General features: G+C 30.4%; 92 protein-coding genes, 39 tRNA genes, 6 rRNA genes and 1 other annotated feature (2 of these 138 only partly in view). Of the genes, 27 read left to right on the forward strand and 110 right to left on the reverse strand.

Translation table 11 applies throughout. From position 1 onward, the window contains the following. From murC to polA, 13 genes are all read right to left on the reverse strand, one after another. Positions 1-876, reverse strand: partial view of a UDP-N-acetylmuramate--L-alanine ligase gene (gene murC / locus JYG23_RS06395; protein ID WP_207237657.1) — the 5' portion only. 474 nt of this gene lie to the left of the window's left edge; the window shows 876 of its 1,350 coding nt (coding positions 1-876); the start codon lies at positions 874-876; its stop codon lies beyond the left edge, outside the window. Positions 877-1,140: 264 nt separating this feature from the next. Continuing rightward, a complete protein-coding gene (locus JYG23_RS06400) occupies positions 1,141-2,184 on the reverse strand; it encodes an FAD:protein FMN transferase (protein WP_242631645.1) in 1,044 nt (347 codons plus the stop codon). 76 nt (positions 2,185-2,260) lie between these two features. Then, on the reverse strand, positions 2,261-3,301 hold the full coding sequence (locus JYG23_RS06405) for a hypothetical protein (RefSeq protein WP_207237658.1): 1,041 nt from the start codon (positions 3,299-3,301) through the stop codon (positions 2,261-2,263). Positions 3,302-3,325: 24 nt separating this feature from the next. After that, positions 3,326-3,868 carry a Gx transporter family protein gene (locus JYG23_RS06410; protein ID WP_207237659.1) on the reverse strand — a complete coding sequence of 181 codons (543 nt, stop codon included), beginning with the start codon at positions 3,866-3,868 and terminating at the stop codon, positions 3,326-3,328. 15 nt (positions 3,869-3,883) lie between these two features. Then, the gene (locus JYG23_RS06415; protein WP_207237660.1) at positions 3,884-4,273 is read right to left on the reverse strand and encodes a NusG domain II-containing protein; all 390 of its coding nucleotides are present in this window, start codon (positions 4,271-4,273) and stop codon (positions 3,884-3,886) included. Between the two features lie 89 nt (positions 4,274-4,362). Further along, positions 4,363-5,025, reverse strand: a complete 663-nt coding sequence (locus JYG23_RS06420; RefSeq protein WP_207237661.1) for a Crp/Fnr family transcriptional regulator — start codon at positions 5,023-5,025, stop codon at positions 4,363-4,365. Between the two features lie 190 nt (positions 5,026-5,215). Then, on the reverse strand, positions 5,216-6,598 hold the full coding sequence (gene gltA, locus JYG23_RS06425; RefSeq protein ID WP_207237662.1) for an NADPH-dependent glutamate synthase: 1,383 nt from the start codon (positions 6,596-6,598) through the stop codon (positions 5,216-5,218). Further along, on the reverse strand, positions 6,598-7,485 hold the full coding sequence (locus JYG23_RS06430) for a sulfide/dihydroorotate dehydrogenase-like FAD/NAD-binding protein (RefSeq protein ID WP_207237663.1): 888 nt from the start codon (positions 7,483-7,485) through the stop codon (positions 6,598-6,600). The genes gltA and JYG23_RS06430 overlap by 1 nt, the downstream gene beginning before the upstream one ends. Before the next feature lie 305 nt (positions 7,486-7,790). Further along, positions 7,791-8,573, reverse strand: coding sequence for an enoyl-CoA hydratase-related protein (locus JYG23_RS06435; protein WP_207237664.1), 783 nt, complete (start codon positions 8,571-8,573; stop codon positions 7,791-7,793). Positions 8,574-8,643: 70 nt separating this feature from the next. Beyond that, a complete protein-coding gene (locus tag JYG23_RS06440) occupies positions 8,644-9,621 on the reverse strand; it encodes a biotin--[acetyl-CoA-carboxylase] ligase (protein ID WP_207237665.1) in 978 nt (325 codons plus the stop codon). 130 nt (positions 9,622-9,751) lie between these two features. Beyond that, positions 9,752-10,336, reverse strand: coding sequence for a rubrerythrin family protein (locus JYG23_RS06445; RefSeq protein WP_207237666.1), 585 nt, complete (start codon positions 10,334-10,336; stop codon positions 9,752-9,754). A gap of 61 nt (positions 10,337-10,397) precedes the next feature. Continuing rightward, positions 10,398-11,030, reverse strand: coding sequence for a dephospho-CoA kinase (coaE, locus tag JYG23_RS06450; RefSeq protein ID WP_207237667.1), 633 nt, complete (start codon positions 11,028-11,030; stop codon positions 10,398-10,400). Continuing rightward, on the reverse strand, positions 11,017-13,755 hold the full coding sequence (polA, locus tag JYG23_RS06455; protein WP_207237668.1) for a DNA polymerase I: 2,739 nt from the start codon (positions 13,753-13,755) through the stop codon (positions 11,017-11,019). Before polA ends, coaE begins: the two co-directional genes overlap by 14 nt. Positions 13,756-13,981: 226 nt before the next feature. Here polA and JYG23_RS06460 point away from each other — a divergent pair, with 226 nt between their 5' ends. Beyond that, positions 13,982-14,572, forward strand: coding sequence for a superoxide dismutase (locus tag JYG23_RS06460; RefSeq protein WP_207237669.1), 591 nt, complete (start codon positions 13,982-13,984; stop codon positions 14,570-14,572). A gap of 315 nt (positions 14,573-14,887) precedes the next feature. Here JYG23_RS06460 and JYG23_RS06465 read toward each other — a convergent pair whose 3' ends face one another. The 8 genes from JYG23_RS06465 to JYG23_RS06500 form a co-directional block, all read right to left on the reverse strand. After that, positions 14,888-15,784, reverse strand: coding sequence for a selenium metabolism-associated LysR family transcriptional regulator (locus tag JYG23_RS06465; protein ID WP_207237670.1), 897 nt, complete (start codon positions 15,782-15,784; stop codon positions 14,888-14,890). 12 nt (positions 15,785-15,796) lie between these two features. Beyond that, positions 15,797-16,234 (reverse strand): HutP family protein, encoded by a 438-nt coding sequence (locus JYG23_RS06470; RefSeq protein WP_207237671.1) that lies wholly within the window; start codon positions 16,232-16,234, stop codon positions 15,797-15,799. A 103-nt stretch (positions 16,235-16,337) separates the two neighbouring features. Beyond that, entirely contained in the window at positions 16,338-16,952 is a 615-nt protein-coding gene (locus tag JYG23_RS06475; RefSeq protein ID WP_207237672.1) for a cyclodeaminase/cyclohydrolase family protein, read from the reverse strand. 37 nt (positions 16,953-16,989) lie between these two features. Then, entirely contained in the window at positions 16,990-18,234 is a 1,245-nt protein-coding gene (gene hutI, locus JYG23_RS06480; RefSeq protein ID WP_207237673.1) for an imidazolonepropionase, read from the reverse strand. 13 nt (positions 18,235-18,247) lie between these two features. Further along, positions 18,248-19,138, reverse strand: a complete 891-nt coding sequence (ftcD, locus tag JYG23_RS06485; protein WP_207237674.1) for a glutamate formimidoyltransferase — start codon at positions 19,136-19,138, stop codon at positions 18,248-18,250. Between the two features lie 11 nt (positions 19,139-19,149). Then, entirely contained in the window at positions 19,150-21,174 is a 2,025-nt protein-coding gene (locus JYG23_RS06490) for a urocanate hydratase (RefSeq protein WP_207237675.1), read from the reverse strand. A 239-nt stretch (positions 21,175-21,413) separates the two neighbouring features. After that, complete coding sequence (locus tag JYG23_RS06495) at positions 21,414-23,471, reverse strand: LTA synthase family protein (RefSeq protein ID WP_242631646.1); 2,058 nt, start codon at positions 23,469-23,471, stop codon at positions 21,414-21,416. A gap of 107 nt (positions 23,472-23,578) precedes the next feature. After that, entirely contained in the window at positions 23,579-25,264 is a 1,686-nt protein-coding gene (locus JYG23_RS06500) for a formate--tetrahydrofolate ligase (protein WP_207237676.1), read from the reverse strand. 258 nt (positions 25,265-25,522) lie between these two features. Here JYG23_RS06500 and JYG23_RS06505 point away from each other — a divergent pair, with 258 nt between their 5' ends. Both JYG23_RS06505 and JYG23_RS06510 read left to right on the forward strand, forming a co-directional pair. After that, on the forward strand, positions 25,523-26,266 hold the full coding sequence (locus JYG23_RS06505) for a formate/nitrite transporter family protein (RefSeq protein ID WP_207237677.1): 744 nt from the start codon (positions 25,523-25,525) through the stop codon (positions 26,264-26,266). A 48-nt stretch (positions 26,267-26,314) separates the two neighbouring features. After that, positions 26,315-29,185: an AAA family ATPase gene (locus tag JYG23_RS06510; protein WP_207237678.1), complete on the forward strand. Its 2,871-nt coding sequence runs from the start codon at positions 26,315-26,317 to the stop codon at positions 29,183-29,185. A 26-nt stretch (positions 29,186-29,211) separates the two neighbouring features. Here the strand turns inward: JYG23_RS06510 and JYG23_RS06515 are convergent, their stop codons facing one another. Together JYG23_RS06515 and JYG23_RS06520 are read right to left on the reverse strand one after the other, a co-directional pair. Next, the gene (locus JYG23_RS06515; protein WP_207237679.1) at positions 29,212-29,940 is read right to left on the reverse strand and encodes a TrmH family RNA methyltransferase; all 729 of its coding nucleotides are present in this window, start codon (positions 29,938-29,940) and stop codon (positions 29,212-29,214) included. 108 nt (positions 29,941-30,048) lie between these two features. After that, complete coding sequence (locus JYG23_RS06520; protein ID WP_207237680.1) at positions 30,049-30,642, reverse strand: TVP38/TMEM64 family protein; 594 nt, start codon at positions 30,640-30,642, stop codon at positions 30,049-30,051. 149 nt (positions 30,643-30,791) lie between these two features. Between JYG23_RS06520 and JYG23_RS06525 the strand changes: the two genes are divergently transcribed. Further along, positions 30,792-31,292, forward strand: coding sequence for a 2'-5' RNA ligase family protein (locus tag JYG23_RS06525; RefSeq protein ID WP_207237681.1), 501 nt, complete (start codon positions 30,792-30,794; stop codon positions 31,290-31,292). A 188-nt stretch (positions 31,293-31,480) separates the two neighbouring features. Here JYG23_RS06525 and JYG23_RS06530 read toward each other — a convergent pair whose 3' ends face one another. The 5 genes from JYG23_RS06530 to JYG23_RS06550 form a co-directional block, all read right to left on the reverse strand. Further along, positions 31,481-32,155, reverse strand: a complete 675-nt coding sequence (locus tag JYG23_RS06530; RefSeq protein ID WP_242631647.1) for a CPBP family intramembrane glutamic endopeptidase — start codon at positions 32,153-32,155, stop codon at positions 31,481-31,483. Positions 32,156-32,256: 101 nt separating this feature from the next. Continuing rightward, complete coding sequence (glmM, locus tag JYG23_RS06535) at positions 32,257-33,603, reverse strand: phosphoglucosamine mutase (protein ID WP_207237682.1); 1,347 nt, start codon at positions 33,601-33,603, stop codon at positions 32,257-32,259. 12 nt (positions 33,604-33,615) lie between these two features. Further along, entirely contained in the window at positions 33,616-34,167 is a 552-nt protein-coding gene (locus tag JYG23_RS06540; protein WP_207237683.1) for a DUF6648 family protein, read from the reverse strand. Then, positions 34,168-35,514, reverse strand: coding sequence for an RsmF rRNA methyltransferase first C-terminal domain-containing protein (locus JYG23_RS06545; RefSeq protein WP_207237684.1), 1,347 nt, complete (start codon positions 35,512-35,514; stop codon positions 34,168-34,170). A 455-nt stretch (positions 35,515-35,969) separates the two neighbouring features. Next, positions 35,970-36,224, reverse strand: coding sequence for a transposase (locus tag JYG23_RS06550; RefSeq protein WP_207237685.1), 255 nt, complete (start codon positions 36,222-36,224; stop codon positions 35,970-35,972). Between the two features lie 821 nt (positions 36,225-37,045). Here JYG23_RS06550 and JYG23_RS06555 point away from each other — a divergent pair. Beyond that, complete coding sequence (locus JYG23_RS06555; RefSeq protein WP_207237686.1) at positions 37,046-37,351, forward strand: hypothetical protein; 306 nt, start codon at positions 37,046-37,048, stop codon at positions 37,349-37,351. Between the two features lie 421 nt (positions 37,352-37,772). On the opposite strand, the gene JYG23_RS06560 is transcribed toward JYG23_RS06555, so the two are convergent. Further along, positions 37,773-38,189, reverse strand: coding sequence for an ATP-binding protein (locus JYG23_RS06560; protein ID WP_207237687.1), 417 nt, complete (start codon positions 38,187-38,189; stop codon positions 37,773-37,775). A gap of 117 nt (positions 38,190-38,306) precedes the next feature. Beyond that, positions 38,307-39,221: a TIGR01212 family radical SAM protein gene (locus JYG23_RS06565; RefSeq protein ID WP_207237688.1), complete on the reverse strand. Its 915-nt coding sequence runs from the start codon at positions 39,219-39,221 to the stop codon at positions 38,307-38,309. Between the two features lie 143 nt (positions 39,222-39,364). On the opposite strand from JYG23_RS06565, the gene JYG23_RS06570 reads away from it, so the two are divergent. Next, complete coding sequence (locus JYG23_RS06570) at positions 39,365-39,580, forward strand: asparagine synthase (protein WP_242631648.1); 216 nt, start codon at positions 39,365-39,367, stop codon at positions 39,578-39,580. 47 nt (positions 39,581-39,627) lie between these two features. On the opposite strand, the gene JYG23_RS06575 is transcribed toward JYG23_RS06570, so the two are convergent. The 6 genes from JYG23_RS06575 to JYG23_RS06600 all read right to left on the reverse strand — a co-directional run bounded on the left by JYG23_RS06575 (position 39,628) and on the right by JYG23_RS06600 (position 47,559). Next, complete coding sequence (locus JYG23_RS06575; RefSeq protein WP_207237689.1) at positions 39,628-39,819, reverse strand: DUF378 domain-containing protein; 192 nt, start codon at positions 39,817-39,819, stop codon at positions 39,628-39,630. Between the two features lie 57 nt (positions 39,820-39,876). Continuing rightward, the gene (locus JYG23_RS06580; RefSeq protein WP_207237690.1) at positions 39,877-44,670 is read right to left on the reverse strand and encodes a hypothetical protein; all 4,794 of its coding nucleotides are present in this window, start codon (positions 44,668-44,670) and stop codon (positions 39,877-39,879) included. 80 nt (positions 44,671-44,750) lie between these two features. Beyond that, positions 44,751-45,134 (reverse strand): DUF4363 family protein, encoded by a 384-nt coding sequence (locus JYG23_RS06585; protein WP_207237691.1) that lies wholly within the window; start codon positions 45,132-45,134, stop codon positions 44,751-44,753. After that, entirely contained in the window at positions 45,131-45,787 is a 657-nt protein-coding gene (locus JYG23_RS06590) for a DUF421 domain-containing protein (protein ID WP_207237692.1), read from the reverse strand. Before JYG23_RS06590 ends, JYG23_RS06585 begins: the two co-directional genes overlap by 4 nt. A 95-nt stretch (positions 45,788-45,882) precedes the next feature. Then, on the reverse strand, positions 45,883-46,986 hold the full coding sequence (locus tag JYG23_RS06595; protein WP_207237693.1) for a PIN/TRAM domain-containing protein: 1,104 nt from the start codon (positions 46,984-46,986) through the stop codon (positions 45,883-45,885). 87 nt (positions 46,987-47,073) lie between these two features. Next, entirely contained in the window at positions 47,074-47,559 is a 486-nt protein-coding gene (locus JYG23_RS06600; protein ID WP_207237694.1) for a CarD family transcriptional regulator, read from the reverse strand. A gap of 276 nt (positions 47,560-47,835) precedes the next feature. On the opposite strand from JYG23_RS06600, the gene JYG23_RS06605 reads away from it, so the two are divergent. Next, entirely contained in the window at positions 47,836-48,228 is a 393-nt protein-coding gene (locus JYG23_RS06605; RefSeq protein ID WP_207237695.1) for a MazG nucleotide pyrophosphohydrolase domain-containing protein, read from the forward strand. Positions 48,229-48,248: 20 nt separating this feature from the next. Here JYG23_RS06605 and radA read toward each other — a convergent pair whose 3' ends face one another. Then, positions 48,249-49,610, reverse strand: a complete 1,362-nt coding sequence (gene radA / locus JYG23_RS06610) for a DNA repair protein RadA (protein ID WP_207237696.1) — start codon at positions 49,608-49,610, stop codon at positions 48,249-48,251. 263 nt (positions 49,611-49,873) lie between these two features. On the opposite strand from radA, the gene JYG23_RS06615 reads away from it, so the two are divergent. From JYG23_RS06615 to JYG23_RS06650, 8 genes are all read left to right on the forward strand, one after another. After that, a complete protein-coding gene (locus JYG23_RS06615) occupies positions 49,874-50,308 on the forward strand; it encodes a hypothetical protein (protein ID WP_207237697.1) in 435 nt (144 codons plus the stop codon). A 9-nt stretch (positions 50,309-50,317) separates the two neighbouring features. Beyond that, the gene (locus JYG23_RS06620) at positions 50,318-50,686 is read left to right on the forward strand and encodes a DUF2089 domain-containing protein (protein WP_207237698.1); all 369 of its coding nucleotides are present in this window, start codon (positions 50,318-50,320) and stop codon (positions 50,684-50,686) included. Between the two features lie 29 nt (positions 50,687-50,715). Beyond that, positions 50,716-51,099 carry a hypothetical protein gene (locus JYG23_RS06625; RefSeq protein ID WP_242631649.1) on the forward strand — a complete coding sequence of 128 codons (384 nt, stop codon included), beginning with the start codon at positions 50,716-50,718 and terminating at the stop codon, positions 51,097-51,099. 282 nt (positions 51,100-51,381) lie between these two features. Continuing rightward, on the forward strand, positions 51,382-51,918 hold the full coding sequence (locus JYG23_RS06630; protein ID WP_207237972.1) for a helix-turn-helix domain-containing protein: 537 nt from the start codon (positions 51,382-51,384) through the stop codon (positions 51,916-51,918). Positions 51,919-51,931: 13 nt separating this feature from the next. Then, a complete protein-coding gene (gene potA, locus JYG23_RS06635; protein ID WP_207237699.1) occupies positions 51,932-52,975 on the forward strand; it encodes a spermidine/putrescine ABC transporter ATP-binding protein in 1,044 nt (347 codons plus the stop codon). Next, complete coding sequence (locus tag JYG23_RS06640) at positions 52,975-53,817, forward strand: ABC transporter permease (RefSeq protein ID WP_207237700.1); 843 nt, start codon at positions 52,975-52,977, stop codon at positions 53,815-53,817. Before potA ends, JYG23_RS06640 begins: the two co-directional genes overlap by 1 nt. After that, positions 53,811-54,614, forward strand: coding sequence for an ABC transporter permease (locus tag JYG23_RS06645; protein WP_207237701.1), 804 nt, complete (start codon positions 53,811-53,813; stop codon positions 54,612-54,614). The genes JYG23_RS06640 and JYG23_RS06645 overlap by 7 nt, the downstream gene beginning before the upstream one ends. Next, complete coding sequence (locus JYG23_RS06650) at positions 54,611-55,654, forward strand: PotD/PotF family extracellular solute-binding protein (protein ID WP_207237702.1); 1,044 nt, start codon at positions 54,611-54,613, stop codon at positions 55,652-55,654. Before JYG23_RS06645 ends, JYG23_RS06650 begins: the two co-directional genes overlap by 4 nt. Positions 55,655-55,699: 45 nt before the next feature. On the opposite strand, the gene JYG23_RS06655 is transcribed toward JYG23_RS06650, so the two are convergent. The 7 genes from JYG23_RS06655 to JYG23_RS06685 all read right to left on the reverse strand — a co-directional run bounded on the left by JYG23_RS06655 (position 55,700) and on the right by JYG23_RS06685 (position 62,178). Next, positions 55,700-57,358, reverse strand: a complete 1,659-nt coding sequence (locus tag JYG23_RS06655) for a diguanylate cyclase (protein WP_207237703.1) — start codon at positions 57,356-57,358, stop codon at positions 55,700-55,702. Between the two features lie 73 nt (positions 57,359-57,431). Then, a complete protein-coding gene (locus JYG23_RS06660; protein ID WP_207237704.1) occupies positions 57,432-57,557 on the reverse strand; it encodes a cyclic lactone autoinducer peptide in 126 nt (41 codons plus the stop codon). Between the two features lie 27 nt (positions 57,558-57,584). Further along, complete coding sequence (locus JYG23_RS06665; protein WP_207237705.1) at positions 57,585-58,217, reverse strand: accessory gene regulator ArgB-like protein; 633 nt, start codon at positions 58,215-58,217, stop codon at positions 57,585-57,587. Continuing rightward, positions 58,210-58,719: a hypothetical protein gene (locus JYG23_RS06670; RefSeq protein WP_207237706.1), complete on the reverse strand. Its 510-nt coding sequence runs from the start codon at positions 58,717-58,719 to the stop codon at positions 58,210-58,212. The genes JYG23_RS06665 and JYG23_RS06670 overlap by 8 nt, the downstream gene beginning before the upstream one ends. A gap of 12 nt (positions 58,720-58,731) precedes the next feature. After that, on the reverse strand, positions 58,732-59,289 hold the full coding sequence (locus tag JYG23_RS06675; protein WP_207237707.1) for a DUF5317 family protein: 558 nt from the start codon (positions 59,287-59,289) through the stop codon (positions 58,732-58,734). Positions 59,290-59,461: 172 nt separating this feature from the next. Further along, on the reverse strand, positions 59,462-60,781 hold the full coding sequence (locus tag JYG23_RS06680; RefSeq protein WP_207237708.1) for a CCA tRNA nucleotidyltransferase: 1,320 nt from the start codon (positions 60,779-60,781) through the stop codon (positions 59,462-59,464). Positions 60,782-60,945: 164 nt separating this feature from the next. After that, on the reverse strand, positions 60,946-62,178 hold the full coding sequence (locus JYG23_RS06685) for a S41 family peptidase (protein ID WP_207237709.1): 1,233 nt from the start codon (positions 62,176-62,178) through the stop codon (positions 60,946-60,948). 152 nt (positions 62,179-62,330) lie between these two features. Between JYG23_RS06685 and JYG23_RS06690 the strand changes: the two genes are divergently transcribed. From JYG23_RS06690 to JYG23_RS06700, 3 genes are all read left to right on the forward strand, one after another. Beyond that, a tRNA-Arg gene (locus tag JYG23_RS06690) sits at positions 62,331-62,407 on the forward strand. Positions 62,408-62,482: 75 nt separating this feature from the next. Next, positions 62,483-62,833: an Hpt domain-containing protein gene (locus JYG23_RS06695; RefSeq protein WP_207237710.1), complete on the forward strand. Its 351-nt coding sequence runs from the start codon at positions 62,483-62,485 to the stop codon at positions 62,831-62,833. A 137-nt stretch (positions 62,834-62,970) separates the two neighbouring features. Continuing rightward, complete coding sequence (locus JYG23_RS06700) at positions 62,971-63,531, forward strand: DUF6143 family protein (protein WP_207237711.1); 561 nt, start codon at positions 62,971-62,973, stop codon at positions 63,529-63,531. Positions 63,532-63,572: 41 nt separating this feature from the next. On the opposite strand, the gene glnA is transcribed toward JYG23_RS06700, so the two are convergent. Further along, on the reverse strand, positions 63,573-65,000 hold the full coding sequence (glnA, locus tag JYG23_RS06705) for a type I glutamate--ammonia ligase (RefSeq protein WP_207237712.1): 1,428 nt from the start codon (positions 64,998-65,000) through the stop codon (positions 63,573-63,575). 202 nt (positions 65,001-65,202) lie between these two features. Here glnA and JYG23_RS06710 point away from each other — a divergent pair, with 202 nt between their 5' ends. From JYG23_RS06710 to JYG23_RS06725, 4 genes are all read left to right on the forward strand, one after another. Then, positions 65,203-65,949 carry a DUF1836 domain-containing protein gene (locus JYG23_RS06710; protein ID WP_207237713.1) on the forward strand — a complete coding sequence of 249 codons (747 nt, stop codon included), beginning with the start codon at positions 65,203-65,205 and terminating at the stop codon, positions 65,947-65,949. A 225-nt stretch (positions 65,950-66,174) separates the two neighbouring features. Continuing rightward, a complete protein-coding gene (gene yedE / locus JYG23_RS06715) occupies positions 66,175-67,239 on the forward strand; it encodes a YedE family putative selenium transporter (RefSeq protein ID WP_207237973.1) in 1,065 nt (354 codons plus the stop codon). A gap of 26 nt (positions 67,240-67,265) precedes the next feature. Further along, positions 67,266-67,472, forward strand: coding sequence for a sulfurtransferase TusA family protein (locus JYG23_RS06720; RefSeq protein ID WP_207237714.1), 207 nt, complete (start codon positions 67,266-67,268; stop codon positions 67,470-67,472). 1 nt (position 67,473) lies between these two features. After that, a complete protein-coding gene (locus JYG23_RS06725; protein ID WP_207237715.1) occupies positions 67,474-67,716 on the forward strand; it encodes a DUF3343 domain-containing protein in 243 nt (80 codons plus the stop codon). Positions 67,717-67,727: 11 nt separating this feature from the next. On the opposite strand, the gene JYG23_RS06730 is transcribed toward JYG23_RS06725, so the two are convergent. The 8 genes from JYG23_RS06730 to JYG23_RS06765 form a co-directional block, all read right to left on the reverse strand. After that, positions 67,728-68,213, reverse strand: coding sequence for a MarR family transcriptional regulator (locus tag JYG23_RS06730; protein ID WP_207237716.1), 486 nt, complete (start codon positions 68,211-68,213; stop codon positions 67,728-67,730). Positions 68,214-68,239: 26 nt separating this feature from the next. Next, positions 68,240-69,586, reverse strand: coding sequence for an MATE family efflux transporter (locus JYG23_RS06735; RefSeq protein WP_242631650.1), 1,347 nt, complete (start codon positions 69,584-69,586; stop codon positions 68,240-68,242). Between the two features lie 190 nt (positions 69,587-69,776). Beyond that, positions 69,777-71,123: an NADP-specific glutamate dehydrogenase gene (gdhA, locus tag JYG23_RS06740; RefSeq protein WP_207237718.1), complete on the reverse strand. Its 1,347-nt coding sequence runs from the start codon at positions 71,121-71,123 to the stop codon at positions 69,777-69,779. 425 nt (positions 71,124-71,548) lie between these two features. Then, positions 71,549-72,184, reverse strand: coding sequence for a redox-sensing transcriptional repressor Rex (locus JYG23_RS06745; protein ID WP_207237719.1), 636 nt, complete (start codon positions 72,182-72,184; stop codon positions 71,549-71,551). Between the two features lie 129 nt (positions 72,185-72,313). Beyond that, entirely contained in the window at positions 72,314-74,032 is a 1,719-nt protein-coding gene (locus JYG23_RS06750; RefSeq protein ID WP_207237720.1) for a 5'-nucleotidase C-terminal domain-containing protein, read from the reverse strand. Between the two features lie 96 nt (positions 74,033-74,128). Next, the gene (locus tag JYG23_RS06755) at positions 74,129-75,286 is read right to left on the reverse strand and encodes a DHHW family protein (protein ID WP_207237721.1); all 1,158 of its coding nucleotides are present in this window, start codon (positions 75,284-75,286) and stop codon (positions 74,129-74,131) included. Positions 75,287-75,298: 12 nt separating this feature from the next. Then, positions 75,299-76,678: an MBOAT family protein gene (locus tag JYG23_RS06760; RefSeq protein ID WP_207237722.1), complete on the reverse strand. Its 1,380-nt coding sequence runs from the start codon at positions 76,676-76,678 to the stop codon at positions 75,299-75,301. 102 nt (positions 76,679-76,780) lie between these two features. Next, positions 76,781-78,721, reverse strand: a complete 1,941-nt coding sequence (locus JYG23_RS06765; RefSeq protein WP_207237723.1) for an NAD(+) synthase — start codon at positions 78,719-78,721, stop codon at positions 76,781-76,783. A gap of 185 nt (positions 78,722-78,906) precedes the next feature. Further along, positions 78,907-79,140: a binding site (T-box leader), on the forward strand. 67 nt (positions 79,141-79,207) lie between these two features. On the opposite strand from JYG23_RS06765, the gene hisS reads away from it, so the two are divergent. Then, a complete protein-coding gene (hisS, locus tag JYG23_RS06770; protein ID WP_207237724.1) occupies positions 79,208-80,458 on the forward strand; it encodes a histidine--tRNA ligase in 1,251 nt (416 codons plus the stop codon). A 56-nt stretch (positions 80,459-80,514) separates the two neighbouring features. On the opposite strand, the gene JYG23_RS06775 is transcribed toward hisS, so the two are convergent. After that, the gene (locus tag JYG23_RS06775) at positions 80,515-81,753 is read right to left on the reverse strand and encodes an aminopeptidase P family protein (RefSeq protein WP_207237725.1); all 1,239 of its coding nucleotides are present in this window, start codon (positions 81,751-81,753) and stop codon (positions 80,515-80,517) included. A 94-nt stretch (positions 81,754-81,847) separates the two neighbouring features. After that, positions 81,848-83,341 carry a glycerol kinase GlpK gene (glpK, locus tag JYG23_RS06780; RefSeq protein ID WP_207237726.1) on the reverse strand — a complete coding sequence of 498 codons (1,494 nt, stop codon included), beginning with the start codon at positions 83,339-83,341 and terminating at the stop codon, positions 81,848-81,850. Positions 83,342-83,559: 218 nt separating this feature from the next. On the opposite strand from glpK, the gene greA reads away from it, so the two are divergent. Next, a complete protein-coding gene (gene greA / locus JYG23_RS06785; RefSeq protein ID WP_207237727.1) occupies positions 83,560-84,042 on the forward strand; it encodes a transcription elongation factor GreA in 483 nt (160 codons plus the stop codon). A 34-nt stretch (positions 84,043-84,076) separates the two neighbouring features. Here the strand turns inward: greA and JYG23_RS06790 are convergent, their stop codons facing one another. After that, on the reverse strand, positions 84,077-84,466 hold the full coding sequence (locus JYG23_RS06790) for a desulfoferrodoxin family protein (protein ID WP_207237728.1): 390 nt from the start codon (positions 84,464-84,466) through the stop codon (positions 84,077-84,079). A 140-nt stretch (positions 84,467-84,606) separates the two neighbouring features. Between JYG23_RS06790 and JYG23_RS06795 the strand changes: the two genes are divergently transcribed. Next, positions 84,607-85,710 carry a DEAD/DEAH box helicase gene (locus tag JYG23_RS06795; protein ID WP_207237729.1) on the forward strand — a complete coding sequence of 368 codons (1,104 nt, stop codon included), beginning with the start codon at positions 84,607-84,609 and terminating at the stop codon, positions 85,708-85,710. A gap of 100 nt (positions 85,711-85,810) precedes the next feature. On the opposite strand, the gene JYG23_RS06800 is transcribed toward JYG23_RS06795, so the two are convergent. The 7 genes from JYG23_RS06800 to gpr form a co-directional block, all read right to left on the reverse strand. Next, complete coding sequence (locus JYG23_RS06800) at positions 85,811-87,109, reverse strand: TldD/PmbA family protein (protein WP_207237730.1); 1,299 nt, start codon at positions 87,107-87,109, stop codon at positions 85,811-85,813. Position 87,110: 1 nt separating this feature from the next. Then, positions 87,111-88,496: a TldD/PmbA family protein gene (locus JYG23_RS06805; RefSeq protein WP_207237731.1), complete on the reverse strand. Its 1,386-nt coding sequence runs from the start codon at positions 88,494-88,496 to the stop codon at positions 87,111-87,113. A gap of 102 nt (positions 88,497-88,598) precedes the next feature. Beyond that, a complete protein-coding gene (locus tag JYG23_RS06810; protein WP_207237732.1) occupies positions 88,599-89,441 on the reverse strand; it encodes a PhzF family phenazine biosynthesis protein in 843 nt (280 codons plus the stop codon). Between the two features lie 13 nt (positions 89,442-89,454). Then, positions 89,455-90,591 (reverse strand): radical SAM family heme chaperone HemW, encoded by a 1,137-nt coding sequence (hemW, locus tag JYG23_RS06815; RefSeq protein WP_207237733.1) that lies wholly within the window; start codon positions 90,589-90,591, stop codon positions 89,455-89,457. Positions 90,592-90,672: 81 nt separating this feature from the next. Continuing rightward, positions 90,673-92,484, reverse strand: coding sequence for a translation elongation factor 4 (lepA, locus tag JYG23_RS06820; RefSeq protein ID WP_207237734.1), 1,812 nt, complete (start codon positions 92,482-92,484; stop codon positions 90,673-90,675). 135 nt (positions 92,485-92,619) lie between these two features. Next, the gene (spoIIP, locus tag JYG23_RS06825) at positions 92,620-93,747 is read right to left on the reverse strand and encodes a stage II sporulation protein P (RefSeq protein ID WP_207237735.1); all 1,128 of its coding nucleotides are present in this window, start codon (positions 93,745-93,747) and stop codon (positions 92,620-92,622) included. 76 nt (positions 93,748-93,823) lie between these two features. Next, the gene (gene gpr / locus JYG23_RS06830; RefSeq protein ID WP_207237736.1) at positions 93,824-94,762 is read right to left on the reverse strand and encodes a GPR endopeptidase; all 939 of its coding nucleotides are present in this window, start codon (positions 94,760-94,762) and stop codon (positions 93,824-93,826) included. A 177-nt stretch (positions 94,763-94,939) separates the two neighbouring features. Between gpr and rpsT the strand changes: the two genes are divergently transcribed. Further along, positions 94,940-95,203: a 30S ribosomal protein S20 gene (gene rpsT, locus JYG23_RS06835; RefSeq protein WP_207237737.1), complete on the forward strand. Its 264-nt coding sequence runs from the start codon at positions 94,940-94,942 to the stop codon at positions 95,201-95,203. 98 nt (positions 95,204-95,301) lie between these two features. Here the strand turns inward: rpsT and fni are convergent, their stop codons facing one another. The 3 genes from fni to JYG23_RS06850 are packed head-to-tail and all read right to left on the reverse strand — an operon-like array spanning position 95,302 to position 99,759. Beyond that, on the reverse strand, positions 95,302-96,330 hold the full coding sequence (gene fni / locus JYG23_RS06840) for a type 2 isopentenyl-diphosphate Delta-isomerase (protein ID WP_207237738.1): 1,029 nt from the start codon (positions 96,328-96,330) through the stop codon (positions 95,302-95,304). 41 nt (positions 96,331-96,371) lie between these two features. Then, complete coding sequence (holA, locus tag JYG23_RS06845; protein ID WP_207237739.1) at positions 96,372-97,400, reverse strand: DNA polymerase III subunit delta; 1,029 nt, start codon at positions 97,398-97,400, stop codon at positions 96,372-96,374. Continuing rightward, the gene (locus tag JYG23_RS06850) at positions 97,390-99,759 is read right to left on the reverse strand and encodes a DNA internalization-related competence protein ComEC/Rec2 (protein WP_207237740.1); all 2,370 of its coding nucleotides are present in this window, start codon (positions 99,757-99,759) and stop codon (positions 97,390-97,392) included. Before JYG23_RS06850 ends, holA begins: the two co-directional genes overlap by 11 nt. An 88-nt stretch (positions 99,760-99,847) precedes the next feature. Between JYG23_RS06850 and JYG23_RS06855 the strand changes: the two genes are divergently transcribed. After that, positions 99,848-100,810 carry a ribonuclease H-like domain-containing protein gene (locus tag JYG23_RS06855; protein WP_207237741.1) on the forward strand — a complete coding sequence of 321 codons (963 nt, stop codon included), beginning with the start codon at positions 99,848-99,850 and terminating at the stop codon, positions 100,808-100,810. A gap of 223 nt (positions 100,811-101,033) precedes the next feature. Here the strand turns inward: JYG23_RS06855 and JYG23_RS06860 are convergent. From JYG23_RS06860 to JYG23_RS07075, 44 genes are all read right to left on the reverse strand, one after another. Beyond that, positions 101,034-101,109 (reverse strand) — tRNA-Phe (locus JYG23_RS06860). 5 nt (positions 101,110-101,114) lie between these two features. After that, positions 101,115-101,191: transfer RNA gene (locus JYG23_RS06865), tRNA-Ile, on the reverse strand. 27 nt (positions 101,192-101,218) lie between these two features. Then, positions 101,219-101,295 (reverse strand) — tRNA-Ile (locus JYG23_RS06870). A 12-nt stretch (positions 101,296-101,307) separates the two neighbouring features. Continuing rightward, positions 101,308-101,384: transfer RNA gene (locus tag JYG23_RS06875), tRNA-Pro, on the reverse strand. A 44-nt stretch (positions 101,385-101,428) separates the two neighbouring features. Then, positions 101,429-101,504: transfer RNA gene (locus tag JYG23_RS06880), tRNA-Trp, on the reverse strand. Positions 101,505-101,514: 10 nt separating this feature from the next. Then, positions 101,515-101,591 (reverse strand) — tRNA-Ile (locus JYG23_RS06885). Between the two features lie 30 nt (positions 101,592-101,621). Next, positions 101,622-101,711: transfer RNA gene (locus tag JYG23_RS06890), tRNA-Ser, on the reverse strand. A 25-nt stretch (positions 101,712-101,736) separates the two neighbouring features. Next, positions 101,737-101,825: transfer RNA gene (locus JYG23_RS06895), tRNA-Ser, on the reverse strand. Between the two features lies 1 nt (position 101,826). After that, positions 101,827-101,902: transfer RNA gene (locus JYG23_RS06900), tRNA-Lys, on the reverse strand. Between the two features lie 20 nt (positions 101,903-101,922). Beyond that, a tRNA-Gln gene (locus tag JYG23_RS06905) sits at positions 101,923-101,997 on the reverse strand. 5 nt (positions 101,998-102,002) lie between these two features. Continuing rightward, a tRNA-Arg gene (locus tag JYG23_RS06910) sits at positions 102,003-102,079 on the reverse strand. 14 nt (positions 102,080-102,093) lie between these two features. Further along, positions 102,094-102,167, reverse strand: a tRNA-Gly gene (locus JYG23_RS06915). Between the two features lie 32 nt (positions 102,168-102,199). Beyond that, a tRNA-Gly gene (locus JYG23_RS06920) sits at positions 102,200-102,274 on the reverse strand. A gap of 14 nt (positions 102,275-102,288) precedes the next feature. After that, a tRNA-Tyr gene (locus tag JYG23_RS06925) sits at positions 102,289-102,373 on the reverse strand. 92 nt (positions 102,374-102,465) lie between these two features. Further along, positions 102,466-102,541: transfer RNA gene (locus JYG23_RS06930), tRNA-Thr, on the reverse strand. Between the two features lie 23 nt (positions 102,542-102,564). Next, positions 102,565-102,641, reverse strand: a tRNA-Asp gene (locus tag JYG23_RS06935). Positions 102,642-102,660: 19 nt separating this feature from the next. Next, positions 102,661-102,736 (reverse strand) — tRNA-Val (locus JYG23_RS06940). 18 nt (positions 102,737-102,754) lie between these two features. Continuing rightward, positions 102,755-102,829: transfer RNA gene (locus JYG23_RS06945), tRNA-Glu, on the reverse strand. Positions 102,830-102,837: 8 nt separating this feature from the next. After that, positions 102,838-102,913 (reverse strand) — tRNA-Met (locus JYG23_RS06950). A gap of 16 nt (positions 102,914-102,929) precedes the next feature. After that, positions 102,930-103,018: transfer RNA gene (locus JYG23_RS06955), tRNA-Leu, on the reverse strand. A 7-nt stretch (positions 103,019-103,025) separates the two neighbouring features. Further along, a tRNA-Asn gene (locus JYG23_RS06960) sits at positions 103,026-103,100 on the reverse strand. A gap of 6 nt (positions 103,101-103,106) precedes the next feature. Further along, positions 103,107-103,223: ribosomal RNA gene (rrf, locus tag JYG23_RS06965) — 5S ribosomal RNA — on the reverse strand. A 217-nt stretch (positions 103,224-103,440) separates the two neighbouring features. Beyond that, positions 103,441-106,371, reverse strand: a 23S ribosomal RNA gene (locus JYG23_RS06970). Positions 106,372-106,813: 442 nt separating this feature from the next. Continuing rightward, a tRNA-Ala gene (locus JYG23_RS06975) sits at positions 106,814-106,889 on the reverse strand. A 158-nt stretch (positions 106,890-107,047) separates the two neighbouring features. Further along, positions 107,048-108,559 (reverse strand): 16S ribosomal RNA (locus tag JYG23_RS06980). Between the two features lie 320 nt (positions 108,560-108,879). Further along, positions 108,880-108,955 (reverse strand) — tRNA-Phe (locus JYG23_RS06985). A 12-nt stretch (positions 108,956-108,967) separates the two neighbouring features. Continuing rightward, a tRNA-Ile gene (locus JYG23_RS06990) sits at positions 108,968-109,044 on the reverse strand. A gap of 31 nt (positions 109,045-109,075) precedes the next feature. Beyond that, a tRNA-Ile gene (locus JYG23_RS06995) sits at positions 109,076-109,152 on the reverse strand. A gap of 14 nt (positions 109,153-109,166) precedes the next feature. After that, positions 109,167-109,243, reverse strand: a tRNA-Pro gene (locus JYG23_RS07000). 14 nt (positions 109,244-109,257) lie between these two features. Next, positions 109,258-109,346, reverse strand: a tRNA-Ser gene (locus JYG23_RS07005). 4 nt (positions 109,347-109,350) lie between these two features. Beyond that, positions 109,351-109,426, reverse strand: a tRNA-Lys gene (locus tag JYG23_RS07010). A 33-nt stretch (positions 109,427-109,459) separates the two neighbouring features. Then, a tRNA-Lys gene (locus JYG23_RS07015) sits at positions 109,460-109,535 on the reverse strand. Between the two features lie 36 nt (positions 109,536-109,571). Next, positions 109,572-109,648, reverse strand: a tRNA-Arg gene (locus JYG23_RS07020). A gap of 14 nt (positions 109,649-109,662) precedes the next feature. Next, positions 109,663-109,738, reverse strand: a tRNA-Thr gene (locus JYG23_RS07025). Positions 109,739-109,761: 23 nt separating this feature from the next. Beyond that, positions 109,762-109,838: transfer RNA gene (locus JYG23_RS07030), tRNA-Asp, on the reverse strand. Positions 109,839-109,857: 19 nt separating this feature from the next. Then, a tRNA-Val gene (locus tag JYG23_RS07035) sits at positions 109,858-109,933 on the reverse strand. An 18-nt stretch (positions 109,934-109,951) separates the two neighbouring features. Then, a tRNA-Glu gene (locus JYG23_RS07040) sits at positions 109,952-110,026 on the reverse strand. 21 nt (positions 110,027-110,047) lie between these two features. Beyond that, positions 110,048-110,124 (reverse strand) — tRNA-Met (locus JYG23_RS07045). A gap of 9 nt (positions 110,125-110,133) precedes the next feature. Further along, positions 110,134-110,209, reverse strand: a tRNA-Met gene (locus JYG23_RS07050). 16 nt (positions 110,210-110,225) lie between these two features. Further along, a tRNA-Leu gene (locus JYG23_RS07055) sits at positions 110,226-110,314 on the reverse strand. 7 nt (positions 110,315-110,321) lie between these two features. After that, positions 110,322-110,396 (reverse strand) — tRNA-Asn (locus JYG23_RS07060). A gap of 6 nt (positions 110,397-110,402) precedes the next feature. Further along, positions 110,403-110,519: ribosomal RNA gene (rrf, locus tag JYG23_RS07065) — 5S ribosomal RNA — on the reverse strand. A gap of 217 nt (positions 110,520-110,736) precedes the next feature. Then, a 23S ribosomal RNA gene (locus JYG23_RS07070) occupies positions 110,737-113,666 on the reverse strand. Positions 113,667-114,125: 459 nt separating this feature from the next. Further along, positions 114,126-115,343, reverse strand: a 16S ribosomal RNA gene (locus tag JYG23_RS07075) (it continues 294 nt past the right edge of the window). Together the 16S, 23S and 5S rRNA genes with 38 tRNA genes alongside form the textbook arrangement of a ribosomal RNA operon.

Below are 115,343 nucleotides of genomic sequence, written 5' to 3' on the forward strand. Positions count from 1 at the left end.
TATTCCTAAATCTAAAGCTATTGCAATTGCAGAAAGAGAATTAAGTATGTTATGTTCACCAAATACACTTAGCTCAATTTCACATAGATCTTTGTTATCATATACTACAGTAAATTTAGGATATGGCAAGTAGCTAATATTATCAGCATGAATATCCGATTTCTTACTTAAACCGAATGTTTTTACTCTGCATTTCATATTTTTAAATAAGTCTTTATTTTTTTCATTAACTACAATCAACCCATCTGTTGGCAATTTATGACCAAACTCTACAAAAGCAGATTCAATATCTTTTATATCTTTGTAATAATCAAGATGGTCCTCATCAATGTTTAGAATTATTTCCATCGTTGGATTGAAATTTAAAAAGTTTCTTTTATATTCGCAAGCTTCTGTTAATAATAAATTTTTTTGACCTATTCTAATGTTTCCGTCAATAACACTAAGTTCTCCACCCAAAAATATTGTAGGATCCAAATCAGTATTAACAAAAATTTGTGAAAGCATACCAGTTGTTGTAGTTTTACCATGCGTTCCTGAAACACCAATAGAATTCTTATGCTCTTTCATTATTCTACCCAAGAATTCAGCTCTATTCATCATTTTAATTCTAAGTATTTTTGCTTTAACATATTCAGGGTTATCTTCTGATATTGCAGATGTGTATACAATTAAGTCAATATCATGTGTTATGTTATTTTCATTTTCACCAATATATATTTTTGCACCATTTTCTTTTAGTTTTTCTATTATGTTTGAATTCTTTCTGTCCGAACCGGAGACTTGTATGTCATTTTGCAGCATAAATTCTGCTAAACCACTCATACTTATTCCACCAATTCCAATAAAATATATATGTTTTATACCTTTATTCATAAAATATCTCCTATAAATCAATAATATTAATATAGTCTATGCTTACAAACCACAATGTTTCTATTGATTATCTTAGGTGTTATTATATAATTATTTTATTATTTTGTAAACATCTAAATTCAAACTACCTTTTAGCTTGACAATATCTCAAATTAATATGGCTATCTGAAGACAATTCTAAAATTTTTAGGTTTATAACAAAAGCCTATTCAACTCATTTAGTTAAACAGGCTAAGTAATTTATTGAATTTATATAATACTAAATTATTCAGCTAAGTAATTTTCAAAATTTTCGCTATACTTAATTTCACCATCATTTAGTATCCACAATGCTTCTACATTTTCCAATTCACTTATAAACTTCATACTATCTTCTAAAGGCATGTTATAAGCAGCTGTTGAATATGCATCTGCAAGTCCAGAATCATCACAAAGAATTGATACAGATTTATAATAATTAGATGGCATCAATGTATCTTTGTTAATGATATGATGATACTTAATTCCACCCGCCACATAGTATCTTTGATAATTTCCACTCGAAACTAATGACTTGTTTTCTAATGAAACTAATTTAATATTTTTCTGTTCGCTACTCATATCGGGATTTTGTATACCTATCTTCCATGGCTCATTATCTGCCTTTATTCCAATAGTACAAATATTTCCACCTACACTAAGTGCTCCTGAAACAAATCCTTTTTTATATACATCATCAGCCACCCTTTGAGTTGCAAAACCTTTTGCAATTGCTCCAACATCAATTTGCATTTTGCTATCTTTTAAATAAACAGTTGAATTTAATTCATCAATTATTAAGTTATTTATATCAACATGTTTTGAAGCTTCCTTCAAGACATCTATATCTGGAATTTTAGCACTTTCTGGATTGTTAATACCATCTTCACGAAAATCATGCCATATAGAAAGAACACTACCAAAAACAATATTTACATTTCCATCTGTATCATTGTATAAATTCTTTCCTAAAACAAGTAAATCAATTATTTTTTTATCTACTTTAACAGGTTCAATACCCGCCTTTTTATTTATTGTCTTAATATTATTAATACCTTCATAATCATTGTAAATATCATATAATTTATGATATATTTCCAATTCATCATGAATAAACTGTGAGTATTCTTTAAATTCATTTTCATCGCGTGCGTATCCTATTATTGTTGTTACTGTATCAAATAAATTTAAAAATTCTGCCTGGTATCTACTGATTTTGCTGTTATTACATCCTGTAAATAAGGTAAGTAATATTAATACTATTAAGCTCTTAATTAGTATATTTCTCAATATATAACCCCTTTACCATACTAGATAAAACGAGTACAGTTATTTCTGCACTCGTTATTTTTAAAAATTGTTTAATTTATTTTGCTGTTTCAATAGCTTTTACTATTGTATTAATCATTGTATTTACTTTCATTGTACAAGAAGATGTTAAATCTGCATCTGTAGCAACATTTTCTTCTAAAGCAATGTTTTGAACATCACTTTGAGTTTTTCCTATTACATATTTTGAAAAAGCATCAGCTTGTTCGAACCATTCTTTACCTATAGCAGATACTTTACCCATACCATAATCTGCTCCTAATTCAACTTTTGATTTAACTTGAGAATTTAAATCAGCTGTAATTTTTCCTGTAGCATCAAAAGTTACAGTTCCTTGAGAAGCATCTATTACACAGCTTGAAATTTTTCCATCAGCGTCTGTAGTAATTACAGAGTATGTAGAGTAAGCTTGAGCTTGTCCATCAGTGTCTGTTTCAGCATCTCTTGATTTATTCATAGTAGTTACTACTGATAATCCTAATTTATCTGAAGATTCAGCTCCTAATTCTTGAGCATTAGCAACAGCTTTTTCGATAGCATTTACATAACTATTAATTTTAACTGTAACTGATGAAGTTAAATCAGCATCAGTAGGAACACCTTGTTCGTCAACAGATATAGCTTTGATTTCTTCTACTGTTTTTCCAACAACAAAATCTGCTAAAGCTTGAGCTTGTTCATTCCATTCTTTACCTATAGCAGATACTTTACCCATACCATAATCTGCTCCTAATTCTAACTTAGTTTTGAATGTCGTAGCTAAATCAGTTACAACTTTTCCCTCGTTAGAAAATTCCATTTTTGATTGAACTGTATCTATAACACATTTAACTATTTTACCATTTGAATCTACAGTAACAGCTGCAACAACTGAATCTGCTTGTGCCATTCCATCTGTATCTTCTTCTGGTTCTCTAGATTTATCCAAAGTTGTTATAATACCTAAACCAGTTTTTACGCTTTCAACGTTTGAATCGTTGTTTGCACTTGTATCTTTTGCATCATTTTCCAAACCACACCCAACTAGCATTGTTAAAACAAATAACAAGCTTAATGCTAATGCAATTTTCTTCTTCATAATTTCCTCCAAGAATAATTTTTTTTATTTAAAACCCAACCCATTTAAGAAAGGCAAAATAAACTTTAATAATGTCGATGTTACAATTCCAGCTAATACTCCTGAAATTAATAACACTGGTAAATAGAACAATAAGTTCATACCCACATATATTATAGAAATTGCTATGTATTGTCCTATATTATGAAATACAGCACCAAAAATGCTCAAAATCAAATAGGATATTTTATCTTTGAATATACTAATTAGCAATATCATAACTAAAACAGACATCAAACCTCCACAAAGGCTTAACATTCCAGCAACTACCCCTCTAGTCATAACACCAAACAAGGCTTTTAAAACAACTAAAATAATCGCAGTAGACTTGTTTATAAAAAACAGTGTATACATAACCACAATGTTTGCTAAACCAAATTTAATGCCAGGTACAGGTATAGGCAAAGGTGGAAGCATGTTTTCAACTACTGAAAGTATCAAGGCAATTGCAAATAATAAAGCTGTTATAACTAATTTTTTTGTACTATTAGGCTTTAAACCTAACAATCCTGTATTTTTTTGTTTCATAAACTTTACCTCTTATTATCTAGCAATCATATCTAAGTCATCTTTACTACGAGAATGCTTAGGTACAATTTTAAGTATAATTTTATTTGGTAAGCAAGCTGCACTTTCCCCAACACGTCTTAATTTACCTGAACGTATACAGACTTTATCAGGACAATCCGATTCTTCAAAACAAATTGAACCATCCTTAAACAAATGAAATACTACATGATTATTTTGAGGTATACTAAATGTCTTATCAATTTTTTTATCTAAATCTACAGTCATTACCAAATCCTGATTGTAATATATTTCTGCTATTGGTAATTTGGTTTGTGAAAAATTTAACCGCATAATATAAATTAAAAGTGCCATCATTAGAACAGCAAAAATTATGACAATATCTCTTTTATTTACTAATTTCATAAAATAAAAATTCCCTTCTTGTTATCCAACAAGCATATACAGTATAAAACTTAAGTTTTCATTTGTATGTAACAAATATCACATACAGATTAATCAAAAAATTTTTTGAGCCTAATTTTATCTATAATTTCTATCTTTCCTCTACTTAATTGAACAATTTTCCTTAATTGTAACTGCTTTAAAATTCGACTAACTACTTCTCTAACTGAGCCTATGTCCTTAGCTAATTTTTCATGAGTTATAATAACACAATTATTTAAATTCAAACTACTATATCGCAATAGTGCTGAAACTAATCTTTGTTCTACTGTCATAAAAGCATAGTTAGAAAATATACTAACTACATCTACTAACCTAGATGAAATTATGTCATAAGTAAATTTATTTACATAATCATTACGCTCATTTATTTCTTTATATATTGATATTGGTATAACATAAACAGTAGAATCCTTTTCTGCTTCTATATTAATGTTTACGTCTAACTGTTTTATCATGCAAATAATACTGAATACGCATATTTCATTATTAGTAATCCTAAATAATGTAATTTCTTGTCCTTTATCGGAGTTTATAAAAGCCCTAATCATACCAGTTTTGACTATGTTTAATCCTTCGCACTTAACATCAACGTTATTTTCAATATTATTTTCACTGATTTTTTTTTGCTTTATATTTTGCATTACTAACTGTTTATCATCCTCCGCTAATTGTGCCCAAAACGGTAGACAATTTGATAAAAATTTCTCCATAAAGCTCACCTCATATTTTTAGTCAATAATAATTTATGATGTTTTGAATAAATAATACACATTTTAAAATATTCTTTATTAAAATAATAAACATTAATTATTAGCAAAAAAGTTACCTATTTATAAGTATATTATAATTAGGTAACTTTAAATTAGCGCTTATAATTTTCATATAAATTATTGTAGCTAATTACTTATTTGATAAATATTCATGTATTCCTTTAGCGCCTTTTTTACCTGCTTCCATAGCTAGAATAACTGTTGCAGCACCTGATACAGCATCTCCACCAGCGAAAACAGCTTTTTTAGTTGTTTCTCCATATTCATTTGCAATTATGCATTTACGCTTGTTCAAATCTAAACCTTTAGTAGTTGAAGATATTAATGGGTTTGGAGAAGTTCCAAGAGCCATTATTACTGTATCAACCTCTAAAATAAATTCAGAATCTTTTATTTCAATAGGTTTTCTTCTTCCTGATGCATCTGCCTCGCCAAGTTCCATTTTCACACATCTTAATCCACTTACCCAACCATTTTCATTAGATAAAATTTCTTTTGGATTTGTTAATATGTCTAAAATGATACCTTCTTCTTTAGCATGATGAACTTCTTCAGCTCTTGCTGGTAATTCTTTTTCACTTCTTCTATATACGATGTGAACCTCAGCACCAAGTCTTTTTGCAGTTCTTGCAGCATCCATAGCAACATTTCCGCCACCTACAACTGCTACTATTTTACCAGCAATAATTGGTGTATCATAATCTTCTTTATAAGCTTTCATTAAATTACTTCTTGTTAAATATTCGTTTGCTGAAAATACACCATTTGCTAATTCCCCTGGTATTCCCATAAATTTAGGAAGTCCTGCACCTGATCCTATAAATATAGCCTCATAACCTTCTTCTTCAAATAATTGATCTATTGTTACTGATTTACCTATAATAACATTAGTCTCTATCTTAACACCTAATTTTTTAACATTTTCTATCTCAGCATGTACTACTTTTTCTTTTGGTAAACGGAATTCTGGAATACCATATACTAAAACTCCACCTGGTTCATGTAAAGCTTCAAATATAGTAACTTCATAACCCATTTTTGCTAAGTCTCCAGCACATGTTAATCCAGCTGGTCCAGCACCTATAACTGCAACTTTTTTACCATTAGTAGTTTCAGGTTTTTCAGGAACGAAACCATGTTCTCTAGACCAGTCAGCAACAAATCTTTCTAATTTGCCTATTGAAACTGGTTCTCCTTTAATTCCTCTAATACATTTACCTTCACATTGTGATTCTTGAGGACATACACGTCCACAAACTGCTGGCAATGCAGATGATTTAGCAATAATTCTTGCTGCTTCTTCAATATTTCCAACTTTTACTTGTTGTATAAATCCTGGAATATCTATAGAAACTGGACATCCTTTAACACATTGTGCATTTTTACAGTTCAAGCATCTACCTGCTTCTTCCATAGCTTCTTCTAAGTTATATCCTAAACAAACCTCTTCAAAGTTAGTAGCTCTAACTTTTGGATCTTGTTCTCTTACAGGAACTCTTTTTAAAGCATCCATTATTCGTCACCTCCACAACCACAACCACCATGGTGGTGAGTAGCTCCTTCACGCTCTTTTAATAAAGCTCTTCCTTCTTGTGTTCTGTACATTGATTGTCTTTTCATTGCTGCATCAAAATCAACTAAATGTCCGTCAAATTCTGGTCCATCAACACATGCAAATTTAATTTCATCACCTATTTGTAAACGACATGCTCCGCACATTCCAGTTCCGTCAACCATGATAGGATTCATACTTACTATTGTTTTTATACCTAATTTCTTAGTAGTCATGCAAACGAATTTCATCATAATCATTGGGCCTATTGCAACAACTACATCATAATGGTTTCCTTCGTTAACTAAATCTTCAATTACTTTTGTAACTAAACCTTTTCTACCATATGAACCATCATCAGTTGTAATATATAAATTGCCTGCTACAGCTTTCATTTCATCTTCAAGAATTAATATATCTTTAGATTTAGCACCAACTATTACATCTGCTTTCATTCCTTTTTCATGGAACCATTTTACTTGTGGGTATACAGGAGCTGTACCAACCCCACCAGCTACAAATAATACTTTTTTATTTTTTAATTCTTCAATATCTTCACTTATAAATTCAGATGGAACTCCTAAAGGACCTACAAAATCTCTAAAGTAGTCTCCCGTTTGTAATTTAGACATTCTTTCAGTAGATGCACCAATAATTTGGAAAACTATTGTTACAGTACCTTCTTCACGATTATAATCACATATAGTTAAAGGTATTCTTTCACCTTTCTCGTCAATTTTAGCAACTAAGAATTGACCTGGGTTACATGATTTAGCTATGTGTGGAGCTTCAACTTCCATTTGAAATATAATATCAGATAGTTGTTTAGCCTTTTTTATCTTAAACATATTTCTTACCTCCGTATAAATATACACTAAGTATAACTTGATTTTTTATTATAATAAACAGCGGTTTCATTATAGCACTTAAAACATTTGTATTCAAGTAGTTATATTTTTTTTATTAAAAAAGTTGCGAAGCTACTCATCTAGGGGTGACATATGTCACCCTTAGGCATAAAAATGCCTATATCATAAGCATTTTTATTGAGTACCTCCCTTAGTCCCGTCCCTTGCAAACCTCGTTTTTATATACTAGGCGTAGAACTTTCCTAGTATATAAAAAAGGTAGATTCTAAATCTACCTTCATTTTTTAAATATTTTTAAAATTAGCTTGCCTTTTTTCCAAGAAAGCTGTCATTCCTTCTATTCTATCATCTGTTGCAAAACATGTAGCAAACGCCTCTGCTTCATAATTTACACCAGTATTTATATCTACATTTGAGCCATTGTCTATTGATTTTTTAGCCATCTTTATTGCTACAGGTGCTTTCCCAATTATTTTGTTTGCTATATTTTCACATTCCTCTATAAGTTTTTCCGGTTCTACTATTTTTTGTACTAATCCCATCCTATATGCTTCTTCAGCATTTATAATATCAGCTGTATAGATTAGATACTTAGCATTTCCTTTTCCAATTAGTCTAGAAAGCCTTTGTGTTCCTCCAAATCCTGGAATTATTCCAAGACCTACTTCAGGTTGTCCAAATTTAGCTTTAACAGATGCAATTCTAATATCAGCAGACATTGCAAGCTCACATCCACCACCGAGTGCGAACCCGTTTACTGCTGCAATAATAGGCTTATCAAAATTTTCTAACACATTCATAACGCTTTGTCCGTAAACAATAAATTCTCTACCGTCTAGCATATCTTGTTCTTTCATTTGTGCTATATCAGCTCCAGCTACAAAAGATCTTCCCTCACCTGTAAGAATAACTACTTTAATATCATCATCTTTACGTATTTCATTAAATGCTCCCATAATATCACTCAAAACTTTTTGATTTAGTGCATTTAAAGCCTCTGGCCTATTTATAATCACATACCCTATATTGTTTTTTTTCTCAAGTTTTACAAAATTATAATTTGACATATCAAATCCACCTTTCATATAGTTACTATATTTTATTAATTACATTATAACACAATTCACCATAATCTGATTAATTTTTTTTAATTCTAACAGAAACTTCACCTGATAAAACCTTGTCTATACTTCCATTTTCATATTTAACAACAAGTTCACCTCTTTCATTTATATCTATTGCTTTTGCTGATGTGACTTCACCATTTTTTATTATATTTATGTCTTTATTAAGTACATATGAATTATCCTTGCAGATATTTAGTGCAGTTGAAAACTTTTTGTCAACAAAATCATTATATAAAATCTCAAAGTTATTAAATATTTTAGCTACTAATTCATTTCTTTTTATATATTTTTTCGATTCAATTTTGATTGATGTTGCAATATCACTTATTTCAGATGAAAAATCATCTAAATCATTATTTACATTTATTCCAATACCTACAACGATATAATTGATAATATTAATTTCAGAATTCATTTCTGTCAAAATTCCACAAACTTTTTTATCATTAATTATGATATCGTTAGGCCATTTAATTTTCGACTCTACTCCAATATCTCTAAATGCCATATTCACTGCTGCTGCAGCAACTTGAGTTACTTTTGATACTTCAAATATATCGAGTTCTGGTCTCAAAATCAAGCTCATCCAAATACCTTTACTATTTTGAGAAATCCATTGTCTACCTAGTCTTCCTCTTCCATTAAGTTGCTTTTCAGTTATTATAGCATGACCTTCACCAACCAATGTATCTGCTATACTTTTTGCATATGTATTAGTAGAATCTAAATTATCAAAATGTATTATATTCCTACCTATAAATTTAGTAGTTAAATGCTCTTTAATTTCTTCGTATGTTAAAATGTCAGGACAACCTATAAGCCTATATCCTTTTTTTGATACTGACTCTATCTTATAACCTGATTCTTTCAAAGCATTGATGTGTTTCCATATTGCAGCTCTTGTAACACCTAAGTGCTTGCTTATTTCTTCACCGGAAACAAATTCATTATTGCTATTTTTTAATAAATCTATTATTTTGTCTTTCATTTTATTCCTCCGAACAAAATCTTATCAAAGCTTATAATAACATAATAAATTATTTTGTACAACATTAGTAATTAAATACAAAATAATAGACAGTAAAATTAAAACAATTTAGCAAAAAGGCTAAATTGTTTTAATTTTCATGCAATAACTCAAAATATTTTTTTCCATTTACACATAATGGACAAATGTTTGGAGCTTCACATCCTACATAAACATATCCGCATCTATTACAAGCCCATTTCTTAACATCTTTTTTTCTAAGATAAGTATTATTTTGTATCATGTTTACTTTACTAGAACACCTTTTAGCATGTTCTTCAGCAACATTTGAAATATTATATAGCATTATAGCAACTTCCAAATAGTTTTCATCATAAGCTGTTTTTATATATTCAGGATAAATACTCATTGCATTAACCGCCTCATCTCTAGCGGTGGTTTGTAAATTTGTTAAAGTATCCGCACAATATATAGGCATTTGAGTCAATGAACATATTTCGTCTGCATTATATCCATTGCATAACAAAAATCTTGCTATAATTCTTGCATGTTCATTGCAATTTTTAGCCATTTTTTTATACATATTGCTTATTTCTAAATATTCTTCTTCAGTTGCAATAGCAGCATAATTTGAATATTTTTGTTGGCAATGTGTTCTTCTTCTAAATTCATTTATCAAATTTTCTGCTGTTACAGAATTCATTAAAGATTTCATTTTATCCCCCCAAATAAAAAATATCCCTATTAATCTAGGAATATTTCATTATATGTTAATATTAGTTATTAGTTAATTTTAAATTTAATAATTTATCTATTGATTTATGCAATTCTTCTAACGTTCCTTCATTTTGTATAACTATATCTGCTAAATTTTTTTTCATATCAATTGGTATTTGCATGTCTAGAATTTTAAGTGTTTGATTTATATTTTTATGCTCTAAATTAGCTCTATTTACAAGTCTTTTTCTTTGAGTATCTTCGCTTACATAAACTAACCATATTTCATCATACATTAGCCCGAGTTTGATTAAAGTTTCTTTTTCTTCAAACATAAGTGGTATATCAAGAAATATAGTATCCTCATTCGAATTATTAATACCATAAATCAATTCATTTACAACGTATTTATGAACTATACTATTTAATTTTATCATACTTGCATTATCATTCAATGCTATTTTACCAAGTATTTGCCTATCTATAAAATTATTTTTATCTAAAATAGCATGTCCGAATTCAATTATTAAAGAATGATATAATTCACCCTTTAATAAATATCCATCATGAACAATTTTATCACTATCTAATAAAGTAAAACCTAATTTTGTTATATATGAGCTTACTGCACTTTTACCTGTTGCTATACCACCAGTTATAACAATAACATATGGTCTTTTATTTTGATTCATACCAATTATCTCCAACATTAATATCAACCTCTAATTTCACTTTGAAATCTGTTACTACATTTTCCATTTCATGTTTTAGCATATCTACAACTATTTCTACTTCATTAGTGGCTGCCTCAATAATCAGCTCATCGTGTACTTGCAACAATAATTTAGATTTCAAATTACTATCTCTTAGTTTTTTATATACATTAACCATTGCAATTTTTATAATATCCGCAGCTGTACCTTGAACTGGTGTATTTAACGCAATTCTTTCTCCAAAAGAACGTATATGGAAATTTCTTGAGCTTAACTCAGGTATATTTCTTCTTCTACCAAAATATGTTTCAACATATAAATCCTTTTTACTTTGTTCAACTGTATTTCTCATATACGCATCTATATTGCTATAATATCCTAAATAATTTTCAATATATTCTTTTGCTTCTTTTCTAGGAATGTTTAAATCTCTACTCAGCCCATAGTCACTTATGCCATAAATTATTCCGAAATTTACAGCTTTTGCACGACTTCTCATAGTGCTTGTTACATCCTCAATGCACACTTTAAAAACTTCCGAAGCTGTTTTTGAATGTATATCCTCGTTCTGCTTAAATGCATCCACAAGTTTCTCTTCATTTGATAATTCTGCTAATACCCTTAATTCAATTTGTGAATAATCAGCATCAACAAGTGTATATCCGTCTTCGGCAATAAAAGCTTTTCTTATTTCTTTTCCATCATCAGTTCTTGTAGGAATATTCTGAAGGTTAGGATCTGTGCTACTAATTCTTCCAGTTGTAGTTATTGTTTGATTTAATATAGAATGTACTCTATGTGTCTTTTTATCCACAACAGCCATTAGTCCTTCAACATAGGTAGAATTAAGCTTAGTAAGCTGTCTATATTCTATTATTTTTTCTATAATCGGATGTTTATCTTTGAGCTTATCTAAAACTTCAATATCTGTTGAATACCCCGTCTTAGTTTTTTTAACAACTTCAAGATTTAATTTTTCAAACAATATAACACCAAGCTGTTTAGGAGAATTTATATTAAACCTTTCGCCTGCCATTTCATATATTACACTTTCTAAAATTTCTAACTTTTTATTGAATTTACTTCCTAATTCATCCAATATATGAGTATCAATCTTAAATCCTGTAAATTCCATATTAGCAAGAACTTCAACCAATGGCATCTCAATATTATAGAATAAACTTGACATATTAAGCGTTTCAATTTTATCTATAATGTTTTGCTCTAAATATACAATTGATCTTATATAATTAAATATATATTTCTTTTTCTTTTCTATATCAATGTCTTCAAAACTTAATTTTGACTTTCCTGATCCAATATAATCACTCAAAACTGGAATTTCTAAATCTAAAAATTTACTTGACAGTTTATCTATACTATATGAGTTTTCTGCTGGATCAATCAAATATGCTGCTACTTGCGCATCAAAATTTATACCTTTTAACTCAATATTATTTTTTTCAAGGTATATAATATCTGATTTTAGGTTATGACCTATTTTTTTTATACTTTCATCTAATAAAATATCCTTAAGACCTTCTAAAATGCTTTCTTGATTTTGTTTGTCAATAGCAATATAATATATATTTTCATTGCATGGAGATATACCTAATGCTATTGCATTTGAAAACAAGGATCTTTCCCCATTTAATAAAAATTTTAATGAGATTTTTTTAGTTTCCGCAATTTCTTCTTTCAATTTTACAAATTTATCATCATTTATATTTTCAATAATAATTAAATCCTTAGTTTTAATATTTTGTTTTGTATTTGTTGGTTCTAAGTTGAAAATAGACATTTGAGTATCTTCAACGCTTATAGCATTTGAATTATCAATACTTACATTCTTTATTCTTTTTTTAAAGTTTTTAAATTCTAAATCATCATATAATTTCAAAAGTTTTTGCCCGTCAGCTTCTTGTAACTTATATTCATTTAAATCTATCTCTACAGGTATATCTGTAACTATTTTAGATAGTGTTTTACTCATATAAGCTTGCATTTTGTCATTTTCAAGCTTTTCTTTTAATTTACCTTTTATTTCTTCAATATGCTCATACAAGCTATCAAGATTGTGATATTCCTTAATTAGCTTTATAGCGGTTTTTTCACCAACTCCACCTACTCCTGGTATATTATCTGATTTGTCACCCATTAGTGCTTTTAAGTCTACAAACTCCTCAGGTTCTATCTCATAATCTTCGTTGATTTGTGCTCTATTCATTTCTTTAATATTTGATACACCTTTTTTTGTCAATAATACTTTTACATCATCATCAACTAGCTGCAAATAGTCCTTATCACTAGTTACCAAGAATACACTCATGCCGTTTTCTTTTGAATGTTTTGCAAGTGTTCCAGCAGCATCATCAGCTTCAAATCCTTCTATTTCAATACATTTGATATTGTGTGTATTTAAAACGCTTCTAATTAATCCAAACTGTTGAACCAATTCATCAGGAGTTTTCGCGCGCCCTGCCTTGTACTCAGTATACTGAATATGTCTAAATGTAGGCTTTTTAGGATCAAACGCAACACATATGTACTCAGGAGAATAATCATCTATTAGTTTGTATAACATATTCAAAAATCCATATACAGCATTTGTATACTGGCCTTTTTTAGTTTTTAAAGGCGGCATTGCATAAAATGCTCTAAACAATATGCTATTTCCATCAATAATCATAAATTTATTTTTCATATATTTCTCCATTCGTTTTTTATATTTATTTAAAGTTATATAGTAATTTTCAATGATATATAGTTAATTGTATCACAACGAATAATTTTTATCCATAATAAATTGTTAGTCCTATAACTACCATTTATTAATAAATTATTTTTTTAGAAAAGTTTATGGGAATAAGATTTTTAATTAATCATATGAATTTGTTTTTCATCATAAAATGTACAAAGGAGATGATTTATTGAATAAAATTGAAACTAAATTTTTTGATTTTTCAAGCGTTAAAGATATTACTTACAGCCAATTAAGTCAGCATTATACTCTGTATACCAATTATGTAAACACCATGCCTAAAATATATGATGCTATGAAAAATGAAAATTTATATAATAATTGTAACAGTAATTTTAGTGAAGTACGAAATATACAAAATTCTTTATCTTTCAATTTAGATGGTGTAAAATTACACGAATTATATTTTGGCAATCTAACTGGACTAAATACTAAACCAAATGGTAAAATATTAGAACTAATTAATTCTTATTTTAAATCATATGATAATTTTAAAAAACAATTCAAATGCATAGGAATGTCTATGAGAGGTTGGGTAGTATTATGCTATGATGCTTTTACAAATAGTATATATATTTACGGTCAAGATTCTCATAATACTCAAATCATGATGAACACCTTTCCACTAATAGTTTTAGATGTATATGAACATGCTTATATGATTGATTTTGGAATAAAAAAGAATAGATATATTGATGTTTTTTTTAATAATTTAGATTTTAATGTAATTAACAACAGGTTAAATTTACTATTTGAATAATTTTTTAACCAAGAAAATATTTTTCAGTTGTAACGCAATAAATACATCCACATATAATATACCAAACATTATAATTAAGGAGGTAAGATTATATGGGATTTTTCGGTGGCGATGGCTGTTGTGGAGGAAGTAATTTATTATTTTTCTTCTTATTATTAGTAGTTTTATTCTGTAACTGTGGAAACAATAACTGCTGTTAATCAATTTTAATAAAGTTTCTAAAGTTATAAATTACTAAACACTTTTCAATAAGACAGAGCTGTGGTTTTTACTACAGCTCTCTTTTTATATACGCGGAGTTGCGTAGCAACTTTTTTATATTTGATAATTATCTATTATAAAATTTTTGAAGGATTCCTCAATCCTAGAAAAATATCTACCACTATGGTAAACAAAATAAATTTTCCTTTTCAGTTCAACATCTTTTAATTTAATGGGAATAATAGTACCTTCTTTTATTTCTTTTTGTATTGCATTTTTTGATATTATAGCTATTCCCATATCATTCTTAACAAGAGTTTTTATTATTTCATTATCCTCAACTTTAACCTTGATTTTTAAATCATCCAAACATAAATTTCTTGAATTCAAATAATTTTCAAGTGTTCTCAAAGTTGCTGAACCATTTTCTCTAGATATAAAGTTATGTTCAAATATAAAATCTATTGGTACACTTTGATTTTTATATTGAGAGAATGATTTATTAGATGCAGCTATAACTAACTCATCATCTGCTATTGTTATAAATTTAAGCTTTCCTTTCTTAAATACAGTGCCAACAAACCCATAATTTATTAATCCACTCTCAATATTGCTAAAAACAATTTTAGAGTCAACTTTATTTATACAATAAGTTACCTTAGAATAAAATTTATTGAATTCTAAAACTATTTTATGTAAGAAACAATCTGCTGGTAATGAACTTGAATATATGTTAACTTCACCTTGTACATCACTATTTTGCTTAATTTTATCATAAATATGATTTTCAGCATTTAATGCGTTTACAGCATATTTATAAAGTTTTCTACCAGATTCAGTAGTAACCATATCTCTACCATCTTTTTTCAATAAAACAGTTTCAAATTCTTTTTCAAGAATCTGTAATTGCTTTGATACAGCTGGTTGAGTTATATATAGCTTTTCAGCTGCTTTTGATATATTTTTTAAATTCACTACTTCAATAAAAGTCTTAAGATATGATGTATTCATTTTTTCTCCTTATCAAATAGATTGAATTCCCATTCCGATAGCTTCGTGTTCAAATCCTTTTCTTGGTGACCCAATCTGTCCATATAATACTACTGAAATCCATTCACCGCTTGATTTATCACCTAATATTAGATTACCCCGAACAACAGCAAATGTCAACCCTGCTGTTCTCTGCAGCTCTCCTAAAATCACTTGTCCTCTGCAATAACCACTTAATGATTCAATAATTGCATGATATAATGAATGCTCTTCATGGTAATTTTCTCTAATTATATCTTCTCTGAGCGATGCAGTTTCAATTGCTGCTACAATTTTTTGTGAATCCATGCTTCCAACATTGCCTCTGTATATAGTATACCCATATTGCTCATATTTTTCTTTCAGTTTTTCGTAATCATCGCTAATTGTTAAAAGTATCGATATTTTACCAATACCAACTGTATCTGACATTATACACCTCAATAAAAATTTATTTCGTTTTTTATAAACTAGAAGTAGAACTTCTTTGTATATAAAAAAAAAGGAAAGATATTAACTCTTTCCTATTTTATCACTAATATGGAGATTTGTTTAGTATTTTTTCTTCATACTCTTTAACTTTATTTTCTAATTCTTTAACTTTCTTGTTTAATCTAGAAACAAAATCTTCATCCTTTATAGAAGCAAGGTTAATCTTTGTGTTTAACAAAGCTGATAAAACTGCCGTTCTTGACATCATTGCAGAAACTAATCCATCTGTCACAGCACTTTTATTTCCTTCATTAACTACTTCTTCAGCTAAAGGCATAATTTCAAAAGCATCACAAGCAATTTCATAAGGAACAGTAGCAGCTATTTTAAGACCAGCTTGCATTTTTTCAGTTCTTAATTTTTTCTCTTCATCTGTATTTTTTGGTAATTTCATCGCTATCATAACATCATTAAATGAATCACTATCTCTTTGAATATCATCTAATAATCTATCTCTTAACTCGGCAGCTTTTTTAGAAACTGCTTTCATGTCACATTCAACCTCAACATATTTTTTCTTACCAATAGTTAGGTTTGCAACCATTTCTGCAAGTGCTGCGCCTAAGGCTCCACTAACTGCAGCAATACTTCCACCACCAGGAACTGGTTCTGCAGAAGCAGTTTGTGCTGCAAAATCAACTACTTTCATATTTTTCATACTATTTTCCTCCGAAACATATTAAATTCATTAATAATTATAAAGTCAAAACTTTACCATTTTTGATTACTGTTTCTACAATATTAACTCCAACGTGATAAGGCAAAAAATTTATGGATGGATATTCTAATATTATTATATCAGCTTTTTTACCAACTTCAAGGCTCCCTATTGTGTCTTGTCTATTAACAGCTACTGCAGCATTGATTGTAAGTGCTGTTATAATTTCTTCAATTGATAATTTCATTTGTATAGCAGATACCGCTATCAATAATGGTATTGAATTTGAAAAACAGCTACCAGGATTTAAATCAGTTGCCAAAGCTACCGCACAGTTATTGTCAATCATATATCTTCCTCTTGCATATTCCTCTTTTAAAGAGAAAGCAGTGATTGCTAATAAAGTGCTTATTACACCACTTTGAGCCATAGCTTTAATTCCATCATCTGATGCCTGCAATAGATGATCAGCACTTGTTGCATGCAACTCAGCTGCAAGTTCTGCACCACCCAATTGATATATTTCATCAGCATGAATTTTAAGTTTAAAGCCCATATCTTTTGCAGCTTGTAGAAATCTTCTTGACTGTTCTATACTAAATACATTTTTTTCACAGAATATATCTGCAAACTCAGCTAGGTGCTCTTTTTTTACAATTGGCATTACATCCTTAATCAAAAAATCTAAAAATTCTTCTTCTTTGCCCTTATACTCTGGAAGCACACTATGTGGTCCTAAAAATGTAGATACTATATCAATAGGCTCACTTTCATTTAGCATCTTCATTGCTTTTAACTGTTTTATCTCTGTATCAAAATCTAATCCGTAACCACTTTTTCCTTCAACTGTAGTTACACCAAACTGCATCATTTTTTTTAGTCTTTTTCTTCCACTTTCAACTAAACTATCAAGTGTTTCTTGTCGTGTAGCTCTTACAGTATTGGTGATACCACCACCTCTTTGCATAATTTCCATGTAAGTATCTCCTCTTAGTCTCCATGAAAATTCGTCTGCTCTGTAGCCACCAAATATAAAATGTGTATGTGAATCAATAAATCCTGGCAATACAGCCTTATCTTTTGCATCTATAACTTTATAATCTTTTTCGTTATACTCTGATAAAATCTCATCAGTACTTCCAACAGCAATAATTATGCCATTTTCAACAACTAATGCACCATTTTTTATCATGCCTATATCTGACATTTCTTTTCCATGCTTTGGAAAGTTACCTTTACAGGTAACTAATTCCGAAGCATTTTTTATTATAAGTTTATTCATATTAAACCTCTAATTATAATCTAGTTTCCAATACTTGATCCATACTAAAGTTCTCAATTCTTAAATAGTATTCTGCACTATTTATCAATGCTTGCATTGGTACAAGTCCTATAACCTCACTACCAACTACATTAACACCGTATCTTTGAGCTTCCATTTTTACTGTTTCAAATACTCTATATACTGCTGATTTGGTATAATCCGTTAAATTCATAGATACTTGAACTATTCCTCTTTCTTCTAATTCAACACCCATAGCTTTTACAAATCTAAAACCGCCACCAATATGTCTAACTTGTCTAGCTATTTTATCTGCTATAGATAAATCATTAGTTGCTAAGTTTATGTTAAATGCTACTAAAGGCATTCTTGCTCCTATTGCAGTTACACCAGCAGTTGGATGTATTGTTTTAGGTCCAAAATCTGGTACCCACTTAGACTCCTTCATTTTTTCTGCCATTCCTTCGAATTGACCTTTTCTAATAGTTGCAAGATTTTCTCTGTGTTTAGCTGTAGCAGATTTTTCATATAAGAAAAATGGTACCCCAAATTTTTCAGATGCTTCTTTTGCTACATCCTTAGCTAATTTATCAGCTTCTTCTACAGTTACATTTTTTATTGGAATAAATGGAACAACGTCTACTGCACCCATTCTTGGATGTTGTCCTTCATGTTTTGTCATATCTATTAATTCTACCGCTTTACCAATAGCTTCAACCATTGCATTCTTTAATTCTTCTGGTTCTCCAACTACTGTAACAACACATCTGTTGTGATCTTTATCTGTACTGTAGTCCAATAATTTTATATTTTCCTTTGCTCTGAAGCATTGAACTATTTGTTCAACTTTATATAAGTCTCTACCTTCGCTAAAATTAGGCACGCATTCTACTATTCTATTCATAATTTCCTCCACTATTTGTTGTAATTTCTAAATGTATTTTCTATTAAATCGTCACTTGCAACATACGGTATAGTTATGTGATCTTTACCATTTGTGATTTTATTATAATCAACAGTTGTTTCAATTGAATGTTCACATCTTGCCCAAGATCTTCTTGAAACTCCTATCATAACATCCCATGGTATTGATTTCATCAAAATATCATCAACTCTCTTGCTACCGTCAAGAACCATACCAAATCCACCATTGATAGCTTTGCTGATACCAACTCCACCACCATTATGAAGTGCTACCAAACTCATACCTCTTGCCGCATTACCTGCGTAACATTGAATAGCCATATCTGCAGTTATATTGCTACCATCTTTTATATTTGAAGTTTCTCTATATGGTGAATCAGTTCCACCTGTATCATGATGATCTCGACCAAGCATAACAGGTCCAATCTCTCCATTTCTTACCATTTCATTGAATTTAAGTGCAATATCACGTCTGCCATAAGCATCTTGATATAAAATTCTGCATTGTGTTCCAACTACAAGTTTATTCTTTTCAGCATCCTTAATCCACATATAGTTATCTCTATCTTGCCCTCTTCTGTTAGGATCTATTATTTCCATAGCTGCATGATCTGTTTTTCTTAAATCTTCTGGTTTACCACTTAAGCAACACCATCTAAATGGTCCATATCCATAATCAAATAGCATAGGTCCCATTATATCTTCAACATATGATGGAAATATAAAGCCTTCACTTGTATCTACACCATTTTTAGCTATTTCTTTTGCACCGGCATCAAAGCATGCTCTCATAAATGCATTACCATAGTCAAAGAAGTATGTTCCTTTTTCAACTAATGCTTTTACCAAATCAAAATGGTGTTTCAACGAAACATTTACCATCTCTTCAAATTTTTCTTTACTGTTTGCAAGCATTTCTGTTCTTTGTGCAAATGAAAGTCCTTGTGGACAATATCCTCCATCATAAGGAACATGGCATGATGTTTGGTCAGATAATAAATCTATTTTTATATTATTTTTAACTGCATATTCAAGTAAATCAACAATATTGCCGTGATATGCAATTGATATTGTTTGTTTTTTATCCATATATTCTTTAGCAATTTTGAAGCATTCTTCTATACTTTCACTACATTTAGATACCCAGCCTTGATCAAGTCTTGTTTTAATTCTTGAATAATCAACTTCTGCTATAATACCTACTCCATTTGAAATTTCAACAGCTTTTGGTTGAGCTCCACTCATTCCACCAAGTCCTGATGTAACAAATAAATGTCCTCTTAAGTCTCCATCTTGAGGAATACCTAAAACTTTTCTGCCTGCATTTAATAGTGTATTGAATGTTCCATGAACAATTCCTTGTGGCCCTATATACATCCATCCACCAGCAGTCATTTGTCCATAGCTTGATACTCCCATAGCTGTTGCTTTTGACCAGTCATGTGGATTATCAAACATTCCTATCATTAGACCGTTTGTAATTACAACTCTTGGACTTGTCTTTGATGATTTAAACAATCCCATAGGATGTCCTGACATCATAACAAGTGTTTGTTCATCTGTTAATTGTTCAAGATATTTTTTAATAAGTTGATATTGCATCCAGTTTTGACAAACCTGACCTGTTTCTCCATATGTAACTAATTCATAAGGATAAAGTGCTACATTATGGTCAAGATTATTATCAATCATTACTTGAAATGCTTTACCTTCAACACAATTTCCTTTATATTCATCTATAGGCTTACCGTAAATTCTTTCTTTGGGCATAAATCTATAACCATAAATTCTCCCTCTTGTCATTAGCTCATCAAGAAATTCAGGCGCTAATACTTCGTGTAATTCTTCAGGTACATATCTTAAAGCATTTTTAACTGCAAGTTTAATTTCTCTATCAGTTAAAAATAATTCTCTCATTGGAGCTCTTCTTATTTCTTCTTTAAATGTTGGATACTCAGGTAGTATACTATCTAATTTGATTGTCATAGCATCAGATATACTAGTGTTATTTACCATTTTATAACTCCTCCTAATTTTATTTTATATATAAATATTAATACACTTACGTCGATAAAACGTCTAAAAACATTAATAAAAATTTTTCTATAATTAAGATTTAATAAAGATTTTAGGGTTATACTATAATTAATTAATAAGCAAATTAGCTATTAATTTATTTTCCCTCTCCCCCTTGTTTTTTTATTTAAAGCTGTGCATTTATTGCACAGCTTTTTTATTTAGAAATTTAAATTGTTTTAATTTTCTTTTTCAATAATATATGAATAATAGTCTCTATTCAATATTTCCTGAGATATTAAAAATTTGTTTGAAACGGTTTTTTTGATAGCATTTATATATTCATCACTAATTTCTTCATTTGTTAAGTTAGTAATCTCTTTAGTTAATGCATTGTACATTATTTTATCAGTTATAAAGCTTCTATTTGCAAATATAATAAGTGGTTTTGAATCAGACAGTATGTCCCTGCCCATATACAATCTCGAATCATATTCTAACCCAAATAAATTAGATAGTGTTGGAATAATGTCAAGACTTGAACATGCTTTATCTACAATTTTTGTTTCAATATTTTCTGTCCACAAAATAAATGCACTCTTGTACAATTCAAAATTATTTTCTACTTCATGTCCTGCAATTTCATCTATCTCGTCCTTTTCAAGTCCATATGGATAATGGTCTGCGCTCATTGCTATAACTGTTTTATCCGCTATGCCTTTTTCTTCAAGCTGTGAAATAAGATATTCCATTGCCTTGTCTAGTTCTATATTACATGCTAGATATGCTTTTACAGGTTCAGAAGCCTCTAAACTTTCAACTAATTCCTTATTTTTGCCCGCTATATAATTACCATAAAACGTATAGTTTTTATGTCCACTTACTGTCATATAATACGTATGAAATTTTTTATCATTTATATATTCTGGTATAGTTAATTCCATCATCTCTAAATCAGATTCAGGCCATGATTCTTTAACATCAAGCCCATTGCCAAGACCTTTATATATATATCCCATATTCGGATGAGAAACATCTCTTCTGTAAAAATCAAAATAGTGATTATGGTAAGCTCTTGTATCATAACCTATTTTTTTGAATTGATTCCCCATTGTAAAAGGTAAATAATTTTTTGATGATTCATAAAAACTCCAAACTCCCTGTTTTGGTATAAGACTTTGACAGGCAACATATTCACCGTCAGATGTACTTACTCCCCAAACAGGATTATAAAAATTATTAAAAACAAAACCTTCATTTACCATTTTATAAAGTGTAGGTGTTAATTCTTTATCTATGGCTAAATGTGAAAAACTTTCAGCTGTTATTAAAATTAAATTATAATCTTTAAAAATTCCTGTATACTCATTCTTTTTTGTAGGATTGGATGTTGCAAAATATTTGTGCATTTTAATAATATTTTCATCCGTCTCATTTTCAATAAGTTCATCAAAATTAATATCAAGTACATTTGGTGAAGTATCAATTTTTATTATTACTTCATGTTCACTCTGATTTTTTCTTTCTTTATCCAATATATCTTGCTCATAGTTTTTATCTTTTTCATTTGAATTATCCTTATTTTTGTCTTCAATCAAATGATTATCAATGTCTCCTAATGCATCTAAAGAGACTTTTTGATTAAATGCAAAACAAGTAAAGTCTTTTTCTACTGTTTTAAATACACCAAATCTATTGGCTATCAAATTTGGTATATTAGTTTTATAATAAATCTCAAAATCACTTGTATAATCAGTCCCACCAGCTAATAATACTACAAACATAATAGCATTTAAACAAATAGCACCTAATAATAAAGCAACTTTTCGCTTTAATGATACTTTAACTATATCAAACTTTTTAAAATAAACAAATATAGTCAAAAATATTGGTGTTACTAATGCTAAAATAACAATTATATGTGTAATTACAACATCAAATATCATATCTACAAACTCTAATACTTGACCTGCACCTTTTATTGAATAAAACACCATAGGTGTATAAAACATAAGATAATATACATACTGTACAACTGTTACAAAACATAATATTGATACAAAAATACTCACAACTATTTTTTTTGACTTTTTACTAAATAACGATGTAATAAAATATAATAAAATTCCATTTGCTATTGATGATATTAATATATATACCAATGAAAAATCAAAATAATTTTTGAGTGCAAATATTTTATAAATTGACTCTAAATAAAAAAACAACAATGGAAAAAAAACCATTTCCATTATATAAATTTTATTACTCTTAATATGAAAAATAAATTTGTCTAACACTTAATTACCACCTTAATAAATTTTATATATGTTATTTTACCATATATATAACTATAAAGTAAAATAGCAAATAAAAAATTATTTGCTATTTTTATAATATATTTAATTTAGAATAATCCTTTTATAACACCATTTTCATCAACATCAATTTTTTCTGCTGCAGGTACTTTTGGAAGTCCTGGCATCTTCATAATGTTTCCTGTTAAAGCAACTAAGAAACCTGCACCTATTGATGGTGTAATATCTCTAACTGTAACTTTAAATCCAGTTGGTCTTCCTAATTTTTTTGGATCATCAGTAAGTGAATATTGATTTTTTGCTACACAAATTGGTAAATTACCAAATCCTAATTTTTCAAGATTAGCTATTTCCTTAGCTGCTTTAGATGAATATTCAACACCATCTGCTCCATAAATCTTAGTAGCTATTGCATTAATCTTTTCTTTTATTGATAAATTAACATCATAAGCAAATTCCATATGGCTTTCATTTTCTGTAAGTTTTAAAACTTCATTTGCAAGTTTTTTTCCACCTTCACTACCATGTGCCCAAACATCTGAAAGCGCTACATTTACTCCAAGCTCTCTACACTTATCTTCTACTAATTTAAGCTCTCTTTCACTATCTGTTGGGAACTTATTAATAGCAACTACTGCAGGAAGTTTAAATACTTTTGTTATATTCTCTACGTGTTTCAATAGGTTTGGTATACCTTTTTCCAAAGCTTCAAGATTTTCTTCGTTTAAGTTGGCTTTTGCAACACCACCATTGTATTTTAAAGCTCTAATTGTAGCAACTATTATTACTGCACTTGGTTTGATACCTGACATACGACATTTAATATCTAAGAATTTTTCTGCTCCAAGATCTGCACCAAAGCCTGCCTCTGTAACAACATAATCAGCCATTTTAGAAGCCATTTTTGTTGCCATAACACTGTTACAACCATGAGCTATATTAGCAAATGGTCCACCATGTACAAATGCTGGTGTTCCTTCAAGAGTTTGTACTAAGTTTGGTTTTAAAGCATCTTTTAATAGTGCTGCCACTGCTCCTTGTGCATTTAAATCACCCGCTGTTACAGGTTCTCCGCTTCTATTATAAGCAACAATTATTCTTGCTATTCTTTCTTTTAAATCTATTATATCACTTGATAAACAGAAAACCGCCATAATTTCCGAAGCAACTGTTATGTCAAACCCATCTTCTCGTGGAACACCGTTAGCCTTTCCACCCATTCCGTTTACTATATGTCTTAGCTGTCTGTCATTCATATCTACAGCTCTTCTCCAAGTGATTTTTCTAACGTCTATGTCGAGTTTATTACCTTGATGTATGTGATTATCTAGCATTGCAGCTAAAAGGTTATTAGCAGCACCTATAGCATGTAAATCTCCAGTAAAATGTAAGTTAATATCTTCCATAGGAACAACCTGTGCATATCCACCACCTGCAGCTCCACCTTTAATACCAAAAACAGGTCCAAGAGATGGTTCTCTTAAAGCAACTACTGTTTTTTTACCTAAAGCTGACAAAGCATCTGCAACACCTATTGTTGTAGTTGTTTTACCTTCTCCTGCTGGAGTTGGATTTATTGCAGTTACCAATATAACTTTTGCATCATTATTATTTTTAAGTTCGTTATTTAAATATCTATAGTCTATTTTTGCTTTATGCTTACCATAGTTTTCAACGTACTTATCAGGTATACCAATTTTTTCTGCAATTTCATTGATAACCTTCATGTCTGCACTTTGTGCAATTTCGATATCTGTTAAATATTTCTCTGCCATTTTTCCCTCCTGAAATTAATTACATATTTTTTAATCATATAATCAATAATAATAATCAAACGTCTAAAAAACGTCTAATAATACCAGCTAAAATAAATAATAACATTTTTAGTATTTATTATTGAATTTATTGCAATAATACTATATCATTTAACTAAGTGATTTGTCGATATATTTTAATAAGAAATATTATTTTTTTATAAATTTATTAATAAGCACTTTCATAAAATACTTAAATTTCATTAAGTGGAGGGTATTATGGTAAATAATTTTTTTACACCTAAAGAAACTGCAGATTTGATTAGTGAATCATCTATAAACAAAGCTACTATGAGCATAAAGAAAAGGGTTTTTCTTAGCTTTATGGCTGGTATTTTTATTTCTTTAGGAGGGCAAGGATTTCTAACTATATTCAATAATTCTTTTTTGAGAGCTGCTGTCTTTCCAGTAGGACTTATGCTTATAGTGTTAGTCGGAGGCGAACTATTTACTGGAAATTGCATGATGACATTTGGTTATACACAAAAAAAAATAAAACTAAAAAACTACATATCAAGCATTTTACAGGTTTATTTTGGCAATTTAATTGGAGCATTGTTTGTTGTTTTTTTAGTATACTTTTCAGGCTTATACAAAAATGGTTCAACACTCTATGCATCAATAACAGCAGTAGCAACTGCAAAATCAAATTTAACATTTGTTGAAGCAATGTTCAAAGGTATATTGTGTAATATTTTAGTTGTACTTGGTGTATGGTTTGCTACTGCATCAAAAGATATAACAGGAAAATTACTTGGATGCTGGTTCCCTGTTATGCTATTTGTGCTATGCGGTTATGAACACTGTGTTGCAAATATGTTTTTTATGCCTCTAGGTGCATTAATTAATGAAAATATAACTATATTTTCAGTTATTAATAATTTAATTCCTGTTACAATAGGAAACTTTATAGGTGGTGGGCTATTGATACCACTAGTATACAATCAAGTATTTTATAAATAGCATAAATTTTTATTGATACAGATATATCAAACGTACAAAGGAGTTATCATGGATAGAATTACTATAAAATTATTGGGCAACCCTACAATTATCTTTCATAATGAAACTGTTAATTTTCCTTACAAAAAAGCAGAAGGACTATTTTATTATATCTGTGTTAACAAATCTATTGCTAGAGAAGAAGCTATAAAAATATTTTGGATAGATAGTAATGGAGAAGTATTGGCAAAAAAAAATTTAAGAGATGCTTTGTACAAAATAAGAAAATTGTTTGGTAAAGATATATTTCTTCAAACTAAAAAATCATGCATCTCTTTAAATATATCTAAAACAGATATTGATATAGACTTAATTAATAACACAAATATTGTTGATTTATATAAAGGTGATTTTCTGTCCAATTTTTCAATAAAAAACTGTTTGGAATTTGAAGATTGGATGATAAATAAAAGAAATGAATTAAAGCAAATGTATACAAAAAAAATAAATCTTCTTTTAAATGAAATGGTTACTATTAGAGACTATAGCAGAATTAATATTTATAGCAATATTTTAATTTCAAACGACCCTTATAACGAAAAAACATATAGAGATATTATGAAAATCTATGCTCTAAACGGCAACTACAACTATGCTGTTAAATTATACTTTGACTTATGCAAGATTCTAAAACAAGATTTAGATATAGAACCAGAGTTAAGCACTAAAAACATGTACAAAGAAATAATTGCATTGAAGGATGCTGAAGCACTGGATTTAACACACTCTAGTTATTTTTATGGTCGATTTAACGAAATTTACAAGGCTCTAGATACATTTAATAATTTTTACAATGACAAGGCTATGTCAATAGTAGTATCTGGAGAAGCGGGAATTGGGAAAACAGCTTATATCAATAAAGTAACCGACTTAATTGATAAAAACAAGTTTTTACTTCTATCATCAAATTGCTATAGTGCTGAAAAAGATTTTTTCTTAAAACCATGGCAAAGCATCTTTTCATTATTAGGTGAATACTTAAAGGGTACGAGAATAAAACTAGCATCTTCAGCTGAACAAATTATAAGTTATTTATTTCCTAATTTTAATGAAAACTTAGTATCTACAAGATTTGATTCTACAGAAAGAATAGATACTACTAGATACCAAGTTGCCAATGAAGCAATATTAGACTTATTTTTAAAGATATCTTGCAATAAAAAAATTATTTTGGTATTTGATGACATTCAATGGATGGATGAAATGAGTAAAGCTTTGTTAAAAAGTATATTGTTTAGGCTCGGAAATTCAAATGTTTTACTCATTTGTACATATAGAGATGATTATGAGAAAAGTATATGTGATTTTACTGTACCACTAATCAGCAAAGATTTGTTGTGCGAAATTAAACTTAACAGGTTTACCAAAAACGAGGTTGAAGAAATTGTAGAATTTCAAATTCCTAATATTGATAATAAAGATTTGATATATGACAAAATTTATTATGATACTGAAGGAAATGCTTTGTTTTTAACAGAACTTATAAAAACAATAAAAGAAAAAGGCTACACAAATGAATTATCATTGAAAGCAACTAATATAATAAAAAGTAGAATTATTGATTTATCTGAAGATGAAAAACTAATTTTAAATGCTATATCAATATTTTTTGATAAAACAGATATTAATAGCATAAGACAGATTGTTGATTTTGATGAACTTAAGATATACGAAATAATAGAAGCATTACAAGCAAAACATTTAATTTCTGAAATAATCACAAAAAATAATATTTATTATTCATATACTCATCAAAAGATTAGAGAATATGTATATGAAACTCAATCGGTTGGTAAAAGAGTTCTTCTAAATAGAAAAATTGCACTGTATTTAAATGATGCATATAACAAAACAAATGATTCTGCTCTATACTCAAAACTAATCTATCATTTTGAGCAAAGTGGAGACATTTATCATACTCTTAAATATAAGGTGGAATATTTAAAAGAATATTATACAATTTACCATGAAACTTTTCCTGTTATATCTTTTGATTTTATATATGACGCAAATATACAGTATACTTTTACAGAGCAAAGCCTGATAGACTTATATGCGGAAATTGAAACATATTCAAATGATGATGACAAGCAATTTCAATCACTTAAAATGGAAATAACATTTATAATGGGAAGATTATATATATCTAAGGGTGAGTATATAGAAGGACTAAAAAATATTGATATAAGTAAAGATATATCAATTAAATTAGAAAATAAAAAATACATACTGGATAATTATAAACAGTTAATATTTTATGCAATACAAGTGCATAACCTTAATATGATGAAAATATATATAGAAAAAATAATTGATATTATTGGTACAACAGAAATAAATGAAGATGTAGGAACTATTTTAAGATTGTATGGATTATATTATATAAAAATTAATGATTGTGATAATGCTACAAGATTCTTAACAAAATCAATTGATATATTTTCTATACTAAATTCTTCTAACAATAAATATTCATTGAGTATAGCTGCATGTTATAATTATTTAGGGCAACTTAATAAATATATAAATGACTATGAAACAGCTTATGAATATTTTATTAAGGCTATAGAGATATGCAATAAAAATTATATTTCAAATGGTCTAGGTATTTTTTACTCTAATGCAGGTCAAACACTTTATTACCTAAAAAAGATAGACGAAGCATATTATTACATTGATAAAGCAATTGATTGCTTTAATAAAACTAGTTCACTATGGGGAAAAGATATTGCAGAATGCTATTTGTGTTTAATTGAATTCAAAAGACAAAATAATGAAAAGGCTCATATCTATCTTGAAGAAGCAATTGCACTTGGAAGAAAATTAAAAAATCCTATTACTCTTAAGCTTATAGATAAAATTAAAGAACTATATAATTAAAAATTTCACTATAAAAGTGAAATTTTTTAATTTAAGAACGCATATATTGATATACCAACTGCTACTGGTAAATTTAGCGAGTCAACACTATCTGTATGTTTAATCAAAACACTTTTTCCTTTTTCTAAAAACGAATCATCAAGTCCAGTAGCTTCGTTGCCAAAAACTAAAGAAAATCTTTCTTTTTTATCTCTTTGAAGTTTATTAATATTAGTACTACCCTTCAACATTAGTGTATATATTTTTCTTGCATCATTTTCCTCTAAATAGTTATCAAATGTATTATAATGAGAAAAATTAAGATTAAAAACTGCACCCATACTAGCCCTTACTGTCTTAGGATCAAATATGTCCACACATGGTGTAATGAGAGCAAGATTATTTATACCAAACCCTACACACGATCTAATAATTGTGCCTAGGTTACCCATATTACTTGGATTTACCAAAACAATATGTGATGCACTTGAAACTATATTTTTTTTGAATTTTTCAAATACGCCAATAACAAAAATATTTTGTTTATCAGCAATTCTATTTATAGCCTTTTCATTTACTTCTATTGGTATATTTCTTTTTTTACATATATCGTAAATTATATCGATATGTGCATCCTCTTTCAATCTATTACTAAGAATTATTTTTATAACACTTTCTGGAGTATGCTTTAATAATTCAATAGTTCCTGCTGCACCAAATGAATAAGAGTGATGCATACTTTTGTTATATCTTTTTAAAACTATTTCTTCCTTCATAATTTTGCCCTCTTTGTTTATTTTGAACATAATAAATACATAAATAAATTAATTATGTTTTAGAATAAAATTATACTATATTATAACATTCTAAACAAGTGTCATAAACTATTTCTTACCCCTTTTAACAACAATTACATGCCAATTTTCCACTACTTTCTTTATAACTAAATTCAATAGTAAAATCAATAATACAAATAATACTGACCTTACTGGATTATCAAAAAAAGATTTTACATTAAACCCTATAAACGCTAGAGATATTAACATTATAAGCTTTGATGGCAATAGTGCTACTAAAAATTGCTTTGTAGACATATTAGCAAGTGCAGCAGTACCACTAATTAAAAATGAAGGTGTAAATGGAAAACAATATAGTAAAAATAACACAGAAAAATTTTGTGATTTTATTTTTCCTAAAGCTACACTATATTTGCTTTCATTAATTTTCTTCTCTATTTTTTTTCCACCAATTTTTCTTATCAATAAAAATAGTAAAAATGAACCTATACAATTTCCTATCCATGAATACATGTATCCAAAGAAAAAACCAAATACAGTTACATTTATAGTTACAAATAAAACCAATGGCAATATTGGAAAAAAAGCCTCTATGATAGGTAATAATATGCCAACTAATGGTCCTCCAATTTGTGCAAATTTAATTATTGATTCGCTGTCAATCATATTTAAGTATTCCATTATATACTCCTGTAAAATAATTAATTTGATTATATATCTTAAAAATTACAAAATTATTAAAAAGTTATTTATTTTTCTTTAATTAATATTATAATATATATTATAATCAACAATTAAAAAAATAATAAAAAAAACAAGAAGGGAAAAACATGCAATATTTAATCGGACTTGAAATACCAAAAAATTACAAATCAAATGTGTTAGCATTAAGAGAATCATATAATTTTAAATCTACAGAACCACATATAAATATTATCTCACCAAAAATGCTTCCAGATGATGATTCATTTGTTAGCAGCTTAATCAAAGTATGCAACAATATTAAGCCTTTTACAGTAAATATACTTAACATTCAAACATTTGACAATAAAATTATATACCAAAAAATTGAATCAAATTCATTGCTAAAAATTAGAAATTTAATTATTGATAATTTATATTTAACAAATAATAAATCCTTATATAAACCAAATTTCATCATTTATCAAAAAAAGTTCTTAAATCAACATAAACTTTTAAAAATCAAAAAAATAGCGCAATACTATCTACCAGCCAACAATAGCTATCTAATTAATAGTATAGTTGTATATGAACAAAAACATAAAAATAAACCTTTTAAACCATATATTCAAATTAACTTGAACAAATAAAAAAACAATAATTAACTGTGCATAGTCAACTTATATTGAAATTGAAATAAAATAGAATTGATTAGCACCTAAAAACAGTAGCCTTTAAGATGATTAAAGTCATCATGGCTACTGTCAAATACAAAATATGTTACTATAATACTTAAAAAGCTTTTAAGAAAGCTAAATTCAAGTAAATTGCTCATTATCTACACTATGCCAAACAAAATAAAACCTATCCCATTTATCGCAAAGTTAGCAAACATATGTACCAACCATGAAATATAAATATTTTCATATTTTTCATTGAAATAATCAAAAATCAATCCACCAATAAATAATGATGATATAGTTAAAATAAACAGAATTACATCAAACCATCCTACCATCATTGCCAAATGATAAATCGCAAAGATGAGTGAACTAAAAACATATGCAAACTTTCTTGAAGCAAATCGTTTAAGTGTCAAAAATGCAAATCCACGGAAAAAAAATTCTTCTAATAATGAATTTACTAAAGAAATATAAATTGCAACCCACAAAAAGTTGTTTTTACTAACACCAATATTTGCTGTTAATGACGATGTAATACCCGACAAATCAAACAGATTTCCTATCAAGAAATATCCTCCGAAAATTATTGTAAATACAGAAATTCCTGATATAACAGCAATTATCAATCCTTTATGATTTGGTTTTAGCAACAACTTCAATTTCAGTTCCTTGTCATACATTGAATAAACTATAGGGCAAATTAAAAATAACAGAATTTTAATTATTGATTTTACCATATATTGTGGTCGAATAACTGCATCTACCAAACCCATTAGCAAACAACATATACTTACAATAGTCATAATTATGATTATCTTTTTCTTTGCCATGTTTTTACCTCTCAATATTTTGTTTCTTGATGCCATGTATGATTTTATTTCATCTTAAAATGAATACTTAAACAATGATGTCAACCCTTTAGCTGTCTGTTTTATTTAAGTTTATCCTCAATTAAATCTGCTAATTCCCGAGCATATTTATTTATTTCTTCTTCATTTTCGCCTTCAATCATAACTCTAACATAAGGCTCTGTTCCAGACGGCCTAATTAAAACTCTTCCTCTACCTTCAAAATGATTTTCAATATTTTTTATTTCAGATACGATTATATCATTACTTAGATAATCATGTTTTTTATCTGTACTCACTTTTGCATTAATAAGTACTTGAGGCATCATACTCATAACAGAAGCTAATTTAGACAATCTAGTTTTCTTTTCCTTTATAATCGACATAAGTTGTATACCTGCAAGTAATCCATCTCCAGTTGTATTATAATCTAAAAATATAATATGTCCTGATTGCTCTCCACCTAATGAGTAGTTGTTTTTCCTCATTTCTTCAAGAACATATCTATCCCCAACCTTAGTTGTTATAAGTTTAGCACCATATTCATTAAGAGCTATATCAAGCCCCATATTGCTCAATACAGTTCCAACAACTGTATTATTTTTCAACTTACCTTTTTCTTTTAAATAAAGTCCGCAAATTGCAAGTACATGGTCACCACCCACTATATTTCCATTTTCGTCACAAGCTATCAATCTATCAGCATCTCCATCAAATGAAAGTCCAATGTCTGAACCTGTTTCCAACACAAGTTTTTGTATTTCTTCTGGATTCGTAGAACCGCAATTTACGTTAATATTAATACCATTAGGATCGTTATGCATAACAAAAACCTGCGCACCTAACTCTCGAAGCAATTCTGGTGCTGCTTTATAGTTTGCACCATTTCCACAATCTACAGCTACTTTTAAACCATCAAAATTAACATTGATAGTATCTTTCAAATAATCCATATATTTTCTTGTAGGATTTTCTATTTTGATTTTTCTTCCTATCTTACCTGCAGTAGGTATATTATCAATATCTATATCACCTAAAATATACTCTTCTATTGAATTTTCCATTTCATCAGTTAACTTATATGAATGCTCATTGAAAAACTTAATACCATTATATTCAACAGGATTATGTGAAGCTGAAATCATAACTCCACCATCTGCTTCTAGTATTCTAACAAGACAAGCAATCGCGGGTGTAGGAACAACTCCTACATATAATACATCAATTCCAGAAGAATTTAATCCTGCAGACAATGCTCCTTCGAGCATATCTCCTGAAATTCTTGTATCCATCCCTACTACCATTTTAGGTCTTTCTTTTCCTTTTGTTAAGAAAAAACCTCCAATTCTACCTAATTTATATGCCAATTCTGATGATAGGTCTACATTAGCCACTCCTCTAACTCCATCAGTTCCGAACAATTTACCCATATTTATTCCCTCCTAATATTTTTGGTTCACATAATAATCAATAACTGATTTTTTTGTATTGGTATCAAATACCCCTTCTTTTTTCAAAGCATTAAGTATCCACTCTGATTGAGAATGTAAAATTGCAAATTCATAATCATTTAAAACTATTTCATAGAGCTTTCCTTCTAAAAAAGAGGACTCCATTTTAATAAAATATGCATCTACATTTTTATACTTTAAAAACCTTAATAATCTGAAGGTAGTTTTATCTTTCTCATCATAATAATATTTAATATCATCCAAGAACTTACTGTAAAAGGTTACTCCCTTTCCATTTAATTTTTGTTCTTGAACTAATGTTTTATAATATTTAGCCATTACATTGTAAAATTGATAATTATACATACCTTTTTCAAAACTATCTATTGTCATAAATGGTTTGATTTTATTATCAATCATATAATTATAATTAAGTTCTAAAAAGCTTCTTTTATCAATTTCACCATTCATATGTTTTATGATAAGATTATCTCTATTTTCAAAAAACTTATCAATAGTTTTTATATTATCTAAATCACTCATTTATAACATTCTCCATTGCTTTCTATACAAATTTTTTAGCATACCATCATTAGCCTTGCCAAATCCTAAACCAAATCCGTCTACACACACTAAATTTAAACCTTTGTTGCAATTTTCTATTTCAATTGTCTCGCCTTTTAAATATTTTATAACTCTCATATCTTCACTTGATAAATCTATTATATTACTAAAATTGTTTTTATTCAATGTCATAGCCAATTCTTGAGATGGTATAAATTTATTTCCTTTAATTTCACCTAACCTCAATCCTAGGCTCATCGTTTTAATGTTTTTCAAATCGACTAATTCTTCTGGTATCAAAAAAATATTATCATTAATATTATGAACATTTTTTTGATATACATCGTTTGCTAAAAATTCTTCTACAAAATCATAATATTTATCAAGGCGTATATTATTTTTTTTAAATTTATTAAAATTAGTGACTTTATTATTTTGCATTTTTTTTAGTTTTGCAATAAAATGACCTTCTCCTCTAATTTTATGTGGCCATGCACGCCTTACCTTTTGAATACTATTATCTCCATCTATCCATTCAGGTCTTCCATGATCAAGATTATCAATATTTATATCTATAACTTCATATTCCTTGAATGTATTTATAAACCACTTTATTATACCTTCATTTTCTTGTGGATTAAATGTGCAAGTTGAATACACCATTTCTCCACCGTCTGCTATCATTTCATGAACAGATGTTAATATTTGTTTTTGCATGTTAACATATTTTTCATGGTCATCTTCAAAATTTTTAATATCTTTTTTTATTAGTCCCTCACCTGAGCAAGGTGCATCAACTAAAACCTTATTAAAATATCTTGGAAAAATATTAGCTAGAGTATCTGGTCTTTGATTTGTCACAACGCTATTTTTCACACCAAAAATAGAAATATTTTTGTTTAATGCTATAGTACGTTTTGGATTAATATCATTAGATACTAAAATTCCTTCACCATTTAACTTTGCTGCTATCTGCGTTGATTTGCCACCTGGTGCTGCACTTATATCTAAAACCTTATCTCCGGGCTTAATATCCAAAGCTTCAACAGGTATCATTGCGCTAGGCTCTTGTAAATAATATAGTCCTGCATAATAATATGGATGTTTGCTTGGCCTTTCTTGCATATTTTCTAGAAAAAATCCTTCATTACACCAAGCTACATCCTCAAGTTCAAAAGGAATTATTTTCTTAAAATTTTCTCTATTTATTTTCAAACTGTTTAATCTAATACCTTTATTTAAATTTGTTTCTAATGCTTTTATAAATTCATCAAACTCATTGTCTAAAAGCATTTTCATTCTTTCATAAAATAATTGTTTTTTCATATTTCACCATTCGTAAATATTTAATCTAATTATTCTATCAAAAAAAAAGAGTTTTATCAACTCTTTAATTTTTGTGGTTCTTGTCAATAGTTGGGGTAAGAATTGATAAAATCCTTGCTCCATCAATACAAAGAGCATTTTTTATGTTAAATAATAAAATGATGAAAAAAAGGTACAAAAAACAAACTGCTAGTTAGTTGTAACAGCTTTAAATTAAGCTAGTCTATGTAGTGAAAAGAAAACTGCATTAATTACTTAAACACATTGCAAGTAGGAAATTGTAACTTCAGTACGCTCCATAATCGTCAAATGCGCGGGACGGGGTACAGGCACGTCTACCTTGACAAAGAACATTCCGCTTAACTTCGTACAATTTCAGCTACACTCCATGGATGTTACGAAATCAATTCCGTTTTCTTTTCAAAGCTGAGATTATCCTGCTAAAACAGATAGTCTCAGAAGTTAAAATTAGTTAAAACAATGTAATATACGATTTTTAAATCTATTAAAGTTATGTACACCATAAGATATACGTATCTTCTTAAATCAACAGGCATTTGTTTTTGAAGCCTTTTTCTCACGTTTTCAATAGCCCAAGTAATTTGTCTAATAAAGTGATATTTATCAATAACAATTTTAGCATTAGGAAAAAGAGATTTAGCTAACTCAGTATAAGTGCTGCCACATATCACATACAAAGAAATTAACATTTTTACGTACTTGCCTTGTATACTTTGTAAAGTAACTAATAAAGTGAGATTGACACCTATCAGTTAAAATATCAATCCCAACATTTATTATAGAACCTTTTTTGTGGAGCATTGGTAAGAATTGTACAAAGCAAAACGAGCGTTTTAAGCCAATTAGTCTTGCTTAAAAACTTATCCACGTATTTGGCTTATGCGAGTGAAGCTACAGTTTCAATTTTCAATGCGTAACATATCTGAAGAAAGAAAATTATTCTTTCATTTTTTAAAGAACACCAAAGGATAACATATAAATTCTTGCAAAGACTAGCTATATCAAGACCACAAAGGTATTATCTGTAGAAAGTGTAATTTTAAAACAAAGCATGGACAAAAGCAAACATTTTTGTTGAAATTTGCTTGCCTAAATTTTGTAAGTTTTAAAAAAAAGTATGAAATTTTTGCATTATATTTAAAAATATTTTGAAAAAAAGTATGAAAAAATTTCTATCCTTATAATACTATAATTATTCTACATATTAATCTGAATGCCTACTTTCCAATTTATTTAAGTTAAACTTCAGATTGCGCCTCGCTACGACACCATTGGTATTAGCTATGCACTTCCCACTACTAGGGTGTACTCAGGACTTTTACCTGTTAGATTGTGCCCATGCTGAGCGCACATTCAAAAAACCGGTTCAAATTATTAAACTGGGCTTCAATACAAATTAGTACTCATTTCTGCACCCTCTACTATTAGCTTTATGTGAATATAAAATTTCTCATTAATTATTACATATTTTACAATATCGTCCATATGATTATACAAGGAGATGTGAATTATGGAAGAGAAATTTAATATAAAAACCTTAGAAAAATTTGGTTGTTTAGGTTATCTTGGTTATCTTGGTTCCTTGGGATTTATCTTGAATGATGCTAATCTTTTTAGATTATTTGGGTTATTTGGATTTTTGGGATTTTACAGTGCAAAATCAGATACTAAAAATATCTTAAGAAAATTTGGTTGTTTAGGTTTTCTAGGTTTTCTTGGATTCTTGGGATATATCTTTAATAATACTAATCTTTTTGTATTATTTGGAATATTTGGATTTTTAGGACTTTACGGAATAAAATCAGATACTTTGTAATAGGGTTTACTCAGGACTTTTACCTGTTAGATTATGCCTATGTTGGCGCACATTCAAAAAAACGGGTTTCTAGCCAATCTTTGTACTTCCCATAACCTAATAGGACTACCATTGTTAATCATATCATCTATAATTAATCTACTCTTACGTATTCTAAATTTTTCAACACTTTCACTACTCCATCTAGATATTCTTTTGTCATAGGGTTATTTTAATTTTTCCTAGGGGATTTTTTAACTAATATTTGGGGTATTATTAGAATAACATAAACAATTATTCTTTCCTTTTCAAAAGACACCAAAGAATGACATATAAATTCTTGCAAAGACTAGCATATTAAGACCTCAGAGACTAGCTATATCAAGACTACAAAGACTACTTTTGATAAAAAAAGAAAAGGCTACTTTTCGCAGCCTTTTCATTATGCATATATTTTCTCTTTCAAATCCTGTGGAACTTCATCTATATTGAAATTTAAGCTTAGAACAAAGTTAACTTTAAACTTTGCTGCAAGTTCTTCTAATCCATCGATTATACTCTTAGTTTTTTCTTTATTACAAGCATCTGTAATCTTATACAATCCGTCGATAAACACCATCTCTATATCATAGTCCGTTGCAAGTAATCCACAAACAAAACCTCTGAATTGTTCTGCATTAATTAATCCATACTCTTTCGTGTTAATATAACGAATTTTATAGTCAAGGTCGTATATATGTTTGTTGTTAACTTCAATAAATACCATTTTACCTTGTACTTTATTGATTTCATTATTTGCCATTTCAATCATTCTACGTGTCTTGCCAGTGCCATTTGGGCCACAAATTAAACTCACCATGATAATCACTCTCCTAAGTTTATTTTTTTGTGTAGCATAAAAATTCTATGTATATTCATATACTATCATATTATAAAAATGTTTGCACGAGTTTTTTGAATTCTTTTATGTAAAAAATTATTTTGATTTTTTGCCTTGATAACTTTCACGTTTTGTCATTTTATCTTCTATTTCTTCTTTTATTTTCCACCAGCTAGTTCCCCAATTTACAAAAAGTGAATTTTCCTTTGGAGCTCTACCAATCAATCGCTGTACTATAATATTTTTATCCAAATATTCTAAAAATATTATAACTCTTTCAATGTAATCATCCTTTGATAAAAGTGTAATTTCACCTTTCTTGAGTAGTGTACCCATAACAGTATTTTCTATTACATATAATGAATGTAATTTTACCTGTTCAACATGCAAAGCAGACAAAATTTTCGAAGTTTCGACAACATCATCCATATCATCATATGGCAAATTTAAAATTAAGTGTGTACAAATTTCAAATCCATATTTTTTTATTCTGAGAACAGCATCAATAAATTCAGCAAGTGTATGACCTCGATTTATCTTTTTTAAAGTATGATAATTTACTGTTTGAAGACCAAGTTCTATTGATACATTAATATTATTTTTTTGCCTAAATTCACTTAAAAAATCTAAATATTCATTACTTACGCAATCTGGTCTCGTAGAAATAGCCACTTCTACAATATTCTGAATAGCAGTTTGATTTACATATTCTTTAAATTTTTCAAGCTCTAAATATGTGTTTGTATAATTTTGAAAATAAGCTATATACTTATTAGCCTTGTACTTTTTTTTAATATACTCCATGTTTTTTTTGAGTTGCTGTTCTACAGACAATGTATTCTCTAACATTTCAAATCCAGTTCCAACTTCTGCACAAAATGTGCATCCACCTACTCCTAAAGTACCATCTCTATTAGGACATGTTACTGGTATATTAATTGGTAACTTATAAACTTTCTCACCGTACTTATTTTTAAGATATTTTGAATATTCATTATATAATTCACTCATTTTTTTCGCCTCTGTAATTTATTTTTCATAATTTTAACTAATTTTGCAATTTTGCAATTTTTTTCGTAATTTTATATAGCATTATTTTTATAAAATTTCAAACAATATAAGTAGATAATAAAATATTATATTGGAGGTTAAAAATGCATATTAAACAAGGTTTAGTCCCAACCGTTTTAGGTACAGCTGTAACTGCTACAGGTCTTGTGTTAAGAAATTCTATACCAAAGGTGTATAGTAGTGGAATAGTTGGTTATGGTCTAGCACACATAGTTTTAGGTTCAGTAGATATGATTCATGAAAAAGGTAATCATAATACTGCCAAACAATTTAATAAAGTATTAAATGCTTTTAAATAATTTTATTAAATAAGGACGTTGTAAAAACCAACGTCCCTTTTACTTTGCTAAACAATTATGATATACAATAAAGAATAAATACCTGCCAAACCTATAAGTATATATAAAATTCTACCTACGAGTTTGTTTTTACCTCCAAAGAATTTATCAATTAAGTCAATCCCAAACAGGCCATACAATCCCCAGTTTAATGCTCCAATAACTATTAATATAGAAGCAAGTGCGGTAATCAATCTCATTTTATTATCCCCCGTTACTTTTTTATTATATTATATTAGCATAAGTAGATAATATGATTAATATTTTATTACCTTTTCTATTCTTATTAAATTTTGTATATCATTATCAATATAAGACGATACCTTTTTATTTAAATCATAAGACATATTATACCCTTTAATAGGGAATCTAGGTGACTTAATTATTTCCGAAACATTTCTAAGAACAAGATTCTTTTCAAATACTTTTTCGTATTCATACTCAATCTTCTCAAATATATTTTTTGTGTTTTGCAAACACAGCATAGATAAATTATATATTACATCCTTACTAGCACCATCCATAAAGCTTGGTGTCACATATGGTAGTATATGGTTTATTGAAGGTATTAAATTGTTTTCAAGACTTTCAAAACATTTTACTGTATAACCTCCTATAAATGGGTATAACATACTTTCCTTAAGCCATAATCTAAGATTAGGTATAAAATAAGCATATTCTACTTTTCTATCCTGCATATCCATTAAATCTTTTCCGCTACTTGATAAAATCGCAACAATAATTTTTTCTACATTAATATTTTTGCTTTTTAATATTTTATCTATACCTTTTATTTCATTGCCATAGTGAAGAATATCATCAGCTAAAATTATTGGTCTGTTAAATGATTTTATTGTGTCTATCTGTCTCTCTATACTAGCATATGAAGGAGACTCTAAAACATTAAAGTTTCTCATATCATAGTTATAGTATTTCTCAACATGCAATGATTTTGTTGCTGTGTTTGGTATATATTTTCCTTTAAGTATATTGCCATATGGTACACAAATATAGTCTCCAATACCTTTACCATTTTCGATTGTCTCAACATTATTAGAATTACATATCTGCTCTACAAGAGCAGAATTAAGCATATTTACATCAAATGAAAGTACTAAACTATTTGGATATAGTTTAGTTAAAAATTTTTGTAGTTTTTTCCTTGATTGTTTTACTGTTTCTTTAATCTCTTCATTTAGCATCAAAGGTTCTTTTATAAAATTTTCTATATCTAATGTTAAACATACTGGAAATTTCATATCAACAGCATAAATATCCTTCTTAAAATCTCCTACCTCTAACTTAGAAAATCCATGTAATTCTAATTCTTCATATATTTTTTTACTATTATAATTTAAAAGTGTATTGTAATATAATGCATATGTAAAATCATTTTTTAAGCAATACGACAAAGTTTCAATTAACAATATTTGCTCTAAATTGTTTACCGATGTTGATGGATTACTATACAAGCCATCTATAATTATTATTTTACCAGATGTGTTTTTTCTTACATAATTTGCAATATCAACATTTCTAAACTCACTAAACAAATCTTTAAGACTAATATGGTGAAATGCTGAAAACCCTATCAATTTATTTGAAGTATTATTTTCCCTAATAACCAATAAACTTATGTTTTTACTAGATAATTCTTCGCCAATATTCTCATACAAATCAGTATACATAAATATATAGCGACCTATTTCATCAACGATATTCTTACTTAAATCATTTATTATCTCTACATTAAATGTTCTTTGACTAACTGGCTTTTTATTTATATTTTCTCTTTTATACAAACATTTATCTTGAATATATTTCAATACATTTGTACTTACATAATTACTATTAGCATTATTTCTTAAAATATTTATATTATTTACTATTTCATTTTGCACATGATATACTGTTTGAAGTTCAATATATCTGCCTTTAATTTTTTTCTTTATATCATTATATTCATCTATATAATTTTTATCGTTATTTTCATTTCTATATATTAAATATTCATAATTTATAAAAGTATTTCTATTGGATTTAATCTTATTCTGACAGTTCTCAACAAGAGTATCACTATCAATAACAATTTTAAATTCAGTACTATTCAAAATTTTACTCAATAGCTTTAAATCATCAATATTCAAAATATTTATAGAAATATCACTTGGAAATATAAATACGTTAAATTCATCTGCTATTGACATTCTAATAATTTCTTTTCTTATATCAAAAGATTGTAAATTCTTTTTCCAACTAAATTCATCCATTGATAAATATACATCATACCCTAAATCTGTTATTTCTTTAATGATTTTTTTATGCTCTAATGAAAAAGGGTTAAAGATGTTGCTGAAAAAAGCAACTTTATTATTAGATATTATTTCGAGATTCCCATATTTTAAACTATAATTTATAATAAATTGATATATATAATTAAAACTTACTGCGCTGCTAAAAATAAACCTGTTATCATCACTCAATTTCAGTAAATTTAACACTTTTTTGATAATATAATCAAAAATAACTTTTTTATCAATATAACTTAATACATCAGAATCAAAAATTTGACTACCAATTAAAGAAATTGTATAATTTCTAACATGTTCACTACTATTTATCAATCCACTTGTTATTATGCCTAAAACCTTTAGTAATCTTTGATTATAATCACTTACACTTTCATCAAAGTTTACTTTGTATTCACTATAATATTGCAGAATAAAGCCAAGTGTTTGCAATGCTAATGAGCTTACATTTGGGTTTGATTCATTATATAACGTATTTATTTCTTCAATTAATTCATCAAGCTCTTTAGGATGTAATAGTAGAGAAAATCTTCCTAAATAGTAAGGTATGTATTTTGAAAAATCAAGTTCATTTATCTCTAGTCCTTTTAACAATTCAACTGATATTTCATTTCTCTGATCTATTGATAAATAAGTACCAATACTTAAAAGTACTTTTCCTGCTTTATTTCTTACTATTTCCTTTGCACTAACTTTTACTAAATTGCATAAGTGTGCTGCTACATGCAAAAGTACAACTTCATGAGCATCTTTTATTGCATCTATAAGAAAATCTATATTTATAATCTTCTCTAACCAATATGTTGCTGATTTTAAATTTTTTAAAAATATTTCTGATATATTTTTCCTGTTTTCAGACATAAAATTATTGTATTCTACTTGAATAGAATCAGAATAATCAATTAATAATTTAATATTATATTTTAAATAGTTTATACTTACATTTGTTTTATCTGTTATCTTATCAATATGAATTATTATTTTTTCATAACAATCACTTAATACAACATTTTGCTTTAATGCATAGTAAATAAAATTAAGCAATACCAATCTTAATTCATCATTACATTTATCTATATAATAATACACATAATCAAATATCAATTTTAACTGATACTTAGAAAATAATTTCAAATCTATTGATTGTAACACCAACAATAGCATTAAAGATGATGATTGATTATCGTTTACTTTATCTAAGTAATTCAGCATACATTGCAAATACTCTCTTTTATCATTTATTTCTATTACTTTTAAGTTAGATATAAATGATTTTATAAAATTTCTAAAACAAAACACTAATTCATCGTTATCACTTTTATCATCAAAGAGCATTAATTTAATATATTTGTCAAACAGTGTATAACTTAATCTATGCTTAATTTCAACTAAATCTTTATTGATATTATAAAATTCAAATAATGCAATCATTTTTCCTAGAAGGTTAGCTGAAATTTCTTTTATTTCACCATCTGTATTTTTTATCAAATAATAGGATAAAATTATTAATTCTTTCCTCTTGTCTTTGTCTAAATATATAGCATATTCATTAAAAACATTTAAATACATTTTTACTGTTTCTTTTGAATTACATATTTTCATACTTTCAAGTATATCATTAAATTTTTTACTATCATTTAAAATAATCATAATTTTTGCATTATTGCTTAATGAAATATTTTTAACATATTTAACAATATCATTACCAGTTAAAAGCGCAACATATTTTTCACTTATAATTGTACCATCAAAATCAAGACTATCAATATTAATACCACAACTAGATAAAAATCCTTCAAAATCATGTATTTTTATCCTTATATTATTTTGCAAATCTTTATTCGATATATTAGATAATACTTCATCACATTCACTAACAGATTTAATTACTGCTAAATCATTTTTGCAACTAAGCCTAAATTTAGAATATATAAGGATTTGAGATTCTATTGGGATATGTTTCTTCATCAAATCAGGTAAATCCTTATTTATAGAAATATTGCCTATATTATATAATTTATATTTTTCAAACCAATAATTAATATAAAAATTTTCATTTTCAATATTATCACAGTTTATCAGTGCTAATTCACCTAAATACTGACCAATTATAGTTGCATATAAATTACCCGTATTTACTTCAATATTTAATGATTTTAATACATTGCATAAATTTTTGCATATATTCAAAATGCCATTTATATTAGAAATAACATCATTTTTAGTAAGTTCATGGTTTAATAATATAAGTTCATATATATAATTATTTTTATAAACTTTCACAAATTGATTATACTCCTCACCCGAAGCATCACATATTTCATCGCATAAAATACTACTGTTAAATGATTCTTCTGCACTTTCATCCAATTTTTCTAAATATATAAAAGTGGTTTTTAATAATTCTAAATATATTAAAACAGCATTGTCGTATTTTGGATCTAATTTTGTAGAAACTAAATTTGGAAATGATTTATTTAAAATGAATTGATATATATAATCAAGCTCAATATTCGCAAAGGACAAATCCATCAATGAGTATATCACAGATACTAATTCTCTTATATCAACACAAGTAATATTATTTTTAGAAATTATAAAAGATAATTTTGTGATAAAAGTTCTATTTAATAACGATGATTGCATTTTCTCTTCTGTTACATTAATTCTGTTGATGAACTCTTTATTTGTCAATTTTTTTAATATTTCTTCATGCAATTTGGTTAACGAAATTTTATTCATTTTCTCACTTCCATCTGTTAATTTCCAAGTTTTATATTAACAGTATAACATTGAGATTAATAAAAAACAAGAATTTACAATTAAAAAATGTTTTCTAAAGTCAAGCATTCATTTCCTCTTACTTTTATAATCAAAGACATTAATTGCTCAATTTCTCCCAATGAATAAACTGTACTGTTCACCTCTATGCTTCTATATAATTTATTTATTGATGCTCGAATACTATCAATATCCTCTTGATGAACAAAAAACACCCATACTTTTTCAATTTTATCCCACTCGCTCATAATTTTTACAGTAAGCTCATACGCTTCATTATATTCATTTTGCAATACAAAATCTGATAACATGTCTAGATTAGTGGAAAAAAATTCATATGCACTACTAATAGAAAAGTAATAAAAACAAAACCAAATTGATATTATAATTATTAAACACAACAATGATATTAAAATATATTTCATATTATTTCTCCTAAATTTTTCTTTATTAATATATAGTTTTCATCTTCATCTACATATCCATAAATAACATCTTTAAGCTCTAATTTATTTTTCTCTAATGCATTATTTAATTTTTTATTAGATAACCTAAATTTCTCCATATTATCATTTGATATTTTCCCATCAACAACAATAGAAATAGGTAATCTTTTACATTTATTGGATTTTATATCTTGATTTGCTATTACACTTATTTGCCCATTAGTCTCCATTATCAAGTAATCTATATCTTCAATGTTAGTAAAACCTTTTAATCTTATTTGACCTAATATATCATTTACATTTACTCTTAAATCTCTCATTTTTTTTAAATTGAATTTTCCATGTGAAACTAATATACTAGGATTTCCAGATAAAAATCGTCTTGCTTTTGAACTTTTTAATGAAATAAATGACGTAAAACACTGTAAAAACATAAGTGTTACAATTGCTGTTATACCATGAGAAATAGGTGAGTTTAAATCTTCAATAGGCATTGCTGCCAATTCAGCTATCATTAGTGAAATCACAAAATCAAATGGCTCTAGCTCGCCTAATTGTCCCTTGCCCATTATTCTTAGTGAAAACAAGACAACTACATATAAAACTACAGCTCTTAATAATACTATAATCATATTCTATCTCCAATCTACATACTATTTATTACCATAGTTTTACCTAAAAAAAAAAATCTATAACATTTGTTATAGATTTCATCACTTATATTATATTAGCTAACTTTTCCCTTTAAAATTGTTTTAATCTTTGCAAATATCATTCTTCCAGCTGCAGTTTGCAATACACTTGTTACAGTAACAATAACATTAACGCCTATAAATTTTTTACCGCCTTCAACTACAATCATTGTTCCATCATCCAAATATGCCAACCCTTGATTTGATTCCTTACCATCTTTAGCAATGGTAATATTCATTTCTTCACCTGGTAAAACAATAGGTTTAACTGAATTAGCAAGTTCATTTATATTTAAAACTTTTACACCTTGAAACTCAGCAACTTTATTTAAATTAAAATCATTTGTTAGAACTTTTCCACCAAGCTCTTCTGCCAATTTCAAAAGTTTAATATCAACCTCGACTTCATCCTCAAAATCTCTAGTTTCTATTATAACTTCTATAATTCCTTCTTTTTGTAAATGATTAAGAATATCAAGACCTCTTCTCCCTCTGTTCCTTTTCAACGAATCCGAAGAATCAGCTATATGTCTAAGCTCCTTTAAAACAAACTCAGGAATAACCAAAGGTCCCTCCAAAAATCCTGTTTTACATATATCAGTAATTCTACCATCTATAATTACACTAGTATCCAATATTTTAGGATAAATACCCGATTTAGAGGATTTTGAATTTTTAAATTTAAATCCGTTTTTCTTGAAATTCAAAGCACCAAATAATACGTCTTCCTTTTTCATAGTTGCAATTCTTATACCCAAATATCCTAGTAATATATATAAAAGAGACGATATAATAACACCTATGTAAGCAATTTGTATACTTAAAAAAGGTTGACTAATCAAATATGCAATAATAAAACCAAAAATCAAACCTATTGCACCATATATAATTTCACCAGCAGAATATTTTAGTATTTCTTTTTCTAAGCTATTTGCAATTTTAGCAATAATACTTATTATTATGGGAGTTAAAAAATAAAAAATAATTCCAAAAACAGCACCGCTGACTGCTATAACAACTTGCTTTTGCCAAACGATGCTTAAATTGCTAATCCCAAGTTTATTGATAAAGATTCCAATAAGAACTCCTAATACAACTCCTAATAATGAAGTAATTATCCTAATAATTCTTTTTAGCACTAAATCCACCCCCTTTCTTTCTAATTAAATGTTATATTTATCATATTGTGTAAACATTAATTATATCTTAAATATAGCATGATAATACTAAATTATTTTTTCAATCACATCATCTAAGTGCTCTGAAACAACAATTCCATCTTCATCTGTTGATAACGCTATCTCGCTTATAAGCATTTGCTTTGCGTTTACAAGCATTTTCTTTTCACCAGTAGACAATCCTTTCTCTTTATCCCTAAAGGCTAAATCTCTTACGACATGTGCTAATTGAAAAATATCACCAGTCCTCATTTTTTCCATATTTTCTCTATACCTTTTATTCCAATTAGCAGTATTTTCTTCTGCTTCCTGCTCAAAAACTGATAAAACCTCTTTTACCTTATCTTTATCAATAATATTTCTCAAACCCATTCTATTAACATTATCAACAGGTATCATAAGTTTAATTTCTCCTATTGGCATCTTAAGTATATAATATTTTCTGATTTCACCAAGAATTTCTTTTTCTTCGACTGATTCAATCTTACCCGCCCCATGCATTGGGTAAACTACCTTATCACCTAAATTATACATTGCACTACCTCCTATTATTAGTATAAACTATAATTGTTAAAAAGTCAAATACATAATTATATACTTGACTAACGAACTTGTCAACATATTTTTACACATTGGTTTCGTTTTTCAAAATGGTTATAAAAAAACCATTTTATATTACTATACCCAATATTTCTGTTAATATTTAATAATTATTTATATATTTTGTTTGACATTAATGCTTGTCAATGCTTATAATTTAACTAAGGGGATTTATAAATTTTTAAATAAAATATGTAGAGGAGTATACTTATGTCAAGTGAATGTTCAAATTTTCAGGAATGTGTATCTAATGTTCAATTTAGGAATAAAAGTATTCTAGATATTTCATCTAAATTAAGTGAGCAAACAGCCTTACTAAATAGAGCACTAGTAAAATCAGCTACTTATTGTGGTTGTATTAGCATTAATGCACAAAAACAAATAATTGATAACAATAAATCAATTGATGAAAATAGAAAATGTCTAAAAAGTCATATAGAAGGACGTCTATGCGAAAAATGCAAAGAAAAAATTGAAGAAGAAATGGGTGATGTACTTTATTATTTAGTTTCATTATGCGATGCACTTGATTTAGAATTAGATGAAGTTATGAAGCAAAAACAAAAATATATTAAAACTTTAGGAATTTACAGTTTACTATAATATATATAATAGAAGAGCTATCAAAATAGCTCCTCTATTACTTGATTTATATTATTAGCACTAAATAATTTGATTTCTTTTACTTCTTTAGCTGCCTTGAAATTAGCTTCTGGAATTATTGCTTTTGTAAATCCCATTTTTTGTGCTTCAATTAGCCTATTAGTTATCGAATTTATACCTCTTATTTCACCTGTAAGTCCTATCTCTCCCATTATGATAGTTTGACAATTAATTGGCTTTTCTTTAAAGCTTGATGCAATTGCACAAACCACAGCTAAGTCACTAGCAGGTTCTTTTAATTGAAGACCACCAGTTACATTAATAAAAATATCACAATTTTGCAAAGTTAATCCTATTTTTTTCTCTAAAACAGCTATTAAAATTGCTGCTCTATTATTATCAATTCCAGTAGTTATTCTTTTTGAAAATCCTACTGGAGAATAACTTACAAGTGATTGTATCTCAAGTAACATTGGTCTTGTTCCCTCAAGTGCTGCCGTTACCACGGTACCATACGCATCCTTAGGTCTACCATCTATAAATATTTCAGATGGATTGTCTACCTCTACAAGTCCTTTATCTCTCATCTCAAATATACCGATTTCATTTGTAGAACCAAATCTATTTTTAACTGCTCTTAGTATTCTATAAGAAAAATGTCTTTCTCCTTCAAAGTAAAGCACTGTATCAACCATATGCTCAAGAACTCTAGGCCCAGCAATATCACCTTGCTTTGTAACATGTCCCACTATGAATGTAGCCATTTGTTTTGATTTTGTAATTCTCATAAAAATTGATGTTATCTCTCTTACTTGACTTACGCTTCCCGGGGCTGAAACAATTTCTGGACTATATATAGTTTGTACTGAATCAAGAATTAAAATATCAGGCTCTTCTCTATCAATGAAATTCTTGATTACCTCTACATTTGTTTCTGATAAAATGTATAATTCTCCACTTGATACACCTAGCCTATCAGCTCTTAACTTTATCTGTTCTGCTGATTCTTCTCCAGACACATATAATACTTTTAAGTCTTGTAACGACGCATTGTTAGCAACCTGTAATAGAAGAGTAGATTTGCCTATTCCAGGGTCACCGCCAACCAGTATCAATGAACTTTTAACAATCCCTCCTCCTAAAACCCTATCTAATTCTTTGATGCCTGTTTTAACTCTTGATTGAATAATAGTAGCTATGCTATCAATTCTTTCAACTTTTCCTTTGTTACTCAATCCTCTTTGATTTTTCACGTCTTTTGCTTTAATATCAAGCTCTTCAACAAATGAATTCCACTCACCACATGATGAGCATTTCCCCATCCACTTTGGGCTTTCATATCCACAGTTTTGGCATACAAATTTACTTTTAACCTTAGCCATATGTTTTTCTCCTATTTATTGTACATCTTATATATAGTTAATTATACCATTTTATTATAAATTTTAAAAGAAAATAAAATGTTTAATAATAAAACAAACCAATTTAGTGCTTAAATATTAATATTTTTAATATCTATATTAATATTTTTAATATAGATATTAATTTTTTTAATATTAAGTATTGACAAATTAATTTTATGAACATATAATGTAAATATAATAAATAATATTAATTAATGGTTTAATATTTGGAGGTGGAAGTAATGGAAAATGATATGTTAGAAATTTTGAATAACGTATCCAATAAAAAATGTAATGTTGACAATGCTATAAAAAAAATTAGCAACATTACATTTAAGGAAAATATTGTTTCAAATGACAAAATTCAATATGCTAAAAAAATAAAAATATATATAAACGTAATTGATGATAAAAAAGACGGTAAAAGGTTGAAAATTAATTTACCAGCTATTTCATTAAAATTTTTAAAACGAGTTGGTATGTTTGGCATTAAGATAGCATCTAAATATTCAAAGAATGATAATAAGAATAGCAATCAAAATGAACATATTAAAAACATGAGTTTTAATGATTTAGAAAATATAAAATATGTATTTGATGCACTTGTGATGTTACCTCCATTTGAAATTATAAATGTAGATTCAAATGATGCTAAAGTACACATTTACACATGTTAGGAGGATATAATGAAAAGAGACGTAATTGGAAAATGCCCTATTTGTAACAATGAATTAATAGTTACAGAACTGTCATGTAAATCCTGCAAAACGAAAATAAGTGGCGAATTTTTCCTAGACAAATTTTGCAGACTAGATAAAGAAAAAAGGTATTTTGCAGAAATATTTATTAAAAACAGAGGTAATATTAAAGAAATTGAAAAAGAGTTAGGTATTTCTTATCCCACTGTCAGAAAATTATTAGATGAGGTAATTATTGCACTTGGATATAACACAAAATCAGAACCTAGTGATTCTGAAAAAAACGAGGTACTTGAAAAGCTTAGCAAAGGTGAAATTAGTTCAGACGAAGCATTAAAATTAATAAGTGATTTATAAAAAAAATAAAAATCTTGGAGGATATTAAAATGGAAGAAAAATTAACAATTTTAAAAATGGTTGAAGAAGGAAAAATAACAGTAGAGGAAGCTTCAAAATTATTACAGGCAATCGAAAACAAAAAAGAAGAGTTAAGTCTTGTTACTACTAACGAAGGTAGAACTGCAAAATGGATAAAAATAAAAGTTTTTGGTTCAGACGATAATACTAAAGTAAATGTAAATCTACCAATTGCTTTGGTTGACATAGCTTTCAAAATAGCAAAGTCAAGCGATAAAAATTTCGATGTAAATCTAGGTAATTTAAATGTTGATATCAATGATGTTATCAAAATGATTCAAGAAGGTGCTGAAGGTAAAATAGTAGATATTGAATCAGAAAATGGTGACAAAGTAGAAATAGTTGTTGAATAGATAAACATCAAAATTATTAAAAAAATACTCCTTCTTAGTAAATACTAAGGAGGAGTATTTTTTTGCTAAATGTAAATTTATATATTAATTGTTTAGTTATATTAAACACATTAATTAGTTGTAGTAACTATTTATATATAAAATATCCAAATTTTAATAATTTAATCTTGACATTAATATGACACATATGTATAATATTTTCGAACGTTAAAGTTTAATAAATATAAACTTCGTGTTTAATATTAAATACATTTTTAACAAAAAAAGAAGTAGGTATATATGATGAATATAGGAAATAAAATCAAAAGACTTAGAACTGCTAATTTTTTGACGCAAGAAGAACTTGCTGATAGGTGTGAATTAACAAAAGGATATATATCTCAATTAGAAAGAGATCTAACCTCGCCTTCTATAGCTACGTTAGTTGATATTCTAGAATGTTTGGGCACCGATTTAGCAAATTTTTTTAATGAAGCTGCTGAAGATAAAATCGTTTTTAAAGAAAAGGATATTTTTGTAAAAGAAACAGATGATAATTATATAATTAATTGGCTAATACCAAATGCACAAAAAAATAAAATGGAACCTATACTTGTTGAACTAGATAGCTATAGTAAAACTAAATTAGAAACGCCACATGAAGGTGAAGAATTTGGATATGTACAAGCTGGAACTATTATACTTCATTATGGACATGCACTTTTTAAAGTGAAAAAAGGAGAATCTTTTTATTTCAAAGCAAATAAAAATCATTTTATTGAAAATACTGGCAAAAACACATGCAAGATATTATGGGTAAGTTCACCCCCAAATTTCTAATTAGGAGTAATTTATGAGCAAAAAAATTATTGAACTTAAAAATATAACAAAGAAGTTTGATGGAGAAACTATATTAAACAGTATTAACCTTTATGTACGGGAGAATGAATTTATAACATTTCTCGGACCAAGTGGATGTGGAAAAACAACTACGCTTAGAATAATAGGTGGATTTGAAACTCCTACTGAAGGTAACGTTTATTTCGACGGACATGTAATCAATACACTACCTCCATATAAAAGACAAATAAATACTGTGTTCCAAAAATATGCGCTTTTCCCACATATGGATGTGTTTGAAAATATAGCTTTTGGTTTAAGAATTAAAAAAATAAACGAATCAATTATAAAAAACAAAGTAGAAAGAATGCTTTCACTATTTAATATGAAAAAGTATGCTAAAAGAACTATTGATTCATTGAGTGGTGGTCAACAGCAAAGAATTGCTATCGCTAGAGCTTTAGTTAATGAGCCTAAGGTTTTATTACTTGATGAACCATTGGGTGCTTTAGACTTAAAATTAAGAAAAGAAATGCAAACTGAACTAAAAAATATGCAACGCCAACTTGGCATAACATTTGTTTATGTTACTCATGATCAGGAAGAAGCATTAACAATGTCAGACACTATAGTTGTTATGAATAATGGTATTATTCAACAAATTGGCACTCCTATAGATATATATAATGAACCAGGAAATGCTTTTGTTGCTGATTTTATCGGAGAGAGCAATATAATAGATGGAATAATGATAGATGATTATGAAGTAGAATTTCTAGGTAAAAGATTCAAATGTGTTGATACTGGTTTTGGTAGAATGGAAGAGGTTGAAGTTGTTATTAGACCTGAAGATTTAGTTATAACTGAAGTATCTTACGGCATGTTAACCGGTATAGTTAAATCAGTTACATTTAAAGGTGTGCACTATGAAATGATAATTGATATTTCTGGATTTGATTTTATGGTTCATAGTACTATACAATCACCAATTAATTCAACTGTTGGATTATCTTTAACACCTGATGATATTCATATTATGGTAAAAGGAGATAGATAATGAAAAACAAATCTAAGTATTATGCATATCCATATATAGTTTGGATAATAATGTTTATTTTGTTGCCTGTTTTCCTAGTTTTTTTATATAGCTTTACAAAGAAAAATGTAGGAGGAACTGCTAATATTTCATTCACATTAGAAAACTATAAATTGTTTCTCAATACCATGTATATACGTATTTTGCTTAAATCATTATTACTAGCAGCCGTTTCAACTATACTATGTCTACTTATTGGTTACCCTGCTGCCTATCTAATTTCAAAGGCACCAATATCAAGAAAAAGCACAATGCTGTTTCTTTGTGTAGTTCCAATGTGGATGAACATGTTATTAAGAACATATGCTTGGATGACGATACTTGGTAATAACGGTATTATAAATCATTTTTTAATTAATATTGGTCTTCCAAAGTTAAGCTTATTATATAATGATTTTGCTGTTGTACTTGGTATGGTTTATAATTTTTTACCTTTTATGATTTTACCTATATATACTGTATTAAGCAAGCTAGACAATAGTTTAATACAAGCTGCTGAAGATTTAGGTGCTAATAGTAGAACTACTTTTAAAAAGGTTATATTTCCTCTAAGCATGCCTGGTGTTATAACAGGTATTGTTATGGTGTTTATGCCTGCTGTAAGCACATTTATAATTCCAAGGCTCTTAGGTGGTCAAAAAGATTTCTTTATCGGAAGTTTGATTGAAAATTTATTCTCTGTTGGCTCAAACTGGAACTTTGGTTCTGCAGTTTCTATAATAATGATGATAATTATATTAATTTCAATGTCTATAATGAATAAATTTGATGTGGATAAAGAAGGAGGTGCTGGATTATGGTAAAAAAACATCTATCAAGGTTTTATATGGCACTAATTTATATATTTCTATATGCACCTATTATTGTATTGGTTATTAATTCGTTTAATGGCTCAAAAACACAGGTTAATTGGGGAGGTTTCACTTTAAAGTGGTATTTTGAACTTTTTCAAGATAGAAATATAAAAACAGCACTCTACTATACAGTTATAGTTGCAGTACTCTCTGCGATTATTTCTACTGTTTTAGGTACTATGGCAGCCATAGGTATTCACAGTCTTAAGGGTAAAAAGAAAGCATTGATTGTAAATGCTAACTATCTACCTATAGTTAATCCTGATATAGTTACTGGTGTTGCCTTAATGATTTTATATTTGTCATTCAATGTACATTTAGGATTTAAAACGATGTTGTTATCACATATAGCATTTGGCACACCATATGTTGTATTATCAGTTTTACCTAAATTAAAGCAGCTAAATGTTCATTTGTCAGAAGCTGCCATGGATTTAGGCGCTACACCATTTTACGCGCTTAGAAAGGTTATTATTCCCGAAATAATGCCTGGTATTATTACGGGATTTTTAATGGCACTAACATTATCTATCGATGATTTTGTTATCAGCTTCTTTACTACTGGAAATGGTGTTACTAATCTTTCAATAGTAATATATTCAATGGCTAGACGTGGAATAAAACCGACTATTAATGCTTTATCAACATTAATGCTAGTAAGTGTCTTAACATTAATGTTAATAATAAATAGTAGAAAAAATTCTACTAAAAATAAAAAAATTAAACGTAACGGAGGAAACAATTGAAAAAGAAAATTTGCTTAATTCTTGTATTAACATTGGTATTATCTGTGTTTGTAGGATGCTCAAATTCTGACAAACCAACTTTAAATGTTTTAAACTATGGAATCTATATGGATCCAAGCCTTGTAACGCAATTCGAAAAAGAAAATAATGTTAAAATTATATATGATGAATATGCTGCACCTGAGGACATGTATACAAGGGTTAAAGCCGGAGGAACAGATTATGATGTAATTATCACCGGCGAATACATGATTGAACGTATGGTAAACGAAGATATGCTTGCAGAACTTGATTTTAATAATATACCAAATTTCAAATATGTTGGAGAAGAATATAAAAACCAACCATATGATAACGAAAACAAATATGCTGTACCTTATTTTTGGGGAACATTAGGTATTCTTTACAATAAAGAAACAGTAGATGTTTCATCAAATAGTTGGAATATTTTATGGGATGAAAAATACAAGGACCAAATTGTTATGATGGACAGTCAAAGAGATACATTTGCAGTAGCTCTTAAGTTACTTGGATATTCATTGAATACTACTGATATAAATAAACTTGATGAAGCTAAGAGATTGCTTATAGATCAAAAACCTTTGGTTATGGCATATGTAGTTGATAGAGCTGGCCAAATGATTTCAAGTGGTGAAGCTGAGTTGGGTCTTGTATGGTCAGGCGAAGCAACAGTTGCAATGCTTGATGATAGTGAAAGAGATTTAGGATTTATAATACCCAAAGAGGGTAGTAATATTTGGATAGATGCAATGTGCATACCTAAAACTTCCAATCAAAAAGAATTAGCAGAAAAGTTTATTAACTTTATTACAAGTAAAGATGCTACTTTAAAGGATATAAATGAAGTAATGTACTCAACAGTTCATACTGAAGCAATAAAGGAATTACCAGATGAGTTAAAAAATAATAATGCCTATAATGTGCCTTCTGACGAAGTTAAAAATCTAGAAATGTTCAGAGACTTAAAAGATGACATAAAACTATACAATACAAGATGGACTGAGGTTTTTGGTAAATAAAAATAGAGGTAAGCTGAATAATTATTTAGCTTACCTCTTAATATTTTACATTAATTTGTCTATAGCATAAATAAATTTATCTACTAAATCAGGATCAAACTGTGTACCCTTGCAACGCCTTAATTCCTCAAAAGCATCCTCGTAGTTTTTCTTGCGTTGATATGGTCTGTTTGCAGTCATTGCATCAAAACTATCTGATATTGACAACATCCTAGATAGTTCGTTTATGTTATTACCCTTTAATCCATATGGATATCCAGAGCCATCAAATCTCTCATGATGCTGACGAACAATGTCTACAATATTGTTATCAATTTGATGCATCTGTCCAATAATATCTGCACTGTCAATTGGATGCTTTTTAATCTCATCCCATTCCTCTTTTGTAAGTTTCTTGTTCGAAATCAATATATCTTTAGAAATATTTATCTTGCCTATATCGTGTAAATACGCACCATAGACTAATTGCTTTTTTTCCTCATTACATAGCTTTAAATAATCAGCAAAAATCTGGCAGTAAATAACTACACGCTCTGTATGGCTATATGTATAATGGTCTCTTGAGTTTACAATAGTAATTAGTGCTTTTACTGATGTCATACCCTTATCGTTATCAATATCCAAGTCAGAAAACTGCTCAAATACAGATGTATACAACTCAACTCTATTTTTACGAAAAAACTTTGCCCTGTACAATGCAATATCAGCACGTTCAATAAAGTTTCTAACATTATCATCACTTTTTTTTCTTTCTGAAACCCCAATAGAAATCGTTAAATTATGATTAGGCATAAGCTCCTGACCTTTAAATTTATGGTCATATATTTTTTCCCTTATATTGTTGGCAAATTCAATCGCCTTTTTCTGATTTATACCAGGGTAAATTACTGTAAATTCTTCTCCGCCATATCTGCAAATTATATCTTTTTGTTCTGAACTACTTTTAATCACATAGGCTATTTCCTTTAATATATCGTCACCAACCTGATGTCCATATAAATCGTTGTAAGACTTAAAATAATCTATATCAATCATTATAACTGAAATAGCTTTTTCACATTCAGGGTCATTTTTAAACATATTTTCTAAAGTTTCATAAAAATAACAATGGTTATATAAACCTGTTAAAAAATCTATATTGGCACGGTTTTTCAATTCAGATATATGTTCACCTTCAATTTTTACATAGAAACCAACCACCCAAGCTACTAAATAGAACATTGCAGTCAATGCTATGTCTGACTGAAAATAAGGATTTACACCATCACTTTTATACATAATCAAATCCATCGCTAATATAGTAATTGAGGATATTGTCGCAACATATGAGCCTAAATTAAACCCATACTCCATAGTATATACAACTATCATAAACAAGAACATATACTTATAATAACTTTCATATCCTCCACTATATAACAGTGCACATAAACATATTAAATAGTAGACTACTATTTCAACGTATTTGCAAAATTTATTATTAACAAACTTAATATTGACTACAAACCACAAAATAACAACTGCAATTATAACAACCAAAAATACTACTGGCATTAGAATATTAAAATTTGACCAAATGTGAAATGCATTTTCAGTAAAATAATATTGAAAAACTGGTGTTGTACAAAAAAGCAATGCCAAAATTTTCAAGGTGAAAAACATACTGTTAAATTTTTTTTGCTTTTCATTGTCCCATTCGTGCATTTTATAATTCACCTCATTAAATAATTTGGTAGGAGAGAACACAATTTCTCACCTACCCTACTGAAAAATAACTTTACTTATCCTGCAATGATTTTGGCTCTACAGGTTGGTAAGCCCACCAAAAGCAAGCAGAAGTCGCAACTAGAGTTGCTACTAAAGTAGCTAGAATCGAAATGATAGATAATAATTTTTTTTTCATATTAAGCTCCTCCTATATTATTTTCTATTAGGTTTGATATACTCCTAATAATTTATCAATAGCTTTAATAAAACTATGACCTATTTTAGTAAGCATTATTACCTGCCACAAAACAGAAAGTGAAAGGCTTATAGCATAACTTATATAATACCCTCCGTAAATCATCTGCAATAATGCTAGAAATATGGTGATAACTGTAAAAAGAAGCAATACTATAAGTGCTTTCTTTCTTAGTCTTTTAATTTTTTCTGTATTTTTTATAGGTTTATTAGGGTTATCCACCGGAGCAAATTTATAAACTAATATGTAAGAACCTATATAAATAGCCATCATCCCCATATATATGTATATCATGCTAACATAAGGTATTATAATAAACCTTGATATATATGAAAATAAATCTATAAAAACAACACTGATTATTACACAACTGTTAAGGCTAGCTGAATGAGCCCCTCCTATAACTCTTCTTAATAATCCTACAGAAATAAAAATAATTAATGCTTCAATAAAAAAACCAAATACTAGCGCTATTGTACATGATAGTATAAAAATAGTCATAAATTGAATTATTGCAACAAGACCATATGATATAACACTAATTTTTTCTTCATCTGCTTCTATTGATTTTCCAATGCTTCGAGCTATTTTTTTACTCAACCACTCCATTTAACATTCCTTTTTTTCTTTTAATATTTAATTTATAAAAAACAAACATAACCAATACTAATACTACATTTGTTGGAGCTCCAAGTAACGATTTATAGATTCTACTAGATATATTACCATTACTATTTAAAATTAACATTATAATATCATGTCCAATAATAAAATTTAATACTTTTAAATTTATTAGTTCAAGAATTAATATAGACATTGTAGTAGTTAACGCACTTAGAACGGTATAAAATGTCGAAGTTTTCAATAAAACTACTGACAGTAATATGTCTGAAATTATTATGAGAACTGTATGATATCCAAAGCTTATAACCGATATTTGACGAATTCCAAACATAATAACAGCTAATATTATTGCTGCTAACAGCATAGTTTTAACGTCAGCCTTCCTCCTATTAAATGCATATAGTGATAAAACATATCCTAAAGACTGTAAGAAATAACCTAAAACGCCATCAGCTAAAAAAAGAACAACATAATTCAAAATTTTACCCCCTCAGTTTAGTTTTGCTTTGTTTAAATTTAATGTTTTTATTGTATAAAAAACTATTATTCCTAAAAAAGAGTGTATAAGAATATCTCCGATACTCATAATACTAAAACCCAAATCAATATAGTCACCAAAAAAATTAAGAGATGTTGAAGAACTCATCAATATATGTAAGTTATCAACACCTTGCGACAAAATACCATTTTTATAAAAGCCCGTTATATTTGATAAAGTTGGATAAACAGGCATTTTGCCATTATTACATGCTATAACAGCTCTATTTAATATACTCCCGATAATTACAAAGACTGAACCACATATAGCCGGACTGTAAAGCTTTCTATATATAATAGGTACAAGTAATGAAATATTAAACGCATATTGTATATATACTGCGTACCTCACAAAACTATAATTTCCAAACAAAGCATTAATTTGAAAAAATAAATGCACCAATTCTATCATAATAAGAGGGTATAAATCGTACGCCTTTATAAGATTTTTACAATCATATTTTTTTATACGTGCAATTAATAATGGTATAACTAATATAAACAAAAGCATACATGCACTCCATTCGACAATTTTATACATAATTTTCAAAAAAACATCAATTATATAATAGCACACTAGAAAATAACATGCAATATTAAATATAGCAAACTTAATAGACTAAAAATCGTTATGAAGTTAACAAATAATCATTATCAATAAAACATTAATACATAATAATTTACTACAAATATTTTTTTCTAACATAATCTGACAATATTTCTTTTGTATTGTATTCAGGGTTATCAAGTACCAAATCTAATAGATTTCTCAATATCTCAGTATAAACCTTTCCCTGCTCTATTCCCAGCTCTTTTAGCTTCATACCTCCAATTGCTAAATCCTTTATGCATATAGGTTCATTTCTTGAAATGATTTTATTGCATTTACATCTTAGAACTTCCACTTTTTCAATATTTGTAGTATCTTTCTTTCCTTTTATATCTGCAATATTTAATTTAAACATATCATCAAGTCTTGATATTCCCACATTATTTATAAACCTCTTTACGCCCTTATCCTTCATATCAATTTCTTTCAGATAATGATACCTTACCAAAGTACTTACATCCTCAATCCTTTCATTTGAATAACGTAATCTTTTCATTATTATTTTTGAAGCTTCTGCTGACATGATATGATGGCCATAAAAATGTCCTCTACCAGTATCGTCAACTGTAAAACACTCAGGTTTACTTATATCATGTAAAAGAGCTGCGAGTCTTAAATTCAGTTTTGGTTCAATATTATCAAGCACAGTCATAATGTGTTCAAATACGTCCTTATTGTGATATTGATTCTTTTGTTCAAATCCCACAGTACCAATAATCTCTGGTAAAATAAAATCTATAAGGTGAGTTTCAACAAGTTTCTTAATACCTAATGATGGCTTTTTACTTAGTAATATCTTATTAAGCTCATCCTGAATTCTTTCTATACTTACTAACTGTATCAAAGAACTATTATTTTTTATTGATAATAAAGTATCTTTATGTATACTAAATCCGAGCTGACTCATAAATCTGACTGCTCTAAGCATACGTAATGAATCCTCTTTAAATCTATCATCAGGATTGCCAATACATCTAATTATCTTATTTTTTAAGTCATGTTTCCCATCAAATTTATCAATCAATATCTCATTGATATCACAGCACATTGCATTAACTGTAAAATCTCTTCTTTTTAAATCTTCACTCAATTCACATGAAAAATTAACATTATCTGGTCTTCTACCATCTGAATACTTTCCATCGCTTCTAAAAGTAGTAACCTCATACAAATTTTTATTTATAACAACTGTAATTGTACCATATTTCAATCCTGTAGGAATTGTTTTTTCAAATATAGATTTTATTTGATTAGGCATTGCACTCGTAGTAATATCAAAATCTTCAATTTTTTTATTTAATAAATAATTTCTTACCGCACCACCAACAACGAATGCTTCAAAGTCGCTATTTATTAATTTATTCAATATATACTTAACGTCTTCATTTAACATAATTTCTCCCTAATAATATACTATAATATAATTATTATACCCCTATTAAAGCATTATTAAAATATTATTTTATATAAAAAAGTTCTAGGCGAAGTAGAACTTTCTAGTATATAAAAATAGAATCAGAAGCATTATGCTACTGATTCATTTTTAATTAATCATATTTATTGTACTAATTTTTCTTTAATAACTTCTATTCCCTTTTGCAATTGGTTATCAGTATCTAAATAATCAACACCTATTCCTTTAATATCTTCCGGTAACTCTACAACTAAATCTGGTTCAATTCCTATACCATGAATATTTACTCCACTTGGTGTAAAATATTCTGAAATAGTCATTTTTACACCTGCTCCATCATCACCAAATCTTGAGATTCTTTGGACTATACCTTTGCCAAATGTCTTAGTTCCAATTAATGTTCCTGATTTTGTATCCTTAACTGCACCTGACATAATTTCCGAGGCACTTGCACTTCCACCATCAACTAACATAACTAACGGAATATCTATTTTATCTTTATCTGAAGGATAATATTCCTTTTCTCCAGCCTTTGTCTTGGTATATGTAACAAAACCCTCTCCCATAAACATATCTGTTATTTCAACCGATGTATCAATTAATCCACCTGGATTTCCTCTTAGGTCAACTATTATTCCCTTCATTCCTTCTTTTTTGAGTTCATTATACTGTGTTTTAAAATCAGCAGCTGTTTCACTATCAAAAGTTGTAATTCTAATATACCCTATTTGATCTGGAAGCATTTGTGATTTAACAGAAACAATTCTGATTTTTTCTCTTACTATATCTACATCAAATACATTTTGTTTTCCATCTCCATCAATTCTAAGTATTGTAATTTTAACACTTGTATTTGGAGCACCCTTCATTACTTTTACTGCAACATCCATTTTATCTGCAGGATATTCTTCACCATTTATTTTAATTATATAATCTCCTGACTTCAATCCAGCTTTTTCTGCTGGTGTATCCTCAATAGGAGCTATAACCATAATTTTATTATCTATACTAGGAGCTATATAAACACCTATTCCGTCAAATGAACCAGCAGTATGTTCCATCAATGATTTGTACTCTTCTTTTGACATATATTCTGTATATGGATCATCTAGTGCATTAAGCATTCCTTTAAGCCCACCACTTAGCATTTCAGATTGGTCTACTTCATATAAAAAGTTATTTTCTGCATAATTTATCAACGACTCAAATTGTCCATATTTTGCTACAAAAGACTTCATAAAATTAAAATCATCGTTTGACACTAATACTTTACCACCAGCTTCTACCAATGCGTAATTACCAAAAGTAAATGTAACAAATGCTGTTAACAATATAGCTACTACTATTGATAATATAAATTTTTTTCTAGAAATCATGTTTATCACTCCTACTCTATTATTATAATTATATATTTATGCGACTATAAAAACATTTATCCGTACTATTTATATTATATTATATTTTACCTAAATAGTATAGAAAAATATTGATAATAAAGAAATATTATATTATAATAATAATTGTGTATGCGCCATTAGCTCAATTGGATAGAGTAGCGGACTTCGAATCCGAAGGTTGTGGGTTCAATTCCCTCATGGCGTACCAACAAAGAAGGTGTACATATTCCACCTTCTTTATTTTTATATTTAATTTGAAATAAAATAATAACGGAGAATAGAAATGTATGAAAATGAAAAAGAAATTATAAATTTTGAAACAGGACTTAATAGATTTGTAGGCTCCAAAGATTTATATATAACATGCCTAATAAAATTTATAGAAGATAAAAGTTTTGATTTAGCAAAAGAAGCTATGTTTTTAAAATCATATGATAAAGCATTTGAAAATCTTCATGCCCTTAAAGGATTAAGCGGAAATTTAAGTTTGGATTTATTATATGATTGCTGCTGTAATATTGTAGATGAACTTAGAAGCAAAAAACACAATAATTTAGATAAACAATTTTCTGATTTATCTAATAAGTATTATAAAACAATAGAATATATTAAGTTTTTATATACTAATAAATAGAACTATAAGAACTTAAGTTTTATATATGTATATATTGTCGTAATTTTTAGTAATTTTATGGCATATTGTAACATCTTTTTAAATAATAAGATTATATAATAGCTTTGTAATTTTACTATTTGGAGGATAATTATAACATGAAATATTATACTAATATTAACAATGATAACATTATAAAGCAACCTAAAATTCATGACTTGAATTATGCAAATATAGATGAAGAATATAGACTGCGCAATAAGAATGTTCAAAAGAATTTTTTTGTTGTTGGAACACCTCAACTAAGTATTGGCAAATTTCAATGGAGTGCATTATATAATCCAAAAAACTCAAAAACTTCACTTTTTGTTGATGAAACTTGCGCAGTAAATTTTTCTTCTTCTCCAATTATAGAAAGTTTCTATATAAATCCATCAGTCTGCTATGAAGGTCTTAGATATATGTATGGAACACCAAGTAGCTTAGAGTACCAATATAATTCAAGTGGAGTTGTAATAATGTATCAAGGAAGTAATAACATGTTATCTAGTAACGAATCAAATTCACTCAGAATCTTACAACCATATTATACCGATACTGTACAAAGAAAAGGAACCATAGTTATTTCGCCAGGAAAATCAATATTACTACTAGTTAGTTCTATTAATTCTTCTTCACCATCCTGTGCATTTAGCTTTTATTGGTGGGAAGAAAAATAAAAAATACTACTATGAGAAAATAATCCCATAGTAGTATTTTTTTAGCAATTATAATATTTTATAAATTCTTCTGGATGAGGCATACGATTAACTTCGTAAAAATCATTCTTAATTTTGTTAATATGATTTTTAATTATATTTTCTGTAAAAACGTCACCAATAAGCAAAAATTCATGGTCTTTTTCTAGTTCGTTTGCTGCATCTAATAGGCTTGTTGGCAAGCTAGCCATTTTTTCAAGTTCTTCCTTAGATAACTTATATAAATTTGCATCCATAGGACCAAATTCTTTATAATCTAATTTATTTATTATACCATCAAAAGCTGCCATCATAACTGCTGCATAAGTTAAATAAGGATTACATGTTCCATCTGGAGAACGCAACTCAAATCTTTTTTCATCTGGTTCAATAGTATACCCTGGTACTCTTATTGATGCACTTCTATTTGAAGCTCCAAAGCATATATTTAATGGTGCTTCATAACCTGGTACTAATCTTCTGTATGAATTAGTTGAAGGATTAGCAATAGCAGTCAGCGCTTTAAGGTGTTTTAAAATGCCTGCAATTGCATATAAAGCTGTATCTGATAAATCTGAGTATCCTCCCTTTTCAAAGAAAATATAATTTTCTCCATTTTTAAGTTGAATATGTATATGCTGTGAACTACCACACTCATTTGCAAATGGTTTTGGCATGAATGTCACAGTTTTATTATGTTTAACAGCACAATTATTAAGTAAATTTTTAAGTTTCATTGTTCTGTCTCCCATTTCCTTAACTCCTGCAAAATTAAGCTCTATCTCTGCTTGACCAGGTCCACCATTTTCTGCATGGCAATACTTAATTGGAATATTTACTTTTTCTGCTTCAACACATGCCTCAGTTCTAAAATCATATCCTGCATCAAATGGTGAATCCAAATGATATGCTGCATCTTCTTCTACTTTAAATCCTAAATTTTGTGTGTCCTTCTTACCCATATTCCATTTAGCTTGTTTTGAATCTAACAATACTTCCATATGATTATCTAAATTTTCATATGACGCATGGTCTAATACATAAAATTCAAACTCAGGTCCTAATAAACACTTATCTGCTATATTATTTTTAGCCATATATATTTCAGTCTTTTCTGCAATATATCTAGGATCATCTTCAAATCTTTCTAGTTTCCCATTTACTATCTTATAAATATCCGCTATAACTACAAGAGTTTTATATTTTTTATAAGAATCAATATAGGCAGTAGACAAATCAGGCATCATTACCATATCAGATTTTTCTACGGTTAGAAAACCATAACTTGAGCCATCAAAACCTATACCCTTATTCATAATATCTTCTGTAAGCTTTTGAGAGGTAATTGAAAGTCTATGCCATCTACCTGATAAATCTACAACTTTAAAATCAATTACTTCAATTTTTTCGTTTTTACAATACTTTATCATGTCATTGATATTCTTAAACATAACTAATCTCCCTTTATAATTAATTAACATTTGTGAAAATGTTTTCTTAATTCTAGCACTTATTACTTGTTATGTCAATTTAACATATATTATCTGAAAATAATATATGTTTCTAATTTATATACAATATATTATTGTTAATCTTGAAATATAGTAATGTTTACTATATAATATATATATATAAAACATTAGGAGAAAATATATGGAAAATAAAGATATATTAAATCTACTAAATAATTTTTCATTAGATAATAATATCCAATATAATAAAATACCAAATATAGCTTTATATATGGAGCAAGTTTTAACTTTTTTGAATGAGGAGTTAGAGCAATACAAAACGAATGACGATGATAAACTTTATACAAAATCTATGATTAATAATTACGTTAAAGCACAGATATTGACTAAACCTAATAACAAAAAATATACATCTAATCAAGTTGTTGAAATTATAATTATATTTTATTTGAAGCAAATATTGACAATAGATGATATAAAAAGTTTATTTGATAATACACTTGATAAAAATAATATAAAAAATGTATATGATTTATATTTAAATTATACTACCAAAGCGTTATCTAATACAAATTCTGAAATTGAACAATACTTGGATTTATTAAGCTCAGATGAAAACATCAAAAATGATGACGAAAGAATTTTTACACTTATTGGATTACTTACAGCTAAAGCTAATTACTACAAATTATTTTCGCAAAAACTAATAAATACATTAAGAAATGATTTTGAGGAAAAAAATAAAGATAATGAAAAGAAAAGTAAAGAGTTAGCAAAACAATCCAAAGATGCTGAGAAAGAAAAAAAGGAAAAAGAAAAGATAGAAAAGCAAAAAGAAAAAATAGAAAAACAAAAAGAAAAATGTCAAAAGCTTGAAATTAAGCACTCTGAAAAACTTAATATAAATACAAACCTAAAGTCTGAATAAATTTCAGGCTTTTTTTCTTGTGTTTTAATCTAAATCACAATTAAATTCATCCGCTAATTTAAATATATTTTATCACTATAAATATTAGTTATAATTCCATTCTTTTGTATGAATTTGTTTTATTTTACATATATGCTAAGAGTGCATATAATTATAGCGTTATAATAATAAATATAAATTGGAGGATTTATGATGAAAGATAAACATGAAATTAAAAAGCCTTTCATTGAAAGTAAAAAGTTTATAGCATTATCTGGAGCAATCATAGGGATTATTGCTGTAATATTAGTTAAACTAGGCAATCCGTTAAATATGGGATTTTGCATAGCCTGTTTTGAAAGAGATATTGCCGGAGCAATTGGATTACACAGAGCAAATGTAGTTCAATATCTAAGACCAGAAATTATAGGACTTATTTTTGGAGCATTTATTTGTGCTATAGCATCTAAAGAATTCAAATCAAAGGGTGGCTCTTCACCTGTTACAAGATTTTTCCTAAGTATCGCAGTAATGATTGGAGCATTAATGTTTTTAGGATGTCCACTTAGAATGGTTCTTAGAATAGCTGGAGGTGACCTAAATGCAATTGTTGGTTTAGTTGGGTTTGTCATTGGAATACTTATTGGAATTTTATTTTTAAATAAAGGGTTTACACTTAAAAGAAACTACAAAACATCAAGCTTCGATGGATATGTAATGCCAATTATAATGATAGGAATGTTAGCACTTTTAGTAGTGAAGCCTGCATTCATATTCTTTAGTGAAAGTGGGCCAGGAAGCTTACATGCACCTATCGTAGTTTCTCTTATTGGTGGTTTAATTGTTGGCGCAATAGCTCAAAAATCAAGAATTTGTATGGTTGGTGGAATAAGAGATGCTATACTTTTTAAAGAAACTCATCTCCTTATAGGATTTATGTCTATTTTGGTAGTTACTCTTATTGGTAATTTGATAACTGGAAACTTTAATTTAGGGTTTTTAAATCAACCAGTTGCACATAATGATTGGTTATGGAATATTCTTGGCATGGCACTTGTTGGTTGGGCTTCTGTATTATTAGGTGGATGTCCATTAAGACAGCTTATACTTACTGGCGAAGGCAATGTAGATTCTGCAGTTTCAGTTTTAGGTATGATAATTGGTGCAGCAATAGTACATAATTTTTCACTTGCTTCAAGTCCTGATGGACCTACTTCTAATGGAAAAATTGCTGTAATAATATGCTTTATATTTGTTTTTATCGTTTCTATAGTTAACTCGATAACAAAAAAGCAAATTAAAAATAATTAATTTTAAATTGAATGGAGATAAATAATATGATAAAAATAGATACATGTGGAACATCATGTCCACAACCAATATTAATGACAAAAAAATCAATTAATAATGATACTAAAAATATAGAAGTAATTGTAGATAACAATACTTCAAAAACTAATGTAAAGAAATACTTAATTAACCAAGGATTCAATGTTATCATAGACGAAAATAAAGATAATTTTGTTGTAAGAGGTTCTAAATAGCATGAATTATATCGTAATATTCTTTTCTCAATCTGGAGCAATAAAATTTAACAAACAAATGATTAATAAAGGTATTAAATGCATATTATCTCCAACTCCAAGAACATTAAGTTCAAGCTGTGGGACTTGTGCAAATATACTCTTTGAGAGTGATATAAATGAATTAATTGAAGACGAGATAGAGAGCATATATTCAGTTGATAACAAAAGAAATTATATGTTATTATTTGATAATCACAATTAAATAAAGGAGCTTTAAACAGCTCCTTTATTATCTTTGTTTCTCAATTTGTCGATTTTATAGTTAAGATATAACTGATAATTGCCTAGAAACTCATTTACAATATCTAATTCTTCATTAGTATATTTATCAAAAAATAGAGTACTTCTTTTCTCCCAATCGACATGCCATTGCTCGTGTACTTTATATAATTCGCTACCTTTATCAGTCAATCTAAAATATATTTCTTTTTTATTGCAATCTAATTGATAACTTACTATGACATTCTTCTCCATCAATTTTCTTGTAATCTTACTGATAGCACCTCGAGTCATATTCATTTTTTCAGCAATCTTGGTAACATTAGCATATTCAATTTTACCTATTATATCAACGCAATGAACCTCTGAATTACAGAAATTACTCATCATGTCTTTTTCAGTTAACTTTTGTATAGTTTTAATTTTTTCATCAATACTGTTGAACTGTTTAAGTACAGCAATTAAAGTAGATTTATTCAAAATCTATTCCTCCCTAGTTTACACGCTTAGTTATTTTTATAAAGCCAATTAACTTTTTTATAATATATTATTAATATAATAGCACTTAAAACCCAAGTTACTGGCCACCCCATAAATACAAATCTTATGTTATTAAATATTTTAGCTGTTACAGTAATCCATATTACCCTACAAACACACCAACATGAAACCATAACATACATAGGCACTTTAGTAAGTCCTGCACCTCTCATAACTCCAGCTATAGTATGTGAAATTGCTAATAATAAATATCCTGGAACTACAGTGTTCATCATTAATTCACCAATTGCTATAAAATCTTGATTATCTGTAAATATAGACATGATTTGTGGTCCAAATATAATTAATAAAACTGATACAAATAATATTGTACTACAACTCATAATTAAACCTATTTTAGCTCCTTTTTTGACTCTCTCATATTTTTTAGCTCCAATATTTTGACCTACAAAAGTTGTTAAAGCCATTGAAAAACTCATTACAGGCATTAAGGCAAATCCAGCAACCTTAGTATAACATCCAGCACCAGCCATTGCAACTTTACCAAAACTATTGATATTAGCCTGAACTACAACATTTGAAAATGATACTACGGCATTTTGAATTGCACTTGGAAAACCAATTTTCAATATTTTTATTAGAATTTCTTTATAGAACTTAATTTTTTTTAAGTCTAGCTTATATGTTTGGTCTGTTTTTATCAATAATCTAATTGTCAAAATAGCACTTATAAATTGAGCTATTATTGTCGCATAAGCTACTCCAGCTATACCAAAATTAAATACTGCAACAAACAATAAATCTAGAACTATATTTAATACAGATGATATAATAAGAAAATATAAAGGATGTTTAGAATCTCCTACAGCCCTTAGCATACCCGTGCAAATGTTATAAATAATTAATCCTAATATACCAGCAAAAAAAATTTTTAAATATAAAATACTATCTGGCATAACTTCAGGGTCAACATTTACCCATTTCAATATAATTGGAGTTAATAGTACACCAATAATTGTGACAATTATTCCTGAAACTATAGTAAGTGCAAAAGTTGTATGAACAGCTTTATGTACACCAAGCTCATCCTCAGCTCCAAAGTAGTTAGAAATTACAACTCCACCGCCCATAGATAACCCCATAAAAAAACTAACCAATAAATTTATTACAGCTCCACTTGAATTTACTGCTGCCAGTGCATTATCTCCTATAAAATTTCCTACAACTATACTATCCACTGTATTGTATAATTGTTGAAATATGTTACCAATAAGTAACGGTGTTGAAAAATACAATAATTTCTTAAAAATACTTCCTTCTGTCATCAATCCTTTTTGTTTTGTGCATTCCATATATATGCGCCTCACTATAATATATTGTTTCTTAAGATACAATATAATACTTTTTTGTTTCCTTGTCAACATAATGTTACAACATAAAAAAAGTTGTAGGCTATTTAACTCACCTACAACTTCTTAAAATATTTAAGTTCACTTATTAAGTGCCTCTTAATATAGGTCTACATTTTTATAAAATTTGTTATTAGATAATACCTTGAGCCATCATTGCAGCTGCAACTTTTTTGAAACCAGCTAAGTTAGCGCCAGCAAATAAGTTGTATCCTAAACCAACTTCTTCAGCAGCATCAGCAGACATTTGATGAATATCATGCATAATTCTTACTAATTTGCTATCTACTTCTTCAGCAGTCCAAGATAATCTCATTGAGTTTTGACTCATTTCAAGAGCTGAACAAGCAACACCACAAGCATTAACAGCTTTTGATGGAGCAACTACCATATCTTTAGACATTAAAAATGCTACTGCATCATTTGTAGAAGGCATGTTAGCAACTTCTATAAAGTATTTAACTCCGTTATTAGCTATTTGTTCTGCTTCTTTCATTCTAATTTCATTTTGGAATGCACTTGGCATACAGATATCAACTTTTCTACCCCAAGGTTTTTCTCCAGGGAAGAATTCAACGCCAAATTTATCAGCATAATCTTTAACTTTATTTCTGTTAGAAGATCTCATTTCTAACATATAATCAATTTTTTCTTCTGTAACAACACCATCTTTATCATATATATATCCGTCTGGTCCTGATAAAGTAACAACTTTTGCACCTAAAGCAGCAGCTTTTTTAGCAACTCCCCATGCAACTTGTCCGAAACCTGAAATAGCTATTGTTTTTCCTTTTATAGTATCTTTTTGATGATCTAATACTTCATTTAAGTAATAAACAGCACCATATCCAGTAGCTTCTGGTCTTCCTATACAGCCACCAAATGATAATCCTTTACCAGTAAATGTACCGTTTTCGAAAGCTCCTCTTAATCTCTTATACTGTCCATACATATAACCAACTTCTCTTCCACCAACACCCATATCTCCTGCTGGTACATCTATGTCTGGTCCAATATGTCTATATAATTCACTCATGAAAGCTTGACAGAATCTCATTATTTCTCCGTCAGATTTTCCAGTTGGATCAAAGTCAGAACCACCTTTGCCTCCGCCTATTGGAAGACCTGTTAATGAGTTTTTAAATGTTTGTTCAAATCCTAAAAACTTCATTGTACTTACTGTAACATTTTTGTTAAATCTAATACCACCTTTGTATGGTCCAATAGCACTGTTAAATTGTACTCTGTATCCTCTGTTAACTTGTACATTTCCTTGATCATCTACCCATGAAACTCTAAAAGAAATTTGTCTTTCAGGTTCTACTAATCTTTCTAATAGTCCTGCTTTTTCATATTCTGGATGAGCTTCAATTGCTGGTTCTAATGAAGATAAAACTTCTTCAACTGTTTGAATAAATTCTTCTTCACCGGCATTTCTTACTTTTACTTGATCAATAACTCTTTTAATATAAGCGTTCATTAATGAATACCTCCAAATATATTTAATTAATTATAATCTTAACAATTAACCTCAATTTTTTTTACAAAAAATATAAGTAATTGATGTAATAATAATATATCATTACTATCTAATTATAGCAAAATAGCTTGTCTTTACAACCTAAATTTGATTGTAATATATTAATTATTTGTTATTATATGTATATAAAATTAGCAATTATACTATTTATAGTATTTTATTAATTATTTGTTAATATTTTTAATTTATAGTTAATAATATATTAAGTATTTGTAACACTAGACCGATTTATTTCTTTTTTTTGCTTTTAAAATATATTAAATACAATTATAATCGTATTCAATATATTTTCGGTACTAAGAAATGACATTTTATTAACAAAACAAAAAGCAAAGGTAATCCCTTGCTTTTTGTTTTGTTTTATTTTATTGTTGTTTTTTGTTATAATAATATGTCAATGAAAATAGACTCTCATTTAGGTGCACATTTTCAATAACTACATCTTTGGATACTTTAATATCTGTAGGTGCAAAATTCCATATACCCCTAATTCCATTTTCTACTAAGACATTTGCTGTAGCTTGGCACGCATTTTTAGGTGTGCAAATAACTGCTAGGTCAACTGCATTATGTTCTAAAAAATCAGCTATTTCATCAATATCCTGAATTATCACATTTCTAATTGATAAACCTACAATCTTAGGATTCTTGTCAAATATTGCTACAAGTTTGTAACCATTTTCATAAAATCCTGTATAATTCGCAATTGCTTGACCTATATTACCTGCTCCAACAATAATAATATTATAGCTTTTATCCGTTCCGATAATTTTTCCTATTTCATTACTTAAATTGTATACATCATAACCGAAACCTTGTTGTCCAAATCCTCCAAAATTATTTAAATCTTGTCGTATTTGAGATGCTGAAAAGCCAGTCATTTGACTTAATTCTTTTGAAGACGTTTTATAAATGTCTTTTCTTAGCAGTTCCTTTAAATATCTGTAATATTTAGGCAATCTTCGTATTACGGCAGATGAGATTTTTTTTTCCTTATCCATAAGCCCCCCTAAATTTAAAATATACATCAAATACATTTTACCATATTTTAAAGCTTTTGCAACATTTTTTTATCAATTAGCAACAAATTTATGTATTTGATTTATTAAATTTAAATAAATTATACAACTTTATTTCGAAGGTATTACAATAATTTGATTAGGGAATATCAAGTTAGGATTTTTAAGTTTGTTGTATTCAGCAAGTATTTGCCATGTTGTATTATATTTTTGAGCTATTCTCCACAAACAATCTCCAGATACAACTATATATGTTATATCTTCAGTTTTTTCTGGTTCTGTTACTACTAGTTCTACTTCTTTGGTAACAACTTCTATTCTTCCAGAAACTTCACAACCTTTTGTACCATTGACATTTAAATATCTAGCAATTATTTCTTCATATGAGCCAAATTCAGCAATTACTAATTTTCCATTAAATACTTCATAACCATCTCCACCGATTGCTAAATAATCATTTAATGCAACAGTGTATGTTTTTGCTAGCTCTTCAGCAGTATCAATTAATTCACCATTAATAGTTACTTCTTGTACTCTGTTTCCAGGTTCTAAGTTTTCAGCAAATTTAAATGTTAATCCACTAACTTGTAAAAATCCACCTTTTGTTGCTGGATATCCTGCCACTGATAACTCAAGTGCTTGAATAATTTCGCTACCTGTTAATTCTACAACTTGCATTCTATTTCCAAACGGGAATAATTTAGCTAAATCGCCTTGTGTTATATCCCCTACTGGAATAGAAATTCTGATATTACCACCATTTACAAACGCTATGTCAGCTTTAGTTTCATTTCTAACAGCATCTGCAGATAAGTTTCCTAAATTAGTTTCTTTTGTTCTAACATTTTCTCTAGCTCCATCTAATTCAATATCAGTTTTAGCAACAACTTCTGAAAAAAACTCTTCATTTTCTGAAGATATAGAATCTAAAACAGCTTGAACGTCTGCATCTGCTTCTACATCAGTCATTTCTTTTGAACATAATAATTTAGCTTCTTTATTAACAATTTTGCCATTAGAAATTTCAATATTAACAATTCCTAAATTTTTATCATATTCACCAGTTTGAGCTATTAAAGTATTATTAACTAATTTACCATCTTTTAGAGCTGTATGACTATGACCATCAATGATTACATCAATTCCATCAACTTGCTCTGCAATTTTATCAGATGTAATTTCTGTACTTTTATCTAATCCAACGTGTGTTATTGCTATAATTATATCTGTTTTATCTTGTAACTCTTCAACTATTTTTTTAGCAGTTTCTATTTCATTAGCAAATGTTATACCTTTAACATTATTAGGACTTGTTTTAAAAGTAGTTTCAGTTGTTGTTAAGCCAAATATACCAACTTTAACTCCATCAATCTCAACTATTTTGTAAGGATCAAATAGATTTTTATTATTCGAATCATATATATTAGCACTTAACATTTCAAACTCAGCCATATCTTTTAATTCTAATAATCTTTCATACCCATAATTAAAATCATGGTTTCCTGGAACCATAAAATCATATCCAACGGCATTTAAAACCTTTACTGCTCCTTCACCTTTACTTATGTTAATGATTGGCAAACCATGTAGTGTATCTCCAGCATCAACTACTAAAGTGTTAGGATTTAATGCCTTTTGCTCTTTTATAAGAGTAGCAATTTTGGCAAAACCAAATCCTCCATCTGAATCTAATACTCTAGCATGAGTATCGTTAGTATGTACTATAGTTATAGTTTTTGTTTCTGGTGCTACATCTTCAGCAAAAGCGAATGAAAAGCTACTTAAAATCAACATTACAACTAAAGATAAGCTTAAAAGTTTTTTCTTCATAATAAAATATCCTCCTAATTTTTTGTTAATTACGAGGATATTGTATATATAAAATTATAAAAATTCAAGTATAATTTGGTAAATTTTTTATTATCTTTAATATGTTGCTCTAATTAAATTTACATCATCAATAAAATTGTTTACACTATACATAATTAACACATCATCAAAATCACAAGTTTCCATGATTTCACTCACTTTTTTAGAGTTTGATCTAAGATCAAGTACATATACCTCATCATAATTGTATGTCAAATATGGTACAAAAGAGTTTCCGAATGAATCTTTTATGATTAGCACTTTTGTTTTTTTATCTTCAGATTTATTTAATGAACCCTTATTCTTAATTACAGTTAAGTCATTATTACCATATATAAACGCAGCATACTTATCGCGAACATTAAATTTTTCATAATCATAAATATCCTTATATTCTTTATCACCTATCAGCATATTTGCAATTTCAACATCATAATAAGTTATATCATCAAACTGTGCATTGAATTTTTTTGCTTTTGAATAATAAGTTCCTAAGAAAAATTCAACTTCATTAGTCTTCAAATCATCTACATCAACATATTGTTTATCGACACTTTTCATAAAATCTATATAAGCATAATATGCACCAAGTGTTGTCCAGTGGTGATCTGTCTTATAATATATATATTCATTTTCGTGCTCATTCATTAAGCTAAGAAAATCTAGTGTAGTTACATTATCATAAGTTGAATATTCATTGTAAACATTCTCTATTAAACCTGCTTGATTATATAATTTTAACCCTAGGGGTAATTTTTCTTTTAATACCTCATATGAGTTAGGTATAAGTGCAAATTTGATATTAGCATCACTGTACATCTCTATAAACTTTTTGATACTTTCAATGTTCCTTTTTAATTGTTTTTCATTGATATTTTGAGTTTTATCTAATAAATACCCATCTTTTCCATAAACAATTCCATTATTTTCAGTCTTTCCTAAATAAAATTCAGATCTAGACTTTAAGTTAATCCACTTATTTCTAAATAAAAATTGTTCATTTATATAGCGTTCATATTTTGGTACATACTCATTTTTTACAAACTTATCGTATGAAAATTCTGGCGTCATCTGTAAAAATTTATTTTCAAGGTCTGAAAATTCTTTATCTGGTGATATTATATCAATAATGGTAAAAGACAATATAAAGGTGAAAAACAATAATAGTAAAGGATAATTCTTGAGTTTTTTTATTTTGTTAAAATAATTTTTCATACATTCCACCTCCTAAAATCTAAAATACAAAAATGGATTATAAGTTGCATCCACTAGATAAGCTACAGACAAAATAAGTATAATAGCAGTTACAGAAATCCTAATCCAGTTTGCATCTTTTGATACTTTATTAAATATGTTTTTTAATACTGGAGTAGACAATATTCCTGCTATAACAAGTATGACAAAATAGTTTCTGATATAGTATATAAAATCTAGTCCTCCGGTAAAAATAAACATTTTTTTATATAGTTGAGCTACTTGTCCTAAATCAGTTAAACTGAATAGTACCCAGCTAAGCATAACCATTAATATTAAGTAAATATGTGAAAAAACTCGATACTTATCTAAAAACTTATTAAAGCCTCTTTTTTCTACTATTAGCAATACGGCAAACATAAGTCCCCATAGCATAAAGTTAAAATTAGCACCATGCCAGAATCCAGTTAAAAACCATATTAATACAATGTTAAAATATTTTCTAAATGGTCCAACTCTATTACCACCGAGAGGAATATATACATATTCTCTAAACCATGAACCCAAAGTCATATGCCATCTTCTCCAAAACTCTGTTGCACTTCTTGATATGTAAGGATAATTAAAGTTTTGAGGAAAATTAAAACCTAACATTTTACCAAGCCCTATCGCCATTAATGAATAACCGCTAAAATCAAAGTATATTTGAAATGTAAAAGCTAAAACACCAAGCCACGCAAGAGGCGTAGATATGTTTGAAAAACCTAATGTCTGAACTTCATCCCATAGCATACCAACATTATTTGCAATTAAAACCTTTCTGCCTAATCCCAAAATGAACGTTTCAGCTCCATCTTGAATTTGAGAATAATTTATTTTTCTTTCCTTTAATTCTACATTTATATCTGTATATTTAACAATCGGACCTGCTATTAGCTGTGGAAACATAGTAACAAACGTTCCAAAGTTAATAATATTTCTTTCAGCTTTAACTTTCCCTCTATAAACATCTATTGTATAAGACATTGTCTGGAATGTATAAAAACTAATTCCCAATGGTAATATTAATCTTAATAAACTTATGTTAAGTCCAAATACCTTATTTATGTTAACAATAAAGAAATCATAATATTTAAAGAATAATAACATTCCCAAATTGAACATTATTGAAAGTAAAAGTGCTACTTTGCAAAGCAATTTTTTATCTCTATTGTTGTCTATAATTAATGATAATGTATAATCAACACAGATAGAAGCTATCATTATAAAAAAGTATTTTGGTTCTCCCCATGAATAAAACAATAAGCTAAAAAATAATAAAGATAGATTTTTGCATTTATTAGGTATAAGATAATAAATTAATAATACTATCGGTAAAAATCTAAATAAAAAAACAATACTACTAAATACCATGTAATATCTCCTTCTAAGGTTCTGTACTAAAATATTTATTTTGTCATAAATATTTTGTCCCATAATATATAGACGGGACAAAATATTATAAGTTTCTGAAAATTACAATGAAATATTTTCCATTTGATCAATCCATATTTTCACTGATGCATCAGTAGGCATTCTCAAATCACCTCTAGGAGATAAGCAAACACTCCCAACCTTTGGTCCATCAGGCATACAGGTTCTTTTATATTGCTGTGAAAAAAATCTATAATAAAAATTTTTCAACCACTTGTAAATTATTTCCTTGTCATATTTTTTTTCAAACGCTTTACATGCAAGGTAAAAAACCTTATCTGGTCTATATCCAAATCTTAAAACATTATATATAAAGAAATCATGCAGTTCATAAGGTCCTACTATTTCTTCGGTTTTTTGTGAAATCTTTCCTTCTTTATCAGGTGGTAATAATTCTGGACTAACAGGAGTATCTAATACATCCAATAACACATTTTTGATATTATCATTAAATTCATTATCTGCAATCCATTTAATTATATATCGTATTAATGTTTTAGGAATCGATGCATTAACTCCATACATAGACATTTGGTCACCATTGTATGTTGCCCATCCAAGTGCTAATTCTGATAAATCTCCTGTACCAATTACAAACCCACCTTCTTGATTAGCAATATCCATAAGTATCTGAGTACGTTCTCTAGCTTGAGAATTTTCATAAACAACATTTGCGTTTTTTAAATCGTGCTTTATATCTTTAAAATGTTGTAATACTGAATTTGTTATGTTTATTTCTCTAAATGTTGCACCAATTTTTTTTATCATTTCTACAGAATTATTATATGTTCTATCAGTAGTTCCAAAACCTGGCATTGTTATTGCTTTAATCATTTTTCTATCTAACCCAAGTTTATCACAAGTTTTTGCACAAACAAGCAAGGCAAGAGTTGAATCTAATCCCCCTGATATTCCAACTATCAAAGCTTTTGCACTTATATGTTCAATCCTTTTAGCAAGTCCACTAATTTGTATATTGAATATTTCATTACATCTTTCATTTCTTATATTTTTGTTTTTAGGTATAAATGGTGTTGCATCAACTAGTCTAGTCAATTCAAAATTATCGATATTTGCATTAAAGTATACTTTTTCGTATTCGATATCATACTTTCCTGCACAATCTGCAAACGTGTTATTTCTTTGTCTATATGTAGCTAGCTTTTCAGTATCAATCTCCGTATATATATATTGGCTCACCATTTTATATTTTTCTGTTTCTGCTAACAATAAGCCGTTTTCATATATTACACTTTGCCCTCCAAATACCAAATCAGTACTAGACTCACCAAATCCAGCAGAAGAATAAATATATGCACACATACATTTTGATGATTGTGATTCTACTATTGCCTTTCTATATTCGCCTTTTCCAACATAATCATTGGACGCTGATAAATTAAGAATCAAGCTTGCACCTGCCAAGGTCTGAAATGTACTTGGTGCAATAGCACTCCATAAGTCTTCGCATATTTCTATTCCTATACATAAATCCTTAATAGTTTCATGTTGTATCAACACTTTTGTAGATATGAAAGTATTTTGTCCACAATAATTGACACTTAATGTATTCAAATCATCTGCCATACTAAACCATCTTTTCTCGTAGAATTCACCATAATTAGGTAGATAAGATTTAGGAACAATACATAATATTTTCCCCTTATACATTGCAATTGCACAATTATATAATGTTGAACCCATCTTTACAGGAGCTCCAACTACTATTAACATATCAATATTACTTGTCATATCCAATAAATCATTTATAGAATTTTCACATTCATCTATCAAAGATGCCTGATAAAATAAATCTGCACATGTATATCCAGTTACACAAAGTTCAGGAAAATTCAAAACCATTACTTTATTTTTTTCCGCATCTTTTATAATTTCAAATATACTTTCTATATTAAATTTACAATTTGCTACCTCAATTTTTGGAACTGCTGCTCCAACTCTAACAAAATTATAACCTTTCAAAATATTACCTCCAAAGCTATTAAATATACTTAAATTTAACACATTACATCTTATAATGTCAATTTTTTATAATATTATACATAACATGTACAGTATATAATAAACCTATAATTAATGGAATTAGTTTTTAATAGTTACTTAGTGTTGACAAAATAATATATCTATTTTATAATTGAAAAAACAAATATAGTGCAATGATAGGAAATAGTAAATATATATTTATTTTTAGAGAGTTCTTGCTTGGTGAAAAAGAATAATATATATATATATTGAACACATCTTAGAGCTAGTTACTGAAATAATAGTAGGATAACTCGGTTTCACCCGTTATAGTGAAAAAGTATTTTATACTTTATGAGATTAGTGTTGTGAGATACTAATAAAAAGAGGTGGAACCACGGATATAACCCGTCCTCTTAGTGAAAACTAAGAGAATGGGTTTTTTATTTATAAAAATATATAATATAAAATAAAAGAGGTAATAAAATGAAAGTTAATGTTAATCCAGCAAAAGGCATGAGAGACTTTTTGCCTAAAGAGAAAGAAATAAGAGACTATGTAGAAAATGTCATCATAAATACCTATAAGCAATCAGGATTTGAACTTATTGAAACACCAGTAATTGAAAACATTGAAAATTTAGTAAGCAGTAATGGTGGAGATAATTTAAAGCTAATATACAAAATTCTAAAACGTGGGAATAAGCTTAGCAATTTTTCTGATATGAATGAAAGTGATTTATCAGATTTAGGTCTTAGATATGACTTAACTGTTCCACTTAGCAGATTTTATTGTAACAATAAATCTAAACTATCTACAATATTTAAATCTTTACAGGTTGGAAATGTTTTTAGAGCTGAAAGAGCGCAAAAGGGAAGGTATAGAAGCTTCAAACAATGTGATATTGATATTATAGGCGATAACACTTCAAATGCAGAAATAGAACTTATAACAACAACTTCTAAAGCATTAAGTACACTAAATGTAAATAAATTTTCCATAAGAATTAATGATAGAAGAATATTGAAGGGTGTAATTTTATCATGTGGCTTTACTGAAAGTGAATTTGACAATGTTTGTATCATTGTAGATAAACTTGATAAGATTGGCATTGAAGGTATAGAAAAAGAACTTTTAGCTAAAGAATACAATTCTGACAACATTAATAAATTAATTTGTGCACTGAATGATATAAATGCAACTGGAACAGCTTCTCTAAATCAATATGGAGTAGATAATAAAGTTATAGAAAATATAGACTATATCATAAATTCTGTTAAAGAAATTTCAGAAGGCAAATATAACATTGTATTTGATTTTACATTGGTTAGAGGAATGGGCTACTACACAGGTACAATATTTGAAATTCAATATGAAGGTCTTGGCTACTCAATCGGCGGTGGTGGACGATATGATAAAATGATAGGCAAATTTATCGGTGAAGACATACCTGCTATTGGTTTTTCTATAGGTTTCGAAAGACTTGTTAATCAGTTAATTGAAGAAAATTTTAAAGTCCCAAATCTTCAAAAAATAGTTTTATTGTACAATAACGAAGATAGTTATACTGAAGTAGTAAAAAAAGCTAATGAACTTAGAGAAAAAGGATTCTCTGTTTCTACTTATGAAAAAGCTAAAAAGCTTGGAAAACAGCTTTCACAATTTGAAACATTAGGATTTAGAGGATATGCAATATTTGAAAAAGATGACACAAATGTTAAAGATTTTAATAAATAAAGTAAAAATGTTGAGAATTGTTTTATTGAAATTCTCAACATTTTCTTACTTAATATTTATTTCATAAAGTTTTCAATATCATTAACTGTTTTTATAATATCTTTAGATAAGTTAATATTACCGTTTTTAGTTACTAATACATCATCTTCAATTCTTATACCAATACCTTCTTCAGCTATGTATAGTCCTGGTTCAACAGTATAAATATTGTTTTCTGCCATTTTTCTATCTCTACATCTTAAATCATGAAGATCAAGGCCTAATGGATGTCCAACACTATGATAGTAGTATTTCGAAACTTCGCTATCATCACTTATAAGTTTTATAGCTTTTAGTTCTTTGGCAAAATATTTAATTACAGCATTATTTACATCAATTTCAGATATTCCTGGTTTCATAATATCCATTGTTACATCTTGTGCACCTAAAACTATGTTATATATATCCTTTTGTCTTTGAGTAAATTTACCGTTAACTGGATAAGTTCTTGTAATATCTGATGCATACATATTTGATAACGCACCTAAATCACATAATACTAATTCACCGTCATGAATTTGATTTTTCAAATCTACATGGTGAAGTATAACACCACTCTTACCTGAAGCGGCTATAGTTGCAAAACTTGGTGATGAGTTTCTTAGCATTAACTGATATTCATAATGCGCTCTTACCTGATACTCATACATATCAGGCTTCATATTTTTCATTAAAAACTCTAATGCTTCTTTTGTGTATTTTATTGAAGTTTTAACTTCTTCTATCTCTTCAGGTTGTTTATGTACTCTTAACTCCATCATTAAACCTAAACTGTTTAATATATTAACTGATGGTAACTGATTTTTAACCTTTTTAGCTATCGCTCTGTATTCATCATCAAACTCTTCCATATTTGCATAAGCTGTAACTATATAAAGATTTTCAAATAAATCCATTGAAGAAAGTTTTGAACATAAAGTTGACTCAAAACTATCTCTATCAACTATATTTTGTATACCTGAAATTTCTTGAGCTTCTTCTTTTCTTAAAACAATTCCAAACCACTTTTCAAATGTTTCATTTACTGGAGGAATAAATAATTGCTCAGTTACAACACCATTAACTTTAGAAATAGCTAAAACCATATTTTCTTTATTAATACCTGTTAAATAAAAAAAGTTCCTATCTACTACAAATTTATGACTTTGATCCAAGCTTTCTCTTGGAGCTTCCTTTGAAAAGAAAACTGCTACTGAATAATCTTTCATTTTTTCAGCAAATTTTTTTCTATTATTGATAAAAAATTCTTTGTTCATCATATTCTCCTTTATATATTAATTAATATACCGTGTAAACTTTTATCATGCAAAATCTATTATACACAAATTTACGATAAATGTAAATATTGAACTAATCTTGCCAGTTCTTTGAACGGTCAATTGCTTTCTTCCATCCACTGTATAGATTGTCCCTTTTTACTTGTGAAATCTCAGGTTTGAATTTTTTATCCAAACTCCATTTTTGAGCTATCTCACCTTTAGATTTCCAAAATCCCGATGCTAAACCTGCAAGACATGCTGCTCCAAAAGCAGTTGTTTCAGTAACTTCTGGTCTATCAACCTCAACACCCAATATATCAGCTTGAAACTGCATCAAAAAATTATTCTTAGAAGCTCCACCATCTACTTTCAAAACAGTTAAATTCATTTCAGAATCTGAAATCATAGCATCTATTACATCTTTTGTCTGATATGCTATTGCTTCCAGTGCAGCCCTAATTATGTGATTTATATTTGTTCCTCTTGTTAAACCTATCAAAATACCTCTTGCATACATATCCCAATGTGGTGCACCTAACCCAGCAAAGGCTGGCACTAAATAAACACCACTTGTATCTTCTACCTTCTTAGCAAAATACTCGCTATCTTTTGATTCATTAATAATCCTTAGTTCATCTCGTAACCATTGAATTATTGCACCACCCATAAAAATAGAACCTTCCAGTGCATATTCAACTTTTCCGTCTATTCCCCAAGCAATTGTAGTAATCAAACCATTTTTTGATGTAATAGGCTTTTCTCCCGTGTTCATAAGCATAAAGCATCCCGTACCATAAGTGTTTTTAATCATACCTTCCTGAAAGCAAACCTGTCCGAACAATGCTGCTTGTTGATCACCAGCAACACCTGAAATCATTATTTCCTTACCTAAAACTCTTTCATCTGTAAATCCATAAATTTCAGAAGACTGCCTTACCTCTGGTAACATAGATTTTGGTATCTTCAATTCCTCTAAAATCTTGTCATCCCAATCTAAAGTTTTTATATTGTAAAGCATAGTTCTTGATGCATTGCTATAATCAGTAATATGCAATTTACCTTTAGTAAGTTTCCAAATCAACCATGTATCCATAGTACCGAATAGCAACTCACCATTTTGTGCTTTTTCCATAGCACCATCTACATTATCAAGTATCCATTTTATTTTAGTACCTGAAAAATATGCATCTATTACAAGACCGGTGCTTTCCTTTATATATTCTGCCCAACCATTTTTAACTAGGTCTTCACATATTGGCGATGTCCTTCTGCATTGCCATACAATTGCGTTACATATAGGCTCTCCAGTATTTTTATCCCATATAACTGTTGTTTCTCTTTGGTTTGTTATTCCAATTGTAGCTATATCATCTGTAATGATATTCGCTTTATTTATGACATTGTATATAACTTCTAATTGTGCGCTCCAAATTTCTTCTGCGTTGTGCTCAACATATCCAGGTTGAGGGTAATATTGCATAAATTCCTTTTGAGACATACATACTATAGAAGCATTTTTATCAAATATAATAGCACGACAACTTGTAGTACCTTGATCTAATGCTAAAATATATTTTTTTCCCATATCTTGCCTCCTAAATATACCTTTATTTACTCTTATATTTGTTTATAAAATATTTTATCATAATAATTATTTATTTGAAAGCAATTTTGTATTAAACAACTTTTTAGTAATTTTTAAACAATTTAATAAAAACCTCTTTACTAATCATACATTCATATGCTATAATATCTAAATTAAACTATATAATAATAAACATATATATGTACGGGGTGAATAATATGAGTATTAATAAAGATCAAATACTAGTAACAGAAGATGAATTTAAACAATTAAATGAGGAATTGGAATACAGAAAAGTTACATTAAGAAAAGAAATTGCTGCTAAAATAAAAATTGCTTTAGGTTTCGGAGATTTAAGTGAAAATGCAGAATATACAGAAGCTAAAGAAGAGCAAAATCATAATGAATCTAAAATAATTGTACTCGAAGATAAGTTAAAAAGAATTAAGGTTGTTAAGCACGATACTTCAGTAAAAGGTATAGTTCAAATGGGATCTAAGGTAAAAATATATGACATTGAATTTGATGAAGAATTAGATTATACAATAGTTGGAACAATTGGTGCAGACCCTTTCTCTGGAAAAATTTCTCAAGAATCTCCTTTAGGAAAAGCTTTACTTGATAAAAAAGCGAATGATACTGTAGAAGTAACTTCTCCTGGTGGAGACATCATTAAGTATAAAGTATTAGAAATTAATTAAAATATAAAAAATGGCTGAATATTTCAGCCATTTTTTATACCTCTACTTCCCACAAACCATGTATATTGCAATATGCATAAACCTTTATAGGTTTATCTCCATTTACAAGTGAAAATTCAACTTCTGGAGCTTTATTTATTCTAAGATATTTGAGTTGCTCGCCTTCCTGCGAAACTATAAATACCCATTTGATACTATGTTCTTTTACCATTGGATGAGGTATATTTCCAATCTTAACCCTAAGTGTGTTTCTATTAAAATCTATTTCTGGAATGTGTTTTTCATGTGATGCATCCTCAATATTAGGAACCATTTCTCTCATTGTTTCCCCACAACAAACAATTGGAACTCCCTCATCTCTAATCATTCTCATAATATTTCCACAATGATCACAACTATAAAATTTATTCTCTTTTCTTACCATATTACACTCCTAATTATATTTATTTATGAAGTACATAATTTATAATTAATATCTACTTTTAAAAACTTTTTATACACTTATATTTGAATTATAAATAATAATGTGCTATTATTAGCTAATCAATTAGAAAGGTAAAAAAAATGGAATTTAATCAATTAGGAATAAATGAAAATTTTATAAATATTCTAAAAAAGAGTGGAATTACAACTCCTACACCCATTCAAAATGAATGTATAGCAATTGTAAAAAATCACAATGATGTAATTGCAGAGGCTCAAACAGGAACTGGTAAAACATTAGCTTTCTTATTACCCATTTTTGAAAACACATCATTAGTAGATGATCATATTCAATCTCTTATAATTACGCCAACAAGAGAACTTGCAATACAAATAACTAATGAAGCAAAAAAACTATGTGAAGCAAAAAACATTAATATTTTAGCTGCTTATGGTGGAAAAGATGTTGCATCTCAACTGAAAAAGCTAAAAAAGAACGTTCATATGCTTATTGCAACACCTGGGAGACTTCTCGACCATCTTCAAAGAGGAAGTATAAATTTAAGCAATCTAAAAACTTTAGTTATAGATGAAGCTGATCAAATGCTACTTATGGGATTTAAAAAAGAGGTAGAGGATATAATTAAGGCTACACCTTCCTCAAGACAAACATTATGTTTCTCTGCTACTATTAGTTCAGAAGTGAAAAAGTTAGCATACAGATATGCTAAAAATCCATTTAATATATCTATTAAAAAAGAAAATATAACTCTTGATACTATAAAGCAAGAAGTTATTTTTACTACTGATAGACACAAACAAGAAGCATTATGCAAAGCATTAGATGAGGATAATCCATTTATGGCTATAATCTTTTGCAGAACAAAAGTAAGAGTTAATAAATTAGAAGAGGATTTATCTACGAAAGGATATAATTGTGAAAAACTTCATAGTGATATACCTCAAGCAAAACGCGAAAGAATAATGAAATCATTTAGAAAGTGTGACATCCAGTATTTAATTGCAACAGATGTAGCCTCAAGGGGGCTTGATATATCAGGAGTTGACAATATTTATAACTATGATTGTCCAGAAAATGCTGAAAGTTATATTCATAGAATAGGTAGAACTGGGCGTGCAGGAAACAAAGGATATACATGCGTATTTGTAGCATCTAAAGACAAAAGAAATTTTGAAGGAATTGAAAATGAAATAGAATATGAAATACCTGAAAGAACAATTTAATTAATTTTAAGTAAAAAGCATTTATACATGTATTTTAAAATAGCTAAACACTATTTTTTACGTATATAAATGCTTTTATTTTATATATTTCAATAATTTTTTATTTACCTGAAATGATTACATTTTTAAATGCAATATATGGAAGAACCATTTCCCCATATTCTACAACTTCTTTTGAAATATCCACTACATTATTTAATAAATCAGATAAATTACCACTAATCATAACTTCATTAACTGCACCCTTGATTTGTCCATCCTTAACCAAAAAGCTATTTTTGGCAACACCTGAAAAATCTCCATTTTTGCTAGGCTGTCCACCCGAAAAACGACCTACAATGATACCTTTTTTCACATTTTTAATAATATCACCTATGTTTTTATTGCCATTTTTAACTACAAGGTTATAGCTTTTATTTTTAGATCGCTCAAAACCTGTTTTGTTTGCAACATACATTGATATATAAAAGCTTTTTAATATTCCATCTTTAATTAAATCAAAGTCCTCAGATATAAATCCATCATCTGTATAGCAATCTCCATTAACAATTCTTTCATCATTAGGTAAAAATGAAATTGATATTCTTTCATCAGCTACTTTTGAGTTAATTTTATCTCTCCATATACTTGTTCCATTAAGTATAGTATTGTCACCAGCAAAATTTTCTATAGCACTAAGCAATATAGCTGGTAAGCAGTTTGGTGTTATTATTACTGTACCTTCTGTTTTTCCGTTTAAAGGCACTGTATTTAGCTGATTTTCAACATCAGTTAAATTCTTTTCAATACTTCCTAATTCTATAAAAGGTTTATCTAATTTATCTATTAATACTCCTGTGCCAAAAAACGAAGTTGATTTTTCTCCATCATGGGCAGAAAACATAAGACCAATTTCATAAAAGCCTTCTGTCAATTCATATTCATTATCATTTGTATCTAAATAAAGACTTTTTAACTTATTATGACTAAATATCAGCTGTTCCATCATTATTTTTGGATGCCTTTTTTTAATATCGTTTACTAATTCTTTACATTTCTCAAAGAATAATTCTAAATCAGGATTAATTATACCTCTTGAAAACTGTCTTTTACCAATGTGAGGCGCAATAACATGTGCTTTATCTTCAGATGATGATTCAACTACCTCCAGGCAGTTTAGAACTGCTTTACTTATTGACTTATCATCAAGTCTGTTTATATTAATTTTACCTTTTTTATTATCCTTAAAGGCAGTCATATATAATTTGTTATCAAAGGTTGTTCTATACAATGAAAATTCACTGCCATCTACGTTAAACTCTTGTTTTTCAGTTTCTTCTACTTTGCATTGTGCCTTCTGACACCCCTTATCGGTTAATGAATTTATTACCTTTTTTGCAATATCATAAAAACAATTCATATTATCTACCTCCTATCATAAGCTTACAACGCATTTCTGGTCCACCAATACCTCCAGGCATTGGTTGTTTTTTACCACAAAACCCTGCGCTTAACCAATTCATATTATTTGATAGCATATCTACTGTCTTAAGCATATCAAATGCTACACCTGAAATTGTAGTATCAAGCACTGCTTTTCCCAGTTTTCCTTTTTTAATTTCATATCCCATACAAACTCCAAACATAAATTCACTAGTAGTATCAGCTTGACCATTGTTAGTATGAGTAAAATAATATCCATCCTCTACCGATGCAATTAAATCATCAAGTGTGTTTTTACCAGGTAAAAAAGCTGTATTTCTCATTCTAATTAATGGTTCATCAGAAAATTTGAATGCACTTGCATTTCCTCGTGGACACATACCAAAATGCTTTGCTGTTTCTCTATTATTCATATACTGTTTTAGAACGCCATTTTCGATTATAACTGTATCCTCTGCTTTAACTCCCTCATCATCAACATAAACAGGTAAAGGTGCTCTTTTGCCTAATGCAGTATGAGCAAAATCAACTAAATTTACTAAATCAGAACCGATTTTTTTATTTAGATTATGTGCAGCAACTGACCCTCCTAAAACCAAATCTGCCTCAACTGTATGTCCAACAGCTTCGTGTGCAAGCATTCCTGATAAATCTCCACCCAAAATAACTGTCTGATATCCAGCCTTTGCGTGCACTCCTTCTCTTTTTTTCATCAACATTTCATAAAGCTTATCAATATCTTTATATAATGATTCAGGATTTTTAAAATTGTCTGTAAATATGCCAAAATCACCTACTATATGAGTAAGTTCTACCGGAGTACCATCACCAGCTTCAGTAATTAAAGTAATATATATATAGCTTCTTGGCATTGCAGTATGTCCATTATATCCACTTGATACATACAAAAGCTTTTCCATTGAATCTTCTGTCATAGTTAATGAACGGCTTTTTAGCAATGGATATTTGGTAACAATATAATTGTCTAATTCCTTTAAAAATTCTATGTATTTTTTCTGCTCTATTTCTTTAATTATTATATCAGTATTATAAACACCTTTATTTAGCAAATCCAGATTAGGCTTATTTTTATCAATGTGTTTACTCATAAAGCAAGCGTTTTCATTGGCTTTATTAAGAACCTTTTTTATTGCCTCATCATTATACTCAGCAACAGAGGAAAATCCATATAAACCATTTTTATAAACTCTAGCACATACTCCAGATTCTTCTGTTCTGATGTTCGATGTAATGTTTCCACCTATAAGTTTTACAAGGCGTTTTCTGTTTTCACTTGCTCTTAGCTCAGTGTGAACATTATCCTTAAATAAGGATATACTATTTTTCAATTTATCCTCTAACATTTTATCCCTCCATAATGTTATTTTAATTATAATACATATAAGCATTATAGATTAAATATTTAAATTTGTAAATATGTATTATGGAAAATATTATAAATATTGCTAATATAAAACTGCAGCTCCGCCTACTTTTACTTCTCCTTCATCTACCCTTACACAAATTCTGCTTATCTCATTCATAAACTCTCCCTGTAAAACTTCAAAATATCCATTTAATATATTTTTACTATAAAGTAATGCTCCTAACGCTCCGTTTGAAGTACCGGTAGCACATTCTTCATTTATACCATAAAGCGGTGCAAAATTTCTTGCATAAATCTGTCCATTTTCTATTGTAAACACATGAAATCCCACTACATCATTTTTCTTAGAAATATCTGATATCATAGTAAATTGTGGATTAATTCTATTTAATAGCTCCCTGTTCCTTGCAGGAATTATAATATCCTTAATACCTGTTGAAACAATATTAGGAAGAAGAGAATTATTTTCAAGACATATGTCTTTCTTGTCTAAAGACAATGAAATAGCAATACTTTTTACTGTAGCATCATCTACCTCACCATAAATAACCGGTTTTGCCTGTTCCATGAGAACATTATCTACATGATCATTCTTATAATAAATCTCAACCTTAAGCTTCCCCGCTTTTGTATTTTGATATAGCGTGGTATTAATTTTATGAGGTAATATATATTCTCCAATATAATAAAATGCTGCAATGGTTGCATGTCCACATAAATCTACCTCGCATACTGGTGTAAAAAATCTGACATCATAATTTTTATCATCAACTCTCTTTACAAATGCTGTTTCAGACAAGCCTACCTGAGATGAAATTTTAAGCATTTCTTTATCACTTAAATAATTATCAGTCATTACTACTCCTGCTCCGTTTCCGCCCTTTCCGTTGCAAGTAAATGATTTTAAAATATTAACATTCATTTAATACCTCCAATTATTCTAAAAATTCTTCAAAAACATAATTACTAACGTCCATCCCTTTCTTAGTTAAACAAACCGAACCATTTTGAAAAATTAAAAGCTTTAATGAAACTAATTTTTCTATTTTATCCTGATATAATTCTTCAAAATCTAAATTAAATTTGCCTTTGAAATCCACTAATGTAAAACCTTTGTTCATTCGAAGTCTCAGCATTATATACTCAAATATTTTGCTATCAATATTTAGCACCTCATTTAAATGCCTAAATTTAGTTGGATTTTTTATATTGTCACAATAAAGTCTTATGTCACTTATATTATTATATCTTTTATCTTTAAAGCAGGAATGAGAAAACGGTCCAAAGCCTATATATTCCTCGCCAATCCAGTATTTTATATTATGTCTGCATTCAAATCCTTTTTTAGAGAAGTTAGATATTTCATATTGAAAATAATTGTTTTTCTCCATAAAATCTCTTCCCGCATAATACATAGCCCTCTCCTCTTCATCCTCAGCAAGTGAAATTTCTCCTCTTTCCTCCATTCTATACATTGGCGTTCCTTGTTCCAATTTCAATGAATAAAATGATATATGGTTTACGTCCTGATCTATTATTTTAGATAGGGTATCTATGATATTTTCAACATTCTGACCTGGAATATTAAATATAACATCTGCATTTATATTTGTAAAACCAGCTTTCTTTAATATTTTTATAGCATTTATAGCTTCGTCACTAGTATGAAGTCTTCCGATAAGCTTCAATATTTTATTATCCAATGACTGAATTCCAACACTCATTCTATTTAAACCATATTTTTTATATAGCTTAGCCTTTTCAAGAGTTATTGAATTCGGATTAGCTTCCATACTAATTTCCACATCCTCAGATAAGACAAAATTATTTCTTATTTCATCTAGTATCAAGCCTATATAATCCGGTCTTAAATACGAAGGTGTTCCCCCACCAATAAAAATTGAATCTACGATATAACCTTTGGTGACCTCTTTATAACTTTTCAATTCATACAATAAAGACTCAATATAATTAGCTTCTATTTCGTCAGTTTTTACCAGTGAGTAAAAATCACAATAGTTACACTTTCGTTCACAAAATGGAATGTGAACATATAGTCCTAGTTTTTTCATATCTTTCCTCTCATTTTGAATACAAGTTAAAAAATCAATTTTTCCTTTAAATAAAGATGGAAAAATTGATTTTTAAGAATTTTATTGTTTTTCGTCATCAAATTTAAGTACTGCCAAGAACGCTTCTTGCGGCACTTCAACACTACCAATTTGTCTCATTCGTTTTTTACCTTCTTTTTGTTTTTCAAGAAGCTTTTTCTTTCTTGTTATATCTCCACCATAACATTTTGCTAAAACGTCTTTTCTTAACGCTTTTACTGTTTCACGAGCAATAATTTTATTTCCAATAGATGCTTGTATTGGTACTGCAAATAAATGTCTTGGTATAACATCTTTTAACTTTTCAACAATCAATCTTGCTCTTTCATATGATTTCTCAGCATGAACAATTAAAGAAAAAGCATCAACCAACTCCGAATTAATTAAAATATCTAATTTCACTAGCTCTGAACGTTGATATCCATCAAGCTCATAATCTAATGATGCATAACCTCTAGTTTTTGATTTAAGCGCATCAAAGAAATCATATACAACCTCATTTAAAGGCATTTTATAATGCATATTAACTCTTGTTGCTTCCAAGTATTCCATATTGATAAATATACCACGTCTTTTTTGACATAAATCCATAATTGCTCCCACATAATCTGTTGGTGCCATAATATGAGCATCTACAATAGGCTCTTCCATATAATCAATTTCCTGTGGTGAAGGCATATTTGTCGGATTTTGTAAAAGCATCAATGTTCCATCAGTTTTGTATATCTTATATATAACACTTGGTGTTGTCGCAATTATACTTAAATTAAATTCTCTTTCTAGTCTCTGTTGAATTATTTCCATGTGTAATAGCCCTAAAAATCCACATCTAAATCCAAAGCCTAATGCTACTGATGTTTCTGGTTCAAAAGTAAGTGAAGCATCATTAACCTGAAGTTTTTCAAGAGCATCTCTTACATCATTGAAATCTCCGCCCTCAGCAGGATAAACACCACAAAATACCATTGAGGTAACTTTCTTATATCCATGAAGTGGCTCGCTAGCAGGATTATTAGCTTCAGTAATTGTATCACCAACATTACAGTTTCTAACTTCCTTTATGCTTGCAGCTAAATACCCAACATCACCTGAATATAAACATTCAACAGGTTTTTGATTTGGAGATATAATACCTACCTCCGTTACCTCAAACTCTTTACCTGTAGCCATCATTTTTATTTTTGTACCTTTTTTTACAGTTCCTTCTTTAACTCTTATAAATGCTATAACTCCTTTATAACTATCATAATAAGAATCAAAAACAAGAGCTCTAAGAGGTGCCTTTTCATCCCCATCTGGAGCTGGAATTCTTGTCACCACTGCTTCTAATACATCTTCTATATTTAAATTTTCTTTTGCTGATATTAATGGAATACCTTCACAGTCTAATCCAATAACATCTTCAATTTCTTTCTTTATCTCTTCTGGTCTTGCACTTGGCAAGTCTATTTTGTTTATAACTGGTATAATTTCCAAGTCTAAATCTAAAGCTAAATAACAATTTGCAAGTGTTTGAGCTTCAATTCCCTGAGCTGCGTCAACTATTAGAATTGCACCTTCACATGCTGCTAAACTTCTTGAAACTTCATAGTTAAAATCAACATGACCAGGAGTATCAATCAAATTTAATACATATTCATTTCCGTCTTTAGCCTTGTAAACAAGCCTAATAGTTTGTAACTTAATTGTTATTCCTCTTTCTCTTTCAAGATCCATATTGTCTAAAACTTGAGCTTGCATTTCTCTTGCAGTTAATAATCCCGTGTTTTGTATTAATCTATCCGCTAATGTAGATTTACCATGATCTATATGAGCTATAATGGAAAAATTTCTTATATATTTTTTTCTATTCACGTTGTTCCTCCTGTTAATTACCTTGTAGCATATTATAACAGAATTTTAGTAATTATTAAAGAATAAATTATCATTTAATAGTTACTACTTAAATAAAATACACATATAATGTTATATTATATGTGTATCCGCTATCTAATTTAATTTTAAAAATGATTTGCACAAAATTTCCGACAAATAATCTGAAGTTACTTTAGCCTCATCTAAAGTATTTAAATGACAACCCACCTCTAAAAGCATAGCATATTCACTTATATTTTGATTAAAATATGCTCCTTCTCTTATTATAATTCCTCTACAAAGCCCTGGATATAATTCATCTGAAACTGATTTTACAGTGTTAGCTATTATTTTTAATTCATCTAAATTTTCGTTTGCACCACCTATAATTATTGCATATGTTGCAATGTATCTATCATTCATTTTAAGTCTAGTAACACTTTCTAATAGTTTCTCATAATTTGATTCTGCATCTGCACCATCTCTATGAATATCAATAATGATATTCTTTTTAGTTTTATCTAAATTGTTAGTAACTAATTTCTTAGAATTAATATACGATTTATTATATGACGGCATATCATTGTGTTCAACTAAATGGATAGTATTTATTCCATTATTCTCAAGGTTTTCAGATATTATATTACCAATACAAACAACATTTTCTTTATCATTTTCAGATCTAAAATTTGTTTTTGAACAATTATTGTATGCCTCTGTAGCATGTGTATGATATATTGTTATCTTGTATTTTTCATTAACCTTATTTGCTTCAGTCTTTAAATCTTTTGCGCTTATTCCAAGCCTTGATGCAATATCATACCCACTAACAATTGTAAAAAAATCTCTTTTTCTATTACTTGCTAGCAATACAGTAGTTTTATAAAGTTCGCTTGCATCATAGTCGCTGTTTGAATACAATTCTATGTTGTCTATACTTGTAACAACTCCGCTCTCTACTGCTACAATTCCACCATTTAAATCATCATCCATTTTATACTCAAACATACCATTTTCATCATACTCTTTAAAAGTCTCCTTAAAGAATATATTAAAGTACGACATGAGTTTCGCAAATAGCTTATTGTATTTCCCAGATAAATTTTCAGATTCGTCTACTAAAGAAATGGTTTTAACTTCTTTACCTTCTTTTCTTTTTTCAGAAAGGTTAAATATAAAGCCATATCCTATAAATAGAACTATTAAGCATATTAAAGAGATTACATAATATGCTCTAACTGGCGCCTTTCTTCTGCGCTTCATAAAACACACCTCATATCTTATCTATATTAGTAACTATTAATATATATGACATATGTTTAATTTTATGACTTAAGATTTAGAATTCATTGCTATAAAATCCTGGATGCACTGCTACATTTATAACTTCAGATAGTACATCTGAAAGTATTTCTATAAGCTCATCAATTTCAGTTGGTGTAACATAAGTATCATTATATTTAGGGTTTAACACCTCTTTGATAAATCCAAGTTTTTCATTCTCATCTAATTGCCCTAACAATCCTAACACTTCATCAGCGACTGATATCTTGTGTGTAAATTTTTCTTTCATCAAATCTATAGAATCGCTAACAATAGTTGCTGTATCAACAACCGTTGGAACACCTATTGCTGCAATTTTAATTCCCATACTTTCTTTATTTAAAGAACCCTGCATATTGCCTATACCTGAGCCTGGTTCAATTCCAGCATTTGTTAATTGTATAACTGAACATAATCTTTTCATCTTCCTAGAAGCTAATGCATCTATTGCAATAATAAGTGTAGGTTTTATTTTTTCAATAACACCCTTTATAGTATTTTGTGTTTCTATCCCTGTAACTCCCATTACACCTGGAACTAAAATAGCTAGCTCATTATAGTCATCATCAAAATCTTTTTTATATGCTTTAAAAAATTGTCTAGTAACTTTTATTTTATCAATTGTTCTCGGTCCTAAAGAATCCGCTGTTACTCTTCTATTACCTAGTCCAACTACCAATATATGTTCTCTATCAATATCTATAATCTCTTTTAAATTACTTGATAATGTTTCTATAATTTCTTGTCTTTTATCTTTATCCATATGTTTAAAGCTTGGAGTTTCATAGGTTACATACTTGCCTATCTTTTTACCTACAACTTTTTGTGCTTCTTCATCTGTAATCTCAATTTTTACAAGTTCTCCATATTTTAAATTTTTTGTTTCAAGTATAACTCCATCGCAATTTTTAGCCAAACCTTCGTGGGCTTCATAGGCTAAGTCTGTTCTATACATATAAGTTCCTCCAAAATAATTTGTTCTCTATTTATTATTCATTTTTTTTATTTTTTTATACTTTTCTCTTGATTTTTGTTTGAGAAACTTGTATAATTGGTATGCTATGTTTAATAAATTGTAATATTGAATATTAAAATATTAAAATATTAAATCTCATCAGGGGAGGTGAAACATTTGGCAAACATTAAATCAGCAAAAAAAAGAATTTTAGTTATTGATAAAAAAACTGCTATAAACAAAGTTAGAAAATCAGAAATAAAAACTTATATTAAAAAATTCGAAACTGCTATTGAAAGCGGTGACGTTGAAAAAGCGAAGGAATATTTAAAAGAAGTTGAAGCTAAATTAGATAGAGCTGCTGCTAAAAACACTATTCACAAACACGCAGCTGCTAGAAAAGTTAGTAGATTACAACAAAGATTAAATAAAATAGCTTAATCATAAAAGGGCTGTAACATTAAATGTTAAGCCCATTTTTATTATAATTAAATATATATAAAGTCTTATACATCTTTAATAATCAAATATTTATAAGACTACTTTCTAATATTTTGCCATTCTAAAAGCTCACCCTTGATAACCTTGTCACATATAGTTAATTCACTTATACAAGATGAATTTGTAAGTAACATAATTTTCTTCAAATTACTTTTTAATTCTTCTATCCAGTCATTTATATTAACATTTTTAAAATATTGTTTCAATATTTCTCCAGATATACCTACCATTTTAGCACCCATTGATAAACACTTTGCAATATCAAAAGAATTTTTTATTCCTCCTGATACTATAAATCCATTTAGTCCAGCTATATTTGCTTCAACCATAGAATATGCTGTTGGTATTCCCCAATTGATTAATGAATTATCAATAACTTTACTATGTCTTGAATATTCTATATCTATAAAATTTGTACCTCCTGCTCCACTAATATCAATGTATTTAATATCCATACTCATAAGCTCTTTTATAGTTTCAAGGCTCATACCACAACCAACCTCTTTTACAATCACTGGTACATTTATACCTTCTTTTAAATTTATTATATTTTCTCTTATATTTTCGAATGTAGTATCTCCCTCTTTCATACTGATTTCCTGGGCTACATTCAAATGCAATTGTAAAGCATCCGCCTCTATCATCTCAACAGCAATTTTAGCATCTTCTAAAGAACAATTAGCAGATAAATTGCCAATAACTACTCCTTCAGGATTAATTTTTCTAACTATACTATATGTTTCAAAAAGATTTTTATCTTCAACTCCAGCCTTTTGAGAACCAACCGCAATTGGTATGTCAGCGTCACGTGAAACTCTTCCTAATATTTCGTTTATTTTCAAAACGTCTTTATGTCCACCTGTCATAGCGTTTATAAAAATTGGTGCGCTAATTTTCTTACCTAAAAAAGTTGTATTTATTTCAATATCTTGAAGGTTATATTTAGGTAATGCCTTGTGAATAAGTACTATATCATCAAGACCTGTTTTAGTATTATTGTTACTTTCCTTAAGTGCATATTTTATATGGTCTAATTTTCTCTTACTTCTAATTAAGTTGTTATCCATTTTATTCTCTATTCTAAATTAATTTATATTGTATTACTTCTTTAAAAAGAATTACATATTATTTCTAATCCAACTGTCTTATCTATTAACCCCGTTTTAATTTGTCTGTCAATATTTAAAAGAGTATTCAGTATTTTTTCAGTTTTATCCATACTTATATTTTTAGATAAACTACTAAGTTTCTTCGCTATAAACGGCTTTATTTTCATAGTATCAGAAACTTGAGAAGATGAGTAACCTTTTTTGTATAATATTTGATATTGATAAATCATTCTAACCTGCCTTGTTATCATATGCATAATAAATAGCTCAGCCACACCATTTATTAACATGTTTCCTAGCATTTTATTTGCTTCTTTTTTCTTACCGTCACATATAAAATCAACAAGTCTAAAAATATTACTATCAAGAGATTTTATTAAAAGAGCATCAATAACTTCTCTATTTACTTCGCCTTCATCTAATGTATATGATGCAATTTTATGAATTTCATTATTTACATCATACAAATCAACTGTACTTTCATAATCTAAATAACCACAGTTTGTTGCAATATAGCTTGCATTCGATGATGTAATTTTAACTGAATTTTTTTTAAAACCTTCTACTATATAGTTAGTTAACTCACCTTCATCTAATTTTTTAATTTCATATATTGCTTTATTTTCTTTGATTATTTTTACCAATTTTTTTCTATTATCAGGTTTTTTGCCTTTTAAAATAAATAATACTATCGTAGTATCTATGTTATCTTTTGTTAATTTAATAAGCTTTTCCTCTATGCTTTTATTAATAGAACCAGATGAAGTTAAAAAATCACTATCATCAACAATAATTACTTTTTTATCAGACATAAAAGGAAAAGTTGCAACTGTTTCTATAAATTCATTTTCCTTATCATCAATTTTTTCAAATTTAGTAAAATTCAATTCTCTTAAATTTTTAGAAACAAATTTATTGATTACACTTTTTATGGCATTATCAATTAGAAAGGTTTCATTTCCATATATTATATTGAAACAAAATAAATCTTCTTTTTTTATATTATTTATTAATTCTTTATAACTCATATTTTCCCTCATATCTTTTATCTAAAATATAATTTTTATAAAACATTACATATACTAATAATATAACAAATATATATAAATTCAATAAAAAATATAATTTATATATTTCATTCATATTTTCAGAATGATTGCCCTTATAGGTATTATAATATATTTCATCATTAATTTCCATAATATTAATTTCACCATTAGTAAAAGTTGATAAAATATCTGAACCTATATCATTATATTTATCAATAACCTCCTGATGTGGAATACCATAATTATTTTTACCATATGAAAATACTGCAATATCAGGATTAACTGCTTGTACAAATTCAGTAGTAGAAGAAGTTTTACTTCCATGATGAGGAACAATTAAAACATTTATATCTTCCAATCTATCTAGAATCTGCCTTTCAGCCTCCTTTTCGATATCCCCAGTAATAAGTATTTTTATTTTTCCACACTTTACTAAATATACATTGGACATGTTATTTTCATTATTAGACTTAAAACCGATTTTAGGCCATAATATATCAATTTTAAATTCATTATCTATAATTATACTATCTGTATTGTTTAAAAGATTACAATGGCAATTTATTAGATTCTTGTCGTCTTCGGAACTAGAATATACATTACCAACTTTAGAACTACTTAATATTTCATTAACACCACTATAATGATCTATGTGCCAGTGGCTAATAAATATTGATTTTATATCATTAAAACCATTTTTGAGTATATAAGGTGCACAAACATATTTGCCAATATTATCTGAATTGCTACCCGCGTCAAATATCAAATTTATATCATTGTGTCTTAGGATAATAAATACGCCTTGTGAAACATCAACTATATTAAGTCTTGTTCCATCTAAACTTAGCGGTATAATGAAAAAATTGATGCAGTAGTATACTATAAAAGTTGCAAATAAAATACGCTTGTAACTGCATTTTTTATTATTTATTATAAATAGTATTAAAGCTAAGAAAACATAGTAAAAAAAGCAAGTTAAAAGCCTCATAGAGGGTATTTTAACACCTGCAATACTACTTTTAGAACCCCAATCTATTACATACCTAATAACATTGAATACATAATCATATATCTTTAAAGGTAAGACAAGTGTATATACACATAAAAAACCTACACCAACAGAAATAAATGCAATAACAATAAGTACACTAAAAATAGGAACTAATGCTATATTGTATAAAATGCCCAACAATGAAAGATAATTAAAATAGTACGACATAATAGGAAGTGTGAATAATTGTAAAAAAATATATAAATAAATGCTAGAAATAATGGTATTCTTAGATTTCAATTTATCCTTAACATACTTATTAAAAATAATTAAGCAAAATGCAGCGGTAAACGACAATTGAAAACCTACATCAAATAAATAAAATGGGTTTACCACTAATAATATAAAGGCTGCTATAACAATTGAGTTAATAGTATTATATTTTCTATACAATAACTCTGCTCCAAACACGAACGTAAACATTATTAAACTTCTAAGAACAGACACTGGAAATCCTATCAAAAACCCATAGCACCACAAAAATCCCCATGTTAAAAACCAGCTAATCTTTTTGTTAAACCCAATCATACAAAATAATTTTATTAAGAAGCCGTATAATATACCTATATGCAAACCAGAGACAGCAAATATATGTGCCAGGCCAGTTCTTTGTATACTTTTATATAAATCATCATCTAAGTATTTCTTATCTCCTAACAAAATTGATAATATAATATTTGCATTTTTTTCATTAAGATTTGAATAAAACAATTTTTCGACAAATCCTTTAAAATTATTTACTATAGTATTGACTTTTGAATAATCCTTTTTTATAAGGTTGGGTTTTGTATTTGCAAATAAGTTTACAAATATTTTTTTAGTTCGAAGCGATTTTTTATAATTAAAAAGCAAAAAATTCTTAGATTCTTGAATTTTAGATACGCTAACGTTAATTTTATGAATTGAATTTATTTCGATTTTATTTTCTTTTTTTATGTATAGAATTGATTTTTCATGTATATTTTTTCCGTTTAGACATATTACATTAACATTATAGCTAATAAATTCAGATTCTTTGTCATCTTTAATAACATTCTTTATTTCTACAATTACATTAACATCATCATTAAGATATTGTGTTAAAATAGATTTTGAATTATAATTAATACATACAACAGACAAAACCGCAAATAAAATTATTAAAAAACACGCTACATATTTTTTTGTCGTAACAATACCCAGTGCAAAAAATATTAGACTTAAAATTATTGCAGTTTTATAGTTTAAATATAAACATACTATTATACTCAAAACATATGCAACGAAATAAATTACAAAATAATACATATTTATACCCCCGTATTTATATTACCAAATTATTCTACATAAAGCAACTTATTAGGGGAAACAAAAACTGTTTATAGGACGGATTAAAATGATTAGTAAAAAAATTATTGAAGATTATAATTTAAATAATAAATTTATAGAAGAGATATTTAATGACAGTGTTTACTTAGACATTGAAACATCTGGATTATCTGCTGTTACGAGTGAAATTGTTTCTATAACATTTTTGATAGTTGAAAATAATAAAAAAATTATCTATCAAACATTTTCTATAAATGAACAGGAAGAATTAGAATCATTGTTTTTCCTTATGAGTAAAATATATACAAAAAAATATATCATAACATATAACGGGAAATCATTTGATATAACATATTTGAATAAAAAATTTGAAAAATACAATATAGATTTTAATTTAAATAATCTACATAGTATTGATTTGTATAAAGATATGCTGAATTTTAAAAATAAGATTAATATTGCAAATAATAAGCTTAAAACTGTTGAAAAATATTTTAAGATATTTAGAGAAGACACATTGTCTGGCAAAGATGTAATAACCTTGTATGAAGCATATAAAATTCATAAAAAAGATGAGCACAGAGATTTAATACTTTTGCATAATTTTGAAGATGTTTACTATCTTCCAATAATATTTGATAATATTTTGAATTCATATGATAAAATATTTTATTCCAAAACATTAGGTATATTGAAAGTTAATAAAAAAGATATTAGTATATCAAACAAGGCAATAAAAATTAAATTTTTAAATATAACTGATTACAAATTGGATTACAACTCAAATAAACTTTGCTATAAATTAAATTTCAAAAGTCAAACATCTATAACAAAATTAGATATTTTGATTTCTCTATATAAAAGCGATAGCGATAATTATATATTATTTATAGATAATAATGAAATAAAATTGATGAACTTTAACACATTGCCTAATTTAAAAGATAATATTGTGCCAATAGTAATTAATGGAACTCTATTATTTGAAAATGTATGTAGTATTATTGAAAAGGCATTAAAAGATATTTAAAAAATTAAATATTATTGTAATAAAAAAGTTACTACGCAACTCCGCTAGGGGGACCAATGTCCCCCTTCGGCGTAAAAATGCTTATGAAATAGGCATTTTTACTGAGCACTCCCCTTAAAGGCAAGGACGTCCCGTCCTTTGCAATCCTCGTTTTTTATATACTAAAAGTAGACTTTCCCAGTATATAAAAAACGTTGATTAAAAATAATCAACGTTTTTACTATGGTGCCCAAAGGCGGAATCGAACCACCGACACGGGGATTTTCAGTCCCCTGCTCTACCGACTGAGCTATCTGGGCAAACATGGTGGGCCTTCAAGGATTCGAACCTTGGACCTACCGGTTATGAGCCGGGCGCTCTAACCAACTGAGCTAAAAGCCCAAAATATTAATATATTTTGGAAAAATGTGGTGGGCCTGGATGGACTCGAACCATCGACCTCACGCTTATCAGGCGTGCGCTCTAACCACCTGAGCTACAAGCCCACATTTAAATACTGGTCGGGGCGGCAGGATTTGAACCCGCGGCCCTCTGGTCCCAAACCAGATGCGCTACCAAACTGCGCTACGCCCCGAAATACTATTATTTAATTATTATCCTGTTTTTGCTTAATAAAATTGGCAGGGGTGGCAGGACTTGAACCCACGACACATGGTTTTGGAGACCATTGTTCTACCAACTGAACTACACCCCTATGGTGTAAATGGTGGGCCTTCAAGGATTCGAACCTTGGACCTACCGGTTATGAGCCGGGCGCTCTAACCAACTGAGCTAAAGGCCCAAAATATTACAAAATATTTTGGTATAAATATGGCGGAGAAGGAGGGATTTGAACCCTCGCATCCTTATCGGATCTACACCCTTAGCAGGGGCGCCTCTTCAGCCACTTGAGTACTTCTCCATATATATTTTTATAACTATTAAATTGGCGGAGAGGGTGGGATTCGAACCCACGTGGGCTTACACCCTAACGGTTTTCAAGACCGCCCCGTTATGACCGCTTCGGTACCTCTCCGTGGTGATCCATCCGCGATTCGAACGCGGGACACCCTGATTAAAAGTCAGGTGCTCTGCCAGCTGAGCTAATGGATCACTATATTAATTTTTAAAAATGGCTGGAGTAGCAGGATTTGAACCTACGAATGCTAGAGTCAAAGTCTAGTGCCTTACCGCTTGGCTATACCCCAACTTATGGTGAACCAGAAGGGAGTCGAACCCCCGGCACACGGCTTAGAAGGCCGTTGCTCTATCCAGCTGAGCTACTGGTCCATAAATTTTTTTAATGGAGCGGGTGAAGGGAATCGGACCCTCGCAACCAGCTTGGAAGGCTGGGGCTCTACCACTGAGCTACACCCGCATTATATGCGTTTTAACATTTTTTGTTACTTTTGGAGCGGAAGACGAGATTCGAACTCGCGACCCTCGCCTTGGCAAGGCGATGCTCTACCACTGAGCCACTTCCGCATTTTAAACTTAATTGGTGGGAAGGACTGGATTCGAACCAGTGAAGGCGTTGCCAACGGATTTACAGTCCGTCCCCTTTAGCCACTCGGGAACCCTCCCATATTTTCAGTAAAATTATTTTCCGCAACATGGCTTACGCCGTTGCGTCTTTCGCATTGTGTATTGAAATTACTCCGTAATTTCTGCGAAAATGGAGCTGGTGAAAGGACTTGAACCCTCAACCTACTGATTACAAGTCAGTTGCTCTACCAATTGAGCTACACCAGCATGTATCTTGTTTTTATTGAAAATGGCGACTTGGATGGGGTTCGAACCCACGACCTCCAGCGTGACAGGCTGGCATTCTAACCAACTGAACTACCAAGCCACATTCAATTTTGTAAAAATGGTGGAAACAATAGGGCTCGAACCTATGACCCCCTGCTTGTAAGGCAGATGCTCTCCCAACTGAGCTATGCTTCCATGTTTTTTATTTTGTAATGGTGACCCTACCGAGACTCGAACTCGGGTTACTTCCGTGAAAGGGAAGTGTCTTAACCGCTTGACCATAGGGCCTTTTATTTTGGTAGCGGGGACAGGATTCGAACCTATGACCTTCGGGTTATGAGCCCGACGAGCTTCCAGCTGCTCCACCCCGCGACAAATTAATTTAAAATGGTACCGAAGACCAGACTTGAACTGGTACGTTCTTTAGGGAACGCAGGATTTTAAGTCCTGTGCGTCTGCCAATTCCGCCACTCCGGCACATTCATGGCTCCGAGGGTGGGGCTCGAACCCACGACCTACCGGTTAACAGCCGGTTGCTCCACCATTGAGCTACCTCGGAATATCAATCTGGCGATGTCTTACTTTCCCAGGCAGTCACCCACCAAGTATCATCAGCGCTAAAGAGCTTAACTTCCGTGTTCGGAATGGGAACGGGTGTGTCCTCTTTGCTATTATCACCAGATTAGTATAACTCGTAATTTAAAAATTACTTCGTTATATTGTATATTAAGTTATCATTAAATTGAAAGTTTGAACTTTCAAAATTGTATAGGAAAAACTTTTCGAGATTTGTCCGACTGTATCACAAATCTATTTACTCACTTACGTTCGTATAGATTTGGATTTCGCTGGATCTGACCTACCATCCATTTGAGAATCAAATGGGGTTAGGATCATTATTGGTCAAGACCTCGACCTATTAGTATCACTCAGCTGAATACATTGCTGCACTTACACCTGTGACCTATCTACCTGTTAGTCTTTCAGGGGTCTTACTTACTTACGTAATGGGAAATCTTATCTTAAGGTTTGTTTCGCGCTTAGATGCCTTCAGCGCTTATCAATTCCAGACTTAGCTACTCAGCCGTGCTCCTGGCGGAACAACTGATTCACCATAGGTCTGTCCATCCCGGTCCTCTCGTACTAAGGACAGCTCCCTTCAAATTTCCTACGCCCACGACGGATAGGGACCGAACTGTCTCACGACGTTCTGAACCCAGCTCGCGTGCCTCTTTAATGGGCGAACAGCCCAACCCTTGGGACCTGCTTCAGCCCCAGGATGAGACGAGCCGACATCGAGGTGCCAAACCTCCCCGTCGATGTGGACTCTTGGGGGAGATAAGCCTGTTATCCCCAGGGTAGCTTTTATCCGTTAAGCGATGGCCCTTCCATTCGGCGCCACCGGATCACTAAGTCCAACTTTCGTTCCTGCTCGACATGTACGTCTTGCAGTCAAGCTTCCTTCTGCCTTTACACTCTTCGCACGATTTCCGACCGTGCTGAGGAAACCTTTGAGCGCCTCCGTTACTCTTTCGGAGGCGACCGCCCCAGTCAAACTGCCCAACTGACAGTGTCCATATACTGGATCACAGTATCATGTTAGAAATTCAGTATCAATAGAGTGGTATCCCAACAGCGACTCCACACATACTGGCGTACATGTTTCTTAGTCTCCCACCTATCCTGTACAATTAATACCGAATTCCAATGTCAGCCTGCAGTAAAGCTCCATGGGGTCTTTCCGTCCTGCCGCGGGTAACTCGCATCTTCACGAGTACTACAATTTCACCGGATCTATTGTTGAGACAGTGCTCAAATCGTTACACCTTTCGTGCGGGTCGGAACTTACCCGACAAGGAATTTCGCTACCTTAGGACCGTTATAGTTACGGCCGCCGTTTACTGGGGCTTAAGTTCACTGCTTCACTTACGCTTACAGCTCCCCTTAACCTTCCAGCACCGGGCAGGTGTCAGCCCCTATACTTCATCTTTCGATTTAGCAGAGACCTGTGTTTTTGGTAAACAGTCGCTTGAGCCTGTTTTCTGTGGCCCACTAAAGCTCCGGTCGTTCGACTTTCACTTCCATGGGCACCCCTTCTCCCGAAGTTACGGGGTTATTTTGCCTAGTTCCTTAACAATAGTTCTTCCGCTCATCTTTGGATTCTCTCCTTGACTACCTGTGTCGGTTTACGGTACGGGCACCTTGATCTCGATAGTGGATTTTCTTGACAGCGTAGACTCAGTTACTTCACTACTTGTTTTCGCTCCCATTCGTATCTCAGGATTATTGAAGAAACGGATTTGCCTATCTCTTCTCCCTACTTACTTAGACGTACTATTCCATCAGTACGCTAACTTATCTTTCTGTGTCCCCACTTCTCTTTTAACGATCTTCGGTGGTACTGGAATTTCCACCAGTTATCCATCGCCTACGCCTTTTGGCCTCGGCTTAGGTCCCGACTTACCCTGAGTGGACGAGCCTTCCTCAGGAATCCTTAGTCTTTCGATGGGTGAGATTCTCACTCACCTTTCGCTACTCATGCCAGCATTCTCTCTTCTGTACAATCCACAGCCTCTTTCGATGGCGCTTCGACTCGTACAGAATGCTCCTCTACCGATTGTATTAATACAATCCCACAGCTTCGGTGATAGATTTTAGCCCCGGTAATCTTCGGCGCAGGTCCACTCGACCAGTGAGCTATTACGCACTCTTTGAAAGTGTGGCTGCTTCTAAGCCAACTTCCTGGTTGTCTGTGTAGTCCTACATCCTTTTCCACTTAATCTATCTTTGGGACCTTAGCTGGTGATCTGGGCTCTTTCCCTTTTGACTATGAAACTTATCTCACATAGTCTGACTCCCAACGCTAATTTTATGGTATTCGGAGTTTGATAAGTTTCGGTAACGTATAACGTCCCTTGACTATTCAGTGCTCTACCCCCATTAATCTTACGTTAAGGCTAGCCCTAAAGCTATTTCGAGGAGAACCAGCTATCTCCAGGTTCGATTGGAATTTCACCGCTATCCACAAGTCATCCCATAGCTTTTAAACGCTAACGGGTTCGGTCCTCCACCAGATTTTACTCTAGCTTCAACCTGCTCATGGATAGGTCACCTGGTTTCGGGTCTACGACATGCAACTTTCGCCCTATTAAGACTCGCTTTCGCTTCGGCTCCTAACCTCTCAGTTATTAACCTTGCTGCATATCGTAACTCGCTGGCCCGTTCTACAAAAAGTACGCGGTCACACTCGTAGTGCTCCCACTGCTTATAAGCATAGGGTTTCAGGTTCTTTTTCACTCCCCTCCCGGGGTTCTTTTCACCTTTCCCTCACGGTACTATTTCTCTATCGGTCACTAAGTAGTATTTAGCCTTGGGAGATGGTCCTCCCTGCTTCCCACCGGATTTCTCGTGTCCTGTGGTACTCTGGATCATATCTTGCTCTTTGACTTTTTCGCCTACGTGTCTATCACACTCTTTGGAGCTTCTTTCCAGAAGTCTTTGACTATCGTCTCAGATACTTTGTTGATATGTCCGCAACCCCATGCCGAAACATGGTTTGGGCTCTACCGATTTCGCTCGCCGCTACTTTCGGTATCGTTTTTTTACTTTCTCTTCCTAAGGGTACTTAGATGTTTCAGTTCCCCTCGTTCCCCACGTATGACTATTTATTCATCATACGTTACATACGGTTCTCCATATGTGAGTTTCCTCATTCGGATATCTACGGATCAATACTTGTTTGCAGTTCCCCGTAGCTTTTCGCAGCTTACCACGTCCTTCATCGGCTCTTAGTGCCAAGGCATTCGCCCTACGCTCTTTATATCTTGACCTCTTTTGCTCGGTCTTTTTCATTTATGCTTCGTTGGTCATCTCTCAAGATGCTCATGTACAAACGTACATTCCGCTCTTTCGTTCCTTCCGCCTTACCTAAATAAAAATTACCTTCGCAAACTTTATTTTCACTTTTCTTTTCAGAAAAATTACTTTAATCATCAGTTTAATTGTGCGTCTTCACACAACTATTTTTTGGTTACTCTTGTAATTAATATTTGCTTCCGCTTATATTTTTTACTTAGTTTTATTGTTTTTTTTGATGTTTTTCTCTCGTTTCAAACTTGTTCTTTTTAATTTATACTTCGTTGATCGTCTTCTCTGGTGCTCACATATTATTCATATGCTTTGCTCCTCGACTCCTCTCGCCTTGTCTAAATCAAAAATTACTTCGTTTGTTTTTTCCTATACAATTTTCAAAGTTCAGCGATTTACTTTTATTGGTGGAGATGAGGAGAGTCGAACTCCTGACCCCCTGCTTGCAAGGCAGGTGCTCTCCCATCTGAGCTACACCCCCACATCAGCAAATCTTTTATCCACTACTCAAATTCTCACTTGAGTAGCAATGAAACAGCATAAGTTCCTTGTTTCGAACATGCCTTTCTGGCGTTCAAACCAGAAAAGCGACATTGAAACAAAATGTATTACTTTACATTTTGTTTTCTGTCTCCTTAGAAAGGAGGTGATCCAGCCGCACCTTCCGATACGGCTACCTTGTTACGACTTCACCCTAGTCATTAATCCTACCTTAGGCGCCTGCCTCCAAATGGTTAGCTCAGCGACTTTGGGTATTATCAACTTCCATGGTGTGACGGGCGGTGTGTACAAGACCCGGGAACGCATTCACCGCGACGTTCTGATTCGCGATTACTAGCAACTCCGACTTCATGTAGGCGAGTTGCAGCCTACAATCCGAACTGGGATCGGTTTATTAGGTTTGGCTCCAGCTCACGCTTTCGCTTCCCTTTGTTCCGACCATTGTAGCACGTGTGTAGCCCAAGACATAAGGGGCATGATGATTTGACGTCATCCCCACCTTCCTCCGGTTTGTCACCGGCAGTCTCACTAGAGTGCCCATCTTTCATGCTGGCAACTAATGATAAGGGTTGCGCTCGTTGCGGGACTTAACCCAACATCTCACGACACGAGCTGACGACAACCATGCACCACCTGTCTCCCTTGCTTCCGAAGAAGAGAGCACATTTCTGCACTTGTCAAGGGGATGTCAAGCCTTGGTAAGGTTCTTCGCGTTGCTTCGAATTAAACCACATGCTCCGCTGCTTGTGCGGGTCCCCGTCAATTCCTTTGAGTTTCAGTCTTGCGACCGTACTCCCCAGGCGGAGTGCTTATTGCGTTAGCTCCGGCACTGACCTCTCGGCCAACACCTAGCACTCATCGTTTACGGCGTGGACTACCAGGGTATCTAATCCTGTTCGCTCCCCACGCTTTCGTGTCTCAGCGTCAGTTACAGTCCAGTAAGTCGCCTTCGCCACTGGTGTTCCTCCTAATATCTACGCATTTCACCGCTACACTAGGAATTCCACTTACCTCTCCTGCACTCAAGTTACGCAGTTTCAAATGCTTACGAGGGTTTAGCCCTCGCCTTTCACATCTGACATACGTTACCGCCTACTCACCCTTTACGCCCAGTAAATCCGGACAACGCTCGCCCCCTACGTATTACCGCGGCTGCTGGCACGTAGTTAGCCGGGGCTTCCTCCTTTGGTACCGTCATTTTTTTCTTCCCAAAGGACAGAGCTTTACGATCCGAAAACCTTCTTCGCTCACGCGGCGTCGCTGCATCAGGCTTGCGCCCATTGTGCAATATTCCCCACTGCTGCCTCCCGTAGGAGTTTGGACCGTGTCTCAGTTCCAATGTGGCCGTTCACCCTCTCAGGCCGGCTATTGATCGTCGCCTTGGTAAGCCGTTACCTTACCAACTAGCTAATCAAACGCGAGCTCATCTCGTACCGATAAATCTTTGACTTATTAATCATGTGATTATTAAGTGTTATATGGTATTAATCCCAGTTTCCCGAGGCTATCCCTTTGTACGAGGCAGATTGCTCACGCGTTACTCACCCGTCCGCCGCTAATACTCATCCCGAAGGATTTTCTTCGCTCGACTTGCATGTGTTAGGCACGCCGCCAGCGTTCGTCCTGAGCCAGGATCAAACTCTCGTTTAATATCTGTTCTCAAGCTTACGCTTGGCATTAACTCTCGTTAATTGTTGTTGTTGTTTTTACTGTTTTTGTTCTATTTCTTATACTCTTGCGAGTACTGAAATCAAAGGTTGTTCTTATGCTGTTTTATTGTCTAAGGTTCATTTTTCAATGCTTTGCTGTCTCTCAACAGCTTTATTAGTTTACCATCTCTGTCGAAGTTTGTCAAGAACTTTTTTATTTTTTCTTAACGACTTCGTATACTAATTTTTTTTGCTTGATTAGCTTATCACAAGTATTAACTCATGTCAAGCAGTTTTTATATTTAATATTGTTGTACTAAATGGTGCCCAAAGGCGGAATCGAACCACCGACACGGGGATTTTCAGTCCCCTGCTCTACCGACTGAGCTATCTGGGCATAAATATTAGATGGTGGGCCTTCAAGGATTCGAACCTTGGACCTACCGGTTATGAGCCGGGCGCTCTAACCAACTGAGCTAAAGGCCCAAAATATTTTACAATATTTTGGTTTAAACTATGGTGGGCCTGGATGGACTCGAACCATCGACCTCACGCTTATCAGGCGTGCGCTCTAACCACCTGAGCTACAAGCCCATAATTTGCATATATGGTCGGGGCGGCAGGATTTGAACCCGCGGCCCTCTGGTCCCAAACCAGATGCGCTACCAAACTGCGCTACGCCCCGACATATTATTTAATTGGCGGAGAGGGTGGGATTCGAACCCACGTGGGCTTGCACCCTAACGGTTTTCAAGACCGCCCCGTTATGACCGCTTCGGTACCTCTCCATATTGGTGATCCATCCGCGATTCGAACGCGGGACACCCTGATTAAAAGTCAGGTGCTCTGCCGGCTGAGCTAATGGATCATATATTTGATAAATTATATCATACACTAAAGTTGGTGACCCATCAGGGATTCGAACCCTGGACACCCTGATTAAGAGTCAGGTGCTCTACCAACTGAGCTAATGAGTCAAATAAAAACCTTATGTAACTCAAAAACAAAATTTATGGTGAACCAGAAGGGAGTCGAACCCCCGGCACACGGCTTAGAAGGCCGTTGCTCTATCCAGCTGAGCTACTGGTCCACAATATTTATAAATGGAGCTGGTGAAAGGACTTGAACCCTCAACCTACTGATTACAAGTCAGTTGCTCTACCAATTGAGCTACACCAGCATGTATCTTGTTTTTATTGAAAATGGCGACTTGGATGGGGTTCGAACCCACGACCTCCAGCGTGACAGGCTGGCATTCTAACCAACTGAACTACCAAGCCACATTCAATTTTGTAAAAATGGTGGAAACAATAGGGCTCGAACCTATGACCCCCTGCTTGTAAGGCAGATGCTCTCCCAACTGAGCTATGCTTCCATGTTTTTTATTTTGTAATGGTGACCCTACCGAGACTCGAACTCGGGTTACTTCCGTGAAAGGGAAGTGTCTTAACCGCTTGACCATAGGGCCTTTTATTTTGATAATTTATTTTGGTAGCGGCGAACGGATTTGAACCGCTGACACTGCGGGTATGAACCGCATGCTCTAGCCAACTGAGCTACGCCGCCAATTTATTTTGGTAGCGGGGACAGGATTCGAACCTATGACCTTCGGGTTATGAGCCCGACGAGCTTCCAGCTGCTCCACCCCGCGACAAATTAATTATAAATGGTACCGAAGACCAGACTTGAACTGGTACGTTCTTTAGGGAACGCAGGATTTTAAGTCCTGTGCGTCTGCCAATTCCGCCACTCCGGCATATTCATGGCTCCGAGGGTGGGGCTCGAACCCACGACCTACCGGTTAACAGCCGGTTGCTCCACCATTGAGCTACCTCGGAATATCAATCTGGCGATGTCTTACTTTCCCAGGCAGTCACCCACCAAGTATCATCAGCGCTAAAGAGCTTAACTTCCGTGTTCGGGATGGGAACGGGTGTGTCCTCTTTGCTATTATCACCAGATTAGTATAACTCGTAATTTAAAAATTACTTCGTTATATTGTATATTAAGTTATCATTAAATTGAAAGTTTGAACTTTCAAAATTGTACAGGAAAAACTTTTCGAGATTTGTCCGACTGCATCACAAATCTATTTACTCACTTACGTTCGTATAGATTTGGATTTCGCTGGATCTGACCTACCATCCATTTGATTCTCAAATGGGGTTAGGATCATTATTGGTCAAGACCTCGACCTATTAGTATCACTCAGCTGAATACATTGCTGCACTTACACCTGTGACCTATCTACCTGTTAGTCTTTCAGGGGTCTTACTTACTTACGTAATGGGAAATCTTATCTTAAGGTTTGTTTCGCGCTTAGATGCCTTCAGCGCTTATCAATTCCAGACTTAGCTACTCAGCCGTGCTCCTGGCGGAACAACTGATTCACCATAGGTCTGTCCATCCCGGTCCTCTCGTACTAAGGACAGCTCCCTTCAAATTTCCTACGCCCACGACGGATAGGGACCGAACTGTCTCACGACGTTCTGAACCCAGCTCGCGTGCCTCTTTAATGGGCGAACAGCCCAACCCTTGGGACCTGCTTCAGCCCCAGGATGAGACGAGCCGACATCGAGGTGCCAAACCTCCCCGTCGATGTGGACTCTTGGGGGAGATAAGCCTGTTATCCCCAGGGTAGCTTTTATCCGTTAAGCGATGGCCCTTCCATTCGGCGCCACCGGATCACTAAGTCCAACTTTCGTTCCTGCTCGACATGTACGTCTTGCAGTCAAGCTTCCTTCTGCCTTTACACTCTTCGCACGATTTCCGACCGTGCTGAGGAAACCTTTGAGCGCCTCCGTTACTCTTTCGGAGGCGACCGCCCCAGTCAAACTGCCCAACTGACAGTGTCCATATACTGGATCACAGTATCATGTTAGAAATTCAGTATCAATAGAGTGGTATCCCAACAGCGACTCCACACATACTGGCGTACATGTTTCTTAGTCTCCCACCTATCCTGTACAATTAATACCGAATTCCAATGTCAGCCTGCAGTAAAGCTCCATGGGGTCTTTCCGTCCTGCCGCGGGTAACTCGCATCTTCACGAGTACTACAATTTCACCGGATCTATTGTTGAGACAGTGCTCAAATCGTTACACCTTTCGTGCGGGTCGGAACTTACCCGACAAGGAATTTCGCTACCTTAGGACCGTTATAGTTACGGCCGCCGTTTACTGGGGCTTAAGTTCACTGCTTCACTTACGCTTACAGCTCCCCTTAACCTTCCAGCACCGGGCAGGTGTCAGCCCCTATACTTCATCTTTCGATTTAGCAGAGACCTGTGTTTTTGGTAAACAGTCGCTTGAGCCTGTTTTCTGTGGCCCACTAAAGCTCCGGTCGTTCGACTTTCACTTCCATGGGCACCCCTTCTCCCGAAGTTACGGGGTTATTTTGCCTAGTTCCTTAACAATAGTTCTTCCGCTCATCTTTGGATTCTCTCCTTGACTACCTGTGTCGGTTTACGGTACGGGCACCTTGATCTCGATAGTGGATTTTCTTGACAGCGTAGACTCAGTTACTTCACTACTTGTTTTCGCTCCCATTCGTATCTCAGGATTATTGAAGAAACGGATTTGCCTATCTCTTCTCCCTACTTACTTAGACGTACTATTCCATCAGTACGCTAACTTATCTTTCTGTGTCCCCACTTCTCTTTTAACGATCTTCGGTGGTACTGGAATTTCCACCAGTTATCCATCGCCTACGCCTTTTGGCCTCGGCTTAGGTCCCGACTTACCCTGAGTGGACGAGCCTTCCTCAGGAATCCTTAGTCTTTCGATGGGTGAGATTCTCACTCACCTTTCGCTACTCATGCCAGCATTCTCTCTTCTGTACAATCCACAGCCTCTTTCGATGGCGCTTCGACTCGTACAGAATGCTCCTCTACCGATTGTATTAATACAATCCCACAGCTTCGGTGATAGATTTTAGCCCCGGTAATCTTCGGCGCAGGTCCACTCGACCAGTGAGCTATTACGCACTCTTTGAAAGTGTGGCTGCTTCTAAGCCAACTTCCTGGTTGTCTGTGTAGTCCTACATCCTTTTCCACTTAATCTATCTTTGGGACCTTAGCTGGTGATCTGGGCTCTTTCCCTTTTGACTATGAAACTTATCTCACATAGTCTGACTCCCAACGCTAATTTTATGGTATTCGGAGTTTGATAAGTTTCGGTAACGTATAACGTCCCTTGACTATTCAGTGCTCTACCCCCATTAATCTTACGTTAAGGCTAGCCCTAAAGCTATTTCGAGGAGAACCAGCTATCTCCAGGTTCGATTGGAATTTCACCGCTATCCACAAGTCATCCCATAGCTTTTAAACGCTAACGGGTTCGGTCCTCCACCAGATTTTACTCTAGCTTCAACCTGCTCATGGATAGGTCACCTGGTTTCGGGTCTACGACATGCAACTTTCGCCCTATTAAGACTCGCTTTCGCTTCGGCTCCTAACCTCTCAGTTATTAACCTTGCTGCATATCGTAACTCGCTGGCCCGTTCTACAAAAAGTACGCGGTCACACTCGTAGTGCTCCCACTGCTTATAAGCATAGGGTTTCAGGTTCTTTTTCACTCCCCTCCCGGGGTTCTTTTCACCTTTCCCTCACGGTACTATTTCTCTATCGGTCACTAAGTAGTATTTAGCCTTGGGAGATGGTCCTCCCTGCTTCCCACCGGATTTCTCGTGTCCTGTGGTACTCTGGATCATATCTTGCTCTTTGACTTTTTCGTCTACGTGTCTATCACACTCTTTGGAGCTTCTTTCCAGAAGTCTTTGACTATCGTCTCGGATACTTTGTTGATATGTCCGCAACCCCATGCCGAAACATGGTTTGGGCTCTACCGATTTCGCTCGCCGCTACTTTCGGTATCGTTTTTTACTTTCTCTTCCTAAGGGTACTTAGATGTTTCAGTTCCCCTCGTTCCCCACGTATGACTATTTATTCATCATACGTTACATACGGTTCTCCATATGTGAGTTTCCTCATTCGGATATCTACGGATTAATACTTGTTTGCAGTTTCCCGTAGCTTTTCGCAGCTTACCACGTCCTTCATCGGCTCTTAGTGCCAAGGCATTCGCCCTACGCTCTTTATATCTTGACCTCTTTTGCTCGGCCTTTTTCATTTATGCTTCGTTGGTCGTTTCTCAAGATGCTCATGTACAGATGTACATTCCGCTCTTTCGTTCCTTCCGCCTTGCCTAAATAAAAATTACCTTCGCAATTTTTAATCATCAGTTTAATTGTGCGTCTTCACACAACTATTTTTTTGGTTACTCTTGTAATTAATATTTGCTTCCGCTTATATTTTTTACTTAGTTTTATTGTTTTTTTGATGTTTTTCTCGTTTGTTTTTTCCTATACAATTTTCAAAGTTCAGCTTGCTTTGAACATTTTGTTGCCAAAATTTTCTCTGCATTAGTCTTAATACTCAAATTCTCACTTGAGCATCAATGAAACAGCATAAGTTCCTTGTTTCGAACATGCTTTTCTGGCGTTCAAACCAGAAAAGCGACATTGAAACAAAATGTATTACTTTACATTTTGTTTTCTGTCTCCTTAGAAAGGAGGTGATCCAGCCGCACCTTCCGATACGGCTACCTTGTTACGACTTCACCCTAGTCATTAATCCTACCTTAGGCGCCTGCCTCCAAATGGTTAGCTCAGCGACTTTGGGTATTATCAACTTCCATGGTGTGACGGGCGGTGTGTACAAGACCCGGGAACGCATTCACCGCGACGTTCTGATTCGCGATTACTAGCAACTCCGACTTCATGTAGGCGAGTTGCAGCCTACAATCCGAACTGGGATCGGTTTATTAGGTTTGGCTCCAGCTCACGCTTTCGCTTCCCTTTGTTCCGACCATTGTAGCACGTGTGTAGCCCAAGACATAAGGGGCATGATGATTTGACGTCATCCCCACCTTCCTCCGGTTTGTCACCGGCAGTCTCACTAGAGTGCCCATCTTTCATGCTGGCAACTAATGATAAGGGTTGCGCTCGTTGCGGGACTTAACCCAACATCTCACGACACGAGCTGACGACAACCATGCACCACCTGTCTCCCTTGCTTCCGAAGAAGAGAGCACATTTCTGCACTTGTCAAGGGGATGTCAAGCCTTGGTAAGGTTCTTCGCGTTGCTTCGAATTAAACCACATGCTCCGCTGCTTGTGCGGGTCCCCGTCAATTCCTTTGAGTTTCAGTCTTGCGACCGTACTCCCCAGGCGGAGTGCTTATTGCGTTAGCTCCGGCACTGACCTCTCGGCCAACACCTAGCACTCATCGTTTACGGCGTGGACTACCAGGGTATCTAATCCTGTTCGCTCCCCACGCTTTCGTGTCTCAGCGTCAGTTACAGTCCAGTAAGTCGCCTTCGCCACTGGTGTTCCTCCTAATATCTACGCATTTCACCGCTACACTAGGAATTCCACTTACCTCTCCTGCACTCAAGTTACGCAGTTTCAAATGCTTACGAGGGTTTAGCCCTCGCCTTTCACATCTGACATACGTTACCGCCTACTCACCCTTTACGCCCAGTAAATCCGGACAACGCTCGCCCCCTACGTATTACCGCGGCTGCTGGCACGTAGTTAGCCGGGGCTTCCTCCTTTGGTACCGTCATTTTTTTCTTCCCAAAGGACAGAGCTTTACGATCCGAAAACCTTCTTCGCTCACGCGGCGTCGCTGCATCAGGCTTGCGCCCATTGTGCAATATTCCCCACTGCTGCCTCCCGTAGGAGTTTGGACCGTGTCTCAGTTCCAATGTGGCCGTTCACCCTC

This window comes from Sedimentibacter sp. zth1 (assembly GCF_017352195.1).
GTDB lineage: Bacteria > Bacillota > Clostridia > Tissierellales > Sedimentibacteraceae > UBA1535.

Coding starts and splice junctions, on each gene's coding strand:
- JYG23_RS06405 (WP_207237658.1), bottom strand. CDS start 3,301: ATGAAGAAGAAAATTGCATTAGCATTAAGCTTGTTATTTGTTTTAACA.
- JYG23_RS06410 (WP_207237659.1), bottom strand. CDS start 3,868: ATGAAACAAAAAAATACAGGATTGTTAGGTTTAAAGCCTAATAGTACA.
- JYG23_RS06415 (WP_207237660.1), bottom strand. CDS start 4,273: ATGAAATTAGTAAATAAAAGAGATATTGTCATAATTTTTGCTGTTCTA.
- JYG23_RS06420 (WP_207237661.1), bottom strand. CDS start 5,025: ATGGAGAAATTTTTATCAAATTGTCTACCGTTTTGGGCACAATTAGCG.
- gltA (WP_207237662.1), bottom strand. CDS start 6,598: ATGGATGCTTTAAAAAGAGTTCCTGTAAGAGAACAAGATCCAAAAGTT.
- JYG23_RS06430 (WP_207237663.1), bottom strand. CDS start 7,485: ATGTTTAAGATAAAAAAGGCTAAACAACTATCTGATATTATATTTCAA.
- JYG23_RS06435 (WP_207237664.1), bottom strand. CDS start 8,573: ATGTCAAATTATAATTTTGTAAAACTTGAGAAAAAAAACAATATAGGG.
- JYG23_RS06440 (WP_207237665.1), bottom strand. CDS start 9,621: ATGAAAGACAAAATAATAGATTTATTAAAAAATAGCAATAATGAATTT.
- JYG23_RS06445 (WP_207237666.1), bottom strand. CDS start 10,336: ATGAAATCTTTAATGAATTCTGTAACAGCAGAAAATTTGATAAATGAA.
- coaE (WP_207237667.1), bottom strand. CDS start 11,030: ATGAATCAAAATAAAAGACCATATGTTATTGTTATAACTGGTGGTATA.
- polA (WP_207237668.1), bottom strand. CDS start 13,755: ATGAAAAATAAATTTATGATTATTGATGGAAATAGCATATTGTTTAGA.
- JYG23_RS06465 (WP_207237670.1), bottom strand. CDS start 15,784: ATGAATACATCATATCTTAAGACTTTTATTGAAGTAGTGAATTTAAAA.
- JYG23_RS06470 (WP_207237671.1), bottom strand. CDS start 16,234: ATGTCAGATACAGTTGGTATTGGTAAAATATCGATACTTTTAACAATT.
- JYG23_RS06475 (WP_207237672.1), bottom strand. CDS start 16,952: ATGAAAAATATGAAAGTAGTTGATTTTGCAGCACAAACTGCTTCTGCA.
- hutI (WP_207237673.1), bottom strand. CDS start 18,234: ATGAATAAACTTATAATAAAAAATGCTTCGGAATTAGTTACCTGTAAA.
- ftcD (WP_207237674.1), bottom strand. CDS start 19,138: ATGAATAGAATAGTAGAATGCGTGCCTAATTTTAGCGAAGGTAGAGAC.
- JYG23_RS06490 (WP_207237675.1), bottom strand. CDS start 21,174: ATGGTAAATAACACTAGTATATCTGATGCTATGACAATCAAATTAGAT.
- JYG23_RS06500 (WP_207237676.1), bottom strand. CDS start 25,264: ATGGCAGAGAAATATTTAACAGATATCGAAATTGCACAAAGTGCAGAC.
- JYG23_RS06505 (WP_207237677.1), top strand. CDS start 25,523: ATGGTAAATAATTTTTTTACACCTAAAGAAACTGCAGATTTGATTAGT.
- JYG23_RS06510 (WP_207237678.1), top strand. CDS start 26,315: ATGGATAGAATTACTATAAAATTATTGGGCAACCCTACAATTATCTTT.
- JYG23_RS06515 (WP_207237679.1), bottom strand. CDS start 29,940: ATGAAGGAAGAAATAGTTTTAAAAAGATATAACAAAAGTATGCATCAC.
- JYG23_RS06520 (WP_207237680.1), bottom strand. CDS start 30,642: ATGGAATACTTAAATATGATTGACAGCGAATCAATAATTAAATTTGCA.
- JYG23_RS06525 (WP_207237681.1), top strand. CDS start 30,792: ATGCAATATTTAATCGGACTTGAAATACCAAAAAATTACAAATCAAAT.
- JYG23_RS06530 (WP_242631647.1), bottom strand. CDS start 32,155: ATGGCAAAGAAAAAGATAATCATAATTATGACTATTGTAAGTATATGT.
- glmM (WP_207237682.1), bottom strand. CDS start 33,603: ATGGGTAAATTGTTCGGAACTGATGGAGTTAGAGGAGTGGCTAATGTA.
- JYG23_RS06540 (WP_207237683.1), bottom strand. CDS start 34,167: ATGAGTGATTTAGATAATATAAAAACTATTGATAAGTTTTTTGAAAAT.
- JYG23_RS06545 (WP_207237684.1), bottom strand. CDS start 35,514: ATGAAAAAACAATTATTTTATGAAAGAATGAAAATGCTTTTAGACAAT.
- JYG23_RS06550 (WP_207237685.1), bottom strand. CDS start 36,224: ATGTTAATTTCTTTGTATGTGATATGTGGCAGCACTTATACTGAGTTA.
- JYG23_RS06555 (WP_207237686.1), top strand. CDS start 37,046: ATGGAAGAGAAATTTAATATAAAAACCTTAGAAAAATTTGGTTGTTTA.
- JYG23_RS06560 (WP_207237687.1), bottom strand. CDS start 38,189: ATGGTGAGTTTAATTTGTGGCCCAAATGGCACTGGCAAGACACGTAGA.
- JYG23_RS06565 (WP_207237688.1), bottom strand. CDS start 39,221: ATGAGTGAATTATATAATGAATATTCAAAATATCTTAAAAATAAGTAC.
- JYG23_RS06570 (WP_242631648.1), top strand. CDS start 39,365: ATGCATATTAAACAAGGTTTAGTCCCAACCGTTTTAGGTACAGCTGTA.
- JYG23_RS06575 (WP_207237689.1), bottom strand. CDS start 39,819: ATGAGATTGATTACCGCACTTGCTTCTATATTAATAGTTATTGGAGCA.
- JYG23_RS06580 (WP_207237690.1), bottom strand. CDS start 44,670: ATGAATAAAATTTCGTTAACCAAATTGCATGAAGAAATATTAAAAAAA.
- JYG23_RS06585 (WP_207237691.1), bottom strand. CDS start 45,134: ATGAAATATATTTTAATATCATTGTTGTGTTTAATAATTATAATATCA.
- JYG23_RS06590 (WP_207237692.1), bottom strand. CDS start 45,787: ATGATTATAGTATTATTAAGAGCTGTAGTTTTATATGTAGTTGTCTTG.
- JYG23_RS06600 (WP_207237694.1), bottom strand. CDS start 47,559: ATGTATAATTTAGGTGATAAGGTAGTTTACCCAATGCATGGGGCGGGT.
- JYG23_RS06605 (WP_207237695.1), top strand. CDS start 47,836: ATGTCAAGTGAATGTTCAAATTTTCAGGAATGTGTATCTAATGTTCAA.
- radA (WP_207237696.1), bottom strand. CDS start 49,610: ATGGCTAAGGTTAAAAGTAAATTTGTATGCCAAAACTGTGGATATGAA.
- JYG23_RS06615 (WP_207237697.1), top strand. CDS start 49,874: ATGGAAAATGATATGTTAGAAATTTTGAATAACGTATCCAATAAAAAA.
- JYG23_RS06620 (WP_207237698.1), top strand. CDS start 50,318: ATGAAAAGAGACGTAATTGGAAAATGCCCTATTTGTAACAATGAATTA.
- JYG23_RS06625 (WP_242631649.1), top strand. CDS start 50,716: ATGGAAGAAAAATTAACAATTTTAAAAATGGTTGAAGAAGGAAAAATA.
- JYG23_RS06630 (WP_207237972.1), top strand. CDS start 51,382: ATGAATATAGGAAATAAAATCAAAAGACTTAGAACTGCTAATTTTTTG.
- potA (WP_207237699.1), top strand. CDS start 51,932: ATGAGCAAAAAAATTATTGAACTTAAAAATATAACAAAGAAGTTTGAT.
- JYG23_RS06640 (WP_207237700.1), top strand. CDS start 52,975: ATGAAAAACAAATCTAAGTATTATGCATATCCATATATAGTTTGGATA.
- JYG23_RS06645 (WP_207237701.1), top strand. CDS start 53,811: ATGGTAAAAAAACATCTATCAAGGTTTTATATGGCACTAATTTATATA.
- JYG23_RS06655 (WP_207237703.1), bottom strand. CDS start 57,358: ATGCACGAATGGGACAATGAAAAGCAAAAAAAATTTAACAGTATGTTT.
- JYG23_RS06660 (WP_207237704.1), bottom strand. CDS start 57,557: ATGAAAAAAAAATTATTATCTATCATTTCGATTCTAGCTACTTTAGTA.
- JYG23_RS06675 (WP_207237707.1), bottom strand. CDS start 59,289: ATGCTTTTGTTTATATTAGTTATACCATTATTAATTGCACGTATAAAA.
- JYG23_RS06680 (WP_207237708.1), bottom strand. CDS start 60,781: ATGTTAAATGAAGACGTTAAGTATATATTGAATAAATTAATAAATAGC.
- JYG23_RS06685 (WP_207237709.1), bottom strand. CDS start 62,178: ATGATTTCTAGAAAAAAATTTATATTATCAATAGTAGTAGCTATATTG.
- JYG23_RS06695 (WP_207237710.1), top strand. CDS start 62,483: ATGTATGAAAATGAAAAAGAAATTATAAATTTTGAAACAGGACTTAAT.
- JYG23_RS06700 (WP_207237711.1), top strand. CDS start 62,971: ATGAAATATTATACTAATATTAACAATGATAACATTATAAAGCAACCT.
- glnA (WP_207237712.1), bottom strand. CDS start 65,000: ATGTTTAAGAATATCAATGACATGATAAAGTATTGTAAAAACGAAAAA.
- JYG23_RS06710 (WP_207237713.1), top strand. CDS start 65,203: ATGGAAAATAAAGATATATTAAATCTACTAAATAATTTTTCATTAGAT.
- JYG23_RS06720 (WP_207237714.1), top strand. CDS start 67,266: ATGATAAAAATAGATACATGTGGAACATCATGTCCACAACCAATATTA.
- JYG23_RS06725 (WP_207237715.1), top strand. CDS start 67,474: ATGAATTATATCGTAATATTCTTTTCTCAATCTGGAGCAATAAAATTT.
- JYG23_RS06735 (WP_242631650.1), bottom strand. CDS start 69,586: ATGGAATGCACAAAACAAAAAGGATTGATGACAGAAGGAAGTATTTTT.
- gdhA (WP_207237718.1), bottom strand. CDS start 71,123: ATGAACGCTTATATTAAAAGAGTTATTGATCAAGTAAAAGTAAGAAAT.
- JYG23_RS06745 (WP_207237719.1), bottom strand. CDS start 72,184: ATGGATAAGGAAAAAAAAATCTCATCTGCCGTAATACGAAGATTGCCT.
- JYG23_RS06750 (WP_207237720.1), bottom strand. CDS start 74,032: ATGAAGAAAAAACTTTTAAGCTTATCTTTAGTTGTAATGTTGATTTTA.
- JYG23_RS06755 (WP_207237721.1), bottom strand. CDS start 75,286: ATGAAAAATTATTTTAACAAAATAAAAAAACTCAAGAATTATCCTTTA.
- JYG23_RS06760 (WP_207237722.1), bottom strand. CDS start 76,678: ATGGTATTTAGTAGTATTGTTTTTTTATTTAGATTTTTACCGATAGTA.
- hisS (WP_207237724.1), top strand. CDS start 79,208: ATGAAAGTTAATGTTAATCCAGCAAAAGGCATGAGAGACTTTTTGCCT.
- JYG23_RS06775 (WP_207237725.1), bottom strand. CDS start 81,753: ATGAACAAAGAATTTTTTATCAATAATAGAAAAAAATTTGCTGAAAAA.
- glpK (WP_207237726.1), bottom strand. CDS start 83,341: ATGGGAAAAAAATATATTTTAGCATTAGATCAAGGTACTACAAGTTGT.
- greA (WP_207237727.1), top strand. CDS start 83,560: ATGAGTATTAATAAAGATCAAATACTAGTAACAGAAGATGAATTTAAA.
- JYG23_RS06790 (WP_207237728.1), bottom strand. CDS start 84,466: ATGGTAAGAAAAGAGAATAAATTTTATAGTTGTGATCATTGTGGAAAT.
- JYG23_RS06795 (WP_207237729.1), top strand. CDS start 84,607: ATGGAATTTAATCAATTAGGAATAAATGAAAATTTTATAAATATTCTA.
- JYG23_RS06800 (WP_207237730.1), bottom strand. CDS start 87,109: ATGAATTGTTTTTATGATATTGCAAAAAAGGTAATAAATTCATTAACC.
- JYG23_RS06805 (WP_207237731.1), bottom strand. CDS start 88,496: ATGTTAGAGGATAAATTGAAAAATAGTATATCCTTATTTAAGGATAAT.
- JYG23_RS06810 (WP_207237732.1), bottom strand. CDS start 89,441: ATGAATGTTAATATTTTAAAATCATTTACTTGCAACGGAAAGGGCGGA.
- hemW (WP_207237733.1), bottom strand. CDS start 90,591: ATGAAAAAACTAGGACTATATGTTCACATTCCATTTTGTGAACGAAAG.
- spoIIP (WP_207237735.1), bottom strand. CDS start 93,747: ATGAAGCGCAGAAGAAAGGCGCCAGTTAGAGCATATTATGTAATCTCT.
- gpr (WP_207237736.1), bottom strand. CDS start 94,762: ATGTATAGAACAGACTTAGCCTATGAAGCCCACGAAGGTTTGGCTAAA.
- fni (WP_207237738.1), bottom strand. CDS start 96,330: ATGGATAACAACTTAATTAGAAGTAAGAGAAAATTAGACCATATAAAA.
- holA (WP_207237739.1), bottom strand. CDS start 97,400: ATGAGTTATAAAGAATTAATAAATAATATAAAAAAAGAAGATTTATTT.
- JYG23_RS06850 (WP_207237740.1), bottom strand. CDS start 99,759: ATGTATTATTTTGTAATTTATTTCGTTGCATATGTTTTGAGTATAATA.
- JYG23_RS06855 (WP_207237741.1), top strand. CDS start 99,848: ATGATTAGTAAAAAAATTATTGAAGATTATAATTTAAATAATAAATTT.